Source organism: Marinomonas sp. IMCC 4694 (assembly GCF_008122525.1).
Lineage (GTDB): Bacteria > Pseudomonadota > Gammaproteobacteria > Pseudomonadales > Marinomonadaceae > Marinomonas.
On sequence record NZ_VSRV01000001.1, the window covers coordinates 1,614,800 to 1,730,142 of the forward strand.

The following is a 115,343-nucleotide window of genomic DNA, read 5'->3' on the forward strand; positions in this document are numbered from 1 at the left end:
GTGTGTATTATGAGCCCTGAAAAGTGCCACTTTCACTTAGGCACATGCCGTGAACCTGAATGGGCAGAACAATACTGTATGCAAAGCCATTACGTCTATTTGGCGAACTCTTCTGCTTTAAAAGTCGGCATAACACGGGGAGATCAATTACCAACCCGTTGGATTGACCAAGGGGCGACCCAAGCTCGTGCGCTATTTCGGGTACAAAATCGCCGCATGTCGGGGCTGGTTGAGACCCTGTTTAAAACCCTTGTTGCGGACAAAACCAATTGGCGAAACATGCTGAGAGGTAACATCATGCCGATGGACCTTGAATATGAACAAGAACGATTAATCGGACAGTTATATGAAGGCTTAGATTCATTGCAACGTGAATTTGGTTTGCAATCAATCACCGATTTATCAGATGAAAATGAAACGCATGCGTTCATTTACCCTGTTATAGAATACCCTACAAAAATAGCCAGCTTAAACGCCGAAAAAACGCCTTTAATAGAGGGCACCTTAATGGGCATAAAAGGCCAATATTGGCTACTCGATACCGGCGTGATCAATATTCGTAAGTACACCGGTTACCAAGCGACACTGACCTTTTAGGAGCGAGCACACATGAAAGAGAGTCAACCTTCGGCGATTTATTTAAAAGATTACACGGTACCGCCTTTTTTAATCGACAAAACAGAATTGACATTCGATCTGGACGAAGCAACGACGATTGTTACGTCCCGTTTGCATATGCGTCGCAACCCAGCATCGGGGAAATCGACCGCGCCACTCATACTAGACGGCGGTGAAGACGTTAAGCTCATTGGTGTGGCTATGGACGACTATGCCTTGCCACCCGAAGAATATCGTATAAGCGAAAATAAGCTCATTATTACTGCCACAGCGGACGAATTCGTCTTAACGTGTGAAACCCTGATTGAGCCCCAAAACAATACACGGCTTGAAGGTTTGTACCGTTCTTCTTCGATGTTTTGCACACAGTGTGAAGCCGAAGGCTTTCGCCACATTACGTATTATTTGGATCGCCCTGACGTCATGTCGGTCTTTACCACGACAATTATTGCAGATGAATCTCGCTACCCTGTCATGCTCTCTAATGGTAACGAAGTAGAACGTGGAAAAACCGACGAAGGCAAAACGGTCGTTGTTTGGCACGACCCTTTCCCAAAGCCAGCGTATTTATTTGCCTTGGTAGCAGGGGACTTAGCGGTTAAAAAAGATGTTTTTACTACACAAAGCAATCGCGATGTTGCTTTGCAAATTTTTACTGAATCTCACAACATTGACAAAGTCGATTACGCGATGGAAGCGCTTAAACGCTCTATGCGTTGGGACGAAGAAGCCTATGGACGCGAATACGATTTAGATATCTTTATGATCGTTGCTGTCGACGATTTCAACATGGGCGCAATGGAAAACAAAGGCCTAAATATTTTCAATTCGTCTTGTCTATTGGCCAGCCCAGAAACGACGACCGACGACAGTTACTTACGAGTTGAGGCCATTGTTGCCCACGAATACTTCCACAACTGGTCGGGCAATCGCGTGACCTGTCGAGATTGGTTTCAATTAAGCCTAAAAGAAGGCTTCACTGTGTTTCGTGATCAGACGTTTTCAGCCGACATGCATTCTGCCACCGTCAAACGCGTTGAAGATGTGTCTTTTTTAAAGACCGCCCAATTTGCTGAAGACGCCGGCCCCATGGCACACCCTGTTCGCCCCGCGTCTTTTATTGAAATTTCTAATTTTTATACGTTAACTGTGTATGAAAAAGGTTCGGAAATTGTCCGCATGATTCACACCTTATTAGGTGAGGAAAAATTCCGCGCAGGGTCGGATTTGTATTTTGATCGACACGATGGGCAGGCGGTTACCTGCGACGATTTTGTCGCCGCAATGCAAGAGGCATCCGGAGTGGATCTAACCCAGTTCAAGCGCTGGTATTCGCAAGCAGGAACACCGATTGTCACGGTGACTGACGAATTTGACTCGGCAACGGGTACTTATCGCTTAACCATGAAGCAAGAAACGCCAGCAACACCTGGCCAACCCACTAAATTGCCTCTGCACATTCCGGTTCGCGTAGGGCTACTAGACGAGCAGGGAATACCATTATCATCGGTGGTAGAAAACCTCCAAGCTGACGAGCATGTATTGCATTTGACACAGGCCGAGCAAACTATCGAGTTTACCGGGTTAAGTTGCCAGCCTGTGCCGTCGTTATTACGTGGTTTTTCCGCTCCGGTTAAATTGCGTTACGACTACTCTTCAGCCGATTTGCTGTTGTTAATGTCGACTGACAGCGATGGTTTCAATCGTTGGAGCGCTGCACAGCAATTGGCGGTCAATGAGCTAACCACTTTAATGAGTCAGGCGATTGACGGTAAGCCGCTTGAAGTCGACTCGCAACTGGCGCAAGGTTTTAGTACCTTGTTACACGATGACACGCTGGATCCGGCGATGGTGGGCTTGATTCTTTCCCTGCCTAGCCAAGCATACTTGTCTGAGTTGGCTAACCCCATTTATCCTGCACAGATCAAGCAAGCACGGGAGTATTTGAAACGCCAGCTAGCGAATACTTTATCGGCCGAATTTGAACGTACTTATCATCTCCATAGTATAAAGGGCGATTATCAGCCTACCGCCGAGCACATTGCACACCGCTCATTGAAGAATATTGCGCTTTCTTATTGGGTAGAAACAAAAAGTGAGCGGGCTCAACTTGCCGTGTCACACCAATTTGAGTCTGCCGATAACATGACGGATCAATTTGCTGCCTTAGGAATGGCAGTGAGTGCGCAACTGGCTGCGGCGCCCGCTATGCTTGCGGCATTTTATGAGCAATGGAAAGATGAGCCGCTGGTGGTTAATAAGTGGTTGATGCTGAGCGCCAGTCAGGATCAAGACAATGCATTAGACACCGTAAAAAGCTTGATGTCCCATCCCGCATTCGACCTTAAAAACCCCAATAAAGTGCGTTCCGTGTTGGGTGGTTTTGGTCAAAGCGTGTCTGGATTCCACAAAGAAGATGGCAGTGGCTATCGTTTCTTAGCAGATCAAATTATTTTGCTAAACAAACGTAATCCGCAGATTGCGTCAAGACTCTGTACGCCATTAACGCGTTGGAAAAAACTTCAGCCGTTGTTGGGCGAGCAAATGAAAGGCGAGTTAGAACGTATCTTGGCGGAAGATTTATCCAAGGACGTATATGAAGTCATTTCGAAAAGTTTGGTGTAAATAAACGCTACATAGCCCGCCTTTGCCAAGCCTTTTTGTGTCGCATCATAGCGTGAAATAGGCTTGGCTTTTGATCGCTTCTTTGCATTCTAAGCGTAAATCTGTCATAAGAGAGGCAATCTAACCTATTGTCGACCTTGAGTTTGTTAAGGAGCGAAAAATGAAACCCTGTAAAATGATGGTGCTTCCTATTGCATTGGGCGTGCTACTTTCTGCCTGCAGTACTTCCTCTCGTCAGCAGAGTGAGTCTGAACTTGTGTCGGATGCGAAAGAGCAAGCTGTTATCGTTGTGCCATCGCAAACCTTATCGTCGCAATCTGTTTCGCCACGTTCTATTCCATCACCCTTGTCAGAGGGTAACGGTATTGCTGTGCCGAAGTTGCCAGTTATGCGCCCTAAAGTTGACAGTAATCTCGCTAAAATCGAGACGTTAACATTGAAAATTGCGTCTTTGGGTGATGATATACAATCAAAAAATGCCTTGATTCTTTCACTTCAGCAGCAGCTTGACGATAAAGGACAACAGCTGTTCTTGTTGAACCAATCTCTTGATGAAAAAGACCGTACTATATCAGAATTACAGAAAACGACGTCCAACGCTGAATTAATCGCGGCATTAGAAGCGCAAAAAGCCGCACGCGAAGAGCTTGAATCACGCTATACCGGATTGACGTTGGACAGTGATGTGTTGAAACGTCGTATCGCTCAATTAGAAAAAGACAACATCGCTTTGACTAATGAAAATACAAGGTTGAAGGCACAGGTTGCGCAATTGCAAACCCTGCCTGAGCCGATTTCTGCCCCTGCAACGGTTCAAGACAATCGCTTTGAAACAGGTTACTTAGCGTTACTGGACGAGAACCAATCCTTGCAACAAGAGTACTCCCGCTTGGAAGCAGACAATGAGTCAAACCAACAGCGTTTATCTTCGTTAAAAAATGAAAATCTCATTCTGGGCGGCGCTCTGTCAGACGCCAGAGCTCAACATCAGGTGCTTTGGGATAAAATTCGCTCGTTCGAGGTCAAGCAAGCACAACCGTTAGACACTTCAAAAACGCCGGTTAAAGCCATTATTACACCAACAAAATCAATCAGTGTGCCCTTGAATGCGTCGGTTACGGACGAAGCGCCACCGTCACAAATCATACCGCCTTTACAAACGACGGCTGCATTAAATTATGAGCGTGAAAATGCCCAGTTAAGACGCGATTTAGCGGATTTAAAAGCACGTGTAGAAAGGCAAAAGCGGGCGATTGCATCGTATCAGAACGACGTTGTGAAATTGGAAGCTTCGCTCGATGAAAGTGCCAATTATGAAGCGCGCTGGAAAGAGATGGACGCTAAGTTGGCACAAGCTCAGCAAAATAATACGGCGTTGTCGATCCAAGTTAATGTGGCACAAGAAGCACTAGCAACAAGTCAGCAAGCTCTTAAGTCCCTGGCGGATACGTTAGAAACGACTCAGCAAGCATTGCAATTGGAAGAAAATAAAGGGATTTCGGTAGCGGCATTAATCGATTCATTGGTACTGCAAACCAGCTCGACATTGAACAATGTGCAATGGCAATTGCCTAATGAAATAGCCTTGCATAATACGTTTGAGATTTTGGTGTCGGCTGATGTGCAACCGGCTTTATCTGGTCAAACATATTTTGCAGAATTGGTTACTGACAGTGACATTCAAATGATCAGTGATGGTGTTGCCAGTGCAGTGGTACAAAATGGTCGCTTACAATGGCGCTGGCGTGTGGCGGGACTCAATGAAAAACCAAAAGCCCAACTTAATTTATTCGTCACACAACAGATAAACTTTCAAGAGCAAGTGATTGAGCGACATCTCTATCGGGCTAATCAAACGCTGTCGCTTATCAATACAAACTTATTCGAAAAATACGGTTACTGGGGCATGGCTATTTTATTAGGACTATTAGGTGGTTTTCTTATCGGTCGTATTAATAAATCAAGAAACGCAGCTAACGCTTAAGATTCCCAGTCTAATAAGGCTTACTGATTTTTTAATTAAGTAAGCTTGCCTCTTAAAGTGTACGGTTTAACTTAAAAATCGTGCACTTTGATGTCTTCCTCGGATCATTCAATTCTTCATTACTTTTTTTCAACGCGAAATGCATGGCTTTTCGGTATAGTACTCTCGCATATTCTTTTTTGAGGTGGTGAGAGTGGTAAAGTCCGATTCGTATTCTATTATTGAGAAACGACTAGCTGAAAACGTATTGATTCTGGATGGCGCCATGGGCACCATGATTCAAGCCTATAAACTAGAAGAACAAGATTATCGTGGCGAGCGTTTTGCTGATTGGGAGAGTGACCTTAAAGGCAACAACGACCTTCTTTCCTTAACTCAGCCTAAGATCATTAAAGCCATTTATTCAGGCTATCTTGCGGCCGGCGCTGACATCATTGAAACCAACACCTTTAACGCCAATTACATCTCCATGCTGGATTACCACATGGAGGCGCTGAGCTACGAGCTGAACTTTGAGTCAGCGCGATTAGCCCGTGAAGCGGCCGATGAATTTACGCAACAAAATCGAGATAAACCGCGCTTCGTTGCTGGTGCAGTAGGGCCCACCAGCCGTACCTGTACTATTTCTCCCGATGTCAACGACCCAGGCTTTCGCAATGTTCACTTTGATGAACTGGTCGATGCTTATACAGTCGCAGTAGACGGTCTTATTAAAGGCGGCGTCGATCTGATCTTGATTGAAACTATTTTTGATACCTTAAATGCCAAAGCGGCCATCTATGCTGTTCTCGATTACTTTGAGAAAAATGGTGTACGTTATCCGATTATGATTTCCGGCACCATTACCGATGCGTCGGGCCGAACTTTATCGGGTCAAACAACCGAGGCTTTTTGGAACTCGATTTCTCATGCTAAACCTATTTCTGTGGGTTTAAACTGTGCCTTAGGCCCAAAAGAGTTGCGTCAGTATGTCGAAGAATTATCCCGTATTGCCGACACACACGTCTCAGCCCACCCGAACGCTGGACTGCCAAATGCCTTTGGTGAATACGATGAATCACCCGAAGAGATGCTAGAAGAGATTCAAGGCTGGGTTGATTCTGGTTTTTTGAACATCATTGGTGGTTGCTGTGGTACGGCGCCAGAACACATTAAAAGCTTTGCTGACGCGTTTCAAAATGCCGTTCCGCGAGTGATACCCCACATTGAAAAAGCGTGCCGCTTGTCAGGACTGGAACCGTTTAATATCGATGGCAACAGCTTGTTTGTTAACGTGGGGGAGCGCACCAACGTCACCGGTTCAGCGATGTTTAAGCGTTTAATCAAGGAGGGTGACTTTGACACAGCTCTCGATGTGGCTCGTCAGCAAGTAGAAAACGGCGCACAGATCATCGACATCAACATGGATGAAGGCATGTTGGACTCGCAAGCGGCTATGGAGCGATTTCTAAAACTCATTGCCTCTGAGCCCGACATATCGCGGGTACCCATCATGCTAGATTCTTCCAAATGGGAGATTCTTGAAGCTGGCTTGAAATGGGTTCAAGGTAAAGGCGTCGTGAACTCCATCAGTATGAAAGAAGGCGAAGACAAGTTTCGTGAGCAAGCTCGTAAGCTTATGAAGTACGGTGCCGCGGTGATCGTGATGGCGTTTGACGAAGTCGGACAGGCGGATACCCGTGCGCGTAAAATTGAAATTTGCCGTCGTTCTTATCATATTTTGGTCGACGAAGTGGGGTTCCCACCAGAAGACATCATTTTTGACCCAAACATCTTTGCTATTGCAACCGGCATAGAAGAACACAACCGATATGCGTTGGATTTTATCGAAGCAACGGGTGACATCACTCGCGAGCTGCCTTATGCCAAAATTTCGGGTGGTGTTTCAAACGTGTCGTTTTCGTTCCGCGGTAACAACCCGGTGCGTGAAGCGATTCATGCCGTGTTTTTGTACCATGCCATTAAGCAAGGTATGACCATGGGCATCGTGAACGCTGGCCAACTGGCGCTGTACGAAGACATTCCTCCGAAATTGCGTCATGCCGTTGAAGATGCCGTTTTAAACCGTACACCCGATGCTACCGATAACTTGCTCGCAATGGCGGGGGAGTTTGCCGGAACAGGTGAAGTCGCCGAAAAAGAAACCCAAGAATGGCGCGGCTTACCTGTGGCGGAGCGTTTGAGTCACGCTTTAGTGAAAGGCATTACCGAATTTATTGACGAAGACACCGAAGAGGCACGCCAAGCGTACGCAAGGCCACTGGAGGTAATCGAAGGGCCACTGATGGACGGCATGAGCATTGTCGGGGACTTGTTCGGCTCCGGTAAAATGTTTTTGCCTCAAGTAGTGAAATCCGCTCGAGTGATGAAAAAAGCCGTGGCCTATTTAATGCCTTATATTGAAGAGGAAAAGCGCCTCAATAAAGACACGGCGTCGTCAAGCAATGGCAAGATTGTGATGGCAACCGTAAAAGGCGATGTACATGACATCGGCAAAAACATCGTCGGTGTGGTGCTGCAATGTAACAATTTTGAAGTGATTGACTTGGGTGTAATGGTGCCAGCGGAGAAAATCCTTCGTACGGCAAAAGAAGTCGGAGCCGATATGATTGGCTTATCAGGTCTGATTACGCCTTCACTCGACGAAATGGTCCATGTAGCCAAAGAAATGCAACGCCAAGGGTTTGATTTACCAGTGATGATTGGTGGCGCCACAACATCGAAAGCCCATACCGCCGTCAAGATCGAACAAAACTACAAACGCAATCAAGTGGTTCATGTGACCAATGCGTCACGTAGTGTGGGGGTGGCCAGTGCCCTGTTGAGTAAAGACAAGGTGCGTTACCAAGCCTTTGTTGATGAGATAAAAGACGATTACGAAAAAACCCGTATTCGATACAAAGATCGTGCAAAAGCGGGTCGTCGAGTCTCTCTTGACAAGGCGCGTTTAAACAAAGCACCGCTTGAGTTTGCTGGCAAAATTGTGTCGCCTAATAAACTGGGCGTAACGGTATTGACCGAACAAGATATTGATTTTGAACGTGTTAAAGCCTACATCGATTGGACACCTTTTTTCCAAACGTGGGAATTAGCCGGCGCGTACCCGCGCATTTTGACGGACGACGTTGTCGGTGTTGAAGCCACCCGTGTATTCCAAGACGCGCTCGTTATGCTCGACGATGTGATCGCTAGCAAGTGTTTGCAAGCCCGTGCGGTCGTGGGTTTATTCCCAGCGAACCAAGTGAATCATGATGATATTGAAATCTATGCCGATGAGTCTCGTAGCGAAGTGATTGAGCGTTTGTCCTTCCTTCGTATTCAAAATGAGCTGACCGCACCAGGTAAATACAACCACAGTTTGGCCGATTTTGTTGCACCAAAAGAAAGTGGTGTGCCCGATTATGTTGGCGCCTTTGCTTGTGCGGCTGGCTTTGGTATCGATCCTTTGGTCGCGGCGTATGAAGCGGATCATGACGATTACAACTCCATTATGATCAAAGCCGTGGCGGATCGTTTGGCGGAAGCAACCGCTGAATACCTTCATGAAAAAGTGCGTAAAGAATTCTGGGGGTACGCTGCTGCTGAAGACTTAACCAATGAACAATTAATTAAAGAAAAATACCAAGGTATTCGTCCTGCTCCAGGTTATCCAGCCTGCCCAGATCACACTGAAAAAGCCAAGCTGTGGACCTTATTGGATGTGAAAGCCAATATCGACATGGAGATTACCGAAAGCTTTGCCATGTTACCGACGGCAGCTGTCAGTGGATGGTATTTTGCGCACCCAGATGCGACTTACTTTGGTGTGGGCAAAATTGGCCCAGATCAAGTAGACGATTACGCGGCACGCACCGGTATGACGAAAGACGATGCTGAACGCTGGTTAGCGCCCAATTTGGGTTATGACCCTGAAGACGATCGAATTTAATCTCGACGATTGATAGGAAAAAAGCACCATGGCAAAAGCGATTAAAGATCCTGAGAAGCACAAAGAACGCATGAAGTCTATTAAAGCGCATGTGGACAAACGCATCGCGAAAGCGCAAGAAGATAAGGGCACTTTTGTTTTGCTGACGGGTAATGGCAAAGGCAAGTCCAGCTCCGCCTTGGGTATGGTCGCTCGTACTCTTGGTCATGGCATGAAAGTCGGAGTGGTGCAGTTTTTAAAAGGCGAATGGAACACAGGTGAAATTGATTTTTTTAAACGTCAAGATAATGTGCAGTGGGAAATCATGCCTGCGGGTTTTACATGGGAAACCCAAAATCGTGAATCCGATGTGGCGTCTTCCGAGCAAGCCTGGGCAAAGGCGTCACAGATGCTGTTAGATCCGAGTATCGATTTGGTGGTTCTCGATGAGCTTACTTACTTGCTGCATTATGAGTATCTAGCCGAAGATAATGTACTCACGGCCCTCATGAACCGACCTGATAACCAGCACCTTGTGGTGACAGGTCGTGGGGCTTCTGACGCACTGGTCGAACTTGCTGATACAGTCAGTGAGATCAAAGAAATTAAACACGCTTTTAAACGTGGCATTAAAGCGCAAAAAGGGCTGGAGTTTTAGACCCTTATCGTTTTATATTAATGCGTCAATTTATTGTAAAGCCGCATTGATTTCATTGCGGTTTTTTCCCTGATTTTAATTTTTTGATCTAATAGAGGTTTTTTATGGCTACCATTGAACGCATGGAAGTAGGTCAGCGCATGAGTCGAATCGTGAAACATAACGAAACGGTGTATTTGTGTGGCCAAGTAGGTGCTGATGCGAATACGGACATTGCTGAACAAACTAAAACCATGCTTGACAAGGTTGATGTATTGCTAGACCAAGCTGGATCAGACAAATCGTATATTTTATCTGCGACCATTTACCTCCGTGACATGAAAGATTTTACCGCCATGAATGCGGTATGGGATACGTGGATTCCTCAAGGTCATGCTCCGGCCCGTGCTTGTGTAGAGGCAAGGTTAGCAAGGGCAGAATTATTGGTAGAAATCTCCGTTGTCGCGGCCATAAAATAATCGCATTTATACGTGCTAACACCGTCTTGTGTTGGCACACTGTGGTTTACTCCTACCGTAAAACTCTCCCAGTGTTGTCATTGCTACTGGCCTGCCGCTGATTTATCTTGGATGACATTAGATTGATAATCAATTTGGCGCTAAGCTAGCCCACCGTATGCTCTTTTTTTGTAATTTAAGTGCTCACCCTTAGAAGACTGTGTCCAATCTGTGCGATAATGCACCATATTATTTTTGCCCTGAGGCTCAATTGATTAGGGGCAACATCATTTACCTCATGAAATACGGAAGAATACTTTGTTAACGACGGCTAACATCACCATGCAATTTGGTGCAAAACCTCTTTTTGAAAATGTCTCTGTTAAATTTGGAGAAGGCAAGCGCTATGGTCTTATTGGCGCGAATGGGTGTGGTAAATCCACTTTTATGAAAATTCTTGGTGGTGATTTAGAGCCAAGTTCTGGAAACGTTTCTAAAGATCCTAGCGAACGCCTTGGTAAATTGAAGCAAGATCAATTTGCATATGAAGCCTTTTCTGTTATCGATACCGTGATCATGGGGCACACTGAACTTTGGGCAATCAAAGCCGAAAAAGACGCCATTTATGCCAACCCAGAAATGACCGAAGCCGATGGCCTTAGAGCGGGTGATTTGGAAGCGGAATTCGCTGAAATGGACGGTTACACGTCAGATGCACGCGCCGGTGAACTGTTATTAGGCGTAGGGATTCCGACAGAGCAGCACTATGGCTTAATGAGTGAAGTGGCGCCGGGTTTGAAACTTCGTGTTTTGCTTGCTCAAGCTTTGTTTTCTGATCCAGAAATTCTATTGCTGGACGAGCCAACCAACAACTTGGACATCAATACGATTCGTTGGCTGGAAGGGGTGTTGGTTGAACGTAATTGCACCATGATTATTATTTCCCACGACCGTCACTTTTTGAACTCCGTGTGCACTAACATGGCCGATTTGGATTATGGCGAGCTGCGTTTGTTTTCAGGCAACTACGATGAATACATGACTGCCGCTACGCAATCTCGCGAACGTTTATTGTCTGATAATGCAAAGAAAAAAGCGCAAATCAACGAACTTAAAGCGTTCGTGAGCCGCTTCTCTGCCAATGCGTCTAAGTCCAAGCAAGCAACATCTCGCGCCAAGCAAATTGATAAAATTCAGCTTGAAGAGGTTAAACCGTCTAGCCGTCAGAACCCGTTTATTCGTTTTGAACAAGAAAAGAAATTGCACCGCATGGCGGTACAAATTGAAAACCTAGCGAAATCTTACGATGAGCCGCTTTTTAGCCGTTTAAATATGATGGTGGAAGTAGGCGAACGTATTGCGGTTATTGGGCCAAACGGTATTGGTAAAACCACCTTATTAAAGTGCTTAGTCGGCGATACTGACTTGACCAAAGGAACGATCAAATGGTCGGAAAATGCTAATATTGGGTATTACGCTCAAGACCATCATCACGAATTTGAAAAAGATGTGGACCTGATTGAATGGATGGGACAGTGGGGACAAGAGGGCGACGATGAGCAAATTATACGTGGTACGCTAGGGCGCTTATTGTTCTCTCAGAATGACATCAAAAAATCGGTTAAAGTATTGTCTGGTGGTGAGCAAGGTCGCATGTTGTTTGGCAAAATGATGTTACAAAAGCCGAACGTTTTGGTGATGGATGAGCCAACTAACCACATGGACATGGAATCCATCGAGTCATTAAACTTGGCGTTGGAAAACTACCCAGGCACCTTGATATTTGTCTCCCACGACCGTGAGTTTGTCTCTTCTTTGGCTACGCGTATCGTGGAAGTCACCAGTGCGGGCATTGTGGATTTCCATGGCACATATGATGAGTATTTAGCAAAACAAGAAGGTTGATTTTCTTTCATTGGCCGCATAAAAAAGGAAGCCTCAAATGGCTTCCTTTTTTATGCCAAAGAAAATTAACGCCGATCAATATAATGATCAGGCTCTTGGTACTCCAGTACTTCTACGGGGTCATTCAGGTGGATCATACCTGTATTGAGTGCAATCATATTTACTCCAAAAGTAATGCCCTCTTTCTCGCTAAGAAAACGAAATTTCGCGAGGGTTTTTAAAGGCTCTCCTTTGCCTACGCGCACTGCCGTTGTCGGGTGCAGCGTGGTAAAAATACAGCGAATGCAGGGTTTAACATTTTCAAACTCAACCTCACCAATATGAATTCGTTTCCAGCTGTCTTCCTCAAACGCTTTGTTGCCTTGTATAACTAAGTTTGGTCGGAATTGCGCCATGTCTATCGTTCTTGTGCACGTTCTATTCAACTCATCCAACGACGCTTGAGTGGTCAATAAAAAAGGGTAGCCATCGGCAAAAGCCACCGGCATCTCTGGTCGGCGCCCGGTATGGCGTTGAGAGCGCTCGCCAAAGTACATTAACTCGACAGGCTCTTTGATCAGCGAGCTAAACCAAGCATCTGCTTTTTTATGGGTTTTCTGACCGTGCACCTTGCTATCCCATACCACCACGTCTTTATAATTCGGTGAAAACTGTGCTTTATCAAGAATACAAGATTCGACCGTCTCTGGATGGTTTAACTGCCATCGAGCGTCATCAAGTTCAAGGGCCGTTACGAGGGTAAGAGAAGGGTATTCGCGGCCACTGATAAATTGCCCTTCTGGGGTGACGAGCATGAAGCGCCGGTCGCCACTCAACCCTGCGTATTCGACTCGACTGCTTTCCAAGGTAACGCCTTGAATGGATTTTATCGGATAAATAGTGAGTTCACTTAGGGAAAACGACATGAAAGCTCCTTTTGGTATGGGTGGATATCTTCACCCAGACAGTGAGTCATATCAATAAAAAAGCCTCAGCGTTTTATCGATGAGGCTTGTGGTTGTGGTAATTAATCAGCGAATTATAAGTAGTAAGACGCCAACGGAGGAAAGCCGTTAAATTCTACTGCGCTATACGTGGTGGTGTAAGCACCGGTAGATAACCAATACATACGGTCACCAATCGCTAAATTAAGCGGAAGGCCATATTTGTAGTTTTCGTACATAATATCCGCACTGTCACAAGTCGGGCCAGCAATAATCACTTCTTCTAGCTCGCCACCTTTATCAACATGAATCGGATATTTAATGGATTCATCTAGTGTTTCAATCAGTCCGGAAAATTTACCAACATCCGTAAATATCCAACGATTCAGAGCCGTGTGAGATTTGCGTGAAATCAACACGACCTCACTCACCAACACGCCTGCATTTGATATCAAAGAGCGACCCGGTTCCAAAATGATACGTGGCAGTTTAGTGCCAAAGTCTTCTTCTAAGAAGCGCGTGATTTCTTCAGCATACGTTGCAAGATCGTTCGTGCGGGCAATGTAGTTTGCTGGGAAACCACCGCCCATATTGATCATTTCTAACTCAATGCCATCTTCTTTTTTCAGGCGCTCGAAAATCACTTTTACGCTGGCAATGGCGGCATCCCAAGCACCAATATCACGTTGCTGAGAGCCAACATGGAAGGAAATGCCATAGGGGATAAGATCCAATTCTTTTGCTAATACCAATAAGTCCATTGCCATGTCTGGACGGCAGCCGAATTTACGTGATAAAGGCCAATCAGCCGTCACCGTGCCTTCGGTTAAAATACGAACATAAACACGGGAACCAGGAGCCGCTTTGGCAATGTTGCGTAAATCGGCTTCCGAATCGGTGGCGAACATGCGTACGCCTTTTTCATAAAAGTAACGAACGTCTTTGGCTTTTTTGATGGTGTTGCCGTAGCTGACACGATCAGGGGTTACATCGCCAATGGCTAACAGCTTGTCTAATTCATAGCGAGAAGCGACGTCAAAGCTGGCGCCACGATCTCGAAGTAAGGTTAATATCTCAGGTGCGGGATTGGCTTTTATGGCGTAAAAAATATCCGCTATCGGAAATCCCTTAGTTAATTCTGTGTAAGCTTCGTCGATGATCTCAGTATCGATCACAACGAATGGGGTATCTTTCGTTTCTGCGAAGGCTTTAAAACGCGCAAAGCGCTCTGGAGAGTAGAAAGAATTGACGTCAATAGACATGGGCGTGAAGCTCCTTTAATAAACAAAACATAAACCGATTAAATAAGTAAACGCCTTTACCTTCTCCCGTCCTACTTGTGGCTGTTACTTATCCGGCATGAATGCCTTAAGCGACTAGCGCAGCAGTTGAAGCGGTGCGGATTATGTTCAGCAATGACGCGGGCGAAATTTAAAATGCAAGCCGTTTCGCGTCAAGTGTTTTTTCATGTTTTTGTGTGAAAAATATGAGCCATTAAAATGCGAAAAAAAAGTGATGAAAAATGCGTATAAAAAAAGAGGCCATCAAGGCCTCTTAATTGTGTACTAACACGGTTCTCTACTTTTGAGTTAACAGTGACTGAACATGAAACAAGCCGCTACCAACTATTAATGCGCTTATAAAATACACCCCCTCACTGGGGTTGTTCGTTAACGCAGTGAGGCCTGGACCTGGGCAGTAACCGCTGATTCCCCAGCCAATACCAAACAAAGAAGACCCTACTAATAATTTAGCATCTATGTGTCGCAGCGTTGGAACCATCCACTTAGCTCCTAATAGCGGAGCAACTCGCTTTTCTTTAATAGCGTAGCCCACGACACCCACAGCAATGGCGCTAGCCATCACAATCATTAAAGAAGGGTTCCAGTCACCAAAAATATTTAAAAAACCAATTACAACAGCCGGGTTGGTCATTTCAGAGAAAGCCAAACCTAATCCGAAGAGCAGCCCTGAGCCAAGAGTGATTAATGCGTACATGTTATTCTCCTAGTTAAGTATGGACACGGTGATAATAGCGGTTGCCATAAACGTCAGTGTGGCTACAATTGAACGTGGTGAAAATCTTGAAATACCACATACGCCGTGACCACTGGTGCAGCCTCCACCAAGTCGTGTTCCGTATCCGACTAGAAGCCCTGAAATGATGAGTAATAAAGGGCTTCTCAATTCTGGAAAGGGGACGGTTTGTTCCGTTAAAACGCCGTAAGCGCTTCCTCCAATAATCAAACCTATAATGAACAGAAAGGGCAAAAATCGTTCTTTTGAAAACAGTAATTGTGACAAAATACCGCTTATTCCAATCACTTTACCAATGGTTAACAAATAGAAAGTAGCGGTTAAGCCAATCAGTAAGCCACCAATTAGAGGGTTAAATATTGAATCCATTTTTGACTCCTAGTTTTAATATAAGATAATTCTAATTTAAATCTGTCGCTTATGTCTACAACATTGTTTTAAAAAAATGTTTTATTTTGGCTTGGGCGTTGTTAATTTGAATTTCTCAAGATGAGAGTGATTGCACAATCTTTACTGTTACTAATCGGCTCTTAATCATTGCACACGTTATTATTAGCGCAGGGAAGAAAAGTTATGACTGCACTTTGGTTGGGCGCATCAGCAGAAGAGGCGTCGGTTGTTTTCTTACTGCCCAATAAGCCGATCTTACCGGATCACTATGATAGTCGTTTTTTGAAGGCACCGGATATCAATCAGCTCATTGAGCTAAACGGTAATCATTGGCGTAAAATATTGACCATTATGGCCAAGTTGCTGTCACCCAACGACGATACTTGGCGAGAGCATCGAGAGAGACACTTATGGTCGAGGTTGGGGGTGTGTTTTTCAGCTAAGCAGGTGAGCGGATATAAAGGGCTTCTTTTTGTGGTGGGCCATACTTTTCGCCAGAGCTACCCCGTCAGCGGGATGGCACAAATTGTGGGAGATAAGCATGTGGCTTATGTAAACTTGCCCTATGTGTGGTGTCCGTACTTAGACTATAGGCAATTTCCTAATGTTCTTATTAGCGCATTAAGAGCGCAAATTTTGGAGTAACAATGTTTCAGGCTTTTATAAAACTTTTCACCTTACCAGTTGAACAAGGAGAACAAATTACCTACCAAAAAGCCGTTGCCGTTTTACTGATGGAGGTCATGCTATCCGATCACAAAATCGATTATAAAGAAGAGCAGCAAGTCAAAGCCTTTCTTCGTGATATCAGTGAGCTAGGTGACGATGTGGATTTGCTGTACGAAGAGGCGAGGGCGGACTTAGATCAAGCAAACGATTTGTACCAGTTCACTAAGGTTATAAATGATCAAGCATCATTAGAACAAAAAATGTTCTTACTACAAGCCTTGTGGAGAGTGGCTTTAGCGGATGGGAACATTGATGCCCACGAGAATCACCGTATTAGACGTATAAGCGAATTGCTTTTTATGCCCCATTCAGAATTTATTCAAGCAAAGTTGTTGGCTCAAAACGAAAGAGCATAAAAAAACGCGGCCAAGGCCGCGTTTTCTGACTGGACTTACACTAACGACGTTATGCTGCGAAATTTGCTGAAGCAAATTCCCAGTTAGCAAGTGCCCAGAAACCTTTTAGGTAATCTGGACGTACGTTGCGATAATCGATGTAATAAGCGTGTTCCCAAAGGTCAACCGTGATGACTGGTGTTTGACCACTTGTCATTGGCGTACCCGCATTGCTTGTATTAACGATTTCTAGGGAGCCATCCGTGTTTTTTATTAACCACGTCCAGCTCGAACCAAAGTTGTTTACTGCTTTGTCGTCAAATGCGGCCTGAAAGTCTGCGAAAGAACCCCATTTTGCATTGATGGCGTCTGCTAGGTCGCCTGTTGGTTCACCACCACCATTAGGGCTTAAGCTGTTCCAGAAAAACGTATGGTTCCAAATTTGAGCTGCGTTATTGAAAACAGGGCCCGCTGATGCAGAGGTAATGATCTCTTCAAGCGTTTTGTTTTCAAATTCCGACCCAGGAAGTAAGCCATTTAGTTTTACAACGTACGTGTTGTGATGCTTGCCGTGATGGTATTCAAGCGTCTCAACGGACATGTGTGGCTCTAATGCGTTTTTAGCGTAAGGAAGAGCGGGTAATTCAAAAGCCATTTCAATTCTCCTTGCTTTTATTTAACGAAAAATGCTTGTTATCAAGCAGTTAATGGTGCTTATATAGTAGCACTGAACATCTTAAGATAATATTATTTAGGTTTGTTCTATCATAATATTCCATAATTTTTGTTAATAACGGCCATATAAGATTTCCATGCGAAGAGACGATGATGTTGAGATCCCAAGCCTGACTCTGGATCAAGATGAAGTCAGCGAAAGACGACCCAGTGCAACGCTAAAAAAGGGTCAGTTTACACCTACCCCAGCTAGACCGGCTCATGCTCCCGCTGTTGTACACAAAAAACCGAGCTTCGCTGGTGTTTATTTTTTGCTGCTTTTGCTCATCTTTGCGGCCGGTGCTGCGGGGTATTGGTTATGGCAGCAAAACGTGCAACTGCGCAATGAGGTTTATGGAGCAAGGAGTGAAATACAAAACTTAGATCACCAATTGTTAGCGGCCGATGTGTCTGCCAATAAACAAGGCGAAACCGTTGAGGAGACCCTAAAAAAGCACGACAGTGAAATTCGCAAATTATGGGGTGTATCTTATGACACCAATAGAAAATCCATCGCAAGTAACGACAGCGACATTAAAGAGTTAGAGAAAAAAATGTCGTCCATGCGTGATGCTATTTCGACTCAGTCTAAGCGTATTGCCGTTCAAGCCGAAGCGTTTAATGACGTAGAAGCTGGCTTTAATAAACTGGTTCCTGCTGTTGCCAACTTGGGCGAAACGGTCAAGGTGATCACGACAGCACAGGAAACCCAAGCTCAACGGATAGCCTTTTCAGAGCAGCAGATCTCTGCACAGACTGGGCAGTATCAAGCGCAAGCATTAAGTCTGGAACAAATACTCCAAGACTTGAGTCAATTACAAGAAAGGATTGTGGCGATTGAGTCTCAAGTGGCACTAGCAAATACCACTTCAAGCTCGACGGACATGACTGATATTCAGCAAACTCTGACCAAGCATCAAGACGCTATCGAGTCCAGTGATGCGTTTAGGACGCAGGTAAACAGCGAGATTATTCGACTGCGTAAGCAAATAAATCAACTTATGCTAGAGCAACAATTTAACGCTCAATAAGTGGCACTTAAACGCTCTTTCAAGGCAAAAAAGTCGATCGATATCGACTTTTTTTGTGCCTAAAAAGTCTCTATAAATTCGTAACTTATGAAGTCTTTTCGACTATATATATTCTTCTAAAGTCTAACTCCATCAGTTTTTATAACCTAAAAGAATGTTATGATGTAAAAAATGCTGAAGCCTGACAAAAGAGATAGGAAATTATGACAGAGGCAAGATTGACCCACCTAAAACAGCTAGAAGCCGAAAGTATTCATATAATACGTGAGGTCGCTGCGGAATTTGACAACCCTGTAATGCTTTATTCAATTGGCAAAGATTCAGCGGTTATGCTGCATCTTGCTATGAAAGCCTTTTACCCAGGCAAACCACCCTTTCCTTTGATGCACGTCGATACCACGTGGAAATTCAAAGAGATGATCACTTTTCGTGATGAATTAGTGGCCAAACTTGGCTTAGAGCTTATCGTTCATAAGAACCAAGAAGGCATTGACCAAGGTATCGGTCCATTCACTCATGGTAGCTCAAAACATACGGATGTCATGAAAACGCAAGGTTTGAAACAAGCCTTGGACAAATACGGTTTTGATGCGGCATTTGGTGGTGCTCGCCGTGACGAAGAGAAGTCTCGTGCCAAAGAGCGCGTGTATTCTTTCCGTGATAAGCAACATCGTTGGGACCCTAAAAATCAGCGTCCAGAGCTTTGGAATATCTACAACGGTAAAGTAAACAAAGGTGAAAGTATTCGTGTTTTCCCATTGTCTAACTGGACGGAATTGGATATTTGGCAATACATCTACTTAGAGAGCATTCCCATTGTGCCTTTGTATTTCTCAGCAAAACGCCCTGTCGTCGAGCGCGATGGCACCCTGATCATGGTCGATGATGAACGCATGCCACTGAACGGCGAAGTGCCTGAAATGAAGTCGGTTCGTTTCCGTACTTTGGGTTGTTACCCACTTACTGGTGCGGTGGAATCTGAAGCCGCGACCTTGCCTGAAATCATTCAAGAAATGCTGTTAACGACGAGCTCAGAGCGTGAAGGCCGAATGATTGACCATGATTCTTCTGGTTCAATGGAAGAGAAGAAGAAACAGGGCTACTTCTGATTCTGAAGTCAAGTTAGTTACGAGCAAAGTAAGTTTGGAGTGAAAAATGTCTCACCAGTCAGAATTGATAAGCCAAGACATACTTGGTTATTTAAAACAACACGAAGAAAAAGATCTATTGCGCCTTCTTACTTGTGGCAACGTAGATGATGGTAAAAGTACGCTTATTGGTCGTTTATTGCATGACTCTAAATTGATTTATGAAGATCACTTAGACGCAGTAAAGCGTGACAGTAAAAAATCCGGCACACAAGGCGAAGAAATTGACTTAGCTCTGCTGGTTGATGGTCTGCAAGCTGAGCGCGAGCAGGGCATTACAATCGATGTGGCTTACCGTTATTTCTCTACCGAGAAACGTAAATTCATTATCGCGGACACACCGGGTCACGAACAATACACACGTAACATGGCAACAGGCGCGTCAACCTGTGATCTTGCGATTATCTTAATCGATGCGCGTTACGGTGTTCAAACACAAACTCGTCGTCATTCTTACATCGCAGCCTTGCTCGGTATTAAGCACATCGTCGTTGCGGTGAATAAAATGGATTTGGTCGATTTCTCTGAAGCGAAACATGACGAGATCAAAGCCGATTATCTTGCGTTTGTTGATCAGCTTGGTAATCGCACACCACAAGACATTCAATTTATTCCGATGTCGGCTCTAAAAGGCGACAATGTAGTGAATCCGTCTGTAAGCATGCCTTGGTATACGGGTTTGCCTTTGATGGCAATGTTAGAAACCATACAAATCAATCGCGATGTGAAGCGGGATTCTTTCCGATTTCCTGTTCAATATGTGAATCGTCCTAACCTGGATTTCCGTGGTTTTTCTGGAACAATTGCAGCGGGCGCTGTTAAGCCGGGCGATGAAATTATTGCTTTGCCTTCTGGTAAAAAATCCAAAGTCGCTGAAATTGTTACCTACGACGGCAACTTGGCATCAGCAAAGGCGGGGCAAGCGGTAACGATTACATTGGAAGATGAAATTGATATCAGCCGAGGTGATATGCTGTCTCATTCTGGACAAGAGCCGTTGATTGCTTCAACGCTTCGTGCGTCTGTTGTTTGGATGGCTGATCAACCTTTGGTTTCAGGAAAGCTATATGACTTTAAACTTGGCACACAAACCGTTCCAGGCAAAGTGCATCACTTTAACCATCGTATCGATGTAAATACGCTAGAGCAAACAAACATAAGTGCACTTGAGTTAAATGGCATCGGCGATTGCGTGATTCAGTTTGATGCGCCTGTGGCGTTTGATGAATATCAAGACAGTCGTTTAACCGGTGCCTTGGTGATTATCGATCGCTTGACTAATGTAACTGTTGGGGCTGGGATGGTTGAGGAAGCGGTGGCAGAAGATGATGAAGAGTTAATCGTCTGTGCTGAGGATCGTGCAGCGCGTCTTGGGCAAAAACCTGCTGTCATTGCTGTGTCTGCTGATATTTTGATAAAGGCCGATGTGTTAGAGCGATTGCTATTGCGTCAAGGTGTTGTTGCTTTGGTCAAGGCTAATGCTACAGAAAATGAGGCGAAGCTGGTACGACAAACAGGCGTTGTCTTCTTGGTAGCAGATTCGGCCATTGCGGACTCCACCATGGTTGAATCCACACTGGATGGTGTGGTTGAACGCATTGTGGAAAGTGTTCGTTTGTAGCTCCACAGTGATGAATCTCATGTATTAGGTGCTTTTTGCCAACAAACTTAAAGGCCAACGGCTTAACCGTTGGTCTTTTTTTATCTAAAAAGTGGTTTGCCTTATTAAGAGTTTCAAAGGTCAGGATTCTGCCTCGTTGTCAGTGCGTTTCACGACTTTATGTTGATCTTCACTATTACCCTTTTTCCAATAACTGGAGATGTAAAGGTGCTCGCGCAGAAGTTGCTTTTCGATTTTAAAGAAACTGCGTAAGGCTTTCATGGCGGAAAATTCACAGGCAACCCAGGCAGACACGCTTCCTTTAGGCCAGGGCAATGCCTTTACTCGCTCCAGAAGTATCTTTGTGCTTTCACCTGGGTGAGGGTTAATTACCCAATGCAGCTCAATGCCTGAAGGGTGTACTAATGGTAGAACATCTTCTTGACTGAGGACTTCGAGAATAGCAGCACCCTTTGCCGTATCAGGAAGATTTGCTAAATTTACGCTGATGGCGGGCAGTGCGGTCATGTCGCCGACAAAAAATTGCCAATCGGCGGCGCCTGAAATGGGTTTAACAGGGCCAGGGCCGCCGACTAAAATAGCTTCGCCAATTTGAGCATGGCGGGCCCATGTAGAAGCAGGGCCGCCGTCTTCGTGAAGCACGAAATCGATGTCTATTTCGCAATCACGCTGATGTCGTATGGTATAAGTCCGCAGTATGGGTTTGTCACTGACTTGTGGGAAAATGAGTTTTACATAACCGCCTTCTTGGTCTTTGGGTAAAGTATGAATCTGATCCCCCCCTAGCGTGATCCTAAGCATATGCGGAGTGATGTGATTTTTGTTGACGATGCGCAACTCACGTGGCTGTGGTCTGGTCATGGTTGATCTCCTTAATGTTGTTCGTCATGATTTTTGTTATAGCCACGAAATCTTCAATCTGCTAGGCGCTTAAAGGGTCTGTCATTGCCTTCACGGCCAGGGGATCGAGTGCTTTAATGTTAGACAGAAGCGATTCACCTTCAGAGGTTAAAAACAGCAGTTGGCTGCGATGGCTTGCTCTTTTTAGCGATGTAGCCTTTGTTTAGCAACGCTTTCAGAATGCGCGCTACTTGAGACTTATCTAAACGGAGAGTTGTGCAAATATCTCTGGCACGACACTGGTTTGTACTGCCTATGCACTTGAGTGATCGAATGTGGCTGACAGGTAAAACGATGCCAGAGCGTTGAGCGGCTTCTTTTAGAAGGTGTCGATAGCTGTGCGTTAACACGTGCAACGCTTCACCGATGGTTTCGTTCATGTCTACGCTCAATTAACTGATAATCATTATCAATATAATGATTGATGTTGATATTGTCAACTGAGAATATAAGAAACATCTAAGGCTATTTTTAAGCAAAAAAATGCGGAAAGCTCTTAATCAATCTGCTTTAGAGTGTGTATTTAGGCGCTTGATCGTTACAATAGATTTCTTTAAATGTCGCTGATTAATTACTATGGATAAAAAGACTGCTCATCATGCTATTTGCTCGGCTTTGTTTAGTCGTTTTAATACGGCAAAATGGGCCGCACATCAGGCGCACGAGGCGGCTACCAGCAAGGAAAGTATTGCAGAAAATAAATACGACACTTTTGGGTTGGAGGCCTCTTACTTGGCCCATGGTCAATCTCAGCGTGTTTTGGAATGTGAAAAGGATTGGCGGTTATTTGATAAAAAAACGCTGGCCCTATTTGCCGAAGAAGAGTCCATTGCCTTGTGGTGTTTGGTCTTTTTAACCGCCTTAGATGCACCAAGTGAAAACGAAAAAGCATTTTTTCTATCACCTTGTGCTGGGGGTCTTACTCTCGATGTTGAAGGAAAAACACTGTATCTGATAACATCTTCTAGCCCTGTCGGACAGGCGCTGATGGGGAAAAAAGTGGGTGATGACGTGCAGCTGCGCCAAAATGGTCGCCAAATCACGTATGAAATCACTGGCGTTGCTTAAAGCTTACCTTGCACGAGACAAATTTAGGTCAAACTCTAGAGAGTCGGACTCTGTTCGCATATAATGCTTTGCCTTAAATATTCAGTTGTTCTGTTGTGCTTGATAAGTACCCTAATTGTTTCTAATTAAGCGTGTTTTACACAACGGAATGGCACTCAAAGAACACCTCACTCTCTTATTGAGACAGTAATAGGAAAGAAATTATGCGCAGCCATTATTGCGGCGAGTTAAATGCTAGTAACATTTCACAAGAAATTACCCTTTGCGGTTGGGTTCACCGTCGCCGCGACCATGGTGGTGTTATCTTTTTAGACGTACGCGACCGTGAAGGCGTTACACAGGTTGTTTTTGATCCGGATCGTGCCGATAGTTTTGGCATTGCTGACAGCGTTCGTAACGAATTTGTCGTAAAACTAAAAGGTTTAGTGCGAGCTCGCCCGCAAGGCACAGTAAACCCAAACATGAACACAGGTGAAATTGAAGTATTGGGACTTGAACTTGAGATTTTGAACGCGGCAAAAACACCACCATTTCAGTTAGACGAACATCAGTCTGTTGGTGAAGATGTACGCTTAAAAAATCGTTTCATTGACTTACGCCGCCCAGAGATTCAACAGAAAATGCGTTTCCGTTCTAAAGTAACCTCTGTATTGCGTCGTTACCTAGATGAAAATGGCTTCCTAGATATTGAAACGCCTATCCTAACGCGTGCAACGCCAGAAGGTGCTCGCGACTATTTGGTGCCGAGCCGTACTCACCAAGGCAGTTTTTTTGCACTGCCACAATCACCACAGCTGTTTAAGCAGTTATTGATGGTGTCTGGTTTTGATCGTTATTACCAAATTGCTAAATGTTTCCGTGACGAAGATCTACGTGCAGATCGACAACCAGAATTTACTCAAGTAGACATTGAAACCTCATTCATGAGCGAAGAGCAAATCATGGCAATGACGGAGAAGATGATTGTTAGCTTGTTTAAAGAACTAATGGACGTTGATTTGGGTGCGTTTCCACGCATGCCTTATTCAGAGGCCATGGAAACCTACGGCAGTGATAAACCGGATTTACGTATTCCACTTACCATTGTGAGTGTTTGCGACCTCATGTCGAATGTTGACTTTAAAGTCTTTTCTGGCCCTGCAAAGGATGCAAAAGGTCGCGTAGCGGCGCTTAAAGTGCCTGGTGGAAATGCGTTAACTCGTAAGCAAATAGACGATTACACCAAGTTCGTTGGAATATATGGTGCGAAGGGCTTGGCTTATATCAAGGTAAACAATAAGTCTAATCTTGAAGAAGGCTTGCAATCCCCCATCGTTAAATTCTTGCCTGTTGAAGTACGCGCTCAATTGTTAGAACGCCTCGATGCGCAAGACGGTGATTTAATATTTTTTGGTGCCGATTCCAAAAAAGTCGTTTGTGAAGCCTTAGGGGCTCTTCGCTGTAAATTAGGTGAAGATTTAAACCTTTATACTTGTAAATGGGCGCCACTTTGGGTTGTGGATTTCCCGATGTTTGAAGAAACATCTGATGGCGGCATTACGGCCATTCACCACCCATTCACAGCCCCATCTTGCACTCCCGACGCACTGAAAACCGATCCTCTTAATGCCTTATCTCAAGCCTATGACATGGTGTTAAACGGCACAGAATTAGGAGGCGGCTCCATTCGTATACACCAGTCTTCTATGCAAGAAATGGTGTTTGAATTGCTAAATATTAGTAAAGACGAGCAAGAAGAAAAATTCGGTTTCTTGTTGGATGCCCTTAAATACGGTGCGCCACCACATGGCGGCCTCGCTTTTGGCCTTGATCGCTTGGTTATGTTAATGACCGGATCGAGTTCAATTCGTGACGTGATTGCTTTCCCTAAAACTCAAAGCGCAACTTGTCTATTGACGCAAGCGCCCGGTGAAGTCAGTGAGAAACAGTTGAAAGAGTTAAGCATTCGCGTCAGAAAGCCAGTGGTTGAGTCTTAATTTATTAGTCCAACACTGCGCTAATGCGGGAATGTTTGCAGTAGAATTGAAAGAATAATGTAAAAGGCCGCGCCAAAGCGGCCTTTTTTATTTTTTGTCATTGCATACTGGGTAAAGGACTGTTGAAATATACAGTCATTTTACACGCTTACTTTACAATGCAGTTTAAGAAAGCAACTTTACAAGGCGTTTTTCACCATGGTGACCACAAGAATATTAGCCATTGATCCCGGTTCTCGAATAACGGGATTTGGCATCCTTGACGTTGCCAATGGAAAATCAAAATACGTAAACAGTGGCTGCATTCGACTGCCTGATGAAGCTCTTTCAGTAAGGTTAAAACATATTTTTAATCATGTTTCTGCATTGTTATTGGAATATCAACCGGACGAGTTTGCTATTGAAGAAGTGTTTTTAGCCAAAAATGCGAATTCGGCATTAAAGCTCGGTCAAGCAAGGGGAGCGGCTATTGTTGCTGCCTCCATTAAAGATTTAGCCGTACATGAATACGCTGCGCGAAGGGTCAAACAGTCTGTTGTCGGTAATGGTAACGCAGATAAAGCCCAGGTACAGATGATGGTGCAGCTTTTGTTAAATTTATCCTCTAGACCTCAAGCTGATGCCGCAGACGCTCTAGCCATTGCTCTTTGTCATGCCAATAGCAGAACATCCGGTGGATTAGAGTATGGTGTTGGTAAACGAGCAGGGCGCACCTCTAAACGTTGGACTGAACAAGATGTAAGGAAAACAATGTGATTGGACGTGTCGTTGGTACTTTAGTAGAAAAAGCTCCTCCAGAACTCTTGGTGGATGTAAATGGCATAGGGTATGAAATTAGTGCGTCCATGACCACAATTTATGATTTACCTAAAGTAGGTGAAAAAGTGGTTTTGTTTACTCACTTGTTGGTAAAAGAAGACGCCCACACGCTGTTTGGTTTCATTGACAGAAACGAACGTGCGTTGTTTCGTGTACTCATTAAAGTGAATGGAATTGGACCAAAAATGGCGCTTGCCATTCTATCAAGTATGTCTTCTGCAGAGCTAATAGCCAACGTTCAAGAGTCCGACGTAACAGCCTTAACGCGCATCCCCGGTGTCGGTAAAAAAACCGCTGAACGTTTGATTATTGAGTTACGAGACAAACTAGGGCAGGCCGCTAAACAGGATTTATTCTCTGCGCCTGCGGTATTAAGGCAAGTTCAAGCCGATCCCAGACAGGAAGCCGAAGCAGCGCTTATCTCTCTTGGATACAAACCTCAAGAAGCGGCAAAGGCAATTGCTGGCGTGCCTATCGATTCAGCAAGCAGTGAGGATGTCATCAAAGCTGCACTCAAAGGGATGCTAAGGTAATAAAACATGATTGAACAAGATCGTATTATTTCTGCTGAGCTTAAAGGTAACGATCGTCAAGTAGACAGGGCGATACGCCCACAATCTCTGGCAGAATACATAGGCCAGCCTGTCGTGAGAGAGCAAATGGATATCTTCATCCAAGCCGCAAGACAGCGCCATGAGCCACTTGATCACACGCTAATATTTGGACCGCCAGGATTGGGTAAAACCACCCTTGCTAACATTATTGGCAACGAAATGGGGGCTGATGTGAAAACCACGTCAGGACCCGTATTGGAAAGGGCGGGCGATTTGGCGGCGTTATTAACCAATCTCAATGAAGGTGATATTTTATTTATTGATGAAATTCACAGATTAAGCCCGGCTATTGAAGAAGTGCTTTATCCCGCCATGGAAGATTATCAACTGGATATTATGATTGGTGAGGGTCCAGCTGCAAGGTCGATTAAAATTGAACTCCCGCCTTTTACACTTGTCGGAGCTACTACTCGGGCTGGATTATTAACCTCACCATTGAGGGATAGATTCGGGATTGTACAGCGTCTGGAGTTTTACGATGTAGAATCACTCACGACTATTGTGGCGCGATCGGCAGGAAAGATGGGCATGGAGCTGGATCATTCGGGATGTTTTGAAGTGGCTCGGCGCTCCCGTGGTACACCACGGATCGCAAACAGATTGCTACGACGAGTAAGAGATGTTGCCCAAGTAAGCGGAGAAACGCAAGTGGGCCAAAAAGTTGCTCAAAGGGCATTGGATATGTTAAGTGTAGATAGCCAAGGCTTCGACCACTTGGACCGACGTATGTTATTGACCATGATAGAAAAGTTTGACGGGAGACCCGTTGGCTTAGACAGTGTTTCGGCGGCCTTAGGCGAAGACAAAGACACGATTGAAGACGTCATCGAGCCGTTTTTAATACAGCAAGGCTTTATAATAAGAACGCCAAGAGGTCGACAAGTTACAAAGCGTGCTTATGAACATTTTAATTATCAACTACCTTCAGACTTTAAATAGAGGTTAATAATGTCAATTTGGGGACTTATCGTCAGTGCTAGTATTGTGGTTCAACTTGTCATGTTGATCTTGCTAGCCGCTTCCGTTTTCTCATGGATCGTTATATTTCAGAGAATTCGTATACTAAAAGAAGCAAAAAAAGTCAGTGTTGCCTTTGAAGAGAACTTTTGGTCTGGTATCGATTTGAGTCAGCTATATCGAAAGCTGACGCAAGAAGGCCGAAATGTCAAAGGCATGGAAAATATATTTACCTCTGGTATTAAAGAATTTACTCGGTTAAGACAAAGTCACAATGTAGAACCCGATGCGATTATGGATGGTGTGCAGCGTGCAATGAGAGTCGCTCTTTATCGTGAGGAAGAAAAACTAGACAAGCATTTACCGTTTTTAGCAACCGTTGGCTCAACCAGCCCCTACATTGGTCTTTTTGGCACCGTTTGGGGGATTATGCATTCCTTTATTGGTTTGGCTGAAGTTCAGCAGGCGACGCTAGCAACCGTTGCTCCAGGTATTGCAGAGGCATTGATAGCAACGGCGATTGGCTTAGCGGCCGCTATTCCTGCTGTTATTGCTTACAACCGCTTTTCCTCTGCGGCGGAATCGCTCGGATCAAGTTATGAAAACTTTGCCGATGAATTTACCAGCATATTGCATCGTAAAGTGCATGTCAGAGAGGGAGGCGCTGTCTAGTGGCTCGTTCAAGAAGAAGTAAAAATAAACGGCGGCCGATGGCTGAGATTAATGTTGTCCCCTATATAGACGTTATGCTGGTGCTGTTGGTTATTTTTATGATTACAGCGCCAATGTTAACTCAAGGTGTGGATGTTAAGTTGCCCAACGCGAACGCGGCTCCAATGCAAGACACGCAGGAAGATGTGCTGATTGCGTCGATTGATGCAAAGCGTCAATTTTATATTGATATTGGTGGTAAGCAAGAGCCCATAACACTGGTTCAATTGCAAGATAGAGTGAGCAAAATACTCAGTCAAAACCCGAAAATGACCATATTGGTTAGAGGGGATAAGAATGTACCCTATGGCGATGTCATTGGATTAATGGTTGCTCTGCAAGGGGCCGGGGCACCTAATGTTGGTTTGGTAACCGAGCCGGATAACAAGCAATGAAATGGTTTCGCAGTGATAATTACAGTATCCCAGTAATGCTTGCTATCGGTTTGCATGCCAGTATTATTATTGTTGGTTTTGTGGCAGTAGATTTTAGTGAATCTAAGCCGCCAGAGCCGAAAAGGCCACCTATTGTTAATGCGACAGTCGTAGATGTTTCACAAACCATTATTGGTAAACGTGAGGCTGATGAAAGGGCAGCGAAACAGCAAGCTGCTCAAGTTGTTGCCGATAAAAAGAAGCGAGACGCAGAGCAAGCTCAAAAGAAACTCGAAACAGAGCGTAGAGCATTAGAAGAGGCAAAAAGACAAGTTGCTCAAGCCAAACAAGCAAAAGAAAAAGCGGAGGCACAAGAAAGGGCAGCCCTACAGCAGCGAGAAAATGACAAGAAACAAGCAGCTGCTAAGCAACAGCAGCAAGCCGATGAAAAAGAGAAAAAACGATTAGCTCAAGTGGCCGATAAAAAGCGCCAATCTAAGAAAGAAGAAGAGGATAAGCAGCAAAGAGAGTTGGCAAGAAAAGCGGAAGCCAATCGGTTGGCGGAAGAAGAGCGCAAACGCAAAGATGAAAGTGCTAGACTGGCCGCTGAAGAAAAAGCCTTGGAAGAAGCAAAACAAGAGGCCGCTCAGGCTGCCGCTGCAGAAGCAAAAGAACGTGCGGCGCTCGAAACGCAAATGGTTCAGTCGATTAGTAGTTTGATCAATAGTAGGGTAACGTCTGCTTGGATTCGCCCTCCTAATGCTCGCAATAATATGAAAACTCAGTTGCGTATTTTTTTCCTTCCTAATGGGGAGGTCATGAACGTGCAAATAACCAACGGTAGTGGTGATGCCTTGTTCGATCAAAGAGCAGTTGATGCCGTATACAAAGTAAGAAAAATAGAAGAGTTAGCGCAAGTTGATTCCTATGTGTTTGAGAGGAATTTTCGTCAAGTAGATTTGATTTTTAACCCGCAAGATTTGAGAAATTAATGATGTTTAAAAAATGGTTGAGTGTTTTTGTCACCTGCTTAGTTTTTATTGGTCCAGCAAGGGCACAATTAGTGATCGAAATTACCAGTGGCGCTGATCAACTTTTGCCTATTGCTGTTGTCCCTTTTGGTTATAACGGCGTAGATGCCTTGCCAGAAGATATCGCTCAGATAATACAAAATGACCTTGCACGAAGTGGTTTATTTCAACCCATTCCTCGTGCCAACATGTTAAGCATGCCTTCTAAAGAGGCCGATGTTTTCTATCGAGACTGGCGGCTTCTCAAAAGTGACTACGTGGTTATTGGTTCAGTAAGCAAATTACCAAACAATCAATACCGAATTGGTTTTGAATTATTGAATGTATTAAGTCAAAAACCCGTACAAAAACATAATTCAATTGATGTGAGCGCAAGAAATTTCAGAGATGCGGCGCACTACATTAGTGATAAAGTATACGAGCTTTTAACTGGGTCTAAGGGGGCATTCAGTACAAGAATTTTGTACGTAACGGCAGAAGGTGACAAAAAATCGCCTCTTTTTAAGCTCCAGGTTGCCGATGCCGATGGTCATAGACCTCAAGTTGTAGTGGAATCTAAAGAGCCAATTTTGTCACCCTCATGGAGTATGGATGGACGCAACATTGCCTATGTAATGTTTCGCAATAGACGCCCAAATATCTTCATTCAAGAGTTAGCTACAGGTAAGCGCCAACAAATTGCGCAATTTAGAGGCTTAAATGGTGCACCTGCTTGGTCTCCTGATGGAAAGAAATTAGCATTGGTGTTGTCGAAAGATAATAACCCTGAAATATATACCCTCGAGATCGCGACCCAAAAGCTAGAGCGAATGACAAACCATTATGCTATTGATACAGAACCAAGCTGGGAGCCAGATGGAAAAGGAATCGTGTTTACTTCTGACCGAGGTGGCAACCCACAGATTTATCGTTTGAATGTTAATTCTAAACGCGTCGAACGTGTTACCTTCGAGGGGGAGCTTAATACTCGCGCAAGAATGACACCTGATGGTCGATACCTTGTTACGGTACAGAAAAATAACGGTGATTATCACGTTGCTTTACAAGATATGGATACTGGTAGGGTGCAGACTCTAACAGAGACGTATTTAGATGAGTCGCCAAGTATTGCGCCAAATGGTAGCATGGTAATGTATGCTACAACCGATAAAGGGAAAGGTATTTTAGCGGTAGTTTCCGTTGATGGCCTTGTTAAATATAGGTTACCATCAGCTGAGGGTGACGTACGAGAGCCATCTTGGTCCCCGTATTTCAAATAAAGACATTGAGGAGTGAATAATGAGTGTAAACAAACTAGGTAAGTTTGCTGTAATTGGATTATCTGCGGCTTGGCTTGCAGGTTGTAGTACAACTGCAACAGACATGGATTCTTCTACCGTTTCTGAAGAAGCAATGGCTTCTGAGCAAATGAATGAATCAACAGAAAGTAATGACCAAGCCTTCGGTGCAGGGTCTGGTGATACCGTTACCAGTGTTATTGTTGATGAAGCAGCCATAGCGCAAAATCAAAATGTCGACCCTCTAGCGGGTGTACAAGTTGTTTTTTACTTTGACTTTGACAAGTCGATTGTTCGTCCTGAATCTCGTGAGGCACTGGCTAAACATGCCGCGTTTCTTGTTGCAAATCCAGATGCGCGCATTGTTCTAGAAGGTCATGCCGATGAGCGTGGAACTCGTGAATACAACATGGCACTTGGCGAGCGTCGTGCAAAAGCTATTAGTCGTTACCTAACCATTCAAGGTGTTGCGGCTTCTCAGGTAGAAACCGTCAGTTTCGGGGAAGAAGTACCCGTTGCCTTTGGTCATGACAATAACGCTTGGCAGTTAAATCGCCGCGTTGAAGTGCGCTACGAATAATGTTCCGTAAAAATAACTGTGTTCGCTCCTTTGCGATGGTGCTGTGTTTCACAGCGCCATTTGCACTGGCTCAGAGCAGTCAAACGGGTGCTGGGATTTCAGCGAACGCCGCGGCAGAACTGCTGTTTCAATTAGAGACTTTACAGCAAGAGGTTCAAAGCCTTCGTGGGCAGCTCGAAGAGCAAGGGCATGATCTAAGGTTAATGAAAGAAAGTCAGCGGGATCGCTATATCGATCTTGATAAACGAATTTCTTTACTAATGTCTGCACCGGTAAGAGGGTCTGCACAAGCGCCTAGTGTATCCTTGCAACCTAAAATAGAACGTGTTTCTGTTCAGTCTGAACCAGTTAAAATTAGTAATGCATTGACGATTTCTCCCTTAGCGCCTGTTGTTCTACCGCCTCCCACAGCTCAATCTCAACAAGCTTACAACACGGCTTATAATCTTATTCGCGAAAGAAATTTTGATGATGCAGAGCGAGCATTGGCTAAGTTCGTTACCGATTTCCCCAACGACTCACTAACCGGTAATGGTTACTATTGGCTGGGTGAAGTGAAATTAGTGCAAGGAAAACCAAAAGAGGCAATTGAGGCTTTTTCTAAAGTGTTAAGTGATTTTTCAGGGCACAGTAAAGAACAGGACTCGCTTTATAAGCTAGGCACTGTAAATGATCAGCTGGGTAACTCTGTAGCCGCTAAATCTTATTTGCAGGACGTTATTAAGCGTTTTCCTGAAAGTAAAGCGGCTAAATTAGCGGCTGGGTATTTAAGTAAGATCAAATGACTTGCAATTTCTGACGGGTTCTATAACATACGCAACCCGTTGGGTCGTTAGCTCAGTTGGTAGAGCAGTTGACTTTTAATCAATTGGTCACTGGTTCGAATCCAGTACGACCCACCAACGTTTTATTTTTTGTGATTTTTGGGTCGTTAGCTCAGTTGGTAGAGCAGTTGACTTTTAATCAATTGGTCACTGGTTCGAATCCAGTACGACCCACCAAAAATCGCTCATTCCGCTCCCAGTTTCATAAAGGGCTAATGATAGATATGTCCGAACTTTCCAGTAAAGCCGCGCTTCGCGATACCGTTCAAAAATACTTGTCTGAAGCTGAAAAAAGCCTTGAAGTAGAACACGTCAACGATGACGCTATTCGCACCGAGATCAAGTCGCTACTTATTCGTAAGAATGCCGTTTTAGTTGCTCATTATTACACTGAAGATTCGATTCAGGCGCTCGCAGAAGAAACGGGCGGCATCATTGCTGATTCATTAGAAATGGCGCGATTTGGAGCTAATCACAGTGCACAAACTTTGGTGGTTGCTGGCGTTAAATTCATGGGTGAAACCGCTAAAATATTAAGCCCTGAAAAAACCATATTAATGCCAACCCTTGAAGCAACATGTTCCCTGGATATTGGCTGCCCCATTGAAGAGTTCTCCACTTTTTGCGACCAACATCCTGACAGAAAAGTCGTCGTATATGCCAATACATCCGCTGCGGTAAAAGCACGTGCTGACTGGGTTGTTACATCAAGCATCGCCCTTGATGTAGTTAATCACTTGGTAGAGCAAGGCGAAAAAATACTTTGGGCTCCAGATCAGCATCTAGGGAGTTACATACAAAAAGAAACTGGTGCAGACATGATCATGTGGGATGGCGCTTGCATCGTTCATGAAGAATTCAAGGCAAAAGGGATTTTAGATTTAAAGGCAATCTACCCAGATGCAGCTATTCTTGTGCACCCTGAATCACCTGAGGCTGTAGTTGAAATGGCGGATGTTGTAGGGTCTACATCACAACTTCTAAATGCCACCAAATCAATGAACAATGATACTTTTATAGTAGCAACCGACAGAGGTATTTTTTATAAAATGAGGCAGGCCTCACCTAGTAAACGCTTCATTGAAGCGCCTACAGCTGGCTCAGGCGCAACGTGTCGTAGCTGCGCACACTGCCCTTGGATGGCGCTAAATAGTCTTGAAATGTTACGAAACGCAATAAGAGATGGCTCTGGTGAAATTCATGTTGATGAAGTTACTAGGCAAAAAGCGCTTGTTCCATTACAAAGAATGCTGAATTTTCAGGTTAAATAGGCACTTTGATTTGAGCACACAGTTTATAAACCAAATGCAGAAGGTATCATCGGTTAGGCGTTCAAGTGATTATGTTTACTACCGAAATCAAGTTATTATCCAATTGTTTAGTTTTATTTATTAATCGGGCAGAGGAGTTTACGGCACTGTCCAGATTGGTCTTTCTGATGTCTGAAGCATAAAGCATATTATGAAGGTGGGTTTTGTCATATGGCGAGATAGCTTGTTCGTTCATCAGCTCTCCAATCATAATAATTTCGTATTTTTGTGAAGCGCCTTTTGCAATAGCAACTTTTAATGAATGATTTTGATGTTTAAGTGCGGTGATTTCAGCGTCTATTCCTATTGATTTTTCATCGTGTTTGGGTCGGCGCTCTTGCGTTATTTCAAAACATGAATTGATTGAATATTTTTCTTCTTGTTTATTTAAGTACACCTCATTTTTGTCTATTTTTTTCTTTAATCTTGCGATCAACAACAGCAAAGCTAGGCCACTAAAAAAGAAAAAAAAACCTGCTTCAAGCAGTGCCCAAATCAGCCACTTCGACATAAAAACCCTTAACTATTTTAAATACGGACATAATAATAACCTTTAACTGAGTACACAACCTGTTCAATACAGTGGAATACAATACAAGATGAGTAAAGAATTTATATCGTTTATGCGCAACCGAGTTTCTATTTCGGCTCTCAGTGAACCAGCGCCCCAAAAATGCGAGTGGGAGCTTATTTTAAGAGCGGCTTCAAGAGCCGCCGATCATGGCAATCTTAAACCTTGGCGGTTTCACATTTTTGAAGGGGAAGGGCGATTAGCACTAGGTCAAATATATTGGCAACACGCGCTATCTGAAGTGGCGTCTATGCCTTTGGAAAAGAAAGAGATTTTTGTTAAAAAGGCTTTTCGTGCTCCGGCCGTATTGCTGATATATGCGCACATACAGGAGCACCCAAAAGTTCCGGCCATAGAGCAAGTCATGGCCACATCAGCGGCGGCTCAACAGGTTTTATTAGGTCTAAACGCCCTCGGTTATGGCGCCATTTGGCGCAGCGGACCTGCATGCTTTACCTCATTAACAAAAAACATTTTATCGCTTAGCGAAACAGACCAAATCATAGGCCTAATCTACGTTGGTACTCCAACAGAACAAAATACCGGTGTTCCAGACGTTAACATTGATGGCCTCGTAAAATGGGTAAGAGATTAATCTCTAAGACTTAATTAACATAAATGATGCAAAAAAAGTTGCAATAATAACTCAGCATCATTATTATACGCGACACAAATTAAGCAATGCAGGAAGCGTTGTTTTGTAACGGTGAGCTGTCCGAGCGGCCGAAGGAGCACGCCTGGAAAGCGTGTATGTCGAAAGGCATCAAGAGTTCGAATCTCTTGCTCACCGCCATTATACCAGTAAAATCAAGGGTTACAGAGTGATTTTACAATTTGTACATCAAAAAGTACATCAATAGAAAACCGAATAGATTAACGTCTATTCGGTTTTTTTATTAATCCGTCTTCCTCACATGCGTCTTCAATCAAAATTTCAATCATTTCGTTTTTCTTGCGTCGGTTTTTTTTACAAAGTTTCTCAAGAAGTTTAATCTGCTCTTCGCCAAGCATGAATGAGCATGCTTTTTTGCCGTTGTTACTATCTCTGTACTTTTTTTGACTCCAGGCTCCCTTCATGGTTCTAAGGTACAGCTCAAGGAGGTGGTGATGAACATCGTAGTTGATACGGAACTGAAATAACCAGTAATCTATATCGTATTTGATTGTCTTGAATTCTGGAAGGAATGGACTGGTGTGCGGTTGTAGAGGTAGTTCAGTATGAAACGCAGGGATGTTATCCGGGATAGAGTTTTTACTGATGTACGCTTGAAACCAATCCGGGATAGAGTTTTTACTGATGTACGCTTGAAACCAATCCGTAAACACTGATTCACTTGAGTCTACCTCTTTGGCATACCAAGAGGCCACCTTGCATTTATTTCTAACTTTTTTTTTGATTTCCTCGAGCATGTTTACAGTATAGACCTTATCATTACCCAAGAAGTTATCTATAATAAATTTGCTTCTGTATTGCAAAAAACTCTTTTGATCATCGTCTCTCGCAGCCTCTAATTTTGCCTGATCCCATTTTTTTTTATTGATTTCAATGCCATCCCACATACTCATACCTGTAAAGCTTGTTTTATTCAATAACCTATCGATTTCATCTTGAAGCAACCTATCAAGCATAAATGTGTCTTGTCTATCAAGTTGATCTATCCATTTTAATTTATCTTCTTCAAGCAAATTTAATTGAGCAATATGTACTTGTTTGTTCAGGGCTTGCTCATAACTTTTTGCGAAGGAAGCGTTGTTGTCTCTAATCTTATCAGTTTTTAATCGATAGCTTGCAACCTCAGCGATACGACGATCAGCTAAACTTCTTAGCTGAAGTAGTTCTATGCTGTAGCATTCTCTAATGGTCTTTGATGGAGTATAAGAGTCACTATCTGCTAGTGAAAAGTATATATAAAGGGCTTCCCTACTTGTTAGAGTATCCGTTGATAATTTTTTCATTACTAAGTTATCCTTAAGTTATTTGTTAATAAAATTTTAGTAAAAAAATAGTAATTTTTAAGTCAGTTATATGTTTGATTCAAGTGAAAAAATCATTTATTTCAGCATGTTAAAGCCGTCTATCCTGAGTTTTATCTAAAAATTAATCTTATCAGTGTTATTTTGGCTCTATGTGATTAAAAAAGAAAGGTAAATGTGGACTTTTCACAATTGTCTAGGTAGTGGCGACATCGAAAATTCTGCATAATCTCCCCCTTAGTAGTTAGTTGATCTTGGTATGTTAGTTAACGCTGCACTATGCGTGAAAAAAGCGCTTTTTAGAGAATAATATAGGTTTAAGTTTTCTTAAAAGTGATGAGTGAGCTCCGTCTAGACTGGAAATTATGTGGTCGCTTATCCTCATCTATCTGCGTCTAATATCAGAGTGATTTGTTCTTTTTCACTTGTTAGTTGCTAAGGGAATTTATGCTTGGAGGTGCTTGCTGCTAAGGGGAGTGGAGTGTTGGTTTAATAGTATTGGTTCTTATTCTTTATTAATTTTAAAGTAAAAATCTACATTGATATCCCTTATGTGAATAACACATAGGAGATTTCTAAATGATAAAAACTTACAATAATCTTAAGATCCAATTTCCACTGGATGAATGTAACAAGCTTTACTTGAAAAACTTGAATGATCTCATTGAAAGCAGTTTGTTTTCATCTAACCGTATTACAGCGTTTAGATTCGATCTTAGGTTTCCGCACGGGCATATTGATCAATCAGATCGAGTCATCACTAAATTCTTCGAGTCTTTAAAGGCACAACTTAAAGCAAAAGACGTAAAAACAAAAAAAGAAATGAAACGAGTATATCCGCATAATTTGCGATACAGCTGGGTAAGGGAGCGTGATACATCAGGTAATGATCATTTTCATTGTGTAATAATTGTTAATAAAGATGCCTACTCTGTGTTGGGTGGATTCAATCAAGAAGAAGGGAATATGGCGGCACGGATTAAACGAGCCTGGTGCAGTGCGCTTGGTAGTCCAGGTATCATTATTGATGGACTTGTTCATTTCCCTGTTAACGGTACTTACTATGTTGACAATAACGCAAAAGATAAAAGCATTCGTCAAGCCGATTTGTTTTATCGGCTGAGCTACTTCGCTAAGAACGCCACTAAAGTATATGGTAGTGGTAAGCGCAGCTTTGGTTGCAGTCGGTCATGAATTTATAGTTAAGGGGCGCATCGCCCCCTAACTTAACTTTTTATAAGTAACCTCTTTCAGCCATTGAGACAGCACTCTCGCCCACAATGATGTGGTCGAGAGTTCTTACATCAATCAGTTCCAGTGATTTCTTAATCTTGTCTGTAATGGATATGTCTGCCTGAGACGGCTCTGTTACACCAGAAGGGTGGTTATGCGCCAAAATAACAGCAGCGGCATTTACCTCGATGGCTGCTTTAACAATCTCTCGGGGGTATACAGCAGCGCTATCAATTGTGCCTTGGAACATTTCTCTAAACGAAATTAAGCGATGCTGAGAGTCAAGGAATAGCACAGCAAAAACTTCACTTTCCTTGTATGCAATTTTAAAGCGAACATAACTCTGAGCATCTACTGCATTACTGAACGTGTTTTCTCGCTTTAGGCGCTCTTCTATAAAGCCAGCAGCGGCATTAAGAACATCTTCTTTTGATTGGTAGATAAATGATTCATTTTTCATGGTAGGTCCCTTTGATCAGTTGGTAGATTCAAAGGAATGATGTAGGTCTGAGTATTTTTAGAATTAAACCCAGTCCTGTAAAAATTTACAGCAACGCACTTTGATGGATCAACACGAGGGCATCAAAATGCGAGTCATGAAATTAAACGAAGTGATCAACACTACAGGGCTATCTAGATCATCAATCTACGCTTACATGTCAAAAGGGAATTTCCCAAAACCAATTCAACTTGGGCCAAGAGCAGTAGCCTGGGTTGAAGAAGAAGTTCAAGGGTGGCTAGAAGAAAAAATGGCTGCTCGTGTACATTGATAGGAATGGATCTTCCTGATGTAGTTTATAAAGCCAATTTAACTCAAGATGACAGAACCCCTGCACGTTTTACCTAACTCTCAAACATCAATGAAATGGATAGAATTATTGTCCATTCCCCAATTTTCTCGTATTCTCTCAATATCAATTTTAAATAATCCAATCAAAAGACGATGGCATTCTGAATGGAAGATCAAATCCTTACCTTGCGAGAGGTAGCTGCTTATTTAAAGCTGGCAGAGAAAACGGCATATCGACTAGCAAGCGAAGGGAAGTTGCCAGGTTTTAAAGTTGGTGGTTCATGGCGCTTTAAGCGTGAAGACCTAGACGCATGGATAGAAAAGCAAAAGGATAACGGATGATTCCCAATTATCAAGATTGCATGAGGCCTTTTCTTCAGGCTCTTCAGCAGTCAACTACAAACGAAGTGAAGCTTCGAGACATCATCAATAGCATTGCGGATCATTTCAAGCTAACTGACGATGAGCGCGTTCAACCGCTGCCAAGCGGTAAACAGCCAATTTTAGATAACCGTGTTGGCTGGGCGCGTACCTACCTTGCTAAAGCGGGCCTTATCGATAGCCCACGTCGTGCGCATTTTGTTATTACTAATCGTGGCATTACTGCCTTAAATACACCGAACCTGGATATTAATAATCAATATCTTAAACAGTTTGATGAATTTGTTGCCTTTACGAGTTTAAGCAACACAAAAGTAACAGTAGAAAACACACAACAAGCTTCAATCAAACTACACCAACAAGAAGACGGCAATGACATCACACCTGATGAGGCCCTTCGTAATGCTTATAAGACAATTAACGACGCACTAGCTGAAGATATCTTGGAACGGACTCGTAACGTCTCTCCGGCCTTCTTTGAACAGTTGTTAATAGACTTGCTCATTGCTATGGGTTACGGCGGCACAGAAGAGGGCACAGCCCACGCCTTAGGGAAATCTGGTGACAATGGGGTAGATGGCGTAATCAATCAAGATCCTTTAGGTGTAGACCAAATTTACATCCAGGCTAAACGCTATAAGCAAGGTAATAACATTAGCTCTGGAGACATTCGAGACTTCTTTGGTGCGTTAAACTTACATAACGCCCAAAAAGGCTTATTTATCACCACGTCAGACTTTACCAGTTCCGCGATAGACACTGCTCAAAAACTTAGTACCAGGATCGTATTAGTAAATGGCAACGATTTAGCCAAGCTTATGCTGCGCTACAACATCGGAAGTCGTAATGAACAAACCTTATACATTAAAAAAATCGACGAAGAATTTTTTGAAGCGTAGCCATACGAAGGTTTACGCTCTAGTTGAACATCAGGAAAAGAGTTAACTATGAACAAACAGCAATTAGCCGCGAAGATTTGGGAATCGGCAAACCAAATGCGTTCGAAGATCGAAGCGAATGAATACAAAGACTACATTTTAGGTTTTATTTTTTATAAGTATCTCAGCGACCAATTAGTACAATTTGTAAAAGCAGAAGGCATGACAGAAGAGGACATCAAAGCCTTGGACGAAGAAGACGTAGAGACCTTCGAATTCGTACAAAGCAACCTTGGCTACTTTATCAGTTACAAGAACCTGTTCTCTACTTGGGTAGATCCTAAATCCGACTTTGATGAATCTAACGTTCGTGATGCGCTTTCTGCGTTTAGCCGACTAATTCACAAGAATCATAAGAAATTATTCGAAGGTATCTTCACCACCCTAGAAACAGGTCTTAGTAAGATAGGTGAAAGTCCAGCCAAAAGAACAAAAGCCATCAGCGATTTGTTGCATCTAATCAAAAGTATTCCGATGAATGGCAACCAGGGTTACGATGTTCTGGGTTACATTTATGAATATCTAATTGAAAAATTTGCAGCTAATGCGGGCAAAAAAGCAGGTGAGTTCTACACACCTCATGAAGTGTCGCTTCTTATGTCGCACATCATCGCGCACGAGCTAAAAGACAAAGACAACATTGAAATTTACGATCCCACCAGCGGTTCCGGTTCCTTATTAATCAACATTGGGCAAGCCGTAGCACAGTATGCCAAAAATAAAGACAGCATCACCTATTACGCTCAAGAGTTAAAAGCAAACACGTACAACTTAACGCGTATGAATCTAATCATGCGAGGTATTAAAGCCAGCAACATTAAAACCCGCAATGGCGATACTCTAGAAGACGATTGGCCGTACTTTGATGAAAACGACCCGCAAGGTTCATACGAAGCTTTGTATGTCGATGCCGTAGTCTCTAACCCGCCTTATTCGCAAAACTGGGATCCAGCGTTTAAAGAGAGCGATCCACGCTATTCGCGTTTTGGTTTAGCACCGAAAACCAAAGCCGATTTTGCCTTTTTGTTGCACGACCTTTATCACTTAAAACCCGATGGTGTTATGACCATTGTACTGCCTCACGGCGTGCTTTTCAGAGGCGGTGAAGAAGGCCAAATCCGTACCCAGCTAATTGAAAATAACCACATTGATGCGATTATCGGTTTGCCGGCGAATATCTTTTTTGGCACCGGCATTCCCACTGTTATTTTGGTGCTGAAGCAAAAACGACAAAACACCGATGTGTTAATTGTCGATGCCTCCAAGCACTTTTTAAAAGAAGGCAAAAACAACAAGCTGCTAGCTTCCGACATCAAGCGCATCACTGATACAGTGATCAGCCGTGAAAGCATTAATAAATTCTCGAAACTGGTTAGCAAGCAGACCCTACGCGATAACGGTTATAACCTCAACATACCGCGCTATGTGGATTCATCCGCTGCCGCGCCAAGCTGGGATTTACACGCTACCATGTTAGGCGGCATTCCCAACAGCGAGATAGCCGAGCTACAAAGTTATTGGCAAGTGTTTCCACAACTACACGCAGCTTTGTTTATGCCTAAGTCGAAAGCTTACAGTGATCTAGCTATCCCTAAAGACACAGTAAATGCCACGATTACCCAGCACCCACAAGTGATTGAGTTTATTACTGAGTACAATCAAGCCTTTAACGGCTTTGACGACTATTTGAATAACACTCTCATTCAAGGTTGGGCAACAGTTAACCGCAATCAACAAGAAGCGCAATTAAGCAGCGAGCTATTTAACCGCCTAGCGCCTATTGCACTGATTGATAAATACCAGGCTTACCAACACCAGAACAACCAATGGCAAACTATCAGTGCCGACCTGGAGATGATGCAAACCGAAGGTTTTGCGGCGACCAAACTGGTTGACCCTAACATGGTTATCAAAAAGAAGGACGGGAAAGATACTGAGGTACAAGACGGTTGGAAAGGTCACATACTGCCGTTTGATTTAGTGCAACAAACACATCTCAATGCAGAGCTACAAGCTCTGGCAGAACAAGAAAACCGTTTAGCGGAAATCGCTAGCAACCTAGAAGAAATTTTAGATTCTCTTAGTGAAGAAGAAAAAGAGCAAGATACCATCAAAGAATCAAAAGACGGCTTTGCCAACACCGAAGTGGGCAAGATGGCTAAGGCCTTTTTGAAAGAGCAAAAAGCCAGCAAAGTTAAATTTTTAGCCGAAAGCGCTGAGCCTGAAGAAAGCTATAAAGCAAAAATAATAGCAGCCAATAAACTCATCGACGAAGAAAAAGTCCTGAAAAAAGCGGTAAAAGAAGCTCAAATCGCCCTGCACTTAAAAACTAAAACCACTATCGAGGGTTTAAGCGATGAGCAAGTGAACGAATTGCTCCACCTCAAATGGATCGCGCCATTAAGCGAAGAGCTCGCTGCCATGCCAAGTGCTGTGATTACTCAGCTTACTAGCAAAGTACAAGCCCTTGCCGATAAATACGCGGTGACTTATTCGCAAGTGGCGAATGAGATTAAAAACACCGAACAAGAACTGGCAGACATGATGGTTGAGCTCACTGGTAATGAATTTGATCTGCAAGGCTTGAATGAGCTCACTAACTTATTGAAGGGCGCGTAAGATGAGTATGGAAAATAACGTGCCTGAGATCCGCTTTAAGGGGTTCAGTGGAGAGTGGGAGGAGAAACTTCTAAACAATGAAGTCGAACTTTTTAGTGGACTGACGTACTCGCCAAAGGACATACGAAAGGAAGGTGTTTTTGTAATTCGTTCTTCAAATGTAAAAAATGGTCAACTTGTTCAAGCTGATAATGTTTATGTTAATCCTGAAGTAGTTAATTGCAGCAATGTACAAAATGGAGACATTATTGTTGTTGTTCGTAACGGCTCAAGATCTTTAATTGGAAAGCATGCACAAGTAAATTCGTGTATGGATAAAACTGTCATTGGGGCTTTTATGACAGGCATTAGAGGCAGGCAGCCTGAGTTTATCAATGCCTTATTTGATACTAACCAATTTACGGCTCAAGTTGATAAAAACTTAGGGGCAACCATAAATCAGATTACCAATGGGGCTTTTAATAGCATGGCTTTTATGTTCCCTGAGGAGCTAGAACAAGCCGCCATCGGCAACTACTTCAAAAAGCTCGATACGCTGATCAATCAACACCAACAACAAATCACCAAACTCAATAACATCAAGCAAGCCTGCTTGAGCAAGATGTTTGTCTAGCAGGGAGCAACCATGACCACTTTTAAAACCGAAGCGCAATTTGAGCAAGCCTTTATTGATGTGTTAGTCAATAAAGGGTGGGAATCGGAGGTGTTAAAAAACAAGACTGAAGCTGATTTACTGCAAAATTGGGCGAATATCTTATTTGAAAATAATCGCCAGCGGGATCGTTTGAATGATGTGCCGCTTACTCCCAGCGAAATGCAGCAAATTATTGAGCAAATCAAAGAGCTCAAAACCCCGCTTAAGCTCAATGGTTTGATTAACGGTAAAACCGTCGCCATTAAGCGTGACAACCCAGACGATAAAGAACACCTTGGCAAAGAAGTCAGCCTAAAAATTTACGACCGCCAAGAAATCGCCGCCGGCCAAAGCCGCTACCAAATTGTACAACAACCCAAATTTGAACGTGGTAGCCCTCTGCGTAATGATCGTCGTGGCGATGTATTGTTACTCATTAACGGTATGCCAGTGATTCATGTGGAACTTAAGCGTAGCGGCATTCCAGTCAGTCAAGCGGTCAATCAAATAGAGAAATACAGCAAAGAAGGCATCTTTAGCGGGTTGTTTTCGTTGATTCAGGTGTTTGTGGCGATGGAGCCATATGAAGCAAAATACTTTGCTAATCCAGGCTTAGACGGCAAGTTTAACCCTGACTACCAATTTAACTGGGCCGATTTTAATAACGAGCCGGTGAATCACTGGAAAGAGATCGCCTCAACTCTGTTATCTATCCCTATGGCGCATCAGCTCATTGGTTTTTATACCGTTGCCGACGATACCGATGGCGTACTCAAGGTGATGCGCAGCTATCAATATTACGCCGCCAATGCCATCTCAGATAAAGTCGCTAAAACCAATTGGCAACAAATGGGTAGCAGCACAAACAACGTAGATCGGTTAGGTGGTTATATCTGGCATACCACGGGCTCAGGTAAAACCATGACCAGCTTTAAATCGGCACAGTTGATTGCGCAATCCAGGGATGCCGATAAAGTCATTTTTTTAATGGACCGTATCGAGCTGGGTACTCAGTCGCTGGTGGAATATCGCAACTTTGCCGGTGATGGCGAAGACGTACAAGCTACCGAAAATACCCATGTGCTCATCACTAAATTAAAAAGTACCGATCCAGCACAAACGTTAATTGTTAGCTCTATTCAAAAAATGAGTAACATCTTTGAAGAGGTGGATGATACAGGTACGGCAACGCTTATATCCACAAATACGGCTGACATTGAGAAGATCCGTGCTAAGCGGTTGGTCTTTATTGTAGACGAAGCCCACCGTTCCACTTTTGGCGATATGCTCAGCATTATTAAACGTACTTTTCCTCGCGCATTATTTTTTGGCTTTACCGGTACGCCCATACAAGAAGAAAACGAAAAAAAGGGTAACACCACCAGCACGGTGTTTGGCAACGAACTACACCGCTACAGCATTGCCGATGGTATTCGAGATGGAAATGTCTTAGGTTTTGACCCTTATAAAGTCAGTACCTTTAAAGACAAAGATATTCGTCAAGCCGTTGCCCTTGAAGAAGCCAAGGCAGATTCGGTAGCTGATGCATTATCGACTCCAGCCAAGAAGAAAAAGTTTAACCACTTTATGAATGATGTACCTATGGCAGGGTATAAAGCCCCAACAGGTAAATACATCAAAGGCATAGAAGATTATGTGCCAAAAACGCAGTATTTGACCGATGCACACCAAGAAAAAGTGGTTGAAGATATTCTGCAAAATTGGGACGTACTCAGCCAAGACAGTAAGTTCCATGCCATTTTAGCCACTAACAGCATTGCCGAGGCAATCGATTATTACCGACGTTTAAAAGCAGCCAAACCAGAACTTAAGATTTCAGCACTGTTTGACCCGAATATTGATAACGATGGCAGCGGCAATAGAGGGCCTACATTTAAAGGTGATGGCCTAGAAGAAATCATGGCTGATTATAATGCATGCTATGGCCAAGATTTTGATTTTGCCCGTCACGCAGCCTTTAAAAAAGATTTGGCCGCACGCCTAGCTCACAAAAAACCGTATGAGCGCATTCATACAGATCCCACAAAACAGCTGGATTTATTGATTGTGGTGGACCAAATGCTGACAGGGTTTGACTCAAAATGGCTCAATACCTTGTATTTGGACAAGGTCATTAAATACCAAAATATTATTCAAGCTTTTTCACGTACTAACCGGTTATTCGGACCCGATAAGCCCCACGGCACCATTCGCTATTACCGTTACCCACATACTATGGCGCAACATATTGAAGACGCGGTAAAGCTATATTCAGGTGACCGTCCTATTGGGTTATTTGTTGACAGATTAGAAAGCAACTTGGAAGCAATGAATGAGATTGCCGCAGACATTACCGAGTTGTTTACCAATGCCGGTGTAGAAAATTTTGAAAAAATTCCTGATGACCCCGAAGCCTGCGCTAAATTTGCCGACTTGTTTAAAACATTCAATCAGCACTTGGAAGCCGCCAAAGTACAAGGTTTTCATTGGAGTGAGCTGACTTATTTATTTGGTGATCATTTACTTGGTAATAAGGATGATCAACATGAAGTAACGCTTACTATAGGCGAACAAACCTATTTAAGTTTAGTTCTACGTTACAAAGAGCTGGCAGGCCAAAGCTATGGTGGTGGTTCGGGAGGCGGTGATGTGCCTTTTGATATCAGCGGTTATCTTACCGAAATTGATACGGGCAAAATCGACTCTGATTACATGAATAGTCGCTTTGAGAAATATCTAAAAGAACTAGATAAAAACCAAGATAAAGCGAGTGTCGAAATAACTCTTAACGAATTGCATAAGTCATTTTCATCGCTTACCCAAAGCGAACAAAAATACGCCAAATTATTTTTGAACGACTTACAGCGTGGCGATGCTGAGTTGATAGAAGGTCACCGCTTTAGAGACTACATCAACGACTTCAAAGATAACGCTGAGAATGCTCGCCTCAATGCGGTTGTAGACGCCTTAGGTGTAGATAAAAGCCTGCTAGTTAGCTTAATTAACCACAAAGTTGATGAGAAAAATTTAAACAACTTTGGCCGCTTTGACGCGCTTAAAGAATCGGTTGATAAGGAAAAAGCGAAAGTACACTTTGAGAATTTAGAGCGATCCACGATTCCAGTATTCAAGGTAAACATGAGAGTAGACAAGATGCTTAAGGACTTTATTCTGAGTGGTAATGTTGAACACAATTGATCGTGCTTAATAAAGTAAACGAAAACTACGAGTAGCGACTAAGGGCTTTCGTTATCTGAAGGCCACTTAAAATTAGACAGATATACTCTCCAATATCTTAAGTTACTTTTACCATTTTTAAGGAACTGTTTTGGTATGCCATACACGCCACCATTTGAATTGACCCACACCATGATGCGTTTGGTCGCTGAAATCTCTCAGCAAGTCGGTGAGTGGACAGCGACGAATAAAGATAAGCTCGTTCCTAAGCTAAGAAAAGAAAACCGTATACGCACGATCCAGGCTTCTCTTGCGGTCGAACAGAATACTTTATCGTTGGAGCAGGTCACGGCTTTGGTAGATGGCAAGACAGTCCTTGGCTCACCAAAAGAGATTCAAGAAGTTCATAACGCCTTCGCTGTTTATGAATCGATGGACAAATGGCATGAAACAAGCGGTGATGATTTACTTGAAGCACATGCCATCATGATGAAAGGGCTGCTAACGGACGCAGGTCAGTGGCGTAATGGTGGTGCTGGTATCTATCGGGGAGATCAGTTAGTACATATGGCGCCACCAGCAAACCAAGTGCCTCGACTCATGATTCAGTTGATGGACTGGTTAAAAAAAACGGATGCACATCCTCTTATTGCTTCTGCTGCATTTCACTACGAATTTGAATTTATTCACCCTTTTAGTGATGGAAATGGTCGTATAGGTCGTTTTTGGCAGACACTAGTATTAAAGAGTTGGCATCCTTTACTTGCCTTTTTGCCGGTAGAAACCGTCATCAAAGCGAGACAAGAAGAATACTATCAATCGCTTCGAGAAGCGGACTCTAGATCTGATTGCAGTGTTTTTATTGAATTTTTGTTATCTGCTATCAATGAGTCACTTACGGAGGCCATTCAGTCAGAAGAAAAAATGCGGGTAGAAGTGAAGGATAAAACGCGGGTAAAAACAACAGATCAAATATTAGACGTTTTAAAAGAGTATCCACACTTAGCTCTCATCGATGTTGCTAACCGAATAGGTCGTTCTGTGAGTACTGTAGAACGAGCGGTTTCAAAATTAAAGCAGGAAGGGCGCTTAGAGTACCAAGGCTCTAAGAAGAATGGTGTTTGGCTGGTTAGAGAAGTTTAAAGTAGTGGTATCTTATTAAAAATACACCAAGAAAAACCAAGAAAGAGAGCAGACAATGTCGACCAGAAAACCTGAAAAAGTTAAGTCCACCCCTTTTTCCGACTTTATCCGCTATGCCTCAACGTCAGAAAAACAAGTGTTTTTTGAGAAAGTAAGAGATTTAGCCATTGAAGATCAGCGGCAAGTTATCGTTCAAGCGGAAGGATTAAAGGATAAAAAGGGGAAATGATTTTTCTGACTGCTTCAATGTTGGCTAGAGAGTGGTTGCTTTAAACCAAAGTTATGTCATTAACCTTTTTTTTTGATGCAAATCACCTCTTTGATAGGCGACTTCTGATTGATCCTTCAGTTTGTGGGCTAGGGCATGTTCAATAATTTCTCTAGGGAAGCTGGTGGTTTCACCGGCTATATTTTTAAAAACAGTTAATCACAAAGTTTCATTTGGCGTTTTCAGTCAGGATTGTGGTAAAGTCTTTGTAAAGGGAATTCATAAAAGTTTTACTCCAGTAAGGAAGCTTTGTGGCTACTAAGCAAGACACTTTATTTCGCACATTTGCCATGCTGCGAACCATACCAAAAGAACCTAGATACAAAGCCACCTCTACTATCCATGCAGCCTTAGAAGAAAAAGGCTTTAAAGTATCATTGCGAACAGTTCAGCGAGATCTTAACGCAATGACAAGTCATTTGCCTTTATATTGCAAAGAAGGGAATGGCGAATATCGTTGGAGTTTGTCTGCGTCATTTAATGATTCCAAGATAGGCCTTGATACCCCAACAGCGTTGACCTTGGTGCTTGCTCACGAATACCTTTCTGGTCTATTGCCACAAATCGTTGTCGATCAAATCACGTCACAATTTCAAGCGGCTCAACAATACCTCAATGCCTTGCCCTCCAACCATTACTCAGGCTGGGCCAATCGCATAAAAGCACTTCCCAGTGGTAAAACTCTGATCCCCGCCAAAATTAAAAAAGGCATTTGGGAGGCGGTTTCAGAGTCGGTATTAGAAGAATACGCTATTGATGTTATTTACCTAAGCCGCAAAAAGAACGAACCCAAAGAATACACCCTTCACCCACAAGGCATCGTTGTAAGAGGCAGTGTCAGTTATTTACTAGCAACGGTAAAAGACTACGATGAGGTTCGTCAATTTGCTCTGCACAGAATTCAAAAAGTAGAGCGATCAGATAGAGCGTATCGACACCTAGAAGGCTTCAGCCTTAGTACATATATCGATCAAGGAGGTTTCAGCTACCGTCAGTCATCAGACACCAAAAAGCTGCAAGCCAAGGTTACCAGCGAAATCGCCTGGTTACTGTCGGAAACGCCAATCAGTCAAGATCAGGAACTATCCGAAGCGGAAGAGGGTTGGTATTGGCTTAACGCCAGCGTGGCGGATGATCAGCAAACACTCTGGTGGATACAAGGTTATGGTGCTGCAATCGATGTCCTCAAGCCAGTCGAATGGCGTGATCATATTCACCAGCAGGCAAGGTCTATTCTAGGATTTGAGAGTTCGTAACAAATTATTGAAATATGACGACACAGATTGTCGTAAGTTCTCATTAAAATCTAAATTAACCTATTCGTTTTAATTTTTATAAGTTAAATATGATGACAGTTCAGAATAAAAACCGTTATTTTCCGTAGAAAAGAGTGATTTCCTTTTTCTATTTAAATGCTTAGTAATGTTTCAAAAGCTGATTTTATTAGACGATAAATCTAAATCATCCGATTGATTTTTCAAGTTTATATGATTATTTAATAGCCAATCTAAAATTATTACATATATTAAGATAAATTTATACATGCAAAATTTTATCTTGATAAAGCCAAATTATTTAGGATAATTCTGTTTTTTAATAAGGAAATTGTAATGGAAGTAATATTTTTCATAGTTATATCGATAATAGTTTTTGTCTTAGCGTTAAAGATTTTCAAAATGGTTTTTAAGGCTTTGTTTTATATTTCAGCACTAACTATTTTTGTTTTTTGTTTGCCTGCTATTGCTTTAGGATATTGCGTTTCAAAATCTATCATCTGGACTAATTTACTTCGGGCTAGCCTTACGATTTTATCGGTTACTGTTGCAGCTCTACCTTTTTACATTGAGTATTACGCAAGTAGTATTAACTCTTCTGAATACTCAGTTGATTCTTGGGCTTATTTTTTTGTTTCGCCTTTATTTTTAATTCTAATTCCAATGTATAATTATATATATTTAGAAAGAAAATGCTCTGTTTTGAAAGAAAAGTCTGAATATTTTTTTACACTATCTATCATATCATTTTCTTTCTTTATCCTGTCACTTTATTCAATAACTCCGATCTATTTGGTTAAAAAGATTTATGATGCTCCAAGATATTTTTTAGATTATGATTATTTGTTTGTTTATGGATATCTAATTATTTCAGTATTGATTGTTTTTCATCTTATTTCTATTAAAAGTTCAATCGAAAAGCTACTTAGCAAAATTGATAGTATTGTTGAGTCAATGAATTTAATTTCATATGAAGATTTCTATGGCAGTTTAGATGCTGGCTCCTTATCTTTAGAGGAAAAGAAATTAATTTTTTCAAATAGGATGGTTGGTTTTATTGAGGAAGGAGTGATCAAGGATACTGAGTTCTCAAATAGTAAAGTTTATTACTTCTCTTCAGAATTTATTGTTAAACAAAATAAATACTTAGAGGATGCTACATGCAATTCTGGAAAATTATCAGATAAAGAAATAGTTGAAATAATTAAAAATTCAACAAAATTTGACGATGTTGAATCTCTAGAGTTTACAGAAAGTTTCCTTGATTTTGGTGAGTATAAAAATTTTGAAGACGGAAAATTTTTTGTTTCATACAAATCTGAAAATATTATTTCATGTATCTGTTGTGGTAAGTCAAAAAATATAGAAGGAGAAATCTCTTCTGAATGGTATTGTTCAAAAATATGTGAAGAAACAGACAAAATTTGTGATGGTATAAAAAAACAAGATACTCAAGTTTTTATAGAAAATGCGACCACTACAGGTTTTATATTACTTAGCTCTGTAGATGCATGGGTTGACAATCATAAAATGTTCGCAATTGGTTCACAAGGTCATGGTTTTGCAGCGGAGAATGCTAACAATATTATTGACAGACTTAAGGGGAAAGATGCAACAGTAATTGGTGGAGACAATTCAAAAAACGGTGCCGATCGATTTGTAAATGGAGAGTTTGTTCAAACAAAATACTGCGCCACTCCTGCTAGAACGGTTGGATCGGCATTTGACGGTCAGGATGGATCTTACCGCTACGTCGATAGCAATAACAAACCTATGTTATTAGAAGTTCCAAAAGATCAATATGATCAAGCTGTAAAAGTGCTTGAGGTTAAAATTAAAGACGGTAAAGTTCCTGGTGTGAGTGATCCTAAAGATGCTCAAAAGATAATCGTTAAAGGTAGTGTTACATACGACCAGGCTAGAAATATTACACGATTTGGAACTATTGAGTCTATTTCTTATGACTTTGTTAATGGCGCTGTAATTGGTTTAAAAGCCGGTGGTATATCATCAGTTATAACAACTGTTATTGTATACGCAAAAACAAAAGATAAATCAAAAGCTATAAAAGCTGGCTTAGTTACCGCCGTAAAAACGTTTGGTAAAACTACAACTATATATATTGGTACTCAACAACTTCAAAGGTTGGGCTTTGTTCAAGGAGCAGTAAAAAATATAGATATTAGTAACCTCTCACCAACCTTACAAAAAATAGGTAAGCTGGGAACTGGTGCGAAAAGTGTTAATCAAGCTAATTCTGCTTTACGAGGAACAATTATCACATCAGTAGTAATTGTTGCTGTTACTACTGGTCCTGATCTATTGAAAATTTGTAGAGGGCGCATTTCTTCAAAGCAGTTTCTAAAAAACTTAACCATTGCAGCAAGTTCTACTGCAGGAAGCGTTGCTGGTTCACTTGCTGGTGCAGCTGTTTGTTCGCCATTAGGGCCTGCAGGAGTTCTTGCGGGAAGGTTTGTGGGTGGTGCTATTGGGGGATATGCTGTGGGCTGGGTTTCAAAAGTAATAAGTAATAAATTTGTTGAGGATGACAGAGAAATTATTATAAAAATCATTACCCAGCAAGTTCAGTATTTATCTTGTACATTTATGCTCAATGATGAAGAAATGATAAACTTAAATGAAAATTTAACCAATGTATTAAATGATAAAATTATTGAAAATATTTATGCAGCTAAAAATGATCGGATTGCTGCTGCTAATCAAGTTATTAAGCCAATAGTAACTGGTATTGTTAAACAGAGGTTTGTAATGCGGTATGATCAAGATGATATCGATAATGAGATTTTTAGTATGGAAAAAGAATATTCCTCACTTACTGTTTAAGTACTCAATTTCATAAAAATATTCTCAATACTATGTTTGTGTTATTGAGTAGCAGTTGGGTTTAAATTTCTTGTCCCTAAATAGTCGTCCCTGAATAATGGCGTTTCAGGCAAGAAGCGCCATGCTTTTTTAGGTCTTCTCAGTGGGAAAATTATTTTCAGCCATAATTGTCTTAAAAATAGTCAAAAATATGAGGCGCAATTAAGGAACATGCGATTAAGTCGGTAACATGAGATAATCTCGCCGACTTAAGACAACTACGACGCCTACCGATCATGAACCAGCTTTCCTTCGCCGACACCGAATTTACCAGCAAACGCCGCAAGACTCGCAAAGAACTCTTTCTTGGTCGAATGGATGAATTGATTCCTTGGCAGCAGCTTGAAGCCCAAATTGAACCCTTCTATCCAAAAGCAGGTAATGGACGTCGCCCATATCCTTTGTCTACCATGTTGCGCATTCACTTTATGCAGAACTGGTACAACATGGGAGACCCTGCAATGGAAGACGCTCTTTATGAAATTACCTCTATGCGGCTTTTTGCTGGGTTATCCTTAGATGGTGCGATACCTGATCACACAACTATTATGAATTTCAGGCACTTACTGGAAAAGCATAAGCTTGGACGAAAACTATTTAAAGAAGTCCATAAGTGGCTATCAGACTCAGGTATTTACTTCAAAGAAGGTACCATCGTTGACGCGACTATTATTGAAGCCGCTAGCTCGACCAAAAATAAAGCCAAATCACGTGATCCAGAAATGCACCAAACTAAGAAGAGAAACCAATGGTTCTTCGGATTAAAAGCACATATTGGAGTCGATGCTAAACGTGGCTTGGTGCATAGTTTCACCACCACTTCTGCCAATGAACATGACCTAAACCAAATAACTGAGCTCATGCATGGCGATGAGACGTTTGTCTCTGCTGACTCGGGCTACCGTGGCGTGGAAAAACGTGAGGAAACCAAAGATAAGACGTTGGAGTGGTTGATTGCGGAGATGCCAAGCAAGGTTCGGGAATGGAAAAAGCATCCCCGTATTAATAAAATCCCCATCAATACTGAGTACATAAAAGCGAGCATCAGAGCAAAAGTAGAGCACCCGTTTCGGATACTGATGTGCCAGTTTGGCTTCCGCAAAGTGGTCTATAAAGGTCTATCAAAAAATGACAATAAGCTCGCGGTGTTGTTTGCACTGGGAAACATACTGCGAGTGGATCAGATGATAAGGTCTGCACGGGGTTAATCCGTCTTGATGATGGTAGTTGGAGCTTTTAAGCCTTCAACTAGAGAATAAGAAACACTAAAAACCGAGGTTTTTAGTGAATTAAAGAGCGAATCAGGCCAGCTGCGACTTAGTGCTAATAATCTGACTTAATCGCACGTTCCTTAGCTAACGGAATACGCTAAACAGTGGTGTTAAATTACATGTGAAATTGGGGTCAGATGAAAATAGAAAACTGGTCGCTAGCTTGACTCAATAAGTGTTTACCCTAAGATATCGGCTAGCCTGATATTTATGAACAAGATGTTCGTATCAGGTTTTTTTCAGTAAAGCTTATTTCAAAGGAGTGAAATATGGCGAGGCTACCACGACTTTGTCCGATTGGCATCCCGCAACACATTATCCAACGTGGCAACAACCGCCAAGTGTGTTTTGCCAGTGAAGATGACTTCATCGCTTATGTAAATTGGCTAACGGAGTACGCTCAAGAGTTTGACGTTAAAGTGCATGCATGGGTCTTTATGACCAATCACGTACATTTACTTGCAACGCCAATGACCGAGGGTGGTATCTCAAAGATGATGCAAGCACTGGGACGCCGCTATGTCCGTTATTTCAACTACACCTACCAAAGAACCGGCACATTGTGGGAAGGGCGATTTAAGTCTTGTGTCATCAGTGCTGAGGAATACTTTTTTATCTGCCAGCGATATATTGAGCTAAATCCCGTTAGAGCTAATATGGTCGCTCATCCAGCTGACTACAAATGGTCGAGCTATCGCTTTCATGCTCAGGAGTCGCTGGATCTACAAAGTGAGCTTTGGCAACCACATGAACTTTATCTCAAGCTGAGCCGTCAGCAGGAAATGCGAGCGAAGCGTTACCAAGCCTTATTCAAATACCACATCCCAGAAGAAGAACTCGGACGGATTCGATCCGCTACGCATTCAGATATGGCACTGGGAAACGAACGCTTTAAAGAGGAGATCGAGAAGCTAACGGGTAGGCGAGTGACGCCAAGAAAGCGCGGTAGAAAACCGAGTCGAGTGGACTAAATTTTCATCTAATGGAATGGTCCACCCCGCCCCATATCGGCTTCAAATGAGCCATGATGAAGTGAGTTGTGTGAACAATGTCATTCATCAAAAGAAACGGAGCGAACCATGAACGAGCATAGCAAAAAAGGCCAGGTATGTACTCTCGGAGTTGATTTGAGCAAAACCAGCTTTCAATTGCACGGCGTAGATAACCATGGGAAGGTGGTTTTCAGAAAAAAGCTCAGCCGTAGCAAGCTGTTACCCTGCATCGCTAATCTTCCACCTTGTGTCATTGGCATTGAAGCCTGTGGCGGTGCGCATTATTGGTGCCGTCAATTTACGGCCTTGGGGCATTCGGTTCGTATTATTGCCCCTCAATTTGTTAAACCCTATGTCAAATCAAACAAGAATGATGCCGCAGATGCAGAGGCAATTTGTGAAGCGATCCAGCGCCCGAGTATGCGCTTTGTGCCTACGAAAAGTATTGAGCAACAGGACATCCAGAGCATTCACCGTGTGCGTAGCCAAGCGGTTGCCCGAAGAACGGCGCAAGCCAATCAGATCAGGGGGCTACTGATAGAATACGGCATTATCATTCCCAAGGGGATTTCTTATGTTCGAAAACACATCCCCCTTATTCTCGAAGAGAGAGACAATGGATTAAGTGATGTATTTCGGGCCTTGCTCAGCACGCTCTACGATGAGATGGTTCATTTAGATGATCGGATTGAGGCACTTGAGTTACAACTGGCAACCATCGCCAAAAACCATGACGATTGCCAACGTTTGCTCACCATTCCGGGCGTCGGCCTGTTGAGCGCCACCGCACTGATCGCGGCGATTAGTGATGTGACCGTGTTCAAAAACGGCCGTGAGCTGGCCGCTTGGCTTGGGCTGGTGCCTAGACAACATTCCACCGGAGGAAAACCCACCTTGCTCGGCATCAGTAAGCGAGGGGATACCTATCTAAGAACCTTGATGATCCATGGTGGCAGGACGGTTGTCAGGGTGGCCGACAAACATGATGATCGCCGTAATCGTTGGGTGAAGGAGCTTGATAACCGCCGTGGTAAGAATATTTCAGCCGTTGCGGTCGCCAATAAAAATGCGCGTATTGCTTGGGCGGTCTTGAGTAAAAAGGAATCTTATCAGGCAGCAGCCTGATCCCGACCGAGTTGGTCATGAGATGCAAAGAAAAGTTAAACAGAAAAGCGGTTAACAAGGTAGATCAGCAACGAGTTGCGTGGATAAAGTACAAGTGATGGCATAAAAGGTAAGACCTGCGTTCCTAAAACCTGCTAGGGTCTAGGGCTCATAGAGGCCGATCATCTGATGAGGTAGGAGCGAGCGAATTCCATCAGGGCCAGAGGTTACAAAAACCTCAGTTAAAGGCCGGATATATGGAAGCAATATCTTTCTGTCATACCAGTAACTTTATCTTGCATCGCGGGATGGACCATATATGACCCAGATGGCACCTTATGTTAGAGTACGCATCGTTACAGGTTGTTGACCTAAGTTGTCAGCAATAATAGGGAAGTCAGTGCAATTCTGACGCTGCCCCCGCAACGGTAAAAAAGTCAAACTTTGCCAATCAGCCACTGTGGTAAACCATGGGAAGGCGGTAAAGCCTGCATTCGCAACTTTTGAGTCCGGAGACCTGCCTGTAGCTGGGGGTTCCGCGTAAGCTGGAGCCAAATGTCACCACTGTGCGGGCGTGCTCAGTGCAACAGTAGATCTTATTTTATGAAAACTCCATTTCCTTCTCCTTCGTTCACGAGAACCCTCGTGGCGCTTAGTATCGTGTCTGTTCCTTCACTTCATGCGAATAATTCACCAACAACATCGTTCACTTTATCTCCTCTAGTGGTAACGGCGACGACAACCGAACAAAATCAAGCTGACTCATTAGTTTCGGTAACTGTGATTGACAGGGATGCGGTGAACAAACAGCAGCCTCAGGAACTCAGTGAGTTATTGGCGAGTCAGCCAGGTATTGATATCGTCACGAATGGGGGGTATGGCAAAAGCACAAGCATTTATACCCGAGGGTCGAGCAGTACAGGCACAAAGCTGTTAATTGATGGTGTGCCAATCCAATCGCATTCAACGGGGTCTTCTTCATGGCAATACCTGCCCATGTTCCAAGTTGAGCGCATTGAAATTGTACGTGGACCTAAGTCTTCTTTGTATGGCTCAAGTGCGGCAGGGGGCGTTGTGCAAGTGTTTTTCCCTGAAGCGAGTCAAGAAACGCAAGCGAATGTATCTCTAGGCGGCGGGTCTTTTAATACCCAACAGGCGAGTGCCAGCGTTTCTGGATTATCAGGAGACGCAAGCTATCTTCTTTCAGTGGGTACGTTCGAAACTGATGGGACAGTAGTCAAAGAGCATGCGGGTGATATGGGATATTCAAATGACAATATCTTTACCCGCCTTGGTTATGAATTTGATTCGGGTGCCTATGCGAAGGTTTTTATTATGCGTGCAGAAGGTCAGTCGGACTACACTACCTCTACTGGTAGTTTGCGCAGCAATGACTTTGTGAATCAGGCTATTGCATTAACGAGTGGTGTCGATTTGACAGAGGACTGGCAGTCTGAAATTCAATTGCGAGAATCCCGTGATGATTCTGATGTTCTGAATGACAAAGGAGTCAAGACGAACAGTTATTTTTATAGCCGCTCGCGAGGTGTACGTTGGAGTAATACCTTATCACAAAGTAATCATAAGCTGGTTTTTGGAGCTGAGCACATTCAAGATGACTTTGAGGGCTCTTACACTAAAGAACGAACCAGTAAGGGGGTATTCGCTCAGTCACTGTCTCAGTTTGGGCAAGCCAGTGCTCAGTTGAATATACGTGCTGATCGATACGACGAGTATGATACACAAACTACTGGCGGCGTTGCTTTGGGTTATCAGATTGACGATGTTTACTCAGTCAGAGCAAGCTGGCGTACTTCTTTTACTGCCCCAACATTTAACTCAATGAATGCGGAAAATTGGGGTTATACGTTAACGAATGAAATTCGTCCGGAGACTTCAGAATCATTTGAAGTTGGCTTACGTGGTGACTATCAAAATAGCTATTGGGATGTGGCGGTTTTTCAAGCCGATTATCATGATTTAATTACATGGAATTACCCTACGGTTGGTAATATTGAATCGGCACGAGTTCGAGGGTTAGAGCTTTCAACCGGTCTGCAAATCGAGTATTGGTCATTTGCTTTAGCGGCTACCATTATGGATACAGAAAATTTAAGTGCTGGTGCTGAAAAAGGAAATCGATTAGCGCGCCGTGCCAATAAAAGTGCTCGAATTGATGTAGATCGACATTTTGCTAATAGCACTCTTGGCTTCACTGTAGCGAGTTATGGTGAGCGTTATGATGATGCCAAAAACTCAGCGCTATTAGCGGGGTACGGGGTGTTGAATCTGCGAGCTAGTTATGACTTTGCGACGGATTGGAGTGCCGAGTTGAGTATCAAAAATGCGCTTGATAAAGAATATCAAACGGCAAAAGATTTTCTTAATCCCGGTCGTGGTGTGTTCTTAACGCTTAACTATTCGGCATTTTAATGGCTAACCCGATGCGTATTGTTTTATTCATGTTGATATGGTGGTTAGGCGGTGGGGCATTTGCGTCCGCCGCTTTTGCAGAACCCGTTTGTGTGGAGGATGATCGTGGCTTGAGTGTATGCCTCGATCATCCAGCAGTGCGCATCGCTGCTTTGTCTCCAGGCGCCACTGAGCTGATTTATGCCGCTGGTGCGGGTGACAAGGTGGTGGCTGTCGTGTCTTATAGTGATTATCCTGAAGCCGCTAAAAGTGTTACTTCAGTAGGCAGTCATACGCGCTTGGATTTAGAGCGTTTGATTAGTTTGCAACCGGATCTGGTATTAGCTTGGGGAACGGGTAATCCAACGGAACAGATCGAAACACTGGCACGTTTGGGCCTGCCTGTTTATTACGTGGAGGCCCATGAATTCGAAGATATTGCTCGAAATATCGAAAACATGGGGGTGCTCGCTGGCACCAAAGAGCTGGCCAATCTTGAGGCGATGCGTTTCCGCACGGGTATTCAAGCGCTGCAGGAACGCTACAAAGAGGCCGCCCCAATCAAGACCTTTTATCAAATATGGGACGAACCACTCATGACGATGAATGGTAGCCACTACATGAGTAAAGCGGTCAGTCTATGTGGTGGCGTCAATGTGTTTGCGGACTCGCCTCGCCTTATTCCACGTCTTAGTCGAGAAGCTATTCTGTTGAAAAATCCAGAAGTCATTATAACGGGTGATAGAGGCGAGCTGAAAACTGACTGGCTTAATACTTGGCTGTCTTTTCCCGACTTAGTTGCCACGCAGCGAGGTAATTTATTTTATGTGCCTGCCTCCCTCGTTCAGCGTCCAACGCCGCGTTTATTAGAAGGCGCGCAAATTCTTTGTCAAAGGCTGGATACCGCTCGTGCTCGACGTTAAAACTCGTCATCTAACAAATCGTCGTTCCATCGCCTGGCCGCTTGTGGTGTTAGCTGGTGTATCGCTGCTGAGTATCGTCTTTTCGGTCACGCAAGGCAGTGTCAGCTTATCGCCTTATGCGGTTTGGCAGGCATTACTTGGGCAAGGTTCAGGCCTTAATCAAACCCTGGTCTTGGAGTTGCGTTTGCCCCGTGTGATGGCGGCATTTGCAACGGGTGGATTGCTGGCGGTGGCGGGCGCTCTGATGCAGATTTTACTTAGAAACCCTCTTGCTGATCCCTATGTATTGGGGATTTCAGGGGGCGCGTCTGTGGCCGCACTGGCGGCGATTTTGTTGGGTATTAGTGGCATTTTGATGTCGGGCATGGCGTTTCTCGGTGCGGTGTTATCGACCCTATTGGTGTTCGGGCTTGCCTCGCGCTTGGGCAACATGGCGACCATGCGTTTGTTATTGACGGGGGTGGTGATTGCTGCTGGCTGGGGAGCATTAATTACGCTCATGTTGGCGCTTGCACCGCCTTACAAAATCCCTGGCATGTTGTATTGGTTGATGGGCGATTTATCCTATGCCAGCACACCATGGCTGGCTTGGTGTGTGTTGGTACCAACCTGTCTCATTCTGATGCCACTTGGTCGCAGTCTGAATGTGTTGGCTCGTGGGCCTTTGCAAGCGGCGGCACTTGGGGTAAATGTGAAAAGCGTGGAACGCCTAGTGTTTCTGTTAGCCAGTTTGCTCACGGCGATTGCGGTGACAACAGCAGGCAGTGTAGGGTTTGTTGGCTTGGTGGTTCCACACATGCTACGCATGGTATTGGGTAATGATCAGCGGCTCATTCTACCAGCAAGCGCTTTGGCTGGTGGTTGTTTAGTCACCTTAGCCGATACATTGGCACGTACTGTTATTGCGCCAGAACAACTGCCAGTGGGGGTGATTACGGCATTGCTTGGCGTACCCACCTTCTTGTATCTATTGCAGCGTGGGCGTTTATGACAACGCTTACGTTAACTCAATTACTGGCCGCTATTCCCAATAAACCCCGCCAACCAGAATATGCTTTGTCATTAACTTTTAAGGCAGGTCAAATGTGGGGGATTTTGGGGCCAAATGGTGTCGGCAAAACCACCTTATTGCACACCCTCGCCGCTTTGAAAGTGCCAGCACTCGGCGCGATCGAATTAAATCATCAGCCAATTACGTCGTTGCACCGCTTAAAGCTTGCACAGCAAATCGGCATTATGTTTCAAGAGCATCAAGATGGCTTTCCCGCAACCGTGCTGGAAACGGTTTTATTAGGACGCTTCCCTCATTTATCGCCTTGGGAAATGGAAAACGAACAGGACCTAGCACTAGCGCATGCTGCGATAGACCGTTTGGATTTGTCACCGTTTCGTGAACGTGCGTTGAACAGTTTATCGGGTGGTGAACGACAACGTGCCGCGCTCGCTACGTTAATGGCCCAATCACCCGATGTATGGCTGGTGGACGAGCCGACCAACCATCTGGATCTACATTACCAAGTGGCCGTGATGGGCTTGCTAGCCGAGCAGGCTAACCTGAACAAAGTGGTGGTTATGTCACTGCATGACGTCAACGTCGCCGCCCAATGGTGTTCCCATGTTCTACTTTTGTACCCCGATAGACCACCTATCTGGGGCGATGCGAAAACACTGTTAACTCAGCAAAACCTAGAGCCGCTTTATCGCCAGAAACTCGCCATGACAGAGTTAAACGGCAAACCCCTGTTTGTGCCAGTAGCCTAAATGGCTCAAGAATGAGTGTTGGATAAAAAAGGTCTCACCTCGTTTTACCTTTTACTGACCCATTTTTTACCAAATGTCGCCAGCGTCAATGATGTCCCCATGGTTTATTTCTGTACCTCGATTGACCACCTACCTAGATAAAATGAATCTGACCCTTTTTCCCTATCATTAGTCTAAATTTTCAATACTTAACAAGTATTAACACTTTTTTACAAAATAAGGGGTGGTATGGACCCACTTTAATAGACATCTCATAGCTATATAATGAGCATCTTGCAAAACTAATAGCCAACCCATTTGTGGATAACTTATCGCCCCTTTAGAGGCTGTTTTTTTACTCAGTTAAGCATGTGTTTCTATGCATTTTCTATTTTGACTAGGTCGTCATCGCTTTTCTCTCTTTTTTGATCATAGCGGCTCGTTCTGTGACCACCCCAGAAGCACAATATCCTCGATACATGACTTATCTTTCTGCGATTTATTGCCGCAGTCGAAGCAGTTGATCGACACTCAGTACTAAAATGCCAAACATCAGGTGACTCATGACTTTTACCTCACCACGTACCCAGATGTGTCGACCTCCGAACTCATCCTTGAGTCGGCCATTGGCTCGTTCTGCGCCCGAACGTTCCCGATAACGCACCGTATCGGCGGGTTCAAATCCTTCTTTCTCGCCCCCTCTGGGGTTGTGATCTATCAGGGGCACATGCCCTAACTCTCTACTGTGCTCATGCAGGTCAATACTGCAGTAGGCGGCGTCCATCAGATCATAAAGGTTGGTCACCCTCGCCGCACTGATGTGAGACAGAGGGATGGCGGCACGGCTGTCATGCATGGAGGCTGAGGACAGCAAAGCGGAGATGGGGACGCCACAGTCTGCAATGTCTAGATGCAGTTTGTAGCCATTCCAGCTGTTTTTATAGCCTTGAGCATTGCATTTTGTGCCACGACGGCAATCAACCGGGATCTCTTTAAGCATCTCTTCTAGGCATTGGGTACGTTGCCGTGCCACATTGAATTTGATCGGGCGTTTTTCATCTTTGTCCTTGCGGGGCCGCCCTTTAAGCTTAGGTTTATCCGTGTCCACTTTGTCGATCTTTTGTGGACGTTCTCACTCACCTTAATCGCCGTCCCGTCTCGGCTGATATGCCCAATGAGACGATCTCCAAAGTGCATTTTGATCAGCACCTCGTGGGCACGTTCGGCCAACTTATCTTTGGCAAACGTCTCGAACGCACGAGAAAAAGTCGAGGCTGAGGGCAGTTTCTTATGAAGCGGAAATCCACAGATTCGCTGTAATGCTTTGTCCATGTTTAGGCGTTCTATTAGATGCACCGTGGTGGTAAGCCCAAGCACTACCTTGGCAACAAACGCGTTGGCTAACCAAGCGAGTTCATGGGGAGGACGCCCCGTCCGATACGAAAAGCGTGTCACAAACTCTTCGATGCGAGACCATTCCAAGATATGAATCAGTTTTTCAAGTTTTGGGGTCAACAAGCCTATTTCTTGGTGTAAAGCAGGAATCAATTGGCCTTGAACGATTTGCCAGCGTTGCATTATTTGTTGGGGCGTCGTAGCATTCATAGAGTGGGTATGTCGATGTTGTGTGAGAACGCTATCGTCGCCGGAAACGGCAGCCCACGTCTTCTCTTTTTTCGTTATTCCACGAATAGATATGGCTTATATCGACAGTTTTGCAATTACCTCTAATAATAGGTAAAAATGAGGTGAATTATGAGTGGAAAACGCTATACCGATGAGTTCAAAATTGAAGCCGTTAAACAAGTCACTGAGCGCGGCTATAAGATTGCAGAAGTGGCTGAGCGACTCGGCGTTAGTTACAAAAGTATGCATGATTGGATTGCCCGATACAGCAAACCAGAAGTGACCAGAAAAGCGGAAGATTCAGCTCTGTCAGAGGTCCAGCGACTCAAAGCTGAACTTAAACGGGTGACCGAAGAGAGGGACATTTTAAAGGAGGCCGCCGTGTACTTTGCCGGGGAGTCAAAGAAAAGTACACGTTCATAAAATCACGGCTCCACGACTATTCTATTGTTGTCTTGTGTCGAACACTGCAAGTCCATAGGAGCGGTTTTTACGCTTGGCTGGACTGTCCAAAAAGTCGACGAGAGCAAGAAGATGATGAACTTGCCATCACCATTAAAACGCATTGGCTTGAGAGTGGTTGTGTTTACGGATACCGCAATATCACCAAAGACCTAAAAGGAGAAGGTAAGTCTTGTGGGAAAAATCGAGTGCTAAGGGTGATGCGCCGCGAGGGTTTAAAAGCGCTAATAGGCTACAAACGCCACCCTGTTTTTTATCGTGGGTCTGAACGTAATACAGCCCCCAACACACTAAATAGAGAGTTTATTGTCCCAGAACCAGATCAAGTATGGGTAACCGATTTTACGTACATCCGGACAAAAGAAGGCTGGCTTTACGTGACCGTCGTTGTTGATCTATTTTCTAGATTGGTCGTAGGATGGTCAATGAGATCAAAGGCGACAGCGGAGTCAGTTATTGATGCTTTACTCATGGCGATTTGGCGACGACGCCCCACAAAAAGAGTACTGGTACACTCAGATCAAGGCGCTCAATATACCTCGAAAGATTGGCAAACCTTCTTAAAAGATAATAATCTAGAAGCCAGTATGAGTCGTCGTGGTAACTGCCATGATAATGCTGTTGCGGAAAGCTTTTTCTCATTGTTAAAAAAAGAAAGAGTCCGCAATCGAACCTACAAAACAAGAAGTGATGCTCGTTCAGAGATTTTTGATTATATCGAATGCTTTTATAATCCAAAGCGACACCATGGATCAAATAATGGATTATCGCCACTGCAATATGAGAAGCGATATTTTACGGAGCTAGAAACTGTCTAGAAAACTGGGTCCATACCAGGGTTACAGATACAAGAAACACCTTTTTTTGGTGAAAATTTATACCGTTTTCTTTTTTTGCATTATTATTGACATATTGTGCAAAAATTGCATAAAAATAATTCAGCGATCACTAATCGCTTGTTGCATACATAGGATTGATAAATGAATAAATTTTTTAGAGTAATTTGGAATGCGTCCAAAGGTGTATGGCAAGCGATTGGTGAAGAGGGATCGAGTAAGGGTAAAACAAAAAGCCGAAGTGTCGGTACAACAGCCTTGTCAATTGTTCCCGCTATTGTGGGCAGTTTGTTGTTGATTAGCCCTGTTGCGTTGGCATCGGTATTGCCAACGGGTGGTGACGTTAAATCTGGTACGGCAGGTATTCAAGTATCAGGAAATACCTTAAATGTTGTGCAGTCGTCACAAAAAGTCATTATTGACTGGCAGTCTTTTTCTATCGGAGAGGGTAGCCAGGTCGTTTTCTCTCAGCCTTCTTCTCAAGCCGCGGCATTAAACCGAGTGACAGGTTCACAGGTTTCTGACATTCGCGGTGCATTAAAAGCCAATGGCCAGGTGTTTCTTATTAACCCTAATGGCATTTTATTTAATTCAACGGCGGAAGTGAACGTCGGCGCATTAGTGGCGTCCACGCTGAACATTACCAATGAAAACTTCCTCAGCGGCCATTATGAATTTGAAGGCGCAGGCAGCGGCACTGTAATCAACGAAGGTAATGTGCACGTTGCCGACGGTGGCTTTGTGGCCATGATCGCTGCAACGGTAGTGAACTCAGGGATGATTAACGCGCACAAAGGCAGTGTGGCCATGGCCGCGGGTAACCGCGTGGTGTTGGACATGGGTGGCCCTATCAAAGTCTCGGTTGAAGAGGGTGTGCTTGATGCTTACCTTGAGCAAGGTGGAGCGATACGCGCGGATGGTGGCTTGATATTGCTAACAGCCAAAGCCGCAGGCGAACTAGCGTCTAGTGTGATTAACCATTCTGGTGTGACGGAAGCGCGTGGAATTGTTGCTGATGAGAACGGACGTATTATTTTATCTGGTGATGGTCAAGTGTCAGTTGCCGGTACTATCGATGCTCATAGTGACACAGGCCTAGGCGGTGATGTACACATCACGGGCGCGACAGTAGCGTTACAAGAAAGCGCGCTCATTATCGCTTCAGGTCAAACAGGAGGGGGTAATGTGCTGATAGGAGGGGGTTATCAAGGTAACGACTCGTCCATTGCCAACGCAGAAACCACAACCGTCGCGCAAGGTGCACAAATTCAAGCCGATGCCATTGACTCTGGCGACGGCGGGCAAGTAATTGTCTGGGCGGATGGCCATACTGAATATCAAGGGCATATCTCGGCCAAGGGCGGCGCGCAAAACGGTGACGGTGGTTTTGCCGAAGTATCCGGTAAGCAAACCTTAGACTTTAAAGGAACCGTAGATCTTACAGCCAGCCAGGGTGAAACGGGTGACCTATTACTTGATCCTACGAATCTGACGATTACCACAGCAGATAACAACATCAGTGGAGCGCCTTATACGCCTAGTGGTACCTCGTCAACCATCAGTGTTTCGACTATTACCACAGCTCTTGAATCTGCCAACGTTACCATTACAACCAATGGTAGCCCTGATAACAGTGAAACTGGTGATATTACTGTTGCTAGTTCAATTGGTTGGTTCACAAATAATAATCTGACCTTAGATGCCGCTGGCGCCATTATCATTAACGACGGTGTAAATATTCAGACGTTTGGTGGCTCGTTGGATTTATTGGCAGTAACAGGTATTACCCAGTTAAATACTGGTGGAACCGCTGGTGGAAAGTTGTTTATCGGAGGCACAACAACTTTAACAACAGATACAGGAAATATTAGTTTTACATCAACGAACAATCAGTTTGTGGGTGCGATTACAGCGACAGCGACGGCGAGTGATATTGTTATCAATAATGCTCAATCACTCACACTAGCAAATACATCAGCAAGTGGCTTGGTTGCATTAGAAACTACGACTAATGGCGGTTCTATTAGCGTTGCGGGCACTTTTGCTGCAGGTTCGCTTTATGCTAAAGCTCATGATACTGGCGGCATCTCGATTGCGGATGTTGATGGAGCCTTAACGGTTACCTTATTGGAGGCGGGTGGTTCAATCACTCTGGGGAATGCTACTACCGGAGCACTAACCTTCACACATGCTATCAATGGTAGTAATGTTATTGTGGGTAATGATGCGGCGGGGGGGCAAGCCAGTGGTATTGTTACAATCAAAGGTGACTCAATTGAATTGAATGACCCAATCCGCACCAAAGGCGGGAATATTAATATCCAGTCAACATCCGGTGCGATCACTACGTCTTCGGACGCACATATTGTGACGACGGCTGACGTTAATACTGGTACAGCATCTGGAACAGTCACAGTCACGGCAGCAACGAGTCTTACCTTGCAAGATATTACGACAACCGGCGCCAATAACAATGCTGGTGTGGGGAGTAATGCGGCGGCTGTTACCTTGACAAGTTTGGCAGGGGCGCTGGCGATAGGTAATGTTACCAGTACCGGTGGGGATGCCGCTGCGGGCGTGACGACAAACCGAAACGGTGGTAATGCGGGCAATATTGTTTTTACATCGACCGGTGCTAATACTCTGTTGGGTGGGAATTTAATAGCCATTGGCGGTAGCCATGTTGGCGCGGCAACTCAAGGTTTGGGCGGCTATATTGAGTTGAACTCTCCAACTGTACTTACGCAAGATGTAATTCTGTCTTCTGGTGATACCTCAGGCCATATTTACCTTCTAGATACAGTAGATTCCGATGCAACACCTCGCAGTTTGACAATGACCTCGGGCACAGGTGATGTAAAACTGGATGGCATCGTCGGCGGACTTTCTGCCTTATCGAGCTTAACAGTCGCCTCTTCATATCGCACAGATATTGAAAAAAATGTCACAACTCAAGCTGCGGCAGGCATCTCTATTACAGCCACTAGTAGTATTCATTTAGGAGAGGATGATGTTGTTAATGGTTTAGGTACCATCACATTAGATACTTGGACTGGTAATGGTGCTGTGTCACTGAATGCTCCTGTGACCTATTTGGACGATGCGGTTACGTTTACCCGGGGTAGTGGCGCGATTAGTTTTAGTGATCTTTTATACAGTAAAGACGATGAGCGTAACCACCTGACTTTTAATGGTGACGGTGGTGGAAATATTACCGTGGACAGTCATGTTGGTGGTAGCAGCGCGTTAGTTGCCACCAAATTGGGTGATATTTTATTGAGCACTGGTACTAACTTGACCTTTACACAAAATGTCAGCGCGAAAAGTTTAACCGCTATGAATCAAACGGGTCGCATTTATATTGGCTCCAGCGGTAATGGCCAATATTATGACGGTTTGACAGGCCTACAATTAGCGACTACTGGTACAAACAACACTCATACCAATGATGAAATTCTGACTTTGTTGGGGTCGATTAATACCACTATTGGGTCGATTTCCTTGACCGGTGTCGGGGTCACTCAAGGCAGTACCTCTGATCTGAGTGGCACCATCAACTCTGGCAGCGGTAAAATTCATATCGATGGTAATGGTGGAGCAATAAATTTATATGGTACCTTGATATCGACAAATGCGGATACCGATAGTAGCTCTGCGATTGTGGTACGAGATGCGAGTGCTGTGTCTGTGCGCTCAGTGACCGCCACCTCAGGCACATTAGAAATTGGTCAAGTTGTCGGTGATGCGGCTGATGTGCTTGGGAATGTTTCACAATATGAATCAAATGCTGCGGCTACAGACAGTGTCAATATCAAAACCCTAAAAGTGGCTTCGGCGGGTTCGATTAGCATTTCGGATACGGCCAATATTATTGATGAGCTGGGTACTATTGTGCTGGGTGGGTCACTGACAATTGAAGCCAAAGGTCGGGTATCTGGCATTCGGTTAACGGGTGATGTCACTGCAACGGCCGTGACTATTAAGACCGGGCAAACGGCTACTTCGGGTGTATTAGATTTGGCTGATCGTAATATTACCGCCACCACAGGTAATATTCTGCTACAAGGGCGTGGCATGACGCAAAGTGCTGGATCAGTGGTGACGACTGAAAGCTCAACTGGCACCATTACTCTTTATGGAAGTGACTATGCCAGTGAGGGTAATCGCGGCAATATGACATTGGCGGGCACTATTGTTGCTGCAAATACCAGTAATACCAATACCGTAACGTTGGCGGATGTTAATACTCTGACGCTTGGTAATATTCGCATTGGAACCAATGAGGCTCGTGGTGGTTTGCGTTTAGGTACCCATGATCACAATGGTATAACGTATCGCCGAACCTATGGTTCTATTCTTCAAACAGAAGGAACTCAGATAAATATTGGTGTTCTTGATGTTCGACAATTGAGCGGGGCTGGTGAAGTGACACTGGCCAACACGAATAATGAAATTCGGTTAATTAACTATGTTGAGCGTGGTGGCGCTATCACCATCTATGATAAGGATGTGGATGGCAATGGACTAAGTTTGGTCAATATTAAAGATGGTAGCTATGACACGCTGTTAAAAGCCACTACATTAGGTGCAATGTCTCTATCAGGGACCAATCGTGGTAAAGGCATGGAATTAACGGCGGGATTAGGTGGGTTTTCTGGCTCAGGTTCTATTGAAGGTTATCGTGGTGGTGCCAGTACGATATACATTACCACAAGCGGCTCTTTGGCTTTAACGAGTGGCACCATGTATGCCAAAGGCATTGAGTTGACGTCAGGTGCCGCAGGTATTACGAGTGGCGTAGATCTTCAGTCTCATCACGGTGGCGGAGCCGATATGGTGCTTGATGCTGGTGGCGGCAATATTACGCTGACTGATAGGTTATACAATGCGGGTACCGGCAATGATATCTTTATTCGTAATGCCAACAATGTTCAGTTGCAAAATGTTGAAGTTATTAATGGCAAAATTGAACTAGGGGGTGTGGGAACCGGTGTTGATGGTATTGATCAGCCATTAACCGGCAATGTAACTCAAACAGGGCGTATCTCTTCAGATTCTAATATTGTCAATCTTACTGGCGCTGTTGCTGGCTCAGTGACATTAAATGGAAACAATGAAATCTATCAGGTCGGCTACTTTTCAACCGGTGGTGATTTCTCCCTGTATAATCGTAATCGCAATTTAACGATTGCGGCTGAGCAAAAAGCCATCGGTGATATTGAGATTAAAACCTACTGGAATGGCACAAATAACTACAGCCTTACCTTGAATGACAATATTACCGCCTCCCATGTTAAGTTAACCTCTAGCGGGGTAATAAATCAAACAGCCGGTATTATTAACGCCGATACCTTATCTGGTCCTAGTTACGCTGGCGGTATTCCAACTAATAGTGCGCCTTCTTCTCGGGGTGCTATTACCTTAAATCAAGCGAATGTTGTGACCAACTTAGGTCCTTTTTATGCGTTCAATACGGCTTCGGATATTGCTTCTTTTAGCTTTGTCGATACGACAGCTGGTGTGACATTGACCGGTTCAATTGAAAGCGCCCAGGGGGGAGTGTCGATCTCTACCGTGGGTGGGGCGTTGGACCTTGCTACCTACAACATCTATGCTGGTGGTCAAGTGACGGGGGGGGCGCCAATTGTATTAACCGGACAAGGTATCACACAAACCAGTGGGGCTATTGATGCGACAGGTGGCTCTGCAGCGACGCCAAGAGTCGGTGGCACAGGTGGTGGTAGCATAACGTTGACAGCGCACGATGGTACGACGGCTGGCGCTATTGCATTAAGTGGTTCGATTCAAACGGCAAATGACAGTTCGGCTGCAGTAACACTTCGTGGTACCAATGCATTAGTGTTGCCCAGTATTATTGCTCCCAATGGCAGCCTGATTCTAGGCGATAATACGGTAACTATAGGCTTGATAGCGGGCTCAATCACTCAGTCGGCTGATACCGTATTAAATGTGAAATCGTTAGTAGTTGGTACCGCCGCTAACCCTATCGGCGGCTCAGCGATATTGGCTAATAGCGGTAATACGATTGCTGAACTTGGGTTGGTTAATGTAAGTGATGAGGCCGGTGTTGAATACGATTTTGATCTTTATGATTCAACGGCTGGGCTTATTTTAACGCAATCCTTGACCAGTGCTGGCGGTATTCGACTGATAACCACCAAAGTCGATGGTGATGCAAGCGGAGCTCTCGCATTGGGAGCATACAGTATTTTATCGGCTGATAATCTCTATTTAGGCGGTGATGGTGTTACGCAATTAACCGCTTCGGCGATCAATGCAGACAATGCCGGTGTCGGTGCGACTGGAGGACAAATTCGTATCGATGGCGGTGGTTTTGATATCAATCTACAAGGGACGGTAATAACGGATAACGCCAGCAGTGCGGCGATTGAAATCGTCAATGCAGCGAATGCCACACTGAATGTTGTCTCGGCAACGCTGGGCACCGTGGCTTTAGGGGTAGATGGTAAGGCGCTTTCAGGCTCAGTAAGCCAAGATTTAGACTCTGGTACAGGCACACTTTCAGCGGCAATTTTGACTGGTAATGTGGGTATTTTGACCTTAAATCAGACCAACATTGATCAGCTGGGAGCCGTTACCACATCAGGCACTTTGACCTTAAAAGACCAGGCGGGTGTGGGTGCCTCTGGCTTAAAATATGTGGGTAATGTGACGAGTGGGGGGACAACATGGATAGAAACCACTGATGGCGTGTTAGATTTTGATACCTTTACGCTTGATGCGAGTGGCAAAGATCTTACCTTAAAAGGCACAGCGGTTCAGCAAACTACGGGGTCTTCCATTAAGTCCACGACGGCGGATATTTATGCCGGTAGTGGTTCGATTGATTTATTCAGTCCTTTGAATGACTTTACAGGTCAAGTCACGCTGCGCTCCACCGGCGACCATGCTAATCTGCAAGACGCCAATCAGCTGAGTATGAACTCGTTAGTCAGTACCTTGGATGACGCGACCTCCGTTAAATTGTGGGCCGGCACCTTGTTGGTATTGGCGACCGAAAATATTACCACGAGCAGCGGCAGTCTCGAATTCAGATCATTAGATGGAAGCTTGTCAACCCCAGGAGATTTGGTGACCGATTCTGGCGATATTGGTTTGTACGCCACTACCACCAGTGATGGCGGGAATCTTCAGGTCAATAATCTGATTACGACAGGCTCAGGTAGTGTGCGTGTTGATGCTGAGAATGAGGTTAACTTAGCAAAAAGCATTGTCTCGACCTCTGGAAATCTCTGGATTGGGGGGGCAACGGTGACCCACTCCACAGGTTCGTCAGGTTCGCCACTCACATTGCAGACGGGTGGAGCTGGGACTATTACTGTAAGCGCCATTGGAACGGGTGGCTTTGTAATGGGGCAGTATTACAGCTATCAATCGGGTACAGGCGACATTGCGATTACTTCTGGTGGAACGGCTGATTTAGGCAATATCAATAGTGGGGGCGCATTGACAGTAGATGCTGTTGGATTGGTGCAGCAAGTCGGGTTGGGTTCGATTTTAACCACCGATGCTTTGCGCGTTACCACAGCGGGGAATGGTGATATCACGCTGTCAAATGTCACCAATGATATGGCTAAGGTTAAGTTAATCAGTCGTAATGTTGGCAACACGGACGTGGGCTCGGGCTTAATTACGTACTACGATAAAGATGCCGTTGCTGTAAGTCAGATTGCCACTACGAATAATGTTAATTTGACGGCACTTGGTGCCATTACTACGGATAGTACTGAGTTTGGTGATGGTAGTTTGGTAGCCAATCAACTTACCGTTAAAACACGTCATGATGATGGTGCTGATATCGTTTTAGATTCAGCAGGCAATGATGTTAACACCTTAGTATTGAAAGTCAGAAATGCGGTTGATGATAATATCGCAGGAGAAACGACGACCCCAACAGGGACTATCAGGTTTACCGACAGTGATGATTTTGTTATTTCAAGCCTTGAAACTGGTGGTTCTACTGTGTTAACGGCAGGCGGCGCGGTAACGCAAACAGGCGCGATTAATTCAACAAAATTAGGGCTCTCAGGTACGGGTACGTATACGATCAATTTAGCTAATACGTATACGATCAATTTAGCTAATACGGGTACGCCGGTGAATCAAGTCTCCATATTTGCGTCTAATGCAACAGGGGCGGTTAACTTCACGACTAATTTTGACCTGGAAATAGGGAGTGTTAATCCAACAGGGATCATGACTGGGGGGGGAGACGTTACGATCACTGCGCCTAAAATTACCGCGACGGAAACGATTGATACCCGAAGTGCACTAGCAAATACGGCGGGTGGTTCTTTAACCCTGACGACCACAGCCTTAGGGACTGCAGGCAACTTAACATTGGCGAATATTATTACCTCAGGGACAGATGCCGCCTCTAGCTCAAATACGGATGGTGGAACAGCAGGCCAGATTACTCTGATTACCTCAGGCGAATTACTAACAGTAGGGGGAACATTAACGGCCAGTGGTGGGCTCGGTGATGGCAGTGGTGCAGATGGTGCAGATGGAACGATTAAATTATTTGCCACATCTGGTGCCGTTTCACAAGTCGATGGTGCGACTGAAATAGTCGCGGGCAAGGTACTCGTTGATGCCCTAAAGAGCTCTAGTTTGTTAGATGTTAATAATGCTATTGGGCAACTTGCCGCTAGAATAGGAGATGACGGTGAAAGCTTTACCTATCGTGCCGGTGGTGACTTTACCATCGGAGCTGGTGAGTTAAGTATAGGTGATAGCGGTTCAGGGATAATAGGTATCACCACACAGGGAGGGACAATTGATATTGGCTCGAGTGATGTGAATGTCGTAGTTGTAGAAGATATTATCACTAAGGGCGGGGCGTTTTTAGCACGTGATATCCGTAGCTTTGACTCAACGGGCCATCTTATCAGTACGGCCGGTAGTATTGATTTTGCTGGAGCACTTTATAAAAGTGGTAACGATTTAACGATAACCACCACCGCAAACGGCGGATCATTAACAACAGGTAATGTCACCACGGATGGTGATAGTAGAGCGGCAGAAGCGACAGGTGGCGTTATTACTTTAACAGCTGTCGATGGGGTATTAACGCTTAGTACAACCCAATCCAAAGGTGCGGGCACGGGTGCTGGTGCTGCAATGAACTTAACCGGCACTACCATTAATTTGAAAGGTGATCTTGATAGTAGTAGTTCGATAAATGCCTCGGGTGGCACTATTACGTTAACCGGCGCTGTCGTTCTTGATTCAGGCAATCGGTCTATTTTTACGGGTAGTACTGGCGGTAATATCCTTCTGACATCAACGCTGAACAGTGATGGCACGCCTCGTGATTTATCCTTGACATCAGGAACAGGTGATATTGTTTTTACAGGTGTTATTGGTGCTGACAGTGCGCTGGGTAATTTAACGGTGATGGATGCGACAAATGTTAACTTTAATGCCGCTGCGACGATCGGAGGAATAACGACCTTAACCCACACTGGCCTATTGACAACGCTGGCCGCTGCAGATATTCACTCAGCGGGTGGTTTTGTCCAGAATGGCACTGGTCGTAATGTGTTAGCTGGCGATATTAGCTCAACTAATAGCAATATTAGTTTTGCCACCGCGATAGAGTTAGCTGACGATGTCACGTTCAACACCGATATAGCGGAAGGCAACATTACTTTGTCGGGTTCGGTAGACAGTGATACAACACAGTCCAGAAATCTTACATTAACCTCAGGTAGCGGCAATGTAACTCTAGCGGGTGTTATGGGCGCGATCCAAGCTTTAGATGCTCTTCAGGTTAATAGTTCTGGCAATACCCTTTTTGACGCGGATGTAAATGCGACAACAGTTGCAACAGATGCAGACGGTATTACTGAAATACATACTGCAGCCATCACCACTTCTGGAACCCAAACTTATGCCGATAATGTAATTTTGGCAGACAATGTCAATTTAACGGGTACCACGGTAACAACACAAGGAACCGTTTCGGGTGCCTATGCTCTGACAGTTACTGGTGACGCCGTGTTTGGTGATGCTAACACTGATACAGTCACGGGCTTAAACAGTGTAACAGTGACAGGAACCTCAGACATTGTTACAGACACTATTACTACGACGGGAACACAAACTTTCACTGGTGCCGTAACACTGAGTGCAGCAAATACCGAATTAACCACCACGGATAGTGCGGTATTGTTCTCATCTACACTCGATTCCAAAGCTACTGAAGCCAATGCTCTTACTGTAAATGCAGGGTTAGGCACAATTAATTTGAGTCAAGCGGCAGGTAATGCGACGAATGGTGCCTTGGGCGCGGTGGTGCTTAATTCGACATCGGTGACAACACTTGATGGTTCTGTTAATGCAGCATCACTGGTGACGAATACAGGGGGGACTTTGGCCCTTAATGGCGGAGCGATCACCACGAGCGGGGTACAGGCTTACGGTGAAGCGACGACACTGGGTGCCGATACGACTCTTGCCGGAACGGACATCAGCTTTGCTAGCACCGTTGATGGTGGTCAGGCCTTAATCATTAACGGCTCAGGCACAACGACATTTAGCGGCGTAATGGGTGGCACAACAGCGTTAACCACTATTACGACCGATAGCGCCGGCACATTAGCGCTCAATGGTGGCTCGGTAACCACGACAGCGGCACAATCCTTTAACGATGCTGTTATTTTGGGTGCTGACACCACGTTGAGTGGTGTGGCGATTACTCTGGCGAATACTGTTAAATCGGATGGTACAAATCGTGCCCTTGTGATCAACGACAGTGGTGCGACCGTGTTTGGTGGTGCTATTGGCAGTACAACAGCGGGTGAAAAACTTGCTAGTTTGACGACAGATGTGGGCGGTACAACGGCCATTAATGGTGGCGCAGTCTATACCTCTGATGCGCAAATTTATGCTGAAGCAACCACATTGGGCGCAGACGCTACCCTGACAGGAACGGATATCAGCTTTGTTAGCACCGTTGATGGTGGTCATGCACTAACCATTAACGGCTCTGGTACGACGACATTTAGCGGCGTAATGGGGGGCATAACCGCGTTAACCAGTGTGAGCACGGATACGGCTGGTACATTAGCGCTGAATGGTGGCGCGATAACGACGACAGCGGCACAAACCTTTAACGATGCTGTTATTTTGGGAACTGACACCACGTTGAGTGGTGTGGCGATTACCCTGGCGAATACTGTTAAATCGGATGGCACCAACCGTGCTTTGATGATTAACGACAGTGGTACGACCGTGCTTGATGGCGCGGTAGGCAGTACAATAGCAGGTGAAAAACTCGCCAGCCTGACCACCGATGTCGGTGGTACAACGGCCATTGATGGTGGCGCAGTCTATACCACTGGTGTGCAAATTTATGCTGAAGCAACTACGTTGGGCGCGGACGCTACCCTGACCGGAACGGATATCCAATTTGCTAGCACCGTTGATGGTGGTCAGATACTAACGATTAACGGCTCCGGTACGACGACATTTAGCAGCGCAATCGGAGGCATAACCGCGTTGACCAGCGTGATCACGGATACGGCTGGTACATTAGCGCTAAATGGTGGCTCGGTAACGACGACAGCGGCACAAACCTTCAATGATGCTGTGATTCTAGGTGCTGATACCACGTTGAGTGGTGTGGCGATTACCCTAGCGAATACCGTTAAATCGGATGGTACAAATCGTGCTTTGACAGTGAATGATTCCGGTATTACGACCTTTAGTGCGGCGGTAGGTAGTGCCACAACAGGTGAAGCGCTGTCCAGTTTAACGACGAATGCTTCCGGCACAACAGCCATAAATGGTGGCAGTATCACGACAACGGGCATACAAACCTATGGTGATAATCTTACTCTAGGCGCAAATACGACGCTAACCGGTACAACCATTTCGACCCAAGGTACAGTGAGTGGTGCCAATTCGAGTAGTTTGACCATAGCCGGTAATGCCGTTTTGGGTGATGAAGCAGCGGATACGGTGACGGAAATTACTTCATTAGCGGTGAGCGGCACAAGCTTACTGAATACCAATACTGTGACCAGCGCAGGCACACAAACCTATACTGATGCGCTGACAATAGGCGCGGCAAATACCGAATTAACCACCACGGATAGTGCGGTATTGTTCTCATCTACACTCGATTCCAAAGCTACTGAAGCCAATGCTCTTACTGTAAATGCAGGGTTAGGCACAATTAATTTGAGTCAAGCGGCAGGTAATGCGACGAATGGTGCCTTGGGCGCGGTGGTGCTTAATTCGACATCGGTGACAACACTTGATGGTTCTGTTAATGCAGCATCACTGGTGACGAATACAGGGGGGACTTTGGCCCTTAATGGCGGAGCGATCACCACGAGCGGGGTACAGGCTTACGGTGAAGCGACGACACTGGGTGCCGATACGACTCTTGCCGGAACGGACATCAGCTTTGCTAGCACCGTTGATGGTGGTCAGGCCTTAATCATTAACGGCTCAGGCACAACGACATTTAGCGGCGTAATGGGTGGCACAACAGCGTTAACCACTATTACGACCGATAGCGCCGGCACATTAGCGCTCAATGGTGGCTCGGTAACCACGACAGCGGCACAATCCTTTAACGATGCTGTTATTTTGGGTGCTGACACCACGTTGAGTGGTGTGGCGATTACTCTGGCGAATACTGTTAAATCGGATGGTACAAATCGTGCCCTTGTGATCAACGACAGTGGTGCGACCGTGTTTGGTGGTGCTATTGGCAGTACAACAGCGGGTGAAAAACTTGCTAGTTTGACGACAGATGTGGGCGGTACAACGGCCATTAATGGTGGCGCAGTCTATACCTCTGATGCGCAAATTTATGCTGAAGCAACCACATTGGGCGCAGACGCTACCCTGACAGGAACGGATATCAGCTTTGTTAGCACCGTTGATGGTGGTCATGCACTAACCATTAACGGCTCTGGTACGACGACATTTAGCGGCGTAATGGGGGGCATAACCGCGTTAACCAGTGTGAGCACGGATACGGCTGGTACATTAGCGCTGAATGGTGGCGCGATAACGACGACAGCGGCACAAACCTTTAACGATGCTGTTATTTTGGGAACTGACACCACGTTGAGTGGTGTGGCGATTACCCTGGCGAATACTGTTAAATCGGATGGCACCAACCGTGCTTTGATGATTAACGACAGTGGTACGACCGTGCTTGATGGCGCGGTAGGCAGTACAATAGCAGGTGAAAAACTCGCCAGCCTGACCACCGATGTCGGTGGTACAACGGCCATTGATGGTGGCGCAGTCTATACCACTGGTGTGCAAATTTATGCTGAAGCAACTACGTTGGGCGCGGACGCTACCCTGACCGGAACGGATATCCAATTTGCTAGCACCGTTGATGGTGGTCAGATACTAACGATTAACGGCTCCGGTACGACGACATTTAGCAGCGCAATCGGAGGCATAACCGCGTTGACCAGCGTGATCACGGATACGGCTGGTACATTAGCGCTAAATGGTGGCTCGGTAACGACGACAGCGGCACAAACCTTCAATGATGCTGTGATTCTAGGTGCTGATACCACGTTGAGTGGTGTGGCGATTACCCTAGCGAATACCGTTAAATCGGATGGTACAAATCGTGCTTTGACAGTGAATGATTCCGGTATTACGACCTTTAGTGCGGCGGTAGGTAGTGCCACAACAGGTGAAGCGCTGTCCAGTTTAACGACGAATGCTTCCGGCACAACAGCCATAAATGGTGGCAGTATCACGACAACGGGCATACAAACCTATGGTGATAATCTTACTCTAGGCGCAAATACGACGCTAACCGGTACAACCATTTCGACCCAAGGTACAGTGAGTGGTGCCAATTCGAGTAGTTTGACCATAGCCGGTAATGCCGTTTTGGGTGATGAAGCAGCGGATACGGTGACGGAAATTACTTCATTAGCGGTGAGCGGCACAAGCTTACTGAATACCAATACTGTGACCAGCGCAGGCACACAAACCTATACTGATGCGCTGACAATAGGCGCGGCAAATACCGTATTAACCACCAGTAATAGCGCGGTGTTGTTCTCATCTACCGTCGATTCCCAAGCCAGTGAAGCGAATGCTTTGACCGTCAATGCGGGTACAGGGACTATAATGCTAACTGGTAAAACCGGGGCAGATACGAACGGCGTATTAGGTAGTATTGCGTTAACCGGTGCGACTATTTCGTTACACGATGTGACCACATCAGGCACGCAAAACTATACCGGTGCGGTTCAAACCAATAGCACTTATACGTCAACAGGTGCAGATATTACCTTTACCGGTGCTGTCACTATGAATGATGTGTTGACGGTCGATACTGGAGCGGGTGCAGGTAATATCACTTTCACCAGCACTATCGACAGTCAGGAGACTGCGAACAATAACTTCAATTTAACTGCAGGCACCGGCAATATTGCTCTACAAGGGGCGGTGGGTGCCACCCAAGCACTGGGGGCGATTAATCTTAATTCGGCTGCCGATGTCACCACCAGTTCGACCATCTCAGCGAGCAGCTTGACCCAGTCTGCAGGAACCGGAACTACCACCATTGGTGGTGCGGTGACCGCTTCTGCTGTGGAAGGTGTTTCACTAACAGGCACTAACTTAGCACTAAACGCGGCGATCGATACTGCTACTGCGGCAAAGGCTGGAACAGTAACCCTTAATCACAGTGGTACAACCATTATTGATGCTGCTGGCGACATTAACGCTGATGGCGCCGTTGCTATTACTGCCACGGGGGGGATTACCGCAGCCGGTGATATCACCACTACGGGTGACAACATTGTCATTAATTCGGCACTAACCCTCAGTGGTGATAGCGCTATGACTACCGGTGGTTCTGCTGGTGCTATCAGCTTTGGCAGTACTATCGACGGCGCTCATGCGCTGCGTTTAGTTGCCGGTGCGGCGCAAGCCTTTAATGCGGTCGGTACAAATACGCCGTTAACTCTGCTGCGGGTAGAGTCAACGGGTGCCGTGACACAGACGGCAGCGATAAAAGTGGCGAGTTTGGCTATTAAATCTGCCGGTGCTACCCTCGATAATGTCGGTAATGATATTGACACCCTGGCGGCACTGATGTCAGGTGATGCGGCGCTGGTATTTGTCGATGCAGATGGTCTGACAATTGGTACCATTGATGCCGATGCCTTGCAGATTATCGGTATTTCCGATGGGGCCGGCACCTCGAATGTCTCGATTACCGTTGCCGGTCTTCTAGATCAGGCGGCGGCATCGCCAATCGAAATTGATGGCGACTTATCGATTGATACTACTGCATTTGCTGCCGATGATGTGTCAATCACAAATACTGCCGCAGGCACGGTTCTGGATAACTCGCTGGTTGCCGGTGATTTTTCGGTTAACAGTAGTGGCGATGTTACCCAAAAAATCGATGCCAATGGCTCAGGTAGTGATGCTTGGGTACAGGTGGGTGGTAATTTCAACATGACCGGAACGGGCGGTTTTGTGCAAGGTAATTCGCCCGATAATCTGATTGGCGGTGGGTCTGCAAGTTCCGCTACAAATGAGATCCGTCTGTTTGGTGTAATCACACTCAGTATGGATGGTTCCAATAATCTTGTTGCGTCGGCAACTACAACAGGCAGTGGTGAAACCAGTACGGCTACGATTAATGCTGCAGATTTGACAGATGGCGTAATGGTCACCAGTGATTCAGGTGGTAAGAGCATTAGTGCCGTCACCAATGGTGATGCAGTGATTTTAAATCAAAGTAATAGTATCGCTGGTAACATAAAAATCACTACGCAAGGTACTTATGATAATTCGGGAACATCAGTGGCAACTGGTATCAAGCAATCTACCGCATTAACCTTGTTAGGCGATAACAACTTTCTGGTACAGCAGAGCTCGGCGAATGACACTTCAAGTATATCAGGTGCTGGAAAACTTGATCTGAGCGCTACCGGCAATAGCTTTGGTGATATCGTTTCGGCCACGGCAGTGGATATGGAGGTTAGTCTACGTCATAACGGCGCGCTGGCACTTGGTAATGTTAATGGCAGCACTGTTACTCTCGATGCCGGTGGTAACGTTAACGCCATTACCCAAACTGGAACCCTTACCGCCACCAACCTATCCATGATTAACGCTGGTGATGTTACCTTGACCAATAACAATCGTGTGGGAACGGTCGCCGCCGACGTCAGTGGACATTTCAACCTAACGAATAACATGGCCTTGACCATTGGTACGGTCGAAAGCCTCAACGGTATTACCGCCGCTGGTGATATTGCGATTACCACCCTTTCAGGTGATCTAACGGTAACAAAAAATATTAAAACAACAAGTACCAATACGACCGCTTTAGTCTTAAATGCTGGTTCAGGCACTTCGGTTGGTGATGCATCAGGTGGTAACATTTTACTTGCAGGGGAGTTATCGACTGGGCTAAATGGACGCATCGGTTTGTATACTGGCAGTGTATCTGACAGTACTGGCGTCACAGACAAAGTTGGTTCTACATCGGGTAATTTCCGTTATAACTCCAATACAACGACAACTAATTTCACAAAGGCTTTGAATGAAGCAGGTGTGTATGCTGTTTACAGGGAGCAACCAAGTGTCACTGCTAGCATCAATGATGACACCATTGTTTATGGGAATAGTGTACCAGAGTTTGTTTTTACCGATATTACAGGCACCGTAAATGGAGACTCTAGCACAGAGATATCGATTCAATCGGCACAATACTCTGGTGCGAATCATTTACGAGCGGGGACTTACACGATTGGCGCAGGTGGATTGTCTGCTTTAGGTTATGACGTAACAGATATTGCCTCTACGTTAAAGGTGAACACTAAAGCATTGGATATGAGTGGTCTCGTCGTAACTGATAAGACATACGATGGGCTCTTGACGGCGATACTCTCAGGGAGCGCCACCGTAACCAGTGGAAGTTCAGCAGATAGCGATGGTTTCTATCTAAATGGTGATGCGGTCAATTTGACTGGTATGGTGGTAGGCGATTTTGATACTAAAAATGTGGGGGCATCCAAGACAATAACGGTTTCGGGTTTGAGTTTAAGTGGCGATGACAGCAGTAACTATGTCCTTAATAATCACACACTGCAGGCTGATATTACCCCCCGCACCCTGACGTTGAGCGCCAGCAAGACGTACGATGGTACGAACGTTCTAGACGCCGGTGAGATCTCACTGGGAAATCTGGTTGGATCGGAAACACTGACTTACACGGGCGCCACGGTCAATGACAAGCATGTCGCCACAGCGAATAAGTTTATCAGTGGATTGATTCTGGCCAATGGTGACAATAGTGGTCTATTCAGTAACTATGCTTTACCTACTCTTGATGCGACAAATGCAGGCGTCACTATCACCGCAGCTACGTTGACATCCACGATCAGCAATACGGGGGTGACCAAAGTCTATGACGGTTTAACCACGACCAGTATGACCCCCACTTATACCTTTAGTGGGTTGGTCGATGGTGATACGGCGGCGACACTCACACACACTTCATTGGCGTATAACGATGCTAATGTTGCGAGTGCCAACAAAATCACCGTATCCGGTTTGGCGATCAATTCCATTACAGGCATTAACAGCTCTAACTCGACTGACTATGTTTTAGATACGGTTATAAAAGACGTCAGTGCCTCGATCACCAAGGCTAATTTAACGGTGACGGCAGAGAATCAAAACCGTGTTTATGGCGATAACAATCCGACCTTTACACAAACTATCTCGGGCTTTGTGAACAGTGAAACGGCATCGTCGGCCAATGTTACGGGGTCAGCCTTCGGATCAACCACAGCGGATATCACCAGTACTGTAGCGGATAACTACGTTATTACTGGAAGTACGGAGTCATTAAATGCCGCTAACTATGATTTTACGGCTGCAAATGGCGTATTAACCATCAATGCAAGACCGATCACGGTTATTGCAGAGGCTAATCAAGGCAAAACCTATGGTGACAATGATCCGACGCTGACTTATAGCGTTGTGGCGGATGGGACAGGTACCAGCCGTGGTTTGGTAAATAGCGACAGTTTAACCGGCGCTTTGACGCGTACGGCCGGTGAAAATGTGGGATCGACCTACACCATTAGTCAAGGTGGTGTAACCAACACCAATAACAGCAATTACGCGATTACCTATACGTCAGACATGTTTGCAATTAATCAACGTGCCATTACTTTAACCGCGGACAGTGCCAGCAAGATTTACGGTGAAGTAGATCCAAGTTTAGCGGTAAGCATCAGTGCTGGTACGCTAGGGTCTGCGACAGTGACGGATACACTGGCTGATGTGGTGGGGACACTGAGTCGTGAAGCGGGGTCTAATGTCGGTGCTTATGACATCGTATTGGGCGCGGGTACTCAAGCCAGTAACTATGCGATTACGTTTGCAGCGGATAATAATGCCTTTAATATTACCCCCCGCACCCTGACGTTGAGCGCCAGCAAGACGTACGATGGTACGAACGTTCTAGACGCCGGTGAGATCTCACTGGGAAATCTGGTTGGATCGGAAACACTGACTTACACGGGCGCCACGGTCAATGACAAGCATGTCGCCACAGCGAATAAGTTTATCAGTGGATTGATTCTGGCCAATGGTGACAATAGTGGTCTATTCAGTAACTATGCTTTACCTACTCTTGATGCGACAAATGCAGGCGTCACTATCACCGCAGCTACGTTGACATCCACGATCAGCAATACGGGGGTGACCAAAGTCTATGACGGTTTAACCACGACCAGTATGACCCCCACTTATACCTTTAGTGGGTTGGTCGATGGTGATACGGCGGCGACACTCACACACACTTCATTGGCGTATAACGATGCTAATGTTGCGAGTGCCAACAAAATCACCGTATCCGGTTTGGCGATCAATTCCATTACAGGCATTAACAGCTCTAACTCGACTGACTATGTTTTAGATACGGTTATAAAAGACGTCAGTGCCTCGATCACCAAGGCTAATTTAACGGTGACGGCAGAGAATCAAAACCGTGTTTATGGCGATAACAATCCGACCTTTACACAAACTATCTCGGGCTTTGTGAACAGTGAAACGGCATCGTCGGCCAATGTTACGGGGTCAGCCTTCGGATCAACCACAGCGGATATCACCAGTACTGTAGCGGATAACTACGTTATTACTGGAAGTACGGAGTCATTAAATGCCGCTAACTATGATTTTACGGCTGCAAATGGCGTATTAACCATCAATGCAAGACCGATCACGGTTATTGCAGAGGCTAATCAAGGCAAAACCTATGGTGACAATGATCCGACGCTGACTTATAGCGTTGTGGCGGATGGGACAGGTACCAGCCGTGGTTTGGTAAATAGCGACAGTTTAACCGGCGCTTTGACGCGTACGGCCGGTGAAAATGTGGGATCGACCTACACCATTAGTCAAGGTGGTGTAACCAACACCAATAACAGCAATTACGCGATTACCTATACGTCAGACATGTTTGCAATTAATCAACGTGCCATTACTTTAACCGCGGACAGTGCCAGCAAGATTTACGGTGAAGTAGATCCAAGTTTAGCGGTAAGCATCAGTGCTGGTACGCTAGGGTCTGCGACAGTGACGGATACACTGGCTGATGTGGTGGGGACACTGAGTCGTGAAGCGGGGTCTAATGTCGGTGCTTATGACATCGTATTGGGCGCGGGTACTCAAGCCAGTAACTATGCGATTACGTTTGCAGCGGATAATAATGCCTTTAATATTACCCCCCGCACCCTGACGTTGAGCGCCAGCAAGACGTACGATGGTACGAACGTTCTAGACGCCGGTGAGATCTCACTGGGAAATCTGGTTGGATCGGAAACACTGACTTACACGGGCGCCACGGTCAATGACAAGCATGTCGCCACAGCGAATAAGTTTATCAGTGGATTGATTCTGGCCAATGGTGACAATAGTGGTCTATTCAGTAACTATGCTTTACCTACTCTTGATGCGACAAATGCAGGCGTCACTATCACCGCAGCTACGTTGACATCCACGATCAGCAATACGGGGGTGACCAAAGTCTATGACGGTTTAACCACGACCAGTATGACCCCCACTTATACCTTTAGTGGGTTGGTCGATGGTGATACGGCGGCGACACTCACACACACTTCATTGGCGTATAACGATGCTAATGTTGCGAGTGCCAACAAAATCACCGTATCCGGTTTGGCGATCAATTCCATTACAGGCATTAACAGCTCTAACTCGACTGACTATGTTTTAGATACGGTTATAAAAGACGTCAGTGCCTCGATCACCAAGGCTAATTTAACGGTGACGGCAGAGAATCAAAACCGTGTTTATGGCGATAACAATCCGACCTTTACACAAACTATCTCGGGCTTTGTGAACAGTGAAACGGCATCGTCGGCCAATGTTACGGGGTCAGCCTTCGGATCAACCACAGCGGATATCACCAGTACTGTAGCGGATAACTACGTTATTACTGGAAGTACGGAGTCATTAAATGCCGCTAACTATGATTTTACGGCTGCAAATGGCGTATTAACCATCAATGCAAGACCGATCACGGTTATTGCAGAGGCTAATCAAGGCAAAACCTATGGTGACAATGATCCGACGCTGACTTATAGCGTTGTGGCGGATGGGACAGGTACCAGCCGTGGTTTGGTAAATAGCGACAGTTTAACCGGCGCTTTGACGCGTACGGCCGGTGAAAATGTGGGATCGACCTACACCATTAGTCAAGGTGGTGTAACCAACACCAATAACAGCAATTACGCGATTACCTATACGTCAGACATGTTTGCAATTAATCAACGTGCCATTACTTTAACCGCGGACAGTGCCAGCAAGATTTACGGTGAAGTAGATCCAAGTTTAGCGGTAAGCATCAGTGCTGGTACGCTAGGGTCTGCGACAGTGACGGATACACTGGCTGATGTGGTGGGGACACTGAGTCGTGAAGCGGGGTCTAATGTCGGTGCTTATGACATCGTATTGGGCGCGGGTACTCAAGCCAGTAACTATGCGATTACGTTTGCAGCGGATAATAATGCCTTTAATATTACCCCCCGCACCCTGACGTTGAGCGCCAGCAAGACGTACGATGGTACGAACGTTCTAGACGCCGGTGAGATCTCACTGGGAAATCTGGTTGGATCGGAAACACTGACTTACACGGGCGCCACGGTCAATGACAAGCATGTCGCCACAGCGAATAAGTTTATCAGTGGATTGATTCTGGCCAATGGTGACAATAGTGGTCTATTCAGTAACTATGCTTTACCTACTCTTGATGCGACAAATGCAGGCGTCACTATCACCGCAGCTACGTTGACATCCACGATCAGCAATACGGGGGTGACCAAAGTCTATGACGGTTTAACCACGACCAGTATGACCCCCACTTATACCTTTAGTGGGTTGGTCGATGGTGATACGGCGGCGACACTCACACACACTTCATTGGCGTATAACGATGCTAATGTTGCGAGTGCCAACAAAATCACCGTATCCGGTTTGGCGATCAATTCCATTACAGGCATTAACAGCTCTAACTCGACTGACTATGTTTTAGATACGGTTATAAAAGACGTCAGTGCCTCGATCACCAAGGCTAATTTAACGGTGACGGCAGAGAATCAAAACCGTGTTTATGGCGATAACAATCCGACCTTTACACAAACTATCTCGGGCTTTGTGAACAGTGAAACGGCATCGTCGGCCAATGTTACGGGGTCAGCCTTCGGATCAACCACAGCGGATATCACCAGTACTGTAGCGGATAACTACGTTATTACTGGAAGTACGGAGTCATTAAATGCCGCTAACTATGATTTTACGGCTGCAAATGGCGTATTAACCATCAATGCAAGACCGATCACGGTTATTGCAGAGGCTAATCAAGGCAAAACCTATGGTGACAATGATCCGACGCTGACTTATAGCGTTGTGGCGGATGGGACAGGTACCAGCCGTGGTTTGGTAAATAGCGACAGTTTAACCGGCGCTTTGACGCGTACGGCCGGTGAAAATGTGGGATCGACCTACACCATTAGTCAAGGTGGTGTAACCAACACCAATAACAGCAATTACGCGATTACCTATACGTCAGACATGTTTGCAATTAATCAACGTGCCATTACTTTAACCGCGGACAGTGCCAGCAAGATTTACGGTGAAGTAGATCCAAGTTTAGCGGTAAGCATCAGTGCTGGTACGCTAGGGTCTGCGACAGTGACGGATACACTGGCTGATGTGGTGGGGACACTGAGTCGTGAAGCGGGGTCTAATGTCGGTGCTTATGACATCGTATTGGGCGCGGGTACTCAAGCCAGTAACTATGCGATTACGTTTGCAGCGGATAATAATGCCTTTAATATTACCCCCCGCACCCTGACGTTGAGCGCCAGCAAGACGTACGATGGTACGAACGTTCTAGACGCCGGTGAGATCTCACTGGGAAATCTGGTTGGATCGGAAACACTGACTTACACGGGCGCCACGGTCAATGACAAGCATGTCGCCACAGCGAATAAGTTTATCAGTGGATTGATTCTGGCCAATGGTGACAATAGTGGTCTATTCAGTAACTATGCTTTACCTACTCTTGATGCGACAAATGCAGGCGTCACTATCACCGCAGCTACGTTGACATCCACGATCAGCAATACGGGGGTGACCAAAGTCTATGACGGTTTAACCACGACCAGTATGACCCCCACTTATACCTTTAGTGGGTTGGTCGATGGTGATACGGCGGCGACACTCACACACACTTCATTGGCGTATAACGATGCTAATGTTGCGAGTGCCAACAAAATCACCGTATCCGGTTTGGCGATCAATTCCATTACAGGCATTAACAGCTCTAACTCGACTGACTATACTCTCCCAACTTCTGTATCGAGTAGTGGTTCAATAACCGCAAAAGCATTAACCGCTGTTGCTACTGTTAAGGATCGAATTTACGATGGATCAGTTGATGGTACGCTAACTAATATTGTGCTTGAAGGACTCATTGGTGATGAATTACTAGTAGTAAGTCAATTAGAAGGAGGTACGACAGAGTTTGCAGATAAGAATGTCGGTGAAGATAAAAATGTAACTGTAAGTGGAATTAGTATTTCAGATGATTCAGGGATAGCTAACAACTACAGTATTAATTCTACAACGCAAACTAAAGCAACTATTTCGAGAAAAGATCTTACTGTCGCAGGTGTCGTTGCTCTTGATAAAGTCTATGACGGTAATACTACCGCTAAAATTAATACAAGTGTCGCCAGTCTAACCGGAAGTATTGATGGTGACAAAGTCTCTATTGGGTCAATGACTGGTACGTTTGATGATAAAAATGTCGGTACGGCCAAGAATGTTAACGGCAGCAATGTAGTTCTCGAGGGTGACGATAGTAGAAACTACAACCTCATTCAGCCCACTGGTCTGAGTGCTAGCATTACTCCGCGTGCCCTAACGGTCACCGCAATTAGTGACGGGAAGGTTTATGATTCTAATACTACGGCACCAGTAATATTGGCCGATGATCGGATTAACGATGATCAGCTTACCATTACCTATAAAGCTAATTTCATTGATGAGAATGTTGGTAATAATAAATACGTTGGTGTGACTGAAATAGCATTAAGCGATGGTGCTGACAAAGGTAATTACACGGTTAATACTTCGGCGTCAGCCTTTGCTGCGATCACAAAGAAAGCCATTACCATCAGTGGTATTAGTGCCAGCGACAAAGTCTATGATGCGACGATTGATGTGACCGTGGATGTTAGTTCTGCAGCGGGCTGGATTACCGGTGATGCTGTGAGTGTTGCTACAACGGGTACGTTTGATACCAAAAATGTTGCAGAAGGCAAAACAGTCAACTTAAGCAGTAGCTACACAGGTGATGACGTAAGCAACTACGCCATTACGAACCAAGCAACCACCACAGCGGATGTGACCGCCAAAGCCATTACCATCAGTGGTATTAGTGCCAGCGACAAAGTCTATGATGCGACGATTGATGCGACCGTGGATGTTAGTTCTGCAGCAGGCTGGATTACTGGTGATGCTGTGAGTGTTGCTACAACGGGTACGTTTGATACCAAAAATGTTGCAGAAGGTAAAACAGTCAACTTAAGCAGTAGCTACACAGGTGATGACGTAAGCAACTACGCCATTACGGACCAAGCAACCACCACAGCGGATGTGACCGCCAAAGCCATTACCATCAGTGGTATTAGTGCCAGCGACAAAGTCTATGATGCGACGATTGATGCGACCGTGGATGTCAGTTCTGCAGCAGGCTGGATTACCGGTGATGCGATTACAGTTACCGCCACGGGTGAGTTTGACGACAAAAATGTCGGTACAAATAAAGCCGTGACCTTGACTAGCCGCTACACCGGTGGCGATATCTACAACTATGTGATCACTGATCAAGCCATTACAGTCGCAAATATTGAACGTGGTGTTTTAACTACAACCGCGGATAAAGTACTCAACGATATAGCGACTATACCAACGGTATTTATTGAGCCTATGGCCGTGAATCTTGGAGAAATGGGTTACAAAAACGTTGAAAAGAATGAGATAGAAACAGCGCAAGCTGATGTCGCTCCCAATGGTACATTCGGTCCGGTTCAAGTACTTGTTCTAGATGGTGGCGTGTCATTTTACGAAGAAGAGATCGACTATAACGAAGAGTAAAAAGCCTGCTGTATAAAGTACATGATATTTATGTGAAGTATGGCTTTTTTAAACAGTCTGCTTTGTTAAGGTTTTTTATATTGGTTTGTAGTGTTTCTTAGTAGCCGCGATGACTTTACTAGATAGAGTCATCGCGCTACCAAACCGAGATTAATAAGGAAAGATCTAAAGATGTATTATTTGAAGCGTGTTTCTTTTGCCCTAATGGTGGCAGGAAGTGTGAGTGGCAGTTATGCGGCACCCTTGACTCAACCAAACGCAAGTTCGTTATCCCAAGACTATAAAAGCCTTGAAAGTAAGGCGACTGTGATGCCGCAGCTTGACAATTTCACATTGAATGGGGCGCCATTAAGTGAAGACGCTGAAGGTGGCATTAAAGTCCCTTTGAACTCTATTATGTTTTCTGGAAACAGAGCGTTCGATAGCAGTGAGCTGAACACCGTGCTAGCGGTGGATAGACTTGAGGCAACGTATGACCTAGCAGGGCTAAAAGCGCTTGCTAACCGAATTAGTATTTTTTATCGTGAAAGTGGCTACCCCTTTGCGAGAGCATTTATACCCGCACAGGACTTTGGCGACGGTCAGCTGGCCATTGAAGTTGTCGAGGGCCGCTATGGTGTTGTAACAACAACCGGTGAGGCTGATCTCGTTAAAAGTACTCAAGGGTATCTTGGTGATTTAAAATTAGGATCCGTGATATATGCGCCTGAGCTTGAACGGGCTGTATTGATTCTGAGTGATCAGCCAGGTATTACCATTGTTCCAGTAATGCAGCCTAGCAAAAAAGTTGGTAGTGGGGACTTAATGGTTTCTGTGCGTGAAGGAGAGCGTTACTTTGGGTCTCTAGGGGTGGATAATTATGGTAATCGATATTCAGGAAGTGATCGCTTCTTGCTGGATTTCAGTGCTAACCGTTTATTAAAATTAGGCGATGAGCTGTCTTTTAGTACGTTTATCACCGATGAATCTACCTGGCTCGGGCAGGCGCAGTATGCATTTCCAGTGGGGTACAAAGGTCTAAGAGCAGAGCTTGGTTACTCACATTTAGATTATAATTTGATCGAAGATTTTGGAAGCGGATTTTCAGGAACTGCCACAACGCAAAGCTTTCAACTGAGTTATCCACTAGTGCGTTCAATGCTCACGAATGTAACGGCGTTAACTAAATTCAGCCGTTCAGAATATTTAGATCAGCGAGGGGGGTTTGAAGATTCAAAGGACGCTAAAAACTTACAAGTTGGTCTGCAATTTGATCATCGTGACTCATTTTACGGTGGCGGTGTAACTTACGGTAATCTTTTTAATATAAAAGCCAACATAAGTCAGTCTTCAACAGTCACTGATAGTAGTTTCAATGTACACAAAGGTCTCATTGCTCGCGTGCAAAATTTGCCATCAAGCTATTCATTGTTTACAAGCGTCAGCGGTCAGTATGCTAATCAATCTATTGACGGCACTCAGCAAACGGGCTTAGGGGGAGTGAATGGGGTTCGAGCTTATCCACAAGGTGAGGCTAGCGGCAGCAAATCACTGACCAGTCAAATAGAAATCAGATACAACAAAGATGAATATCAGCCATTTGTTTTTTATGATATAGCACGTCGTATAAAAACAGAGGACGAGACATCGCGTGATTTATCCGGGGCCGGCCTTGGTTTGAGATATACCGATAAGATGTTTAGTGCTGAAGTGCTTTCTGCTTGGAAAGTAAAGGGAGGAGACTCTGTGTCAGATAGCAAACAGCAAGATCCACAAATTTGGTTTAAAGCACGGTATAACTTTTAACAACGGTATCCTGTAAATATCTTGATCGTATACATTAATTGGAAAATGAACATGACGATAATGAAAATGATGTGCTTTATGTTGGGGATTGCGGTGAGTGGTTTAGCGATTTCCAACGAAACAGCTGAAAATGCCAGTACGGCTTATGGTGACTGGGGTGTGCAATGTGGTCAGAAGCAGAATGATACTGTAGAGGTTTGCCAAGCAACTCAAATGCTTTGGTTGGAACAGGACGATAAAAAACAAAAGCTTTTAACCTTGCTGTTAATGCCTTCCAATGATGACGGAAAAATACTGCAACTCGGTTTACCTTTAGGTGTAGATTTAAGACCAGGTATTGTCATTGCGGTTGATGACGGTAAAGAAGAATCGTTTGATTATGCTCTTTGTTCAAACCTAGATTGTTCATCCTTCGTGTTAATGACCCAAGAGCGACTTTCTGCTTTTGAAAAGGGTAATGTGTTAAAAATTGGTTTCAGACCGTTTGGTTCTCAGCAGACCGTCGTGTTGGAGGCGTCTCTAAAAGGGTTCACAAAAGCCTCTAACAGAGTAAAGTAAATTGTGTAAATTGGGGTCAGATGAAAATATTTGCACCTATGGCAATAGGTGGGTGCAACTATTTTGGGCATTCCACAGCACGTTATTCAATGTAGTAATAATCGTCTAGTATGCTTTGCAAGCGAAGACGATTTTATTGCTTCTATACATTAGCTAACGGAATACGCTAAACAGTGTAAATTGGGGTCAGATGAAAATATTTAAAATATGTTGAGATGAAAATATCTTGATGAAAATATTTGCACCTATGGCAATAGGTGGGTGCAACTATTTTGGGCATTCCACAGCACGTTATTCAATGTAGTAATAATCGTCTAGTATGCTTTGCAAGCGAAGACGATTTTATTGCTTCTATACATTAGGGAACATGCGATTAAGTCGGTAACATGAGATAATCTCGCCGACTTAAGACAACTACGACGCCTACCGATCATGAACCAGCTTTCCTTCGCCGACACCGAATTTACCAGCAAACGCCGCAAGACTCGCAAAGAACTCTTTCTTGGTCGAATGGATGAATTGATTCCTTGGCAGCAGCTTGAAGCCCAAATTGAACCCTTCTATCCAAAAGCAGGTAATGGACGTCGCCCATATCCTTTGTCTACCATGTTGCGCATTCACTTTATGCAGAACTGGTACAACATGGGAGACCCTGCAATGGAAGACGCTCTTTATGAGATTACCTCTATGCGGCTTTTTGCTGGGTTATCCTTAGAAGGTGCGATACCTGATCACACAACTATTATGAATTTCAGGCACTTACTGGAAAAGCATAAGCTTGGACGAAAACTATTTAAAGAAGTCCATAAATGGCTATCAGACTCAGGTATTTACTTCAAAGAAGGCACCATCGTTGACGCGACTATTATTGAAGCCGCTAGCTCGACCAAAAATAAAGCCAAATCACGTGATCCAGAAATGCACCAAACTAAGAAGGGAAACCAATGGTTCTTCGGATTAAAAGCACATATTGGAGTCGATGCTAAACGTGGCTTGGTGCATAGTTTCACCACCACTTCTGCCAATGAACATGACCTAAACCAAATCACTGAGCTCATGCATGGCGATGAGACGTTTGTCTATGCTGACTCGGGCTACCGTGGCGTGGAAAAACGTGAGGAAACCAAAGATAAGACGTTGGAGTGGTTGATTGCGGAGATGCCAAGCAAGGTTCGGGAATGGAAAAAGCATCCCCGTATTAATAAAATCCCCATCAATACTGAGTACATAAAAGCGAGCATCAGAGCAAAAGTAGAGCACCCGTTTCGGATACTGATGTGCCAGTTTGGCTTCCGCAAAGTGGTCTATAAAGGTCTATCAAAAAATGACAATAAGCTCGCGGTGTTGTTTGCACTGGGAAACATACTGCGAGTGGATCAGATGATAAGGTCTGCACGGGGTTAATCCGTCTTGATGATGGTAGTTGGAGCTTTTAAGCCTTCAACTAGAGAATAAGAAACACTAAAAACCGAGGTTTTTAGTGAATTAAAGAGCGAATCAGGCCAGCTGCGACTTAGTGCTAATAATCTGACTTAATCGCACATTCCCTAGTGTACAGGCTCAAGCACTAGTAAGTAAAAACACTGTCTTTTTGTTCAATTACTCATGTGGAGTCGCTAACCACCAATCTTCCATCAGTAGCCTTCTTTTTTGAAGTAAATCACCACGTTGGTAAGCGGCTTCTGCTTGGTCCTTCAGTTTATGCGCAAGAGCGTGTTCAATGACCTCTCTGGGAAAGCTGGTTGTTTCCCCCGCCCAGTCACGAAAAGTTGAACGAAAACCGTGTTGGGTTAAGTCTCTACGATCCATGCGCTTTAGAACGGCCGTAAGCGTCATATCTGACATCTGCTTACCTTGTTGACCTGGGAAGACTAAAATGCCACCAGCAACCCTAGGGAGCTCTTGAAGTATCTTAATGGCACCGGTTGAAAGAGGGACTCGATGTTCCTTGCGGGCTTTCATGCGTTCTGCTGGAACTATCCATATCTTGTTTTCAAAATCAATTTCATCCCATGTGGCGCCTCGTACTTCACCAGAGCGAGCAACCGTTAAAATTGAAAACTCTAGCGCTCTGGCAGCAAGGCCAGGGCGCTTGGAAAGCTCTTTCATAAAATTAGCAATGTCAGCATAAGGAAGGGCGGCATGGTGCTTGCGATTTTGTATTTTACTTGGTTCGGGAAGTAGCGGTTTAAGCATGCCTTTCCAACCCGCTGGATTATCACCGTCTCTAAATTCTTTTGCCTTCGCATAATCCAAGATTGTTTCAATGCGACCACGAAGGCGACTGGCCGTTTCATTCTTTTCAAGCCATATAGGTTGAAGTACTTCAAGAATGTGTGTTTTGTTTATTTGGTTTACCGGCAAATGACCAATAACAGGGAAGGCGTATTGCTCCAAACTAGAACGCCATTGTGCGATATGCTTAATATTCTTTAGCTCTTTTTCTTTGATGTTCAACACTAACTGAGCGCACTCACTAAAGGTGGTGTTTCTGGCTTGCTGCCGAATAGCTTCGGCTTTGCGTTCTTTTTTGGCTTCAAGAGGGTTGATGCCGGCTTTGATCTCACTACGAAGCTCTCTGGCTTTATCTCTCGCTTCAGAAAGAGTAACTTCAGGGTAGCTGCCTAATCCAAGGAAAAGCCGGTTAGGTACTTCTTTGCCTGATTTGTCTATTCTGGTCCCCATAAGCATGTTGAGAACCCAGCTTCTAGAATTACCTGCCACTTTTAATGATAGGCCGCTGACACCGCCAACGGCATGACGACCGTCTTTTTTTATCTTAGAGACAGCTAGGGCAGTAAGCTCTTTTACAATTTTTGGCATCGAATTTCCTTGTACATCAACCAGTACATCAATAGAAGCAGGATTTTAGTATATCTGGCTGGATGCTATTGGAAAAGTATTTTTTATAAGCCACTGATATATAATGAATTATTATATTACATTAGACTTTACTGGAACTTATCATGGCGGACTTGCTCACCGCCATTTTTACAAAAAAAGACGTCCAAGGGCGTCTTTTTTTGTGTCTACTCCCATGTCGCGTCTTTTTCTGACAGATTAAATCTTACGTTACGTCCATCTGAGCATAGCTGTGTGACAGACTGCGGGGAGCCATCTGCGTTGAGTATGACTAAGCTGACACCGGAACCATTTAGTAGCCGCTCACCCTGGGCGGCGGTTTCAGGTTTGTGCGGGATGACTTTCATGCTGCGACGTCGTGTAAACCAGTTTAATGGCGAGCGCGGAGAATAGAGCCAGCGATTCAACCGATCAAAGGTGTCTAATAAGGTGGCGGGGAATTCATTTTTAATCCCGCTGCTGGTAATTTGCCAGAGGTCTGGTCCGCGCCTTGGGCCGCGTAACTGTATCTCGTATACAAAGGAATAGTGTACGTCACCAGAAAGAATGACGAAATTCTTTGGTGTTTGTTTGTGTCTAAAGAGATTTATTAAAGCGTATGCTGAGCCTGGATGCGCCATCCAATTTTCAGCATCGACCATCAAAGGCTTCCCCATCCAAGTAAACAGCTTTTGTATGGCTTCTATTAATTTCACACCAAAAATGGGTGCTGGTGACACTAGCACGACGGCATCGAGCCCTTTTAGTTGGTGCTGTAGGTCGGTTATCGATTCCCAATCCATTAATCCAGACGGACTGTTTAAGGATTGTTCAGAACGCCAACGTTGTGTTCTGGTATCCAATACCATTAGAGGCGGCGATGTTTGCCACGTGTAATGCCAGGCAGAAAACTGGAATAAGGCCCTTATAAGTGAATCGTGCTCGTCTGTCCCTGGTGAATGAAGTACGTTTTGTATCTTTTTCATCAAAGGTTTTGAAAAGTGCTCTGGTGCGTTCCCCCAACCTTGACACAATAGATAGCCTATCAGAGCATTGCCTATAATTCGCGCGGAAAAAGGGTGTTCGTAAGCGGCTTTTTCCCACGCGGCGGTTAAGTTCCAATCGTCGGTAATGTCATGATCATCAAATATCATCGCTACCGGCAGATGCGCTAATGCTCTACGTACTTTAGGTAAGCCGTTGACAAAGTTCTGTAAGTTCGCGTGCTGTTTTGTATAAGTCTCGCGCTGCTCTTCGGTTAAGCCGGAGGGTATTGACCAGCCTTTTGGGGCCAGCAGTATTTCCCACGCTTGAGGTGACCAAACGAGCGCGTACATGCCTAACACTTCAGCTAAGGAGATTAGATGGTTGTGTGCTGTGTCCGTGGTGAATATTGGTTTGCGCGCACCACCAAACACGTGATCTAACATGCCTCGATTAGCATCGTTTTCGGGTAACAGATTTTCCCTAGAAAAATAATAAGGTGAGTGATTATGAAGTGCTTGTGAGTGCTCGACCGCAACGCACGGAAGTGCTTCGACTGGAAAATTGAGCTGTTGAATCAGTTGGTGAATGGCCCACAGCATCGGAGAGGCAACGTCGTCAGCGTAGATTTGGTCGCCACTCATCATAAGTAAACTTGGCCAGTCTTCTGGTGTTGACTTCTGCAACAGCTCGTCGACACGCAACAAACCATCGTCACTAGGGTGGTGAGGTTTACGGCAAGAGCCATGAAGAATCCGAGCTAGTGATGGCTGCAGGACAAAAAAAGGGTAAGGCTGATTATCATAAACAATGTCTTTGGCCCAATGCGTCCAATCTAAACCGTTTAACCGTAAGTCGTAATAAATGGTTTTTTTGGTTGGCAGTGATGAGGCAATGTTAAGATCAAGTAAATGAATGTAGAGCTGTTCGGCTGCTTTTATTTCTGTATGAGCGTCTTGGAGCTGGTCGGTGTCTAAAGACAGTGCCACTTGTAAAGCGCTTAAATCACCAAGCAACAGATCGAGCGATACGGACGCAGATTCCGTCGTTAACCACCAAAAAGTCACTCTATTTGGTGTCATTCGACGAAGAATAGGGCCAGCTAAAACCTGCACATTTTACACCGACAATCGATCGGCTTGAGTAAACACAATAGGGCGACCTTCTTTTGTTGTGGACGTCACCGTCATCCTAGCCTTGAGTATGAGTTGCTCATTGTCCTTACGAAACAATTTTTGACAAAAAACAAATTTCAATTTCGACGTGCGTTCCACATGGGTCTGTACATAAAACACTTCGTGACTTCGTAGTGAACGTTTGTATTCGAGTTCGGCCTTAATAAGGACCAGGTAAACGCCTTGTTGCGTAATGGCTGCGAAATCTAATCCACGCGATTTGATAAACTCGTGTCTTGCATGCTCTAAATAGTTCTGATAAACCGCATTGTTTACAATGCCTTGCATATCGCATTCATAATCTCGAACTTCAAAGTCAATTTTGTGCACCGAAGTTGATATGTCCATATCTTAGCCTTTGTGTGCCATTAAAAGAGGGTTATTCATGATGGGCAATGACGTTTTTACCGGAACGCTTAGCGTGCTGTAAATAATTCTTAGTGCGTGTAATTAATTCAGTCGGACTTTCGTCACCATACAGGGTAGCTACTCCAATGGAAACTGTGACTTGGTTCAGCAGTGCTTTAGAGTTTTTGTTACTAATTTTTTGCATGGAAACCGCGTTTCTAATGGTTTCAGCAAAATGAGAGCCCATGCTTAATTCTGTTTCGCTGAGCAGCATTGCGAATTGCCCGCCTTTTAAACGAGCAATAAAGCCGTTTTCAGGTAAACTTTCGAGTAACAAGTTGGCAATGTAACGAATTAATGAGGTTCCCGCTTTGACGCCATGAAGTCGGTTTATTTCACCAAGGTTATCAATGTCGATAATAAGTAACGTCAAATCGTCTTCGGCATGAGGAGTCAGTGAAAATAATGAGCGCTCAAAGCCAGCCGCGTTCGCCAGTAGGGTTAAGTTATCAATTTCGGTGCTTTTCTTAGCTTCTGATAGCTCAGCACGAAGAACAGCCAGTTCTTCATGTGCAGCATTTAATGATTCGCAAAACGATTCAACCGCTTGGCTGGCATGGAAAGCGCTTTTATCAATCATTAATACGAGTTTATCCAGTTGCTGGGGATCACTGGTTTTTTTGATGGCTTTTCTAGCTTTTCGTAGTGTGCGGTTAAATTGGCCCAACTCATCCGACGTACCCGCGGTATGAGTTTCCAAGTCACAGGTGAGCTTTTTGAGAGCGGCCCCTTGATGCTGTGTATTTTGATATTCTTCTGGTAGAAAGAACTCATTGAAAATTTCTTTTGATACAAAGGCTGGTAAACCACCAAATCGTCTTAAGGCCCGGTCTACTAATTGATTTAATGTCGGATTTCTATTGGACGCATACTCATACCAGATACCATAATTGTAAGGTGTAGGGGGGATGTTGAGCTTCACCATTAACGGAATCGCTGATCGCATGAGTCGATTGGCTTGTTTTATATTGTGTTGGAACATGTACACCTCTACTGCCATTTAATAACCACTAAGACGTCCCATTTCATTGGTGGTAGTTATGTTTTGCATAATCTGCGTGAAAAGATACAACCATGTCACGCTTATGATCAAAATCTAATCTATATCATTGTTATAGATACAATTTATACTAAATGGAATGGCGCTTAATAGCTATTACCCACCCGTAAATTTACTAAAAAAACCGGCTTTATCAAGTAGATCTTTTATTTTTTGGCGGTTATCACCTTGCACTTCAATTTGCCCATCCTTGACCGCTCCACCTGTGCCACATTGGGTTTTTAGCGTTTTACCCAATTTTTTAAGCGCTTCTTCAGTAAGTGGTAAACCTGTTATAACCGTAACGCCTTTACCTTTACGACCTTTTGTTTCTAGCGCGATCCGCACGTTTCCATTGCCAATGACACTGTCTTTTTTACACTGGCAGGCGTCAATCGGAAATTCGCATTGTGTACACAACCTACCTTTATCAGTGGAATACACAAGGTTACGGTTCTTCATGGCAGTGTTCGCCTATATTGATGAATGTGAGTGTTTATGCCAATCCTTATAACACAATTTTCTGTTCTTTATGTGACAATCCTATTTGGTGTAAGGCTGCTCAATACGCAGCTAATGTCTTCGCTCAGTGTCGCGTTTAAGAGCATGGCTTGATTTGTGACTGGGTGGCGAAACATGAGCTCTGACGCATGCAACATAAGCCTAAAATGCTCTGGCCAGTGTTCTTTAACCACTTTGTTAACATGACGACAGCCATAACAGGAGTCCCCGACCAATGGATTTAAATGATGTTTAAAATGGCGTCTGATTTGATGCTTTCGACCCTGTTTAGGTCGAACTTCTACCCAGCTTAACCGTAAACTCGCATATCGGCTAACCGGAATAGGCAATTCAAAACGTTGCAAACAACGAAATTGCGTTTCTGCTTCACGTTCCGTGCCTTCAATTTTAAAACGGGAGCGACCTTTTTGCTCATTGAGCTTAGCTAGAGGGTAATCAATAACGCCTTGCTCATCACAAAAACCTCGCACCAAACAATGATACGTTTTTTGTGTCGTAGCATTGGCAAACTGCTCCGCTAATTGTCTGGCAATATTTGGGGTAAACGCCATAACCAAGACACCCGACGTTCCTCTGTCTAGGCGATGAACGGGGAATACCCATTTACCCGTTTGGTCTCTAAGTCTCTGTACGACGGCGTCTTCCTCATCTTTGGCCAAATGTGTTCTGTGCACCAGCAGCCCTGACGGCTTATTTACCACAACTAAGTGTTCATCTTGAAAAAGAATGTCGAGTGTCATTGAGTGCCATCTGTTTGAGTGACATCTGTTTGAGTCACATCTATGTGGACGTCATTTAAGTGATCGCCATTTATAAAATGGGCGATCTTGTCCATGGCCATGTTCGCCAGAGTTTGCATAGATTCGCTACTGGCCCAGGCAATATGAGGGGTCAGTAAAAAATCTGGTCGTTGACTGAGTGCTTGAAGAGGGTGGTTTATCGGCATAGGCTCTTGCGTGGCGACATCAAACGCAGCGCCAGCGATCGTGTGATGATTAAAAGCAGTAACCAAGGCCTGTTCGTCAACGATTCCACCGCGGCTAATGTTTAATAACAAGCAAGTAGGTTTCATCAGCGCAAATTCAGCATGACTGATCAGGTTCTTAGTGTCGTCAGTTAGTGGGCAATTGATACTGATAACATCGGCACGGGCAATGGCATTTTCAAACGAAACGTAACCGTCGCGGATGATGTTTGTGTGCTTTCGCTCTGCAAACACCACATTCATTCCAAAAGCACGCGCAATCCCGGCCACTTTTTGGCCGAGTGTTCCACCACCAATGATACAAAGAGTCGATCCCGAGAGATCTTTGATCGGATGATCCAAAAAGCAAAAGTATTCTGCTTGCGCCCACTTTCCCGCTTTTACATCATCAAGATAACAGGTTAAATTTCGACGCAATGCCAACAACATGGCAAAAGTGTGCTCTGGAACACTGATAGTAGAATACCCGGCAACATTCTGAACACGAATTCCTCGTGCTTCACAGGCCACAAGATCGACATTATTGGTTCCTGTTGCCATCACTTGAATGAGCCGTAAATGGTCAGCTGTATATAACGCGTTCGCATCGATCAGAGCTTTGTTTGTTAGAACAATGTCTGCATCCTTGATGCGCTCAGCGACCTGTTGCAAAGACGTATTATTGTATTCAATCACCTCAGTAACAGAGGCGGGTAACCTAAAGGAAACACCGTCTGGAAAAGACCCTCTGTCTAAAAAAACCGCTTTCATTTATTTTTCCTTATTATTCTTGCCTCAGTGTTATCTAATAAAGGCATTAGGTAGGGCAAAATATTGCTTAACACAACAGGCTGACCGGCTTTGTTGGGGTGTAAGCCGTCGCTTTGCATAAGATCAGGGTTGAGCGCGACGTTTTCCAGCATAAAGGGCAAATATGCCACTTCGTGCTGAGCTGCAATGTCTTTGTACAAATTGAAAAACATTTGTGTGTAGCGCTTTCCATAGTTTTGCGGAATCTGGTTGCCAATAAGCAACACCGTAGCGTCATTACTTTGGGCTTGCTCAATCATGGTATTTAGATTGTTTGTGGTCTGTCCCAGCGGGTAACCACGTAAAGCATCATTAGCGCCCAGTTCCAAAATAACCCAATGAGGTTGGTAAGTATTGAGCAAAGCATCAAAACGAGATAAACCGCCTTGCGTTGTTTCACCGCTAACGCTGGCATTAACCACTTTTATGTCAGGATGCGTCTGAGAAAGTTGAGTTTCGAGTAAACTTACCCAGCCGTCTTGTTGTCGTAAATTATACGCCGCGCTGAGGCTGTCGCCCATCACTAAGAGTGTGGAGGCCGCAGTAAGCGAACTCATTAAAAGCAGCGTTATTATGATACTTAGTTGCTTTATTTGCCTTTTATAAAACATATTAACCCTTTTTAGAGTGATTCATTATGGCCAGAAGTACCGTGATCAAAGTAGCTAATTTAACCCATACTGTGACATCAAATACAGGGGATTTGACCATATTGAAAGGAATTAATATGGAAATCCAAGAAAGTGAGTCCGTTGCTATTGTTGGTTCATCGGGCTCTGGAAAGTCTACTTTGCTAGGGTTGCTTGCCGGATTAGATGTCAACACCTCGGGGGAAATTCATTTGTACGAACATGAATTTTCTCGCCAAACAGAAGAGCAACGCGCTTTATTACGTGGCCAATATGTGGGGTTTGTGTTTCAGTCCTTCCATCTTTTACCCAGCTTACAAGCCATTGAAAACGTGATGTTGCCGGCTGAATTAAAAGGCGATAGAGAAGCCCGTAAAAAAGCCGAACGGTTACTCGAAAAAGTAGGCCTGTCACATCGTCTGACTCATTATCCCAATCAATTATCGGGTGGCGAACAGCAGCGTGTCGCTATTGCGAGAGCGTTTGCGTCTGATCCCAAAATTCTTTTTGCAGACGAGCCTACCGGTAATCTTGATGAAGAAAACGGGCAGTTGATCATTAAGCTGTTGTTTGATCTAAACCAATCCCAAGGCACAACCTTAGTGATGGTGACGCATGACAACGGTTTAGCCCAAATGTGTGACCGTCAGTTGGTCATGTCTGCTGGCCAATTAACGGAAAAAACAGTATGAGTTTTACCTTTCGATTAATGTTTCGTGACATTCGTAGCGGTGATTTACTGACGCTTCTGTTGGCATTGGTTATCTCGGTCAGCACGGTAACATCAATAGGATTATTTATTGACCGCTTGCAATTATCTTTCGAGCAAGAATCCGCCAACTTATTGGCGGCCGATCGATTGGTACGTTCAGATGATGCGATCCCAGAGCAATGGAAATCACGGGCAGCCTCCTTGTCTTTGCAATACGCCGAGCGAACGTCGTTTACCACCATGATGTTTGCCAATGACGCCTTACAGCTTTCCCAATTGAGCGCAGTCAGTGAAGGTTATCCACTGAAAGGGGCGTATTTAGTGGACGACACGCTTTTTGGAACAGGGCAGCCTTTACAAGGTATTCCATTACCTGGGGCGGTATGGGTGTCTTCACGTTTGGCCAGCTTACTCAATATCCAGTTAGGCGATGTTGTTGAAGTGGGTGACGTGAAACTAAAAGTGACTCAGTACTTAGTACGAGACCCAGGTTCAAGTACGTCAGCATTTGCCATCTCGCCCAGAGCGGTGATGAATATGAGTGATTTGGCCGCGACCAATGTGATTATTCCGGGAAGCCGAGTACGATATTCTTTGCTACTAGCGGGGGAGCGTGATGCTTTGAGCCAATACGAGGATTGGATTGTGCCGCAATTAAACGAAGGCCAACGTTGGCGCACGCCGACGCAACAGGGCGACCGAATTGGCGATACGATTGGACGCGCCGAGTCGTTTCTTTTGTTGGCTGGGACCTTGGCTGTTGTGATGTCGGGGGTGGCAATGGCATTGGCTTCCGCACGTTTTGTGAAGCGCCATTTGATGCAAGTGGCGATTTTAAAAACGTTGGGCGCGACGCCGAAGTTGTTGGGAAAGGTTTTCTTTCAGCAACTCTTCGTTCTGTTTGTAGTAGGTGCGTTAGTGGGGTTAGGAGTAGGTTGGGCCATACAAGAGCTCATTGCTTCTTTATTATCCGGCTTAATGTCCACCGCCTTACCTGAGCCGTCGGTGTCACGTTTGTGGCTGGGTGCGGCAACCGGTTTGATCTCTATGTTGGTGTTTTGTTTGCCACTAATGGCGCATTTGATCAAGATTTCTCCTTTGTCTGTTTTACAACCCAACGCGAAAATCGAGCTGAACACGTTTTTCATTTATCTGATTGGCTTCGTTGGCATGTATGGCCTGATGTGCATTTACACAAAAGGCTTTTTGTTGCCAAGCATTATGACAGCGGCGATTGCAGGCATTGCTGTTCTGGTTGGGGTCATTGGCTGGTTGGCCTTTAAATTAGGGCGAACGCTAACCTCAGGCGCCACCAGCGGGTGGCAAATTGGTTTAGCGTCCTTGTATCGCCGACTGGTGCCCAATTTGTTTCAATTGCTGGTGTTTACGCTCATTATTATGCTGACCTTGATTCTCGTCGGTGTAAAATCCAGTTTGATTGCGGACTGGCAACAGCAATTACCAGAAGACGCTCCCAACCACTACTTGTTCAATGTACAAGCCAACCAGATCGATGAGATCAATGGGAAAACCAACGCTCTTGGCGTTGAGCAATCCGATTGGTTTCCTATGGTGCGTGGCCGCGTCACCATCGTAAATGGCGTGACAATCCAGTCTTTATACCCAGATGGTCGCGGTGAGCCTGAATTGTACGATCGTGAACTTAACCTGACGTGGTCCGATACACTTGGTAAAGGCAACGAAGTGGTTGAAGGGGATTTTGCTGCGCAAGGGCTGTCTGTCGAGCAGCGCTCAGCAAGTGAAGCGGGGCTAAAAATGGGCGATATTCTGACCATTAATATTGGCGGCACTCTTGTGACCTTGCCTATTACCTCAATTCGCACCGTTGATTGGGGGTCGATGCAACCTAACTTTTATCTGATCTTACCTAAAAGCGCATTGGAAGATTACCCTGCTAATTTTGTCAGCAGCGTATTTGTCGATGAAGCAAAAGCACAATCGTTTTATCAAGTTATGGCGAGTTTTCCAACGGTGTCTATTTTGAACGTTGGTGACATTTTGCAACAAGTGCAAACCATTATTGGCCAATTGTCTAAAGCGATTCAGCTGGTGTTGTTTTGTATTTTAAGCGCAGGGGCTTTGGTACTTTTAGCCAGTGTGCGCTCGACGTTAGAAGAAAGGCTAGAAGAAGGGGCCTTGTTGCGAGTGTTGGGCGCAAGGGGCGCCCTAGTAAGGCAGGCTTTGCTGGTGGAATTTGGCGCGCTGGGCTTTTTTGCTGGGTTAATCGCGGCAATCGGCGCCGAAACCTGCTTGTACGGTTTGCAGGTATTTGTATTTAACACACAAGCCAGTTTTCATCCTATGCTGTGGATGCTTGGCCCAGGGATTGGGGTAGTAGTTATCACGACTATTGGCTTATTTGCCAGCCGCACCGTGCTAAAAGTACCGCCAATGTTATTGTTACGCGGTTTATAATTGTGGTTATAACTCGCTGTGTTTGTTAGCCATTGTGGTAATGAATAATAAAAAGACGGCTTGAATAAGGGCTTCTCGATGTTGGTAGAAAAATACGGCTATATTGTCAGCCGCCATACCCGTGATGTGAATGGCCACATCGAGATGTACTTATTTGTGAAAACCCCTGAAGGAACGGTTAAGGTGTTGCCTGACCGGCAACTGAGTGTATTTTTCACGGATGCACCCTTAGCGTTTTTTACTTCCAGTGACTTCCCGTCTCAGATTACTGGCATTGAGTTTCACGAATGCGCTTATCGCTCCTTCGATAATGTCCCCGTTGTTATGGTCCGAAGCAGCAGCCTACTGCTTCATCAACAAATAACCAAGCTCGTGAAACAAAGCGGTTATGCTCTGTTTGAAGAGGACATTAAAGCGCACAATCGTTATTTGATGGAGCGACATGTTCGCGGGGCCATTCGTTTTGTTGGGGAAGCTGATCCTACTGGGCAGACATTTCATCAAGCACGAGTTATCGCAGGAGACTGGCAGCCTAGTTGGCGGGTGTGGTCCCTGGACATCGAAACGTCGGTGTCTACTAATACACTCTTATCCATTGGTATTACGGCGGTTGATGTACGCGTCGCTTTTGTAGTGACCAATCAGCGCCCTGATCTTACCGATTCGTTGGCGGATGTTGAATGCTTTGAAGACGAAAAAAGCCTATTGCTGGCTTTTATACGCTTTGTGAAAAAGCATTCTCCAGACATTTTTATTGGCTGGAATCTAATCGGTTTTGATTTGCAATTCATTGATAAGCGCTGTCAAGCGCTAGGGATTCGTCCCGCGTTTGGCGTGAATGGCGAAAGTTGGACCATTCGTTCTTCTGAAAATCAAGGAAAGTATTTTGCCACCATTCCAGGCCGAGTCGCTCTTGACGGCATTGCTTTACTCAAGGTCGGTGGGTATCAATTTGAGTCGTTCAGTTTAAACAACGTCAGCAAAGAAATCCTTAACGACACCAAACTGCTGCATGGAAATCAGCGATGGCAAGATATTGAGCGTTTACACAGAGACGATCTAAGCGCCTTTATAGCTTACAACCTTCAAGATTGTGACCTAGTGTTACGAATTTTCGACAAACTTAAACTCATAGAGTTACAGCAAACAAGAGTGGATTTGACCGGCATTCCATTTGAGCAAACAGGCGGTTCTGTTGCCGCGTTTGAAAATCTTTATCTGCCTCGATTGCATGGAGCGGGGTTTGTGGCACCCGCGTGGAGCGACGATGAGTATGTTGCGAGCCCGGGTGGTTTTGTGATGTCGTCTATTCCGGGCTTATATAAAAACGTCTTGGTATTTGACTTCAAAAGCCTATATCCAAGCATTATTCGTACCTTTCATATTGACCCTTTAGCGCGGGTCGTCGCGAAACACCTCGCCACATCGACACAGTTACCTAACGACGCGCCGTCTCTTTCACTATTAAACACGGATGTGGTGCCGGGGTTTCTTGGTGCACACTTCGATCGCCATAGCGCGATTTTACCCGCACTGGTAAGCGAACTGGCCGATGCTCGTGAACGCGCTAAGCAATCGGATAACCGTATTTTAAGTTATGCAATCAAGATCATTATGAATTCGTTTTATGGTGTGCTGGGCTCTACAGTGTGCCGTTTTTATCATGCTGAATTAGCGAGCTCGATTACCATGCGTGGTCATGAGTTATTGGATCGCACCAAGCATTGGATGGAAGCACGTGGCGCCAAGGTCATTTATGGTGATACAGATTCTTTATTTGTCACTCTAGGTGAAAGCAATGTACCTCAACGCAATGTACCTCAACGGAATGTACCTCAACGGAATGTACCTGAAGGTCGTTTAATGGAAGACAACCTAAACGGCGATGGAACTCAAAGCCCTCAACGGCAAGGGGAAATACTGCGAGATCACATCAATGCGTGTTTGTCACATTGGTGCCAAGATTATGCGCAACTAGATTCCCATTTAGAATTGGAATTCGAACGTGTCTATGATCGTTTTTTTATGCCGACCATTCGAGGAACGCAAGAAGGCAGTAAAAAACGCTATGCAGGAAAATCCGCCGGAACGTTGGTTTTTAAAGGTTTAGAAGCGGCAAGGACAGATTGGACGCCATTGGCACGGCAATTCCAACGCACCTTGTTTGAAAAAATATTTAATGACGAAAATCCGGTGAGCTTTATACAGGAAACAATAAATGCCCTACGATCTGGTCAATACGACGACCAACTGGTCTACAGCAAGCAATTAAGTCGCCCTGTGTCGGCTTATACCAAAAACAAGCCGCCTCATGTACGCGCAGCCGCTATGATCGACGCTAAACGAGCTGAGCAAGGCCTTCCACCAGAATACAGCAAGGGTCGACAGCGAGTGTCTTACGTATATCAACGCAGCGGCGTGGTGCCATTCGAAAGCGCAAACGATTTAACCGACCTAGATTACGAGCACTACATAGAGAAACAAATCGAGCCGATTGCCGAAAGTATTTTGCCTTTTTTTAACACAACGATGGACCGTTTAACATCACAACAAATTTCTTTGTTGTGATGTTAAGCTTTTGAGATCGGCATGTGTCTTAAAGTGGAATTTGAAAAACGCGCGCGGTATTGGCTCGCGTTGCTTCAATTAATGCCCTCATGTCTATGTTCTTTAGTCGAGCCACTTCTTCGGCAACGTAAGGCAAGTATTTAGGATGATTTTTTTTGGGGCGAGGCCGAATAGTGCGTGGCAGCAAGTAGGGGGCGTCGGTTTCTAATAACAAGCGATCTAGGGGGATATGAGGAATCGCAGCTTGTAACTCAGCGCCACGGCGTTCATCGCACACCCAGCCTGTAATGCCAATGCACAAACCTAATGCCAAATACTCGTCTAATTCTGCTCGACTGCCCGTAAAACAGTGAATTACCGACTTTTGAGCCAAGTCTGGGTGCTGTTTGAGCGTTGCGATCATTTCTTGATGGGCGTCTCTTTCATGCAAATATAAGGGTAATTGACACTGCGTAGCCAGTTCGATTTGAGCGTGAAAAGCGGCTCTTTGCTCGTTTGGTGTTGAGTAGTTACGGTTAAAGTCTAAGCCCGTTTCACCCATTGCTACGGGGCGCTGGGCTTGGATAAGAGCCTCACAGAGCGCTTTGCTGTCATTTGTCCATGTTTTCGCTTGATGAGGATGACAACCTACTGTGTGCCATAGCCCTAAATGCTGCTGACTTAAAGCGTGTATTGTCTGGCTTTCTTCTAGGTCCGAAGCGATACATATCATGCCGGTAACGCCGGTTTCTTTCATCTCTGACAAGACCACGCTTAGGTCATTCAGGAAAAACGAATGGTTAATGTTGACACCGATGTCGATCATATAATTCTCATTTAGGGTGGGGTAAATGTCGTCACCGAACGCATATATTGTGCGCATAAGATCAGTTTACACAAAAAACTACTGTAACCATCAAGCGAATACAATATCATGAGGAAAACCTATTAACGCCTCAATTAAAAATGTTTGGAGTAAAATATGGCAAGCATGTTAGACGCTGTAGACCAAAGAACCAAGTTAGTCGGTGAGAATCGCCTAGAATTATTGATGTTCCAACTTGGTGGCATGCAAATGTTTGCAATCAACGTTTTCAAAGTTCAAGAGGTGGTACAGCTCCCACGGTTGAATTTAATGCCACATAGGCATTCTTCTGTCGCTGGCGTCACACATTTTCGTGGTAGAACGATTCCTGTTATTGATCTGTCAGAATCGATTGGTATGAGGCCCATTGATAGAACACAGCCTTGTAATTTGATTGTGACGGAATACAACAATACCGTACAAGGATTTATGGTGGGTGATGTCGATCGCATTATCAATATGAATTGGACGGAAATACTGCCGCCGCCCGATGGTACAGGGCGCCAACATTATCTGACGGCCATTACACGAGTGAATGATCGTATTGTGGAAATCATCGATGTTGAAAAAGTACTGGCTGAAATATCACCTTACGACAGCCGAGTCAGCGACGATGTGATTGATACTGCATTATTAGAGCACGCCAAAGGTCTTGAGGTGCTGGTGGTAGATGATTCGTCAGTTGGCCTTGCGCAATGTCGCTCTACGTTAGATTATATGGGCATTAAAGTTCACGAAGCGACAGATGGCAAACGAGGGCTCGAAAAACTCAAAAAATGGGCCGCCGAAGGTGAAGATGTACCGAGTAAATTGCTCATGATGATCACGGATGCCGAGATGCCTGAAATGGACGGCTATCGACTAACCCGTGAAGTGCGTGAAGACCCAAGGCTGAAAGATTTACACATCGTTTTACATACTTCACTAAGTGGTAGTTTTAACAAAGCGATGGTGCAAAAAGTTGGGTGTGATGACTTTTTATCCAAATTCCAACCGGACAAACTCGCTTCATTAATTCAAGATCGTATACGGATGGTTATTGATAAAGGCTAGTGTATCGATGAGATTGATTGATTTTTGCTCACTCACACCGTCATAAAAAGTATAAAAGCAGACACGAGTCTGCTTTTTTTTAAGCCGACTTTTTAAACAATTTTCTACGCATTTCTTCTTCTATTTTTTATTTTTCGCCATTATATGATGCTAAATATTGACATACTTTTATTATTGCTGCTTGTTGGAGCGGCGACTGGATCGACCATCGCGCTGATTAGGGTATCTCCCACTTTTATTGCGATACCTGCTTTGTATCTTTTTTTTCCTGTATTTGGTTATTCATTCGAAGATCATGTTTTGCCGATCGTGGCGACCTGTATAACGGCTTTTATTCCCATCCAACTGTACATTTGGATAAACGCAATGAAAGCCAATGCCGTTGACTCGACATCGTTGATTCATTTTGCCCCTGGTATTGCCATGGGAGGGGTTATCGGGGCGCAGCTTCTTTCAATTATCAGTGTGTTGGTTTTTAAGGTTGCGTTCTCTGTGGTGGTCCTATTCGCTTTGTTTGCGCTTCTTTTTCCAATTAAAGCTGACAGCAAGAACAATAATACACAGAAGCGTTTTATCGATTTACCCTTAGGGTTGCTCGTTGGCATTGTTTCCCTATTATCGGGTAATAACGGGCAAGATCTTAGCTATATGCTGAGCCGACTCAAAAAAGTCAGCGTCGGTCTCATCGACGGCACAACGGCTGGATTTGTCGTTTTTAGCTCGATTGCGGCGATGATCGGCTTTATTTTTCCCGCCAAGCCGTTTAATGACTTGGGATTATCAGGTTTTGCTGGGGCAATTCATCTACCTTCATTGGGTGTTTTAGCGTTAGCGCATACGGTGTTTTATTGGCTATGTCGGCACCGTGGTAATGCGTTGGACAAAAAGGTTTTAGCGGTGAGCGTGATGATTTTTTTGGCTTGTTCCGTGGTTCGAATCTGGTGGTAAATGGCACTCGATAGGCTTGGTATTTGAACGATTGGCCCCATTATGGTGTGATATACATGTTAAACAAATTCAAAGGTACAAGATGAAAAATACCAGTGACTATGGCGTTCTAATGATTAACTTAGGCACTCCAGATGGCGCAAATACGGCGGATGTTCGTCGTTTTCTTCGAGAATTTCTTTCTGACAGTCGAGTAGTGGATCTTAATCCTTTGTTATGGAAGCCTATTTTAAATCTGATCATCTTAACAATACGACCTCCTAAGGTGGCGAAAGTATATCAACAAGTGTGGATGGATGAGGGCTCACCTTTGTTGGTGTTAAGTCAACGCTTAAAAGAAAACGTAAAAAAAGCGTTAGCCGAAAAAAATGGCTATGACGTACCTGTTGAATTAGCAATGACTTACGGTAATCCAAGCATGGAAGTCGCCGCGAACGCACTGAGAAAACAAGGGGTCAAAAACATCGTGGTTGTGCCCATGTACCCTCAGTTTTCTGCAACGACAACAGGAGCCGCTTACGATAGATTAATGTCATCTTTAAAACGCTGCCCCCACTGGCCTTCGTTGCAGTTACTGCATGATTACGCCGATCATCCGCTATACATCACTGCGTTGGCTAATTCAATACGTAAACAATGGGAGCAGCAGGGCGAACGTCGGCATCTTGTGTTGTCTTATCATGGCATTCCAAAACGTTATGTTACTAACGGTGATCCTTATGCAAGGCGCTGCAATACAACCAGTAAGCGGGTGGCAGAGGAGCTTGGCTTAAAAGACGATGAGTGGACGCATGTGTATCAATCCCGCTTTGGTCGCGAAGAGTGGCTTAAACCCTACGCGGATGCGACTTTGAAAGCATTTCCTTCAAAAGGGATCAAGAAAATCAATGTCATCAGCCCTGCGTTTTCGATTGATTGCATTGAGACGCTCGAAGAAATCACGTTAGAACTTGGAGACGAGTTCAAGCACAACGGCGGGGAAGCCTTTGAGTATATTCCCGCGTTAAATGACTCTTCTGATCAGGTTGATTTGTATCTTGCTTTAATTGAGCAAAATACCAAGCAATGGACGTCTTTATGACCTCTGACGCCTTAAGCATTAAAACGATTGCGTTTGATGCAGACGACACGCTTTGGCGAAATGAAGACATTTTTATTCATGCTCAAGATGCCTTCATTGAATTGTTGTTACCTTACCAGAATGAGGTCTTTATTCGCTCTCATCTTGGTGAAACACAGGTAAAAAACCTCGCGCACTTTGGTTATGGCATCAAAGGCTTTACGCTGTCGATGATTGAAACCGCCATTGAATTGACAGAAGGGCGTATTTCAGGGAGCGAAATTCATCAAATTATACAGCTTGCCAAGTGTATGTTGGCGTCTCCAGTTGAGTTGCTCGATCAGGTCGAACAGGTTTTAAAGCGGTTGCATGGTCGTTTTCAATTGTTAGTTATTACCAAAGGCGACCTGCTGGACCAAGAAAGTAAGCTAGCGAGGTCAGGGCTTGCCGATTATTTTGATGTCGTTGAAATTGTCAGTGATAAAACGCCCGAAACATACCGTCAAATTTTGCAACGTCATGGATGGAAAGCGGAAGAATTCCTCATGGTGGGGAACTCACTGAAATCAGATGTATTACCTGTTATGGATATTGGTGCTAAAGCGCTGCATATTTCTTATCACAGTACATGGGAGCACGAGCAAGTGAGCGAAGAAGTACTACAGTCTTATCCTTTACTGACTCGTTTAAAAGATATTTCTCAACTTGAAGGCTGGTTACAGCAAACATCATCGCGATAAGGTGAAAGAATGATGAATTTCAAAGTGATATTAGTGTTATTTATTTTATTTTCGTCTCTTGTACAGGCCGATGAAAACGCGTTTGATAAAGCCAAAAGTACGGCACAACAATGGTGGGGAGAAACCAAACAAGCCAGTTCTGACGTGGCACAACGTGCTTCAGAAAAAGCCAGTGTACTCGGTGAAAAAGCCAGTGAGAATGCAAAAGAGACAGGTCTTGTGATTTGGGACAAAATGAAAGAAGTCGGTGTAGCAACTCAAGATAACGCTAAAATAGGCGTGTCAAAGATAAAATCGCTCTTACCTGAGGAAGAATGCAAAGAAGACAGTGCTCTTTGCCTAATTGAGAAACAATAGACCGTGACAGAAAAGCCCTCTAAATTATTTGTTACTCACTGGGAACAAGAGTTCTTAGAGCAAAATGACGCTCAAATAACGTCGGCAAAAGTTCGATACCGATGTCCTAAGTGTGACAGTTTATTGATGTTAAAACAGGGCGCCAATGGTGATTTTTGGGGCTGCGAAGCCTATCCAAATTGTGATTACACCGCAAACAATGAAAACGGAAAACCCGTCAGAGCAAAACGCTACCTATGCCCTTCATGCCAGTCGCCATTGAGAAAAAAAACGTTTAAAGAGAATTCTTTCTGGGGATGCTCTCGTTATCCTGAATGCAAAGTGACCGTCGAAGATGACAAAGGAATTCCATCAAGTACGAAGAAATACCCTTGTCGGCTTTGCGGTCATTATTTGATTAGAAAAAAGAGCAAGAATGGTTACTTCTGGGGCTGTGTGACCTATCCGACGTGCACTCATACTTTAAACGATAACAATGGACTGCCTGTACCAAAGAAAAAATAGTAAATGCCTGCTGCGAAATGATTGGTTATTAATTATAGAAATATTTCATTCTCTCAACTTTCAACTTTCAACTAATTACTGATTTTCAATGTCTTCAAGCGCTTTCTCAATCGTATCAAACGAAAACTCGAAGCCTTGCTGCTCAAGACGTTTAGGCACAATTTTAGCCCCTTCAGTCAATAAGCAAGCCATTTCGCCAAATATCGCATTTAACATCCATCTAGGTGTCGGCAAAACAGCAGGTCGATTTAATGAACGAGCATACGCTTTCGCGAAGTGCTGTTGCTCTATCAATTCAGCAGCGACAAGGTTGTATTCGCCCACATAGTCTTGGTCGCGCATCGCCGTTGTAATGGCGTTAACCACATCGTCTATATGAACCCAAGAAAACCATTGCTTGCCACCAGCAATAGGACCTCCTGCACCGAGTTTAAAAGGCAGACGCATTTTATTCAGCGCACCACCTCTACCTAAGACAACACCCAACCTAAAAATGACAATTCGCGTTTGATCATTTAAGAAGGCGTGGGCTGAGTCTTCCCATGCTTTACAAAGTTCATGAGAAAAACCACCCTTTGGAGGCGTATCTTCCGAAAATACCCCGTGACGCGCGACCCCATAGAAACCGATGGCCGACATTGAAATAACCAAAGAAGGAGGGTGCTGCAATGCTAAACGGACTGAGTCTGTCAATGTCACTCGGCTATCGTAAAGGTGTTTTTTACGCTTCTCAGTCCAGGGTTTGCTGGCGATATTTTCACCCGCTAAGTTAATGAAAACATCTATTTTTTTGTCAATATTAGAAAGTGTCTCTAGGGTGAACTGTCTAACGCTGGAGTGGAGTCGAGTGTCAATTTTTCTAACAACGGCGTAAATATTATGTTCGTTTGGAGACAATGATTTTAGCAGCGATTGCCCAATAAACCCCGTTGCACCCGATACTAAAATGTTCATGTTGGCGTCCTTTGATTATAACAATTCTTTTATTTTACGTTTAAAAAAGGAAATAGGATCAATGACTTCTCGATTTTAATTTAGGGTGACGATTTTTCATAAATAACCCTTAAAGAATACAGCCTTTTTTGTTCTGCACCTTCTTTTTATGCCATAGGATGGCTAAAATGATGCATTAACGAATTATTAGGTATTGAGATGCTACGCAAAGAATACGATCACATTATCCTACTGGCACACGGCAGCCCGGACCCTCTCTGGAAACAGCCTTTCGAAGCCTTGTACGCGCAAGTTACTCAAACGTATGGCGAAAACAATGTCAGCCTTGCCTATATGGAAATGACCACGCCTTCTCTGGAAGACGCCGTGGCAATGCTTGGAAGCACAGTGAAAAGCGTGGCGGTATTGCCGTTATTTTTGGCTGTTGGTCGTCATTTGAGGCACGATGTTCCTACACAAATCACCGCCTTACAAAGAGAAGATCTTCACCTAACATTGTTACCACCTATTGGTGATGATGAGTTGGTAAAAAAAGCCATGGAAACAGCTGTCGCTAATCACCTAGGTAAAGTATAAGAATGCCGTTTGTTAGTGTGCTGCAAAACTACGTAGCCCAAGAAAGCGCTGTTCGTAAAAACGCGGTTCAAAACTATTTATAGCTGGAGCACAATGGATGTTATTTAAGCATTTGCCTGATGAAATTTTTCAGGCATTGAGCGGCTCTAATAGAGCGCTGGTGGAAGCGGTATTAAAAGATCTAGCTGAGATATTTTATGATCACGCCGAAGATCCGATTAAAGACAAATCGGTTATTATCGAATCCATTGAAGACACGCTTCACAAGCTGGACACTGTTGCTTGGCACGACGACCAAAAAGAACCCTTCGATTCGCCTAAAACCCTCCATGATTATGCGCTTCGGATTTATCATCGCTTAGTAAACACGGGCTGGTTAGTTGAAGAGCAAGAGCTGTATCGTGTTAGCGTGTTGATGACCCCACAAATCTCCATGTTATTAAGGTCGCTTATTGAGATAAGCCAACACGGCAAGCGTAATTATGGGGCAACGGTTTTGAGTATTTTGAGCAACCTCGAATCGGTTGCTAAACACCCCAAAGAACGTGGTGTCACACTCAGCCAATCGGCCGAAGCCTCTCGAGAATTTTCAGCGCATCTTAACCAAATTCTGCTTGGCATTCGCAGTTTACAACGAGAATTGTTTGATAGCCGTGACCCCAAAGCCATTGTTGCCGGCTTTTTTGATCTATTTGTAGAAGGTATCTTAATCGCTGACTACAAAACACTGAAAACCAGTAACAATCCTTTTCGCTTTAGACGTCAAATATTAGAATTAGCCCAATCGTTTTTAAGTGATTCCAAGACGATGAAGGAAGTGGCTCAGTGCTATGTTGATCAGCAGCTTATTTCCATGGACAAAGCACTTGTCATGGTTGAGAAAGATTGCCGCGACATCATTCAAACGTTTAGCAATATCGAACAGCGCTTAGAACGTATTGATGAATACCGTTATCGACTCGAAAAAAGAGCGGCGGATACAGCGCGCTATATGGACAGTTCGCGACCTGGTATGGCCAACAAAATAGCGGGCATTATCAGTGATGCGGCTTCTTATCATTCTCTGCCAGTGCTTAAAGGAATGATAGGAGCAAAGTTTGTCGGAGTGGCCTCTGCAGCACAGCCTTCTCGTCGTAGAGAGCCACCTCCGCCTCGTATTATGACCCCTGTCGAAGTGTCTGCTCAGGCCATCATAATTCGAGACCAACAACGTCGTTTTCATGAAGCCCGTCAAGTCACTCTTCCTAAAATGCAGAGTTATTTGGAAAAGCAATTAGCCACTGGACGAACAAAGCACATTTTAGACTTTACTATTGAGTCTGTTGAAGATTTCGTCTGCTTTGACCACTTGCGCTATGTTGGGTCTTTGGGTGTAAATGCAAAGAAAATTGAAGACGAATTTGAAATACAATTTACCCACACCTATTTGGATGTGCATAACTTCGTTGAGTGTCGCGAATTTAATGTGGTACGTAGGAGCAAAGCGTAATGCTGAGAGAACTAAAAAAAGTGGTGGAAGAGTCTGGAAAAGACGCGCAAGAATTCCAGCATACGGCCAACTTCCTAATTGCGAATCAGTTTGCCAGTGCCTACAAGCACGGCCAGCGTAAACATTATTTACTGTTGGAGTCTTACCAAGACTATTTTGGTCGTCTGTTTGACGCACTTGGCATGACGCTGTATCTCAATGAAAATGAGCGCTTGGCGGGGCTTTTACCGGTCCAAAAAGAAGCCTTTGTTCGACTTAAAACAGACGAGACTTTGTTTTTATTAGTGCTACGTCAGATTTATGAAGAAAAGATCGAGAATTTCGAAGTCGATAATGGTTTTGTGGCTACGGATACCCGCCATGTTTTAAACCGCTTTGTGCAGTTGGTCAAACGTGACATTCCTAATGAAACACGCTTCAAAGATATCTTGGCGTTGCTAAGTCGACATGGCGTATTGATTCGGGGCAAATCTTATGAAGAAGACAGCAAGAATCAGATAATCAATATTACGCCAGTTGTTCGTTTAATCGTGACAGAAGCTTATTTAAGACAATTAGAGTCATTCAACGATACAGATCCTGATGAAGATGATGTTGTTGAACTGGAAGCCAACGACGCACAAGACACTCCTCAGGATTAGGGCCATAACATGAAAAAGCTGAATCGAATCGTATTAGTGAACTGGTATCTACTGGGCGCAGAAGAAATTAATATTCGTGGCAACACGGCCATTATTGGACCGACAGGGTCGGGCAAATCGTCGTTATTAGATGCCATTCAAACGGTATTAACAGGAGCCAGTAAGCGCCATCTCAATTACAACGCCAGTGCCAACGATGGTAAAGCTAGCGGTCGAAGTATCCGTTCTTATATATTAGGAATGATCGATTCAGGCTCTGCCAATATAAAAAGCCTAGGAACACAACCTAGGCAAGACGCGACGAGTTACCTGGCCCTAGTGTTTGAAGACAGTAAAACAGGCAAAGAGTCCAGTGTCGGCTTAGCGTTAAGCGCTTCTTTGTCTTCACCGGAAGAAGATGTACTTGGTCGTTTTGTGTTGTCCAACGTGGGCGTTAGAAAATCCGATTTTATCGATGCATTGGAAGGGAAAAGTTACCAAGCAAAACCATGGATTGAAGTCCGTGAAACGATGAAAAAAACAGCTCTGGACCCTTACATTAAATCGGGCAGTGCGTCAGCAACACAATATATTAATCGTTACCTTGAAGAGTTAAGCCCAAGTGCAGACCACCTCATAACATTAGACAGCTTTTTAAAGAACTTTAAAAATGCGCTGAAATTTGTCCCCATTGCCTCACCCACGCGCTTTGTACAAGACTTTGTATTGGCAGAAGCGCCTTTACAAATTGGGGCGTATCAAAAGTCTTTGAACGAATATCGCCAACTTGAAGCCAAAACGCTTGAAGTAGCTAAGCGCATTGATGACCTCGAGCTGATCAAACAAGATTGCGAAAAAAAGCACCAACAAGAACAAAGTTCGGTTAATTATCAGTGGATTGCCACAGAAGCACGTTTTGATGAACTCGGTGCCAAACAAGACGACATTCAAGATCAATATGAATTACAAAAAGAACGCGAAGAAGAAATAGAAGAGGAGTTAGCCACACAAGCCAGCCTGATCAAACAACTGCAAAGTCAATTGTTACGGTTTGAGCAGCAGTATGAACACTCTGATGTCGGCTTGAAACTTCAACAATTAGAACAAAATAAAAAGCTTCTGGTTCTGCAATCGCAGCAAGATCAAAAAGCCGTTTTACAAGTTCGCCAACTGACCTTGTTACTGTCATCTTTACAGTCTTACGATACACTTTTATCTACGGATACAATAAATTTAGTCAAAGAGTTTGCCCAGTTT

81 protein-coding genes, 3 tRNA genes, 1 pseudogene and 1 riboswitch (2 of these 86 running past the window's edge) are annotated in these 115,343 nt (G+C 44.5%); of the genes and pseudogenes, 64 read left to right on the top strand and 21 right to left on the bottom strand.

The genetic code is table 11. From position 1 onward, the window contains the following. From FXV75_RS07400 to FXV75_RS07430, 7 genes are all read left to right on the top strand, one after another. Positions 1–597: the 3' portion of a DUF2797 domain-containing protein gene (locus tag FXV75_RS07400; RefSeq protein WP_148832079.1), read on the top strand. Its footprint begins 228 nt before the window's first position; 597 of the gene's 825 nt are visible here — the last part of the coding sequence; the start codon falls outside the window, past its left edge; the stop codon is at positions 595–597. 12 nt (positions 598–609) lie between these two features. Then, positions 610–3,243, top strand: coding sequence for an aminopeptidase N (pepN, locus tag FXV75_RS07405; protein ID WP_148832082.1), 2,634 nt, complete (start codon positions 610–612; stop codon positions 3,241–3,243). Between the two features lie 160 nt (positions 3,244–3,403). Continuing rightward, on the top strand, positions 3,404–5,227 hold the full coding sequence (locus tag FXV75_RS07410) for a hypothetical protein (protein WP_148832085.1): 1,824 nt from the start codon (positions 3,404–3,406) through the stop codon (positions 5,225–5,227). 193 nt (positions 5,228–5,420) lie between these two features. Then, the gene (gene metH, locus FXV75_RS07415; RefSeq protein WP_148832089.1) at positions 5,421–9,155 is read left to right on the top strand and encodes a methionine synthase; all 3,735 of its coding nucleotides are present in this window, start codon (positions 5,421–5,423) and stop codon (positions 9,153–9,155) included. A gap of 28 nt (positions 9,156–9,183) precedes the next feature. Then, the gene (gene cobO, locus FXV75_RS07420) at positions 9,184–9,792 is read left to right on the top strand and encodes a cob(I)yrinic acid a,c-diamide adenosyltransferase (protein ID WP_148832092.1); all 609 of its coding nucleotides are present in this window, start codon (positions 9,184–9,186) and stop codon (positions 9,790–9,792) included. Positions 9,793–9,896: 104 nt separating this feature from the next. Continuing rightward, positions 9,897–10,250: a RidA family protein gene (locus FXV75_RS07425; protein ID WP_148832096.1), complete on the top strand. Its 354-nt coding sequence runs from the start codon at positions 9,897–9,899 to the stop codon at positions 10,248–10,250. A gap of 297 nt (positions 10,251–10,547) precedes the next feature. Continuing rightward, entirely contained in the window at positions 10,548–12,134 is a 1,587-nt protein-coding gene (locus FXV75_RS07430) for an ABC-F family ATPase (RefSeq protein ID WP_148832099.1), read from the top strand. Between the two features lie 65 nt (positions 12,135–12,199). Here the strand turns inward: FXV75_RS07430 and FXV75_RS07435 are convergent, their stop codons facing one another. The 4 genes from FXV75_RS07435 to FXV75_RS07450 form a co-directional block, all read right to left on the bottom strand. Beyond that, positions 12,200–13,039: an MOSC domain-containing protein gene (locus FXV75_RS07435; RefSeq protein WP_148832103.1), complete on the bottom strand. Its 840-nt coding sequence runs from the start codon at positions 13,037–13,039 to the stop codon at positions 12,200–12,202. Between the two features lie 113 nt (positions 13,040–13,152). After that, positions 13,153–14,319: a type III PLP-dependent enzyme gene (locus tag FXV75_RS07440; RefSeq protein ID WP_148832107.1), complete on the bottom strand. Its 1,167-nt coding sequence runs from the start codon at positions 14,317–14,319 to the stop codon at positions 13,153–13,155. 316 nt (positions 14,320–14,635) lie between these two features. Beyond that, a complete protein-coding gene (locus tag FXV75_RS07445; RefSeq protein ID WP_148832109.1) occupies positions 14,636–15,055 on the bottom strand; it encodes a DUF6691 family protein in 420 nt (139 codons plus the stop codon). Between the two features lie 9 nt (positions 15,056–15,064). Continuing rightward, positions 15,065–15,463: a YeeE/YedE family protein gene (locus FXV75_RS07450; protein ID WP_148832111.1), complete on the bottom strand. Its 399-nt coding sequence runs from the start codon at positions 15,461–15,463 to the stop codon at positions 15,065–15,067. A 204-nt stretch (positions 15,464–15,667) separates the two neighbouring features. On the opposite strand from FXV75_RS07450, the gene FXV75_RS07455 reads away from it, so the two are divergent. Together FXV75_RS07455 and FXV75_RS07460 are read left to right on the top strand one after the other, a co-directional pair. Continuing rightward, a complete protein-coding gene (locus FXV75_RS07455; protein ID WP_148832114.1) occupies positions 15,668–16,129 on the top strand; it encodes a DUF6942 family protein in 462 nt (153 codons plus the stop codon). Between the two features lie 2 nt (positions 16,130–16,131). Further along, positions 16,132–16,569 carry a TerB family tellurite resistance protein gene (locus tag FXV75_RS07460; RefSeq protein ID WP_148832117.1) on the top strand — a complete coding sequence of 146 codons (438 nt, stop codon included), beginning with the start codon at positions 16,132–16,134 and terminating at the stop codon, positions 16,567–16,569. 49 nt (positions 16,570–16,618) lie between these two features. Here FXV75_RS07460 and FXV75_RS07465 read toward each other — a convergent pair whose 3' ends face one another. Beyond that, entirely contained in the window at positions 16,619–17,203 is a 585-nt protein-coding gene (locus tag FXV75_RS07465) for a Fe-Mn family superoxide dismutase (RefSeq protein ID WP_148832120.1), read from the bottom strand. Between the two features lie 157 nt (positions 17,204–17,360). Between FXV75_RS07465 and FXV75_RS07470 the strand changes: the two genes are divergently transcribed. The 3 genes from FXV75_RS07470 to cysN all read left to right on the top strand — a co-directional run bounded on the left by FXV75_RS07470 (position 17,361) and on the right by cysN (position 21,062). Continuing rightward, positions 17,361–18,293, top strand: coding sequence for a hypothetical protein (locus FXV75_RS07470; protein ID WP_148832123.1), 933 nt, complete (start codon positions 17,361–17,363; stop codon positions 18,291–18,293). A 203-nt stretch (positions 18,294–18,496) separates the two neighbouring features. After that, complete coding sequence (cysD, locus tag FXV75_RS07475) at positions 18,497–19,402, top strand: sulfate adenylyltransferase subunit CysD (RefSeq protein WP_148832126.1); 906 nt, start codon at positions 18,497–18,499, stop codon at positions 19,400–19,402. A 46-nt stretch (positions 19,403–19,448) separates the two neighbouring features. Then, complete coding sequence (gene cysN / locus FXV75_RS07480; RefSeq protein ID WP_148832129.1) at positions 19,449–21,062, top strand: sulfate adenylyltransferase subunit CysN; 1,614 nt, start codon at positions 19,449–19,451, stop codon at positions 21,060–21,062. Between the two features lie 120 nt (positions 21,063–21,182). Here the strand turns inward: cysN and FXV75_RS07485 are convergent, their stop codons facing one another. Together FXV75_RS07485 and FXV75_RS07490 are read right to left on the bottom strand one after the other, a co-directional pair. Beyond that, a complete protein-coding gene (locus tag FXV75_RS07485) occupies positions 21,183–21,923 on the bottom strand; it encodes a siderophore-interacting protein (RefSeq protein ID WP_148832132.1) in 741 nt (246 codons plus the stop codon). A 140-nt stretch (positions 21,924–22,063) separates the two neighbouring features. Next, entirely contained in the window at positions 22,064–22,342 is a 279-nt protein-coding gene (locus FXV75_RS07490; protein WP_148832135.1) for a winged helix DNA-binding protein, read from the bottom strand. A 196-nt stretch (positions 22,343–22,538) separates the two neighbouring features. Here FXV75_RS07490 and FXV75_RS07495 point away from each other — a divergent pair, with 196 nt between their 5' ends. From FXV75_RS07495 to nadA, 14 genes are all read left to right on the top strand, one after another. Next, the gene (locus FXV75_RS07495) at positions 22,539–23,030 is read left to right on the top strand and encodes a GreA/GreB family elongation factor (protein ID WP_148832138.1); all 492 of its coding nucleotides are present in this window, start codon (positions 22,539–22,541) and stop codon (positions 23,028–23,030) included. 203 nt (positions 23,031–23,233) lie between these two features. Next, positions 23,234–25,006, top strand: a complete 1,773-nt coding sequence (gene aspS / locus FXV75_RS07500) for an aspartate--tRNA ligase (protein WP_148832141.1) — start codon at positions 23,234–23,236, stop codon at positions 25,004–25,006. A gap of 198 nt (positions 25,007–25,204) precedes the next feature. Beyond that, complete coding sequence (ruvC, locus tag FXV75_RS07505) at positions 25,205–25,762, top strand: crossover junction endodeoxyribonuclease RuvC (RefSeq protein ID WP_148832144.1); 558 nt, start codon at positions 25,205–25,207, stop codon at positions 25,760–25,762. Beyond that, entirely contained in the window at positions 25,759–26,358 is a 600-nt protein-coding gene (gene ruvA / locus FXV75_RS07510) for a Holliday junction branch migration protein RuvA (protein ID WP_148832147.1), read from the top strand. The genes ruvC and ruvA overlap by 4 nt, the downstream gene beginning before the upstream one ends. A gap of 6 nt (positions 26,359–26,364) precedes the next feature. Further along, complete coding sequence (gene ruvB, locus FXV75_RS07515; RefSeq protein WP_148832151.1) at positions 26,365–27,378, top strand: Holliday junction branch migration DNA helicase RuvB; 1,014 nt, start codon at positions 26,365–26,367, stop codon at positions 27,376–27,378. 9 nt (positions 27,379–27,387) lie between these two features. Next, on the top strand, positions 27,388–28,068 hold the full coding sequence (tolQ, locus tag FXV75_RS07520; RefSeq protein ID WP_148832153.1) for a protein TolQ: 681 nt from the start codon (positions 27,388–27,390) through the stop codon (positions 28,066–28,068). Next, on the top strand, positions 28,068–28,502 hold the full coding sequence (gene tolR, locus FXV75_RS07525; protein ID WP_187424861.1) for a protein TolR: 435 nt from the start codon (positions 28,068–28,070) through the stop codon (positions 28,500–28,502). Before tolQ ends, tolR begins: the two co-directional genes overlap by 1 nt. Further along, positions 28,499–29,473, top strand: coding sequence for a cell envelope integrity protein TolA (gene tolA / locus FXV75_RS07530; protein ID WP_148832160.1), 975 nt, complete (start codon positions 28,499–28,501; stop codon positions 29,471–29,473). The genes tolR and tolA overlap by 4 nt, the downstream gene beginning before the upstream one ends. Continuing rightward, the gene (gene tolB, locus FXV75_RS07535; RefSeq protein WP_148832163.1) at positions 29,473–30,771 is read left to right on the top strand and encodes a Tol-Pal system beta propeller repeat protein TolB; all 1,299 of its coding nucleotides are present in this window, start codon (positions 29,473–29,475) and stop codon (positions 30,769–30,771) included. Before tolA ends, tolB begins: the two co-directional genes overlap by 1 nt. 19 nt (positions 30,772–30,790) lie before the next feature. After that, the gene (gene pal, locus FXV75_RS07540) at positions 30,791–31,369 is read left to right on the top strand and encodes a peptidoglycan-associated lipoprotein Pal (RefSeq protein ID WP_148832166.1); all 579 of its coding nucleotides are present in this window, start codon (positions 30,791–30,793) and stop codon (positions 31,367–31,369) included. Further along, a complete protein-coding gene (ybgF, locus tag FXV75_RS07545) occupies positions 31,369–32,154 on the top strand; it encodes a tol-pal system protein YbgF (RefSeq protein ID WP_148832169.1) in 786 nt (261 codons plus the stop codon). Before pal ends, ybgF begins: the two co-directional genes overlap by 1 nt. Positions 32,155–32,195: 41 nt before the next feature. Further along, positions 32,196–32,271: transfer RNA gene (locus FXV75_RS07550), tRNA-Lys, on the top strand. A gap of 23 nt (positions 32,272–32,294) precedes the next feature. Then, positions 32,295–32,370, top strand: a tRNA-Lys gene (locus FXV75_RS07555). 38 nt (positions 32,371–32,408) lie between these two features. Beyond that, positions 32,409–33,464, top strand: a complete 1,056-nt coding sequence (gene nadA / locus FXV75_RS07560; protein ID WP_148832172.1) for a quinolinate synthase NadA — start codon at positions 32,409–32,411, stop codon at positions 33,462–33,464. A gap of 61 nt (positions 33,465–33,525) precedes the next feature. Here the strand turns inward: nadA and FXV75_RS07565 are convergent, their stop codons facing one another. Then, a complete protein-coding gene (locus tag FXV75_RS07565) occupies positions 33,526–34,014 on the bottom strand; it encodes a hypothetical protein (protein WP_148832175.1) in 489 nt (162 codons plus the stop codon). 88 nt (positions 34,015–34,102) lie between these two features. Here FXV75_RS07565 and FXV75_RS07570 point away from each other — a divergent pair, with 88 nt between their 5' ends. Beyond that, complete coding sequence (locus FXV75_RS07570) at positions 34,103–34,669, top strand: nitroreductase (protein WP_148832178.1); 567 nt, start codon at positions 34,103–34,105, stop codon at positions 34,667–34,669. Between the two features lie 110 nt (positions 34,670–34,779). After that, a tRNA-Ser gene (locus tag FXV75_RS07575) sits at positions 34,780–34,867 on the top strand. An 80-nt stretch (positions 34,868–34,947) separates the two neighbouring features. Here FXV75_RS07575 and FXV75_RS07580 read toward each other — a convergent pair. Further along, positions 34,948–36,030, bottom strand: coding sequence for a hypothetical protein (locus FXV75_RS07580; protein WP_148832181.1), 1,083 nt, complete (start codon positions 36,028–36,030; stop codon positions 34,948–34,950). A 597-nt stretch (positions 36,031–36,627) separates the two neighbouring features. Here FXV75_RS07580 and FXV75_RS07585 point away from each other — a divergent pair. Further along, on the top strand, positions 36,628–37,242 hold the full coding sequence (locus tag FXV75_RS07585) for an inovirus Gp2 family protein (RefSeq protein WP_148832184.1): 615 nt from the start codon (positions 36,628–36,630) through the stop codon (positions 37,240–37,242). A 40-nt stretch (positions 37,243–37,282) separates the two neighbouring features. Here FXV75_RS07585 and radC read toward each other — a convergent pair whose 3' ends face one another. Further along, on the bottom strand, positions 37,283–37,741 hold the full coding sequence (gene radC / locus FXV75_RS07590) for a RadC family protein (protein ID WP_148832187.1): 459 nt from the start codon (positions 37,739–37,741) through the stop codon (positions 37,283–37,285). Between the two features lie 136 nt (positions 37,742–37,877). Here radC and FXV75_RS07595 point away from each other — a divergent pair, with 136 nt between their 5' ends. The 17 genes from FXV75_RS07595 (at position 37,878) to FXV75_RS07670 (ending at position 59,851) form a co-directional block, all read left to right on the top strand. Next, a complete protein-coding gene (locus tag FXV75_RS07595) occupies positions 37,878–38,051 on the top strand; it encodes a helix-turn-helix transcriptional regulator (protein ID WP_262368601.1) in 174 nt (57 codons plus the stop codon). 185 nt (positions 38,052–38,236) lie between these two features. Then, a complete protein-coding gene (gene mads1 / locus FXV75_RS07600) occupies positions 38,237–38,413 on the top strand; it encodes a methylation-associated defense system helix-turn-helix domain-containing protein MAD1 (RefSeq protein ID WP_148832193.1) in 177 nt (58 codons plus the stop codon). Continuing rightward, the gene (locus FXV75_RS07605; RefSeq protein ID WP_148832196.1) at positions 38,410–39,351 is read left to right on the top strand and encodes a restriction endonuclease; all 942 of its coding nucleotides are present in this window, start codon (positions 38,410–38,412) and stop codon (positions 39,349–39,351) included. Before mads1 ends, FXV75_RS07605 begins: the two co-directional genes overlap by 4 nt. A 48-nt stretch (positions 39,352–39,399) precedes the next feature. Further along, entirely contained in the window at positions 39,400–42,009 is a 2,610-nt protein-coding gene (locus FXV75_RS07610) for a type I restriction-modification system subunit M (RefSeq protein WP_148832199.1), read from the top strand. 1 nt (position 42,010) lies between these two features. Continuing rightward, positions 42,011–42,622, top strand: coding sequence for a restriction endonuclease subunit S (locus FXV75_RS07615; RefSeq protein WP_222863102.1), 612 nt, complete (start codon positions 42,011–42,013; stop codon positions 42,620–42,622). 12 nt (positions 42,623–42,634) lie between these two features. Continuing rightward, positions 42,635–45,841, top strand: coding sequence for a type I restriction endonuclease subunit R, EcoR124 family (locus FXV75_RS07620; RefSeq protein ID WP_148832203.1), 3,207 nt, complete (start codon positions 42,635–42,637; stop codon positions 45,839–45,841). A 135-nt stretch (positions 45,842–45,976) separates the two neighbouring features. Beyond that, positions 45,977–46,963 carry a Fic family protein gene (locus FXV75_RS07625; RefSeq protein WP_148832206.1) on the top strand — a complete coding sequence of 329 codons (987 nt, stop codon included), beginning with the start codon at positions 45,977–45,979 and terminating at the stop codon, positions 46,961–46,963. Positions 46,964–47,018: 55 nt separating this feature from the next. Then, positions 47,019–47,192 carry a hypothetical protein gene (locus FXV75_RS16350; protein WP_187424862.1) on the top strand — a complete coding sequence of 58 codons (174 nt, stop codon included), beginning with the start codon at positions 47,019–47,021 and terminating at the stop codon, positions 47,190–47,192. Positions 47,193–47,482: 290 nt separating this feature from the next. Continuing rightward, positions 47,483–48,487, top strand: a complete 1,005-nt coding sequence (locus tag FXV75_RS07630; RefSeq protein WP_148832209.1) for a helix-turn-helix transcriptional regulator — start codon at positions 47,483–47,485, stop codon at positions 48,485–48,487. Between the two features lie 354 nt (positions 48,488–48,841). Next, positions 48,842–51,349: a hypothetical protein gene (locus FXV75_RS07635; protein ID WP_148832212.1), complete on the top strand. Its 2,508-nt coding sequence runs from the start codon at positions 48,842–48,844 to the stop codon at positions 51,347–51,349. Between the two features lie 272 nt (positions 51,350–51,621). Continuing rightward, positions 51,622–52,596 (top strand): IS5 family transposase, encoded by a 975-nt coding sequence (locus FXV75_RS07640; protein ID WP_262368602.1) that lies wholly within the window; start codon positions 51,622–51,624, stop codon positions 52,594–52,596. Positions 52,597–52,928: 332 nt separating this feature from the next. Then, complete coding sequence (locus FXV75_RS07645; RefSeq protein WP_148832220.1) at positions 52,929–53,630, top strand: transposase; 702 nt, start codon at positions 52,929–52,931, stop codon at positions 53,628–53,630. Between the two features lie 108 nt (positions 53,631–53,738). Beyond that, complete coding sequence (locus FXV75_RS07650) at positions 53,739–54,776, top strand: IS110 family transposase (RefSeq protein WP_148832222.1); 1,038 nt, start codon at positions 53,739–53,741, stop codon at positions 54,774–54,776. Between the two features lie 322 nt (positions 54,777–55,098). Further along, a riboswitch (cobalamin riboswitch) is annotated at positions 55,099–55,295 on the top strand. A 105-nt stretch (positions 55,296–55,400) separates the two neighbouring features. Further along, the gene (locus tag FXV75_RS07655) at positions 55,401–57,188 is read left to right on the top strand and encodes a TonB-dependent receptor domain-containing protein (RefSeq protein WP_187424863.1); all 1,788 of its coding nucleotides are present in this window, start codon (positions 55,401–55,403) and stop codon (positions 57,186–57,188) included. Continuing rightward, positions 57,188–58,090: a cobalamin-binding protein gene (locus FXV75_RS07660; RefSeq protein WP_148832231.1), complete on the top strand. Its 903-nt coding sequence runs from the start codon at positions 57,188–57,190 to the stop codon at positions 58,088–58,090. The genes FXV75_RS07655 and FXV75_RS07660 overlap by 1 nt, the downstream gene beginning before the upstream one ends. After that, a complete protein-coding gene (locus FXV75_RS07665; RefSeq protein ID WP_262368486.1) occupies positions 58,077–59,081 on the top strand; it encodes a FecCD family ABC transporter permease in 1,005 nt (334 codons plus the stop codon). Before FXV75_RS07660 ends, FXV75_RS07665 begins: the two co-directional genes overlap by 14 nt. After that, positions 59,078–59,851 (top strand): ABC transporter ATP-binding protein, encoded by a 774-nt coding sequence (locus FXV75_RS07670; RefSeq protein ID WP_148832234.1) that lies wholly within the window; start codon positions 59,078–59,080, stop codon positions 59,849–59,851. The genes FXV75_RS07665 and FXV75_RS07670 overlap by 4 nt, the downstream gene beginning before the upstream one ends. Before the next feature lie 478 nt (positions 59,852–60,329). Here the strand turns inward: FXV75_RS07670 and FXV75_RS07675 are convergent. Continuing rightward, a pseudogene (locus FXV75_RS07675) lies at positions 60,330–61,435 on the bottom strand (transposase). Between the two features lie 150 nt (positions 61,436–61,585). Here FXV75_RS07675 and FXV75_RS07680 point away from each other — a divergent pair. The 5 genes from FXV75_RS07680 to FXV75_RS07700 all read left to right on the top strand — a co-directional run bounded on the left by FXV75_RS07680 (position 61,586) and on the right by FXV75_RS07700 (position 91,257). After that, positions 61,586–62,736 (top strand): IS3 family transposase gene (locus FXV75_RS07680; protein ID WP_148832237.1). Its coding sequence is split into 2 segments (ribosomal slippage): positions 61,586–61,823 and positions 61,823–62,736, totalling 1,152 coding nucleotides; the frame shifts between segments, so codons are not numbered across the junction. Positions 62,737–62,898: 162 nt separating this feature from the next. Beyond that, positions 62,899–87,510, top strand: a complete 24,612-nt coding sequence (locus FXV75_RS07685; protein WP_148832240.1) for an MBG domain-containing protein — start codon at positions 62,899–62,901, stop codon at positions 87,508–87,510. Between the two features lie 171 nt (positions 87,511–87,681). Further along, entirely contained in the window at positions 87,682–89,295 is a 1,614-nt protein-coding gene (locus tag FXV75_RS07690; protein WP_148832243.1) for a ShlB/FhaC/HecB family hemolysin secretion/activation protein, read from the top strand. 51 nt (positions 89,296–89,346) lie between these two features. Next, positions 89,347–89,853 carry an invasion associated locus B family protein gene (locus tag FXV75_RS07695; protein WP_187424865.1) on the top strand — a complete coding sequence of 169 codons (507 nt, stop codon included), beginning with the start codon at positions 89,347–89,349 and terminating at the stop codon, positions 89,851–89,853. A gap of 429 nt (positions 89,854–90,282) precedes the next feature. Then, positions 90,283–91,257, top strand: a complete 975-nt coding sequence (locus FXV75_RS07700; protein ID WP_262368604.1) for an IS5 family transposase — start codon at positions 90,283–90,285, stop codon at positions 91,255–91,257. A 195-nt stretch (positions 91,258–91,452) separates the two neighbouring features. Here FXV75_RS07700 and FXV75_RS07705 read toward each other — a convergent pair whose 3' ends face one another. The 8 genes from FXV75_RS07705 to FXV75_RS07740 form a co-directional block, all read right to left on the bottom strand. Beyond that, complete coding sequence (locus FXV75_RS07705) at positions 91,453–92,676, bottom strand: tyrosine-type recombinase/integrase (protein WP_148832250.1); 1,224 nt, start codon at positions 92,674–92,676, stop codon at positions 91,453–91,455. 206 nt (positions 92,677–92,882) lie between these two features. Then, positions 92,883–94,793, bottom strand: a complete 1,911-nt coding sequence (locus FXV75_RS07710) for an alkaline phosphatase D family protein (protein WP_222863103.1) — start codon at positions 94,791–94,793, stop codon at positions 92,883–92,885. A 3-nt stretch (positions 94,794–94,796) separates the two neighbouring features. Further along, a complete protein-coding gene (locus FXV75_RS07715; protein WP_148832252.1) occupies positions 94,797–95,201 on the bottom strand; it encodes an acyl-CoA thioesterase in 405 nt (134 codons plus the stop codon). A 31-nt stretch (positions 95,202–95,232) separates the two neighbouring features. Continuing rightward, on the bottom strand, positions 95,233–96,243 hold the full coding sequence (locus FXV75_RS07720; RefSeq protein WP_262368487.1) for a GGDEF domain-containing protein: 1,011 nt from the start codon (positions 96,241–96,243) through the stop codon (positions 95,233–95,235). Positions 96,244–96,417: 174 nt separating this feature from the next. Then, positions 96,418–96,762 (bottom strand): stress response translation initiation inhibitor YciH, encoded by a 345-nt coding sequence (yciH, locus tag FXV75_RS07725; RefSeq protein ID WP_148832256.1) that lies wholly within the window; start codon positions 96,760–96,762, stop codon positions 96,418–96,420. 68 nt (positions 96,763–96,830) lie between these two features. After that, a complete protein-coding gene (locus FXV75_RS07730; RefSeq protein ID WP_148832258.1) occupies positions 96,831–97,562 on the bottom strand; it encodes a pseudouridine synthase in 732 nt (243 codons plus the stop codon). After that, on the bottom strand, positions 97,559–98,557 hold the full coding sequence (locus FXV75_RS07735) for a D-2-hydroxyacid dehydrogenase (protein ID WP_148832260.1): 999 nt from the start codon (positions 98,555–98,557) through the stop codon (positions 97,559–97,561). The genes FXV75_RS07730 and FXV75_RS07735 overlap by 4 nt, the downstream gene beginning before the upstream one ends. Then, positions 98,554–99,153: an arylesterase gene (locus FXV75_RS07740; RefSeq protein WP_262368488.1), complete on the bottom strand. Its 600-nt coding sequence runs from the start codon at positions 99,151–99,153 to the stop codon at positions 98,554–98,556. The genes FXV75_RS07735 and FXV75_RS07740 overlap by 4 nt, the downstream gene beginning before the upstream one ends. An 80-nt stretch (positions 99,154–99,233) precedes the next feature. Between FXV75_RS07740 and FXV75_RS07745 the strand changes: the two genes are divergently transcribed. The 3 genes from FXV75_RS07745 to FXV75_RS07755 all read left to right on the top strand — a co-directional run bounded on the left by FXV75_RS07745 (position 99,234) and on the right by FXV75_RS07755 (position 104,941). Continuing rightward, a complete protein-coding gene (locus tag FXV75_RS07745) occupies positions 99,234–99,917 on the top strand; it encodes an ABC transporter ATP-binding protein (RefSeq protein WP_148832264.1) in 684 nt (227 codons plus the stop codon). Then, entirely contained in the window at positions 99,914–102,373 is a 2,460-nt protein-coding gene (locus FXV75_RS07750; RefSeq protein ID WP_148832266.1) for an ABC transporter permease, read from the top strand. The genes FXV75_RS07745 and FXV75_RS07750 overlap by 4 nt, the downstream gene beginning before the upstream one ends. A 78-nt stretch (positions 102,374–102,451) precedes the next feature. Further along, positions 102,452–104,941: a DNA polymerase II gene (locus FXV75_RS07755; protein ID WP_148832268.1), complete on the top strand. Its 2,490-nt coding sequence runs from the start codon at positions 102,452–102,454 to the stop codon at positions 104,939–104,941. A 28-nt stretch (positions 104,942–104,969) separates the two neighbouring features. On the opposite strand, the gene FXV75_RS07760 is transcribed toward FXV75_RS07755, so the two are convergent. After that, positions 104,970–105,746, bottom strand: a complete 777-nt coding sequence (locus FXV75_RS07760) for a TatD family hydrolase (RefSeq protein WP_148832270.1) — start codon at positions 105,744–105,746, stop codon at positions 104,970–104,972. A gap of 156 nt (positions 105,747–105,902) precedes the next feature. Here FXV75_RS07760 and FXV75_RS07765 point away from each other — a divergent pair, with 156 nt between their 5' ends. From FXV75_RS07765 to FXV75_RS07790, 6 genes are all read left to right on the top strand, one after another. Next, entirely contained in the window at positions 105,903–106,838 is a 936-nt protein-coding gene (locus tag FXV75_RS07765; protein WP_148832271.1) for a chemotaxis protein CheV, read from the top strand. Positions 106,839–106,982: 144 nt separating this feature from the next. Then, positions 106,983–107,786 (top strand): sulfite exporter TauE/SafE family protein, encoded by an 804-nt coding sequence (locus FXV75_RS07770; RefSeq protein WP_148832273.1) that lies wholly within the window; start codon positions 106,983–106,985, stop codon positions 107,784–107,786. Between the two features lie 82 nt (positions 107,787–107,868). Continuing rightward, complete coding sequence (hemH, locus tag FXV75_RS07775; protein WP_148832275.1) at positions 107,869–108,867, top strand: ferrochelatase; 999 nt, start codon at positions 107,869–107,871, stop codon at positions 108,865–108,867. Then, a complete protein-coding gene (locus tag FXV75_RS07780; protein WP_148832277.1) occupies positions 108,864–109,586 on the top strand; it encodes an HAD family hydrolase in 723 nt (240 codons plus the stop codon). Before hemH ends, FXV75_RS07780 begins: the two co-directional genes overlap by 4 nt. Positions 109,587–109,595: 9 nt before the next feature. Next, positions 109,596–109,943 (top strand): hypothetical protein, encoded by a 348-nt coding sequence (locus FXV75_RS07785; protein WP_148832278.1) that lies wholly within the window; start codon positions 109,596–109,598, stop codon positions 109,941–109,943. A 3-nt stretch (positions 109,944–109,946) separates the two neighbouring features. Beyond that, complete coding sequence (locus FXV75_RS07790; RefSeq protein WP_148832280.1) at positions 109,947–110,447, top strand: type I DNA topoisomerase; 501 nt, start codon at positions 109,947–109,949, stop codon at positions 110,445–110,447. Positions 110,448–110,522: 75 nt separating this feature from the next. Here the strand turns inward: FXV75_RS07790 and FXV75_RS07795 are convergent, their stop codons facing one another. Continuing rightward, positions 110,523–111,401 (bottom strand): TIGR01777 family oxidoreductase, encoded by an 879-nt coding sequence (locus FXV75_RS07795; RefSeq protein WP_148832282.1) that lies wholly within the window; start codon positions 111,399–111,401, stop codon positions 110,523–110,525. 198 nt (positions 111,402–111,599) lie between these two features. Here FXV75_RS07795 and FXV75_RS07800 point away from each other — a divergent pair, with 198 nt between their 5' ends. The 4 genes from FXV75_RS07800 to FXV75_RS07815 form a co-directional block, all read left to right on the top strand. Continuing rightward, positions 111,600–111,977 carry a sirohydrochlorin chelatase gene (locus tag FXV75_RS07800; protein WP_148832284.1) on the top strand — a complete coding sequence of 126 codons (378 nt, stop codon included), beginning with the start codon at positions 111,600–111,602 and terminating at the stop codon, positions 111,975–111,977. Positions 111,978–112,074: 97 nt separating this feature from the next. Next, a complete protein-coding gene (locus FXV75_RS07805; RefSeq protein WP_148832286.1) occupies positions 112,075–113,466 on the top strand; it encodes a Wadjet anti-phage system protein JetA family protein in 1,392 nt (463 codons plus the stop codon). Further along, on the top strand, positions 113,466–114,107 hold the full coding sequence (locus FXV75_RS07810; RefSeq protein WP_148832288.1) for a DUF4194 domain-containing protein: 642 nt from the start codon (positions 113,466–113,468) through the stop codon (positions 114,105–114,107). The genes FXV75_RS07805 and FXV75_RS07810 overlap by 1 nt, the downstream gene beginning before the upstream one ends. Before the next feature lie 9 nt (positions 114,108–114,116). Beyond that, positions 114,117–115,343, top strand: partial view of an SbcC/MukB-like Walker B domain-containing protein gene (locus tag FXV75_RS07815; RefSeq protein ID WP_148832289.1) — the 5' portion only. Its footprint extends 2,190 nt past the window's final position; the window shows 1,227 of its 3,417 coding nt (coding positions 1–1,227); the start codon lies at positions 114,117–114,119; its stop codon lies beyond the right edge, outside the window.

Coding starts and splice junctions, on each gene's coding strand:
- yciH (WP_148832256.1), bottom strand. CDS start 96,762: ATGAAGAACCGTAACCTTGTGTATTCCACTGATAAAGGTAGGTTGTGT.
- FXV75_RS07750 (WP_148832266.1), top strand. CDS start 99,914: ATGAGTTTTACCTTTCGATTAATGTTTCGTGACATTCGTAGCGGTGAT.
- FXV75_RS07745 (WP_148832264.1), top strand. CDS start 99,234: ATGGCCAGAAGTACCGTGATCAAAGTAGCTAATTTAACCCATACTGTG.
- aspS (WP_148832141.1), top strand. CDS start 23,234: ATGCGCAGCCATTATTGCGGCGAGTTAAATGCTAGTAACATTTCACAA.
- nadA (WP_148832172.1), top strand. CDS start 32,409: ATGATAGATATGTCCGAACTTTCCAGTAAAGCCGCGCTTCGCGATACC.
- FXV75_RS07425 (WP_148832096.1), top strand. CDS start 9,897: ATGGCTACCATTGAACGCATGGAAGTAGGTCAGCGCATGAGTCGAATC.
- FXV75_RS07620 (WP_148832203.1), top strand. CDS start 42,635: ATGACCACTTTTAAAACCGAAGCGCAATTTGAGCAAGCCTTTATTGAT.
- mads1 (WP_148832193.1), top strand. CDS start 38,237: ATGGAAGATCAAATCCTTACCTTGCGAGAGGTAGCTGCTTATTTAAAG.
- FXV75_RS07495 (WP_148832138.1), top strand. CDS start 22,539: ATGGATAAAAAGACTGCTCATCATGCTATTTGCTCGGCTTTGTTTAGT.
- FXV75_RS07780 (WP_148832277.1), top strand. CDS start 108,864: ATGACCTCTGACGCCTTAAGCATTAAAACGATTGCGTTTGATGCAGAC.
- FXV75_RS07760 (WP_148832270.1), bottom strand. CDS start 105,746: ATGATCGACATCGGTGTCAACATTAACCATTCGTTTTTCCTGAATGAC.
- cysN (WP_148832129.1), top strand. CDS start 19,449: ATGTCTCACCAGTCAGAATTGATAAGCCAAGACATACTTGGTTATTTA.
- FXV75_RS07410 (WP_148832085.1), top strand. CDS start 3,404: ATGAAACCCTGTAAAATGATGGTGCTTCCTATTGCATTGGGCGTGCTA.
- FXV75_RS07785 (WP_148832278.1), top strand. CDS start 109,596: ATGATGAATTTCAAAGTGATATTAGTGTTATTTATTTTATTTTCGTCT.
- FXV75_RS07660 (WP_148832231.1), top strand. CDS start 57,188: ATGGCTAACCCGATGCGTATTGTTTTATTCATGTTGATATGGTGGTTA.
- FXV75_RS07715 (WP_148832252.1), bottom strand. CDS start 95,201: ATGGACATATCAACTTCGGTGCACAAAATTGACTTTGAAGTTCGAGAT.
- FXV75_RS07765 (WP_148832271.1), top strand. CDS start 105,903: ATGGCAAGCATGTTAGACGCTGTAGACCAAAGAACCAAGTTAGTCGGT.
- FXV75_RS07645 (WP_148832220.1), top strand. CDS start 52,929: ATGGCGAGGCTACCACGACTTTGTCCGATTGGCATCCCGCAACACATT.
- ybgF (WP_148832169.1), top strand. CDS start 31,369: ATGTTCCGTAAAAATAACTGTGTTCGCTCCTTTGCGATGGTGCTGTGT.
- FXV75_RS07795 (WP_148832282.1), bottom strand. CDS start 111,401: ATGAACATTTTAGTATCGGGTGCAACGGGGTTTATTGGGCAATCGCTG.
- FXV75_RS07615 (WP_222863102.1), top strand. CDS start 42,011: ATGAGTATGGAAAATAACGTGCCTGAGATCCGCTTTAAGGGGTTCAGT.
- FXV75_RS07470 (WP_148832123.1), top strand. CDS start 17,361: ATGCGAAGAGACGATGATGTTGAGATCCCAAGCCTGACTCTGGATCAA.
- FXV75_RS07440 (WP_148832107.1), bottom strand. CDS start 14,319: ATGTCTATTGACGTCAATTCTTTCTACTCTCCAGAGCGCTTTGCGCGT.
- FXV75_RS07650 (WP_148832222.1), top strand. CDS start 53,739: ATGAACGAGCATAGCAAAAAAGGCCAGGTATGTACTCTCGGAGTTGAT.
- FXV75_RS07800 (WP_148832284.1), top strand. CDS start 111,600: ATGCTACGCAAAGAATACGATCACATTATCCTACTGGCACACGGCAGC.
- FXV75_RS07445 (WP_148832109.1), bottom strand. CDS start 15,055: ATGTACGCATTAATCACTCTTGGCTCAGGGCTGCTCTTCGGATTAGGT.
- FXV75_RS07580 (WP_148832181.1), bottom strand. CDS start 36,030: ATGAAAAAATTATCAACGGATACTCTAACAAGTAGGGAAGCCCTTTAT.
- ruvB (WP_148832151.1), top strand. CDS start 26,365: ATGATTGAACAAGATCGTATTATTTCTGCTGAGCTTAAAGGTAACGAT.
- FXV75_RS07490 (WP_148832135.1), bottom strand. CDS start 22,342: ATGAACGAAACCATCGGTGAAGCGTTGCACGTGTTAACGCACAGCTAT.
- hemH (WP_148832275.1), top strand. CDS start 107,869: ATGAAAAATACCAGTGACTATGGCGTTCTAATGATTAACTTAGGCACT.
- tolA (WP_148832160.1), top strand. CDS start 28,499: ATGAAATGGTTTCGCAGTGATAATTACAGTATCCCAGTAATGCTTGCT.
- FXV75_RS07455 (WP_148832114.1), top strand. CDS start 15,668: ATGACTGCACTTTGGTTGGGCGCATCAGCAGAAGAGGCGTCGGTTGTT.
- tolB (WP_148832163.1), top strand. CDS start 29,473: ATGATGTTTAAAAAATGGTTGAGTGTTTTTGTCACCTGCTTAGTTTTT.
- pepN (WP_148832082.1), top strand. CDS start 610: ATGAAAGAGAGTCAACCTTCGGCGATTTATTTAAAAGATTACACGGTA.
- FXV75_RS07460 (WP_148832117.1), top strand. CDS start 16,132: ATGTTTCAGGCTTTTATAAAACTTTTCACCTTACCAGTTGAACAAGGA.
- FXV75_RS07610 (WP_148832199.1), top strand. CDS start 39,400: ATGAACAAACAGCAATTAGCCGCGAAGATTTGGGAATCGGCAAACCAA.
- FXV75_RS07485 (WP_148832132.1), bottom strand. CDS start 21,923: ATGACCAGACCACAGCCACGTGAGTTGCGCATCGTCAACAAAAATCAC.
- FXV75_RS07685 (WP_148832240.1), top strand. CDS start 62,899: ATGAATAAATTTTTTAGAGTAATTTGGAATGCGTCCAAAGGTGTATGG.
- FXV75_RS07805 (WP_148832286.1), top strand. CDS start 112,075: ATGTTATTTAAGCATTTGCCTGATGAAATTTTTCAGGCATTGAGCGGC.
- FXV75_RS07465 (WP_148832120.1), bottom strand. CDS start 17,203: ATGGCTTTTGAATTACCCGCTCTTCCTTACGCTAAAAACGCATTAGAG.
- FXV75_RS07730 (WP_148832258.1), bottom strand. CDS start 97,562: ATGACACTCGACATTCTTTTTCAAGATGAACACTTAGTTGTGGTAAAT.
- cysD (WP_148832126.1), top strand. CDS start 18,497: ATGACAGAGGCAAGATTGACCCACCTAAAACAGCTAGAAGCCGAAAGT.
- FXV75_RS07770 (WP_148832273.1), top strand. CDS start 106,983: ATGATGCTAAATATTGACATACTTTTATTATTGCTGCTTGTTGGAGCG.
- cobO (WP_148832092.1), top strand. CDS start 9,184: ATGGCAAAAGCGATTAAAGATCCTGAGAAGCACAAAGAACGCATGAAG.
- FXV75_RS07740 (WP_262368488.1), bottom strand. CDS start 99,153: ATGAGTTCGCTTACTGCGGCCTCCACACTCTTAGTGATGGGCGACAGC.
- FXV75_RS07670 (WP_148832234.1), top strand. CDS start 59,078: ATGACAACGCTTACGTTAACTCAATTACTGGCCGCTATTCCCAATAAA.
- FXV75_RS07735 (WP_148832260.1), bottom strand. CDS start 98,557: ATGAAAGCGGTTTTTTTAGACAGAGGGTCTTTTCCAGACGGTGTTTCC.
- FXV75_RS07605 (WP_148832196.1), top strand. CDS start 38,410: ATGATTCCCAATTATCAAGATTGCATGAGGCCTTTTCTTCAGGCTCTT.
- FXV75_RS07705 (WP_148832250.1), bottom strand. CDS start 92,676: ATGCCAAAAATTGTAAAAGAGCTTACTGCCCTAGCTGTCTCTAAGATA.
- FXV75_RS07720 (WP_262368487.1), bottom strand. CDS start 96,243: ATGTTCCAACACAATATAAAACAAGCCAATCGACTCATGCGATCAGCG.
- FXV75_RS07635 (WP_148832212.1), top strand. CDS start 48,842: ATGGAAGTAATATTTTTCATAGTTATATCGATAATAGTTTTTGTCTTA.
- FXV75_RS07625 (WP_148832206.1), top strand. CDS start 45,977: ATGCCATACACGCCACCATTTGAATTGACCCACACCATGATGCGTTTG.
- FXV75_RS07810 (WP_148832288.1), top strand. CDS start 113,466: ATGCTGAGAGAACTAAAAAAAGTGGTGGAAGAGTCTGGAAAAGACGCG.
- FXV75_RS07570 (WP_148832178.1), top strand. CDS start 34,103: ATGAGTAAAGAATTTATATCGTTTATGCGCAACCGAGTTTCTATTTCG.
- FXV75_RS07695 (WP_187424865.1), top strand. CDS start 89,347: ATGACGATAATGAAAATGATGTGCTTTATGTTGGGGATTGCGGTGAGT.
- radC (WP_148832187.1), bottom strand. CDS start 37,741: ATGAAAAATGAATCATTTATCTACCAATCAAAAGAAGATGTTCTTAAT.
- pal (WP_148832166.1), top strand. CDS start 30,791: ATGAGTGTAAACAAACTAGGTAAGTTTGCTGTAATTGGATTATCTGCG.
- FXV75_RS07755 (WP_148832268.1), top strand. CDS start 102,452: ATGTTGGTAGAAAAATACGGCTATATTGTCAGCCGCCATACCCGTGAT.
- FXV75_RS07450 (WP_148832111.1), bottom strand. CDS start 15,463: ATGGATTCAATATTTAACCCTCTAATTGGTGGCTTACTGATTGGCTTA.
- FXV75_RS07595 (WP_262368601.1), top strand. CDS start 37,878: ATGAAATTAAACGAAGTGATCAACACTACAGGGCTATCTAGATCATCA.
- ruvC (WP_148832144.1), top strand. CDS start 25,205: ATGGTGACCACAAGAATATTAGCCATTGATCCCGGTTCTCGAATAACG.
- FXV75_RS07435 (WP_148832103.1), bottom strand. CDS start 13,039: ATGTCGTTTTCCCTAAGTGAACTCACTATTTATCCGATAAAATCCATT.
- tolQ (WP_148832153.1), top strand. CDS start 27,388: ATGTCAATTTGGGGACTTATCGTCAGTGCTAGTATTGTGGTTCAACTT.
- FXV75_RS07565 (WP_148832175.1), bottom strand. CDS start 34,014: ATGTCGAAGTGGCTGATTTGGGCACTGCTTGAAGCAGGTTTTTTTTTC.
- FXV75_RS16350 (WP_187424862.1), top strand. CDS start 47,019: ATGTCGACCAGAAAACCTGAAAAAGTTAAGTCCACCCCTTTTTCCGAC.
- FXV75_RS07690 (WP_148832243.1), top strand. CDS start 87,682: ATGTATTATTTGAAGCGTGTTTCTTTTGCCCTAATGGTGGCAGGAAGT.
- FXV75_RS07585 (WP_148832184.1), top strand. CDS start 36,628: ATGATAAAAACTTACAATAATCTTAAGATCCAATTTCCACTGGATGAA.